Origin of the sequence: Acinetobacter pittii ATCC 19004 = CIP 70.29 (assembly GCF_000369045.1) — a bacterium.
In the GTDB taxonomy this organism is placed as follows: Bacteria; Pseudomonadota; Gammaproteobacteria; order Pseudomonadales; family Moraxellaceae; genus Acinetobacter; species Acinetobacter pittii.
The window spans coordinates 701,934-817,276 of record NZ_KB849786.1 but is presented as its reverse complement, the minus strand read 5'-3'; the positions used below and the strand labels follow the sequence as shown (position 1 = coordinate 817,276).

Genomic DNA, 115,343 nt, shown 5'->3' with positions numbered 1-115,343 from the left:
AAAGACAACATGGACCTTACTGGCGATCCATGGGATGCTCGTACGCTTGAATGGGCGACCTCTTCCCCTGCTCCATTCTACAACTTTGCACATGAACCAGATGCAAGCGGTATCGACCGTTTCTGGACTGACAAAGAAAATGGTGTAGCATACGCACGTAACACTAAATATGAAGACATCCACATGCCGACTGATCGTGCTGCTGGTTTTGTCATTGCAATGTTCATTACTCTTCTTGGCTTTGCACTCATCTGGCATATTTGGTGGCTCGTTGTTGTTTCATTCGTTGCAGCTGTTGTTAGCTTGATCGTAAGCTCATTCACTAAGAATGTTGACTACTACGTTCCTGCTGCTGAAGTTGAGCGTATTGAAAACGAACGCTATGCTTTACTTGAAAAACACTTGAAGAAGGACTAAGGAAATGGCTGAAGTACTTCATCACGACAACCACGGCCATGACGGTCATCATGAACATGATGATACCGACTTAACGGTTTTTGGTTTCTGGACATACTTGATGAGTGACTTGATTCTTTTCGGATCACTCTTCATTGCGTTCGCTGTATTAAGCAGTCATGTTCCAGCAGGCACTCCAAGCGCATATGACCTATTCCATGACTCATTAGGCTTCGTGTTAACTGAAACATTTGCCTTATTGATTTCATCGGTAACCTTTGGTTTTGCTGTACTTGCATCTTATAAAAAGAATGTAAATCAAGTTATCACTTGGTTATTTATTACATTCCTTTTTGGTGCATCGTTCATTGGAATGGAAGTCTATGAATTCCATCACCTTGTACATGAAGGCCATGGTCCAACTCACAGTGCATTCTTATCATCGTTCTTTACTTTGGTTGGTACACACGGTATCCACGTAACTTCTGGTTTAGTGTGGATGCTAGTATTAATGTATCAAATCAAAACTAAAGGTTTGACTTTACCGAATACACGTCGTCTTGCTTGCTTAAGCTTGTTCTGGCACTTCCTTGACATCGTTTGGATCTGTGTATTCAGCGTCGTTTACTTACTGGGAGTTCTCTAATGAGTAGTCATGAGCATAATGCTGCTGGTGCGTCACACGGTAACTTTAAGCAATACACTGTTGGATTTATCCTTTCTGTTATCCTCACCATCATCCCTTTCGGGATGGTGATGGCGGGTGGTTTCAGTCGTGGTCTTTTAGTTACAGTGATTGCAATCACTGCGGTTGCTCAGGTTCTTGTACAACTTGTGTACTTCCTACACATGAATACATCATCTGAACAACGTTGGAATATGATTGCATTCATCTACACAATCCTATGTATCGCCGTACTTTTAATCGGTTCTGTGTGGATTATGAATTACCTTCACTACAATATGATGATCTAAACTGATTGTCATGTTGAGAAAATATCTATTCCTGACTAAACCAGGAATTCTCTTCGGTAATTTCATTACCACCTTGGGCGGCTTTTTCTTAGCCGCCCAAGGCTCTATAGACATCTTATTATTACTTCTCACCCTACTTGGAACAACTTTAGTTGTGGCTTCTGGTTGTGTGGTTAATAATGTTATAGATCAAGATATTGATACAAAGATGCAGCGCACTCAAAACCGTGCACTTGTTAAAAAAACAATCTCTCCTACTGTTGCGCTGATATATGCATTAGTGCTTGGAGTAATTGGTTTTAGCATTTTGTGGTTCGGTGTAAATGGTTATGCATTTTTGTTTGCAATGATTGGTTTTATTGTCTATGTCGGTTTTTATAGCTTGTGGACCAAACGTACTTCAATCCATCAAACCGTCATTGGTAGTATCTCCGGAGCGAGCCCTCCTGTTATTGGTTATACAGCAGTAACTCATCAATTTGATGTGGCAGCCTTGCTTTTGTTTTTAGCATACGCTTTATGGCAAATGCCTCACTCTTGGGCAATTGCAATTTATCGTTTTGATGATTACAAAAATGCGGGAATTCCAATTTTGCCTGTAGCACGTTCTATTTATCGTACGAAAATTGAATGTGTAATCTATATCCTATTATTTGCAGCTGTTTTAAATGGGTTATATTGTTTTGGCTATACCAATGTATTCTTTTTAATTACCTTTAATGCTTTGACTGCATATTGGTTATATTTATCAGTTATTGGATTTAAAGCCGTAAATGATCAATTGTGGGCTAAACGTTTTTTCCTGTACTCGGTCATATTAATTACCCTGTTAAGTTTGAGCTTTAGCTTTACCTATCAATCCCCTGCTCCAAATCTTCCTCTCTTTTAAACAAGAGAGGATTTCCTCTTTATAGTAAAGAAGTTTTACTTTTCTGATCAAAAGATTTGTTTTTAGTCGAACTTTTACCTATAATTCAGCCTTCGCAATTTTTGCGACATAACTTATTAAGTTATGACTCCTTGCTTCTAATTTTTTTTATTAGGGGCTGTTTAAACCGTAAGGAGCTGACAATGCGTCATTACGAAATCGTACTTTTGGTACACCCAGACCAAAGCGATCAAGTTGTAGGTATGGTTGAACGCTATATCTCTCAGATCAAAGAAGCTGAAGGTCAAATTCACCGTTTAGAAGATTGGGGCCGTCGTCAATTGGCTTACCCAATTAACAAAATTCACAAAGCGCACTACATTCTTATGAATGTTGAATGTGGTCAAACTACGCTTGATGAGTTAGAAGAATTATTCCGTTATAACGACGCGATCATTCGTAACCTTATCATCCGTCGTGAACACGCAATCACTGAAGAGTCATTGCTTGCTAAGAGTGCTGAAGAAAAGCGTGCGCGTAAAGCTCAACGCGAAGAAGCACAGCAAGTTGCTCAAGAAGCTGAATAAGGAGAACATCAATGGCACGTTTTTACCGTCGTCGCAAGTTCTGCCGCTTTACAGCTGAGAATGTTGCGTACATCGACTACAAAGATATCGACACTTTAAAACAGTACATCACTGAAAACGGCAAGATTGTTCCTAGCCGTATCACTGGTACTAAAGCTCGTTATCAACGTCAATTAGCACTTGCTATCAAACAAGCTCGCTATTTGTCTTTGATTCCGTACACTGACAACCATAAGTGAGGTGATCTGTGGACGTTATCTTATTACAACGCATTAAGAACCTTGGTAAATTAGGCGATAAAGTATCAGTTAAAGCTGGTTACGGCCGTAACTTCCTTATCCCTCAAGGTAAAGCAGTTGCAGCTACTGAAGCTAACACTGCTGCTTTTGAAGCTCGTCGCGCTGAACTTGAGAAGCAAGAAGCTGAAGTTTTAGCTGCTGCTCAAGCACGTGCTGAACAATTGAACGAAGTTAACATCGTTATCACTGCTAAAGCTGGTGACGAAGGTAAACTCTTCGGTTCTATCGGTACTCGTGACATCGCTGACGCATTAACGAATGCTGGTCTTACAGTTGACCGTGCAGAAGTTCGTTTACCAAATGGCGCGCTTCGTCACACTGGTGAATTCAACATCGCAATCCAATTGCACCATGATGTTGTTGCAGAAGTTCTCGTTACTATCGTATCTGAGTAATTTCTCATCAAAAAAAAGAGCATGCTTTTGCATGCTCTTTTTTTATGTTTCAAATTTTAAAATAAGATATATTAATTCCTGATCAGTTCTTCAGTTTAATTGGTTTTTTAATTAGGTAGTTTATTTAATTTTGTTTTAAGATAGTTCTCGGCTTTACAGCCTCTTTGTGTACACATTTCTTTATCATCAGGTCTAATTATGTCTCAGGCGAATGCCACTTCTTTAGCGCTTTCATCTCCAACAGAAAATAAAACGAGTGAATCAGGCCAACTTAAAGAGTTTCGCACTCCCCCACACAATTTAGCTATTGAACAAGCTGTTCTAGCTGCCCTGATGACAGTTGCAGAATCTTTCGAACAAGTTAATGATGTACTCAAAGAAAATGATTTTTACGCGACTCGCCATAAATATATTTTTCGTGCAATCGAGAAATTAGCACAAGAAAACTCACCCTATGATGCTGTCTTAGTAAGTGACTGGCTCTTAAAACAAAATTTACTTGATGCTATCGGTGGCGAAGAATATTTAATGCAGCTCATGGCTGACTCACCTTCAAGTTTCTATAACTTAGAAACTTATGCCACTAAAATTAAAGAGTTTTCTACGCTTCGTAGCATGATTAAAGTTAGTACTGAAATTTTGCAAAATGCTTATGACACGAAAGGCCGCGGTGTAAGTGAAATTTTAGACTTAGCTGAAACAAGTATTTTCTCATTAGCAGAACAGCACAATAACAATAAAAAAGATGCTGGTCCTAAATCTATTAGTTCTGTTACCGCAGACGTAATTAGTAAGCTTGATGAGCTTTCAAAATTAGATGGCAATATTACAGGTTTAACGACTGGCTTCTTAGAACTTGATAATAAAACATCTGGTATGCAACCTGGTGACTTAATTATCGTTGCTGCACGCCCATCAATGGGTAAAACTACTTTTGCCATGAATTTGGTTGAGAGTGTTTTGCAATATAACAAGTTACCTGCTCTGGTCTTTTCAATGGAGATGCCAGCAGACTCTATTGCGATGCGTCTTATTTCCGCAATGGGTAAAGTCCATCAAGGACATTTACGCTCTGGTAACCTCGATGCAGATGAATGGACCAAGGTGACTGGCACAATTTTGCAGCTTCAACAAATGCATCTATATATTGATGACTCATCTGCCCTACCTCCAACTGAACTTCGTGCCCGTGCTCGTCGTGTTGCCAAAATGCATGATGGTAAAATCGGTTGTATCATGGTCGATTACTTGCAGCTCATGAAAGTCCCGGGCATGGGTGATAACCGTGTAGGCGAGATCTCAGAAATTTCTCGTAGCTTAAAAGCATTGGCGAAAGAGATGCAATGTCCTGTTATTGCACTTTCTCAGCTTAACCGAAGTCTGGAAAACCGTCCAAATAAACGCCCTGTAATGTCCGACTTACGTGAATCCGGTGCGATCGAGCAGGATGCCGACTTAATTATGTTTATTTACCGTGATGAGGTTTATAACAAAGAGTCAAAAGAGGCCGGCACTGCAGAAATTATTATTGGTAAGCAGCGTAACGGTCCAATTGGTTCAGTTCGTCTTGCTTTTGAAGGTCAATATACTCGATTTAGTAATCTCTCTCCTGAGTATTACAGCCAATATGATGATGAAGAATAAGCTCTATCTCTAGCCCAAAGGAGTAAATGAGGGTGCGCCAAGCAACAGTTTATATTGACCGCAATGCACTTCAATATAACTTAAACCGTGTCAAACAACTCGCAACAAATTCAAAAATTGTAAGTATGGTAAAAGCCAATGCTTATGGACATGGAATCAAAGACTGTTTAGCAGCCTTAAATGCATCAGATGCCTTTGGTGTCGCCTGCCTACAAGAAGGTTTGGAAATTCGTGAATTAGGATTTCAACAACCTGTCACTTTAATTGAAGGGGTATTTTCTGAAGATGAAATGCCAATTGCAATTAAACAAAAATTTGAATGTATCATTCACCATCAACAACAGTTTGAATGGTTGATTAAACACAAACAAGCGTACATCAATCAAGGTTTAAAAGTCTGGGTTAAACTTAATAGTGGGATGAACCGGTTAGGTTTTAAAAATCCAGAAATTATTGAAGTTATTAAGACTTTAAAATCTGAAGGATTTACTTGTGTACTTGCAATGCATTTCGCAAATGCAGATGTAGACCATCCACTTAACGAGCAACAAAAACAACAATTTCTACAAGTTAAACAAGCTTGTGATCCAGTGTTAGCTTCTTGCTGTAATTCTGCTGCTATTTATAAATGGCCAGAGTTACATTTTGATTATGTTCGTCCGGGTATCATGCTTTACGGCGCCTCACCTTTTGCAGATCAAACAGTCCATGATCTTGACTTAAAACCAGTGATGACTTTTTCAGCAGAAGTAATTGCACTCAACCATATTCAAACTAATGAACATGTCGGTTATGGATCAACTTTCTGTGCCACTCAAGCAATGGATATTGCAATTGTTTCTATAGGTTACGGTGATGGTTATCCACGAGCTTATATTAAACCGAACTATGTCGCTATTGATAAACAACCCTGTGCGGTTGTAGGGCGAGTGAGTATGGATATGATTGCAATCGACGTGACAGGCATGAAAGTAAAATTAGGCACTCCAGTTGAACTCTGGGGTCCACATCGCTTAGTTGATGATGTTGCGGATGCAAACGGAACGATAGGATATGAATTACTCTGTCGATTAAGCAATCGCCCCACTCGTAAAAGTACTTAAATAATAAAATATAAAAAAAATCCAAGCATGCTTGGATTTTTTTTATTTAAACATTCAAAATTTATCGCCAGTAATCATCTGTAGGCTTTGGCATTTCCTGTAAACCCCGACGAAGAGTATCTGACCATTGTTTACTAATCTGTGAGAAATAAGGATCATCTTCGGTTATTCGTTTTCCCATGGGGATAACAAAGCTATCTTTAATGTAGACCAATGCATCAAGTGGTAAGCCAACAGAAACATTTGAACGCAAAGTCGAATCAAAAGAAATCAGGCTACAACGTAATGCATCGTCTAGTGGCATTGCATAATATAAAGCTCGATCCAGAATAGGCTTTCCATACTTACTTTCACCTATTTGAAAATACGGTGTATCTGTAGTTGCGCAAATGAAATTGCCTTGTGGATAGACATTATAAAGTTGCATGTCACCACCCTTAATCTGCCCACCCACCAAAATACTACAGGCATAATTCATTTGTTCTTGAGTGTCCGAACTAATATCCTCTAAAACAGTTTTTAAGGTTTTGCCAATTAGTTCAGCCGCCTCAAACATCGTATTAACACTATATAGATTAGGCTCTTGCTGCAAAGTCAGGGCATTTTGTAAATGACCTATAACAGCTTGCGTTGTTGCTAAGTTACCTGCAGTTTGCAAGGCGATAAAACGTTCTCCGGTAACACCGAAAGTATGCAGTTTTCGGAACACAGAAATATGGTCAACTCCTGCATTGGTTCTTGTGTCACTAATAAACACTAAACCTTGTTCCAATCTTAGCGCACAACAATAGGTCATTTCATTCTCTTTACATTCAACATGCCAACACTTGAACCACAGACATCATGTTCTCAACTCCACCTTGCTCTCTTACGCCACGAATAGGTGCCACATCGAGATAGTCACGTCCTACTGCAAGGTAGATGTGATGTTTGGGTGTAAACAACTGATTGCTTACATCAAAACAATACCACTGATTTTCTAAAAATACCTCCGCCCAAGCGTGACTGGCAAGGTGCGGATAGTTTTGATCAAATAGATAACCAGAGACATAACGTGCAGGTAATTGTAGCGCACGACACATCGCAATTAAAATGTGAGCATGATCTTGGCATACACCTTGACCCGCATGAAATGCTTCAATCGCAGTTGTCTGAACCGAAGTACTTTCAGGCTGATAAAGTATTTTTTGCAAGATATATTCGCTTAATAACGCAATATGCTGTCGGTCCTTGACCACTACAATATTTTTGGCAAAGTCCAACATTTCCGAATCACATCGAGTTGCACCTGTCATCTGCAAAAACAAATTTGTAGGTGTAGAGAGATCTACACAACCTAGTTCTACATTTTGAAGCTCAACAATTCCTTGGGCCATAAATGTAAGATGTTGGTATGGATAACGCTGACTAGCCGTCATCCATACATTGTTAAATATATCTCTCTTTATTGTTTTCTCACCCGGCACGCTAATTGCCCAATTCATAACATGTTGATGAGGCGATGTTTGAGGCATCATTTTAATATACTGAATGCTGTTCCGAGCAGTTTCAGTATAGCTATAATGCGTTTGATGATTAACCATCAATTTCATAATCAGCCCTCAAACATATTTTCCAACTGCTGTGTAAAAGTATAGTAAGCGTCCCACGTAAGTTGCTGCTTTAGTGCTTGCCAATTTTCATCTATATTTTCCCAATTCAAATTAACGAGCTGTTGCACCACTATATCTAGCTCTGGTATGAGAACAGATAAATCTTCTCCAAAACGCAGTTCTATATCAAATTGCTCTATTTTTTGGCCTAAATGCAAAAATAAACGAACATCTTCATGTTCCGCTTCTAGTATTTGCGTGCATTGTTCGACCGCTTTACTCAATGCATCAGGTTGAGCTTGAAGCGTATTAATCACATTATTTAATTCTGCATAAGCATGTGATGACAAAATACCTCTTAGTTCCTGAATATTATCTTTAGCAATAATGAGCTGGTTCAGTAATGAAAATGTTTGCTTCTTGTCTAACATATAGTGATTTAGTAATTCAGCATTTTCTATGACCAAACCAAATGCTGCTGCAAATCTTGTTGCTTTCTCATCTTCTGTAAAGGGTAAATAAGAAGCTGCAAATTTAACTCGCATCAAATATCGGCCCAACCAATATATTTGATGCGCACTCGAATTGAGTAAAACCATAAAGTTCCTCTTTAACCCACAATCAGGAATGTAATGTTTCAACAACCCATGTATCTTTTATACCGCCACCTTGAGACGAATTTACAACTAAAGAACCCGCCTGCATGGCCACACGTGTTAAGCCACCAGGCACAATCTCTGTACGATAAGGTGAGCTCAATACAAATGGACGCAAATCAATATGACGCTCAGCCACCCCACCTGTCGTTAAAGTTGGAGCGACAGATAAAGCTAAGGTAGGCTGCGCAATATACATATGTGGCATCGCAATCAATTTTTTTCTAAAGTCATCAATTTCGCATGAGCTTGCTTTAGGTCCAATCAACATGCCGTATCCGCCCGAACCTTGTGCTTCCTTAACGACTAATTGATCAAGGTTAGAGAGTACGTAATCTAAGTCTTCTTCTTTACGACACTGATAAGTGGGTACATTTTTTAGAATTGGTGTTTCATCCAAATAGTATTGAATCATTTGATCTACATAAGGATAGATAGATTTATCATCAGCCACGCCTGTTCCAGGTGCATTTGCAATCACGACATTTTTTTGTAAATAAGCAGACATAAGACCTGCTACACCTAAAGCACTGTCTGGTCGAAATGCTAAAGGATCTAGAAAGTCATCATCTAAACGGCGGTAAATTACGTCTACTTTTTGACGCCCACGAATAGTTTTGACAAATACTTGATCATTTTCTACAAATAAATCCCGATTTGTGACCAATGGCACATCCATTTCACGCGCTAGAAAAGCATGTTCATAATAAGCACTGTTAAAACGCCCTGGTGTTAGCACCACAATAAAAGGTTGATCTGCAGAAGAATTTTCTTGCAATATTTCTTTTAAAAGTTTTGGATAATGCTCAATCCCTTGTAAATTATTGGCTGTACATAGTTCAGGCATTAATTTCTGGCTAATATTTCGGCTTTCAATCATATAAGATACGCCAGAAGGTGTTCTCAAATTATCTTCTAATACAAAAAACTCCCCTTCACCATCACGGATAATATCGATCCCACTAATTTGTGAATAAATTTTTCCTTTTAAAGAATGTTTAAGCATATGGGGCTGAAAAGCATCATTTCCCATAATTTGTTCTTCGGGAATGATTTGTTCTTTTAAAATATGTTGTCCATGATAAATATCATCTAGGAAATAATTTAATGCTTTAACACGCTGCGCACAGCCTGAGGCAATTTTTTCCCATTGCTTTTTCTCGATTACTCTTGGAATTAAATCAAAAGGAATAGTGCGCTCCGTTCCTTCTTTATCACCATAAACATTAAAAGTAATCCCATGATAAAGAAAATGCTGTTTTGCTTGAGTATTTAACTCCTTTAACTCATCTAAAGTACGGATGCTCAACCATTGTTCAATTTTTTTAGAAGCTGCACCATTTGACGTTACATCATCAAGCATCTCATTAAAGAACTGTGATTTGAGTTGCTCAAAGAGATTGGTTTGCACAGAAATATGTTCTAAAAAAGAGGTTGGGTTAATAAGTGCTGTTGTTGTCTGCTCTTGTATAAAAAAATCATTATCTAGATGTAATTCATGCTCTTGTTCTGACATAACCACCTCGTCTTATCATTTATCTATATTTCATTTTTAAATAAGCAATTTCAGTGCCACTTATATATCTGTAATACTTGTACGGCATCATTGTTATAACTTTCTTCTAAATCTTATCATCGTTTACCCAATGGGCTATAAACTGAATCTGACAAACTTGCTAAATCTGTAAAGATTTTTTATTGTGTTGACACCAAAGCAATTGGATATAGATGTATTACGCTTATGTCTGTAATAGAAAAAGAAACTTCGAATAGTTTATATCGCCAATGGCAAATCTTGTCTCGCCTCCCGACCGGCAAATGGATCGGGACCCGTGAATTGCAAGAAATGCTTGAGCGTGAAGGTATTGATATTAGTTTAAGGACTATTCAGCGTGATTTAAATCAAATTGCTCAACGTTTTCCGATAGAGAGCAATAAAGCCGTACCTCAAGGCTGGCGGTGGCAATCAGACGCTCCTATTCAAAGCTTACCTCACATGACAAGCTCTCAAGCGGTAACCTTTATGATGGTTGAGGAGCACCTTAAGCACCTCCTTCCTCCGAGCCTGCTTGATGAGATGGGACCATGGTTCGATTTGGCCAAACGTAGTCTCTCTACACAAAATAATGTGAGACAGTGGATTAACCGTGTACGTATTGTTCCGGCAAGCCAACCGTTAATTCCACCTGTAGTTGACCGAAATGCTCAACAAGCAATTTATGAAGGTTTGCTCCAAGACAAGCAAATAGAATGTGTTTATCGGGCACGGGTCAATCAGGGTGAAGACAGAACTTATGTTTTAAATCCTTTGGCTTTGGTACAAAAAGGTGCAGTCATTTATTTAATTTGCACACGACATGACAAAACTGAAGTTCAAACATTTGCTCTGCACCGTTTTAAATCAGCAAAAGTATTAGACAGTCGAGCACTGCATCCAGTTAATTTTGATATTGATCATTATATTGACTCAGGGGCTTTAGGCTTTAGAGTGGACTACAACCAACCAACCGAATCAATTCAGCTCACCTTAACCATGACAGAGCAAACTGCGAAAACCTTTTATGAAAGTCAGTTAAGTAAAGACCAAACAATTACTCCGCTTGAAGAAAATATTGTAGAAGTTTCAGCAACCGTACCTTTTACATCTCAACTAGTATGGTGGCTACGTAGTTTTGGTAAGAAATTACTGCATATTGAGCCAGTACAAGTACATAATGCTGTGCGAGAAATTGAAACTGATAATAAATAGATATAAAAAAGAGAACCATCAGGTTCTCTTTAGATTTTGAATTATAATTTTCTTAATTTTATATCGTTCTTATTTTTTACTTGTTTTCAGATCAAGATGTTCTCCCCCACCAAAACTGATCTGCTCTTTCTTTTGCGCTATTTTGAACATGAGCATTGGCATGCCATTTCATATCCATTGTAGCGAATTGATTTCATTGTCATGATTAAAGCCCTCTTGTTTGAACGTGAATTCAATATAACTGGCGACTTAAAATATGTGAAATAAGAAAAAAAGGAAGCGAAATCTCTTTTCTTCCTTAGGAAGTTTCCATATATTTTTTGAACAGAAAATAAAAAAGCCCAGTCTTAACTGGGCTTTTTGTACATTTAAATGATTAAGCTGTTTTCTTAATCATATTATTCTTACGAATTGTGATCATTACAAGCTGAACTGCTGCTGGTGTAACACCAGGAATACGACTTGCTTGAGCTAAAGTTTCTGGAAGAACTGTTTTTAACTTCTGCGTGATTTCGCGTGATAAGCCTGACACTACATCATAGTCAAAATCGGCAGGAATTTTGGTTTCTTCAAGACGCTTTAATTGAGCAACATCTTCATGCTGACGGTTAATATAACCTTCATATTTCACAGCAATTTCAATTTGCTCACCCACTTGTTCTGAAACATCAGAACCAGTAAGTTTAGCAATTTGACCGAAGGTGATATTAGGACGTTTAAGCAAATCAATCGCACTACATTCCTTACTCAAATCAGCACCCGTCATTTCAACGAATTTTTTACCCATCGGGTTATTTGGTGCTGCCCATAAATGTTGTAAACGAGAGGTTTCACGCTCAACCGCTTCCATTTTCTCGCAATAAGCAGCCCAACGTACATCATCAACCAAACCAAGTTCACGACCAATAGAAGTTAAGCGCTGATCCGCATTATCTTCACGCAACATCAAACGATATTCAGCACGTGAAGTAAACATACGGTACGGTTCTTTAGTACCTAACGTGATGAGGTCATCAACTAGCACACCCATATAAGCTTGGTCACGTTTAGGTGTCCACTCTTCTTGCTCCCACGCACGACGCGCAGCATTTAAACCTGCAAGTAAACCTTGGGCACCAGCTTCTTCATAACCTGTTGTACCATTAATTTGACCAGCAAAGTACAAGCCATTAATCGCTTTAGTTTCAAGTGTAAATTTCAAAGCTTGGGGATTGAAATAATCATATTCAATTGCATAGCCCGGACGTAAGATATGAGCGTTTTCCATACCACGAATTGAGCGTACAAGCTCGAACTGAACATCGAACGGTAAAGAGGTCGAAATACCATTTGGATAAAGCTCATGTGTATCTAGACCTTCTGGCTCCAAGAATACTTGATGTGAGTCTTTATCAGCGAAACGGTGAATTTTATCTTCGATTGATGGGCAGTAACGTGGACCTACCCCCTCAATAACACCCGTATACATTGGTGAACGATCTAAACCACCGCGAATAATGTCGTGGGTTTTTTCGTTTGTATGCGTGATATAACAGTTTACTTGTTCAGGATGCATAGAAGCATCACCCATGAATGACATGACTGGAGACGGGAAATCACCTGGCTGTGGAATCATCACAGAAAAGTCAACTGAACGTGCATCAATACGTGGTGGAGTACCGGTTTTTAAACGACCAACAGGTAGTTTTAATTCACGTAAACGCTGAGCAAGTGCAATAGAAGGAGGATCTCCCGCACGACCACCGCTTGATTTTTCTAAACCAACATGGATGACACCACCCAAGAATGTACCTGTAGTCAACACAACAGTTTTAGCATCAAAGCGAATACCCATTTGGGTAACAACACCTTTAACAGTATCGCCTTCAACAATCAGGTCATCAGCTGCTTGCTGGAAAATATCAAGATTTACTTGATTCTCCAAAGTATCACGAATGGCAGCTTTGTAACGAACACGGTCAGCTTGGGCACGTGTCGCACGCACAGCTGCACCTTTACGCGAATTTAAAATACGGAACTGAATACCACCTTTATCGGCAGCAAGAGCCATTGCACCGCCAAGTGCATCAATTTCACGGACTAGGTGAGACTTACCAATACCACCAATTGCTGGGTTACAACTCATTTGGCCCAAAGTCTCAATGTTATGGGTCAAAAGCAAAGTCTGTCGTCCCATACGCGCAGCAGCAAGGGCCGCTTCCGTACCTGCGTGACCGCCACCGATAACGATAACATCATAAACTTTAGGATAGTGCATGAGTACAAAAACACCAGAAAAAAAAAGACGGAACATTATAGCAAAATTATCTGCTTATTGATGTACATAATTACAAAATTGTCTTCACATAATTTACGCTATGCCACATGATTTGACATTTTGTTTCATGAATTCAATACAAAGTGAATGTTTTTAAAATTAATTCATCTTAGAATAAAAAATGTACAGCACTTCTATGACTTTAAAATTAACGCAACGAGAAGGAATACAAAATGAAAACGACCATGTTAAAAATCTTAACTGCATCTCTAATTTGTTTTTCAGGCGTAACTTTTACCCATGCTGCTGACACGAGCAAAGCTGAAATGCAAAAACAAATTCGAGTCTGTGCAAAAAAACAGCAAGGTGAATGGGTTTCATACAATCACAACGGTGTAACCTTTAACGGTACTTGCCAACCAAACGAAAATGGCAAGTTACAATTTAAGGCCCCTGCTCCTTAATCTGTTTTGACATAGGTATAGAAGAAGTCATTTATTTTCCGCTATATCTCATCAGTATTTTCAAAGACGGTCCATTAAAGATGGGCCGCTTTCTTTTTTAAAATGGTCTAGTCCGCTACAATACGCCTTTAAATAAAATTTTTAGGTCCTTTTCGTGAAGTGGTTACAAATACACATTACCGTTGATCAAGAACAAGTTGAGTTCACAGAAACACTTTTAATGTCTCTAGGTGCGGTAAGCGTAACGCTGGATGATGCTGAAGATCAGGCTTTACTTGAACCATTACCGGGTGAAACACCTTTATGGAACAAAGTTATTGTGACAGGCATCTATCAACAAGACGAACAAGACCCAATTGATGTCGACACTTTAGAAGCTTTCTTAAAAGCTCAACTTCCAGATGTTCCTATGCGTCATGAAGAACTTGAAGATCAAGTCTGGGAACGCGCGTGGATGGATTACTATGAGCCAATTCAGATTGGAGAAAAGTTTTGGATCGTGCCTGAATGGCTAGAGCCACCAGAAGCAGACGCAACTAACATTAAGTTAGATCCAGGTCTTGCATTTGGTACAGGTAATCACGCAAGTACCTTCCTATGCTTACAATGGCTTGGTAAAACTGACGTTAAAGATAAAATCGTGATTGATTATGGCTGTGGTTCAGGCATTTTAGGCGTAGCAGCTTTGTTACTAGGCGCAAAAAAAGTATATGCCACAGATATTGACCCGCAAGCTGTTTTAGCAACAAAACAAAATGCAGAGCTCAATGGTGTATTAGATCGACTATATGTAGGTCTTCCTGAAGAGTTTGATCAAGAATTCAAACCTAAACAAGCCGATGTTTTAGTTGCAAACATTTTAGCAGGACCTTTAATGATGCTTGCGCCTGAATTTGCAAATTTAATCAAATCTGAGGGCGAGTTCGCACTTGCTGGTGTGATTGAAGAGCAAGTTGCTGATGTTTCACGTGTTTATTCTGAATTTTTTGATATATTAGATGTCGAAAAGCGCGAAGAAAACTGGTGTCGCATTTCAGGAAAACGTAAAACAATAAATTGAGATTTTTAACTCATGAATGAAAAACAAACCCGCTGCCCTAAGTGCTTAACAGTTTATAAAGTATCTCTTACTCAATTGACTGTTGCTCAGGGTATGGTTTGTTGCCCTAAATGTAATTCAAGCTTTAATGCCTTAACCCATCTAATCAATATTGAACAGCCAGTTATGGTCAACTCAACGACTCTAGCCAATGGTTCAATGCAGACAAGATATATGACGCATTCTCACGTACTAGATATCTTTGACCAAAAAGTAGAAAACTCTAATATTGATCTTTTAACTTATCTCAACAACTTAAATTACTTTCACAACGAACCTATTAATGCTCTACCAAACCTTAATTTAGCTGAGCAGGCATCCCCACAAGAACAAGACAACAATAAAAAGCATAGTTGGTTGTACTATACGCTCTGGAGCTCTGCCAACCTAATTTTAATTTTAGTCTTTACTTTTCAAATCCTCTGGTTTAACCCTAAGCTCATGCATGCAAGCCCAACCGTTAGCCATGCATTTAATTACGTTTGCCAAATACTACACTGCAACAAATCAGCAGAACTTTATCAACTTATCTATATAGAAAAGTTAAAAGTCCGCAAGATTGATGCAAACCATACCCAGTTCTCAGGTATATTGCTCAACCAGAATGATAAAAGTATTGAGCTTCCTAATCTAAAGTTGATTTTTGCAACAGAGCCAGACAAAACAGAGGAAATCATATTAACTCCTCAACAATATCTAGTTGAAAACCTACGGGGTATTCAACGCATTCCATCAAATACCCCTTTCCGATTCCAATTTGAGCTAAACAAAAGCAAAAAAAGGCTAGTAAATTATCGATTAGAAATTGTCCACCCCTAAAATGTAAAAAAAGTGAAAAAAAAATAAAAAAAAATGCAGTTAATTTGCTCACTTTTTCCTAGACAATGGTATGATACGCGCCACGAAAGCTTTGACTCATATACTCCTCGCTCTCAATCCAAAAAAAATACTGTTAAGCATGTGTGCTTTTCTACTTTAAGCGCATAGCCTAACTTTTTTTGTTTTTGAGGGGGCTGTAACAAATATTTAATTATTGTTACGCTTATTTTTTATTCAATACGAAGAAATATGGCAAGCTAATTGTTCTTATGTTTTAGAGTCACTGTTTTAGGATCTAAAACAGGACTCCGTATTTTTAGACCACATTTATATACTACTTTACCCAAGCTAGTATTTGATTTTCGGATTAACTCGCATGAATAGCAAATCTCCTATTTTTACTGCACAATCTGATGTTGCTCTTCGCATCCACGTGGATCGCGCAGTTCGCCATTATTTTGCACAATTGCAAGGTGAGCAACCATCTCAGGTATATGACATGGTGCTAGCAGAAATGGAGAAACCTCTTTTATCTGTAGTTCTTGAATATACACGTGGTAATCAAACACGTGCTGCAGAAATTCTTGGACTCAACCGTGGCACTTTACGTAAAAAGTTAAAAGCTCACGGTTTAATGAGTGAATAAATGATAAAATGCTCACGACGTCGTGGGCATTTTTTTATGCTTATTGGTTTTAATCCGTAGACTTGAAATTGTTGAATTAAACATCATGACTATTAAACGTGCTTTGATTTCTGTATCTGATAAGACAGGAATTGTCGAATTTGCTCAAAACCTTGCAGCTCTAGGGGTAGAACTATTATCTACAGGCGGCACATATAAGTTGCTTAAAGATAATAATATCGCGGTTGTAGAAGTATCTGAACATACTGGCTTCCCTGAAATGATGGATGGTCGTGTTAAGACTTTACATCCAAAAATTCATGGCGGTATTCTTGCTCGTCGCGGTTTAGATGAAGCAGTTATGGAAGAACACAACATCGATCCGATTGATCTTGTTGTTGTAAACCTTTATCCATTTGCTGCAACCGTTGCAAAACCTGACTGTACTCTTCCTGATGCAATCGAAAATATTGACATCGGTGGTCCTACAATGGTTCGTGCAGCTGCTAAAAACCATGCTTCAGTAGGTATTGTAGTTAATGCTTCTGATTACGACACTGTAATTAATGAATTAAAAACTGCTGGTTCACTTTCTTATGAAACACGTTTTGATTTAGCAGTTAAAGCATTTGAACATACAGCTCAATACGACGGCATGATCGCTTCTTACTTAGGCGCTCGCGTTGGTAAGACCGAAGGTGAAGCTGACTTATTCCCTCGTACATTCAATACTCAATTGAACAAAGCACAAGATTTACGTTACGGTGAAAACCCACATCAATCGGCTGCTTTCTATGTCGAAGCTAATGCAAAAGAAGCATCAGTTTCTACTGCAAAACAGTTACAAGGCAAAGAATTGTCTTATAACAACATTGCAGATACAGATGCTGCACTTGAATGTGTTAAATCATTCGCAAAACCTGCTTGTGTCATCGTGAAACACGCTAACCCTTGTGGTGTTGCGGTTTCTTTAGACGGCATTAAAGCTGCTTATGATTTAGCTTATGCGACTGACCCAGAATCTGCTTTTGGCGGTATTATTGCATTCAACCGTGAATTAGATGTTGCAACTGCTCAAGCAATTGTAGAACGTCAATTCGTTGAAGTGATTATTGCTCCAAGTATTGCTGATGGCGTACTTGAAGTAACTGGTGCTAAGAAAAATGTACGTGTTTTAGTATGTGGTGAGTTACCTGCAATTGATGCACGTGCACCACAACTTGACTATAAACGCGTAAATGGTGGCTTACTTGTTCAAGATCAAGACTTGGGCATGATCACTAAAGATGATCTTAAAGTAGTTACTAAGCGTGCGCCAACTGAGCAAGAAATTGATGATCTTATCTTTGCTTGGAAAGTTGCAAAATATGTAAAATCAAACGCAATTGTTTATGCTAAAAACCGCCAAACTATTGGTGTAGGTGCAGGTCAAATGAGTCGCGTTAACTCAGCGCGTATTGCTGCCATTAAAGCTGAACATGCTGGTTTGGTTGTTGAAGGTGCTGTAATGGCTTCTGATGCATTCTTCCCGTTCCGTGACGGTATTGATAATGCTGCTAAAGCTGGCATTAAATGCATCATTCAACCAGGTGGTTCTATGCGTGATGAAGAAGTAATCGCTGCAGCAGACGAAGCTGGTATTGCAATGGTGTTCACTGGTATGCGCCATTTCCGCCACTAATTTAAATTTAGTCCTCCCTAACCCTCCTTTCATTCAGGAGGGTTTTCCACAATAATGGAGCTAAACTCCACCTTGAGGAATAGAGGGGGATGAAAAGGATTAAAGTTAAGGAACAAATTAAAAATGAATATTTTAGTTTTAGGTAGTGGTGGTCGTGAACATGCTTTGGCATGGAAAATCGCGCAAGATACCAAAGTTACTCAAGTTTTCGTTGCACCGGGAAATGCGGGAACTGCAACTGAAGACAAATGCGTTAATGTTCAGCTTGATATTTTAGACAACCCTGCAATTATCGCTTTTGCTAAAGAAAATAATGTTGAACTTATTATTGTTGGTCCAGAAGCACCTTTAGTGAATGGTGTGGTAGATGCTGCTCGCGAAGCAGGTCTAAAAATTTGGGGACCAACTCAATATGCTGCGCAGCTTGAAGGCTCAAAAGCATTTGCTAAACATTTTTTAAAGCGTCATAACATTCCAACTGCTTTTTATGAAGTATTTACGGAAGTTGATGCAGCTAAAGCATATGTTGAAAAAAATGGTGCACCAATTGTAATTAAGGCAGACGGTCTTGCTGCTGGTAAAGGTGTAATCGTTGCAATGACCAACGAAGAAGCTTTTGCAGCAATTGATGACATGCTTGCAGGCAACAAATTTGGTGATGCTGGTTCACGTGTTGTAATTGAACAGTTCCTTGCAGGTGAAGAAGCTTCTTTCATTTGTATGATTGATGGTAAAAACATTTTACCAATGGCAACTTCACAAGATCACAAGCGTATTTTTGAAGGCGATCAAGGTCCTAATACTGGCGGTATGGGTGCTTACTCTCCTGCTCCGGTGGTAACTTCTGAAATTTTCGAACGTGTTATGACTGAAATCATGCGTCCGACTGTTGAAGGTATGGCTGCTGACGGACATGTCTACACTGGTTTCTTATATGCTGGCTTAATGATTGATGAACAAGGTCAACCACGTGTGATCGAGTTCAACTGTCGTTTCGGTGATCCTGAAACTCAGCCAATCATGATGCGCTTAAAGTCATCTCTTGTTGAATTGGTAGAAGCTGGTATTGCTGGCAATTTACCAAAAGAAGCTGAATGGGATGAACGTAAGTCAATCGGTATCGTACTTGCAGCCGAAGGCTATCCTGATAGCGTACGCAAAGGCGATGTAATTTCAGGTATTGGACAATCACCTGAAGATACTAAAATTTTCCACGCAGGCACTGCAACTCGTGAAGATGGTCACATCGTGACTTCTGGTGGTCGAGTTCTTTGTGTAACTGCGCTAGGCGACAGCGTGCTTGAAGCACAAATTAATGCACTTGAAGTATGCGGACAAGTAACCTTTACAGGTATGCAATATCGTAGTGACATTGGCTATCGCGCAATTGCACGAGAAAAAGCTGAGTAAAAAACTCTCAACTGATAAAAAGCCCTCTATTAAAGAGGGCTTTTTATATTTCATTCTTATTTATCAGAAAATTTTATATAAATCCCAGTTTTTATTCACTTCCAATCAATAAGATCGAAACATGTCCACTATATTGAATATGTTTTTATTGATATGATTAGATAAAGCGTTGGAACTTTCCACAAAGTTATTGTGCCTCTAAATATTGAGGCTCATCATCTAATTCTGTTAGGGATAATCGTTATTTTTAACATTGAATACTTTTAGAAATCGCTTAAAGACTGTCAACTCATGATAGAACTGTTGTGAAAATAGTTTTATTTAGTACAGATCAAAAACGGTAAAACAAGTATCTGAGGAATTAGAAAAGAGCTAAAAGCTATAACTTTTAGCATTCAAAACTTTGTGACGTGACAACAAAACTCATTCTCTTTTCTAGAGAGCCAACTAAATAGTTGATATCTCTCTTAATCAGGACTTTTTTTACATGAAAAAGCTGATCAGTCTTTTTTTAAGCGTGTCTGTGCTATTACTTGCAGCTTGCGGTAAACAACAAAGTGAACCACAAGCTGGAAAGAGTGGTGATTCATCACAACTTCAAACTGTGGTTATTGCCTCAACTGGTTCTGACGCTGATATCTGGCGTTATATTTCGACTTTACCAGAAACTAAAGCTGCTGGTGTTAAGCTTGAGGTGAAAAATTTCACTGATTATGTTGCAATGAATACAGCTGTAGCAAATAAAGAAGTTGACTTAAATGCATTCCAATCTTATGCATATTTGGTGGCTTTCAATGCATCAAATAAAGATAAAATTGCTCCAGTTGCTACAACTTATCTTGAGCCAATGGGAATCTACTCAAGTAAACATAAAAAAGTAGAAGAATTCCAACAAGGTGCAAGCATTGCAATTCCTAATGATGCAGCGAATGAAGCTCGTGCATTATTGTTATTACAAAGTGCCGGCTTAATTAAACTTAAAGCTGACTTCGACCCTGCTAAAGGCACACCAAGCGATATTATCGATAACAGTAAAAAAATTGATATCAAACCAATCCAAATGGCGACAGCTGTACGCGTAAAAGATGAAGTTGATGCAATTGTTTTAGGTAATACATTAGCTTTAGAAGGTGGTTTAAACGTACTTAAAGATTCTATCTACTATGAACCTGTTGACCAAAGCACTAAACTGAATGTAAACATCCTTGCAACAGCTGAATCTCGCAAAGATGACCCAATTCTTCAGAAAGTTGGTCAGCTATACCACACTGAAGCTGTTAAAAAATACGTTGAACAACACTTTGGTGGTACAAAAGTTGACGTGAATCAGCCAATCAGCTACCTCACGGAAGCTAAATAGTAATATAATAGCTGCAACGCGAAACAGGCAAAGACTCTTTGCCTGTTTTTTCTTTTTAGCATAGTTTTTGACGACATGATTCAATTTAAAAACATTTCAAAGCACTATCAGCTTAAAGGCCAAACCATACGAGCTCTGGACCAAATTAATTTGGAAATTCCTGAAGGGAGTATTTTTGGCATTATTGGCTATAGTGGTGCAGGTAAAAGTACTTTAATCCGCCTGATTAACTTACTTGAACGACCAAATGAAGGTCAGGTTATCATTAATCAAAAGGACTTCACTGCTTTGGATGCGCGTTCATTACGTCAGGAACGTGCAAATATTGGTATGATTTTTCAGCACTTCAATTTGCTACAAACCAAAACGGTTGCTGAAAATATCGAAATGCCAATGCGTCTGCTGAATTACAATAAAGCAGAACGTGAAAAGCGCTTAAATGAGTTATTGGAGTTTATTGATCTTAAGCACAAAAAAGATGCTTATCCTGATGAACTTTCTGGCGGCCAAAAGCAACGTGTCGGTATTGCTCGTGCTTTGGCAAATCATCCAAAAATTCTTTTGTGTGATGAAGCAACCTCTGCTCTAGACCCACAAACAACCAAGTCTGTTTTAGAGTTACTCAAGAAAATCAATCAAGAGCAAAAAATCACAATCGTTATGGTGACCCATGAAATGGATGTCATTGAAACTGTTTGTGATCATGTAGCTGTGATGGAAGCTGGTAAAGTCATTGAACAAGGTTCAACGATTGATATCTTTAGTAATCCTCAACATCCGACGACTAAAAACTTTATTCAAACTGTGTTACATCAACAGTTGCCTGTGAATATTTTAAATCAACTCGAAAATCAGCATCACCATAGCATCTACTGTTTACAGTTTTTGGGCCGTTCTGCTCAAGAACCTGTAATTCAGTCACTGATTAAACAATTTGATATTAGTTTAAATATCTTATTCGCTAACATGACTGAAATTAACGGTACTGTCATTGGTCAAATGTTTGTACAGCTTCTAGGTGAGCCACAGTTGATTAAACAGGCTATCGAGTTTTTAGAGAAAAATGAAGTGAGTGTAGTTCAATCAGGAGATCAAGTATGAGAGATTTAATCGTACAGTGGTTAACTGAACTTACTCAACCTTTCTGGCACAGTTCTCTTTCAATTGACCAGTTTGTAACAGCTCTACAAGAAACATTTCACATGGTGTTTTTTGCGCTTTTATTTGGTGGTATTTGGGGTTTCATTCAAGGGGTTATCTTGCTTGTAACTCGACCAGAAGGTATTTTGCCAAATAGATTCGTCTATCATTTACTTAACCCAATTGTAAATGCGTTACGCTCTCTCCCATTCATTATTTTACTTATTGCAGTGATTCCTCTTACCAAGTTATTGGTAGGAACTTCAATTGGTACATGGGCTGCGATTGTCCCTTTAACAATTTACGTTGGTCCATATATGGGACGTTTGATTGAAACTTCCCTACTCGAAGTAAATGAAGGAATTATTGAATCTGCTCAGGCGATGGGTGCTACACCTTGGCAAATTATTTACCGCTTTATTTTGCCAGAAGCACGCAGTTCACTCATTTTAAACCTCACAACAGCGACAATCAGTTTGATTGGTGCAACAGCAATGGCTGGTGCAGTGGGCGCAGGTGGTATTGGTGACTTAGCAATCTCTTATGGTTACCAACGTTTTGATACAAGCGTTGTAATTTTAACAGTAATTGTTCTATTGCTCTTAGTACAGATTGTACAGACGCTAGGTAACTGGCTCTCTAAGATCCGTTAAATTACTCATATAAAAAGCTCCCTAAATGGGGGCTTTTTTGTTTTATATACATCATTTTCATAAAAGGTTGAGTGAGTGGCTTAATACCATTTTCTGTTATTATCAAAAACAGCGATTACTTACTCTTTGGATTTGGTTTTAGGATAAAACAATGCGTTATAGAATTCATTTTATTGATGTACAGAATGCCCTCCAAAACTATATCTGGATTTTAGAAGATACTGAAACCCAAGAGGCTGTTGCAGTTGATCCAACAGAAGCTGATCTTGTGACTCAATTTTGTCAAAATCATCAACTCACTTTAAAACAAATCTGGCTCACTCATTGGCATAAAGACCATATCGGTGGTGTAGCGGATTTAACGGCTGGCCAAAATATTACTGTCTATGGTCCACGTGATGAGCTCTCAAAAATTCCGGGAATTACTCACCCCTTACAACATGACGATCATTTAAAATTTAATGATTTAAAAGTAGAGATTATCGCGACCCCAGGTCACACCTTAGGACACATTGTGTATTTTATTGAAGAGTTAGAAGCTGTATTCTGCGGTGACACTTTGTTTGCAATGGGATGTGGACGATTATTTGAAGGTACGGCTGAACAAATGTATCACTCACTTAGTCGTTTAGCAGCGCTACCAACACAAACCAAAGTTTATTGTACGCATGAATACACTCTTTCAAATGCCGAATTTGCCTTAACAGTAGAGCCGCATAACCACGCCTTATCTGAACGAGCCGAAGAAGTCCGTGAGCTACGTAAGAAAGGATCAATCACCCTTCCGAGTACGATTGAACTCGAATTAGCAACCAATCCTTTTCTTCGTGCAGAAAGTGCTGAAGACTTTGCTCATTTGCGTGTACTTAAAGATAATTTTTAAAGTTAAAGTCTCTCCTTTTAAGAGATACAGTTTCATTTTAAAAACTGTATCTTTTTGCATAGCGCACGTTGATCGTAATTATTTTTTACATTTACTATCTTCATATTTATTCATCTTTTTAAAAATTGTCTCGAATTTATATTTTTTTAAAAACACATCAATAAACAACTAATTAAATAAAAAGTTTTTATTTTTTAGTTACATAACACCTCCATATTTTTATAAAAATGAAAACTGTTCTTTATCTATCTTACTTTTTTTACAAGTTGCAAAATAAAACAAAGTTTTCCCCCTTTAAAAAATCTAATTAAAACCCTATTAATAAATAAGATGTAATGCCACGGATAGAAGGAGTTCTCACGTGAAAAAGGTTGTTAAAGCTAAAAATTTGATTGCGTTTCGTATTTGGTTAGAAAAGTTAGGGTATTCAGTTAAAAATCTTGCTGATGGAAAAGGTTTTACTTTTAGTTTTAAAAAAGAATATGGTTTAGTGACCTGTGATTTAGCAGGTAATTCATTAGCGATGCAATTAGGTGAAGAGTTTGAGGATCACTTAAAAGCATAATTTTTTACGACTCGAATTACAGTATTGTCTTTTTGAAAGATAAGTAATATTGCAGAACTTTAGAATGGTTTAATTAAAATATATTGTTAGACATTAAACAAAAAATCTGTAGCGAGGCTAATCTCCCAAATTGCCCTCAGCTACAGATTTTTTATAAGATTATTCTGCTTTAGGATTCTTTAAAGCTTTATCTAAAAGATCTTTATCTAAAGCTTTATCCCATCGTGCTACAACAATTGTTGCGCAAGCATTACCAACTAAATTTGTTAATGCACGGCACTCCGACATAAAACGGTCAATACCAAGAATTAAAGCCATACCTGCTACAGGAACCGCTGGTACAACCGATAGAGTGGCAGCCAGAGTAATAAAGCCTGCACCAGTCACCCCTGCTGCACCTTTAGAACTTACCATTGCCACAAGAAGCAATGCAATTTGTTCACTAATTGATAAGTCAACATTACACGCTTGTGCGATGAATAGAGCCGCCATAGTCATGTAGATATTTGTACCATCGAGGTTAAATGAATAACCTGTCGGAATCACCAAACCTACCACCGATTTTTCACAACCTGCTTTTTGCATTTTATCCATTAAAGATGGTAAAGCTGCTTCAGAAGAACTTGTTCCTAAAACTAACCAAAGTTCATCTTTGATATAACGGATTAAATGAATAATTGAGAAGCCATTGTAACGGGCTACTGCTCCTAAAATTACGATGACAAACAACACTGCTGTAATATAGAACGTCATAATTAATAGTAATAAATTACCAATTGATTCGATTCCATACGCACCGATGGTAAAAGCCATTGCACCAAAAGCACCGATTGGAGCAAGCTTCATTAACATACCAACAAGGTAAAAAACTGGAGCTGTTAAGTTATTTAAGAAGTCGGTAATTGGACGTGCACGGTCACCCAATGCAGCCAAAGAAATACCAAATAATACCGCCACAAACAGAACCTGCAAAATCTCGCCACCTGCCAGAGGACTGACGAGTGTTTGCGGGATAATATTCATGAAGAAGTCAGTAATATTTGTTGCATGCGCCTTTTCAACGTAAGTATTTACTTTGTCGTTGACTAAGGTAGCGGGGTCAATATTAAGACCTTTACCTGGTTGGATAATATTTGCCACAATCATACCAACCACAAGCGCCAAGCTTGAGAAGGTAAGGAAATAAAGCATAGCTTTACCAGTTACACGGCCGACTCGGCTCATGTTTGTCATACTGGCAATGCCTGTAACAACGGTTAAAAAGATGACGGGAGCAATAATCATTTTAACAATCTTGATGAATGCATCACCAAGCGGTTTTAAACTTTCGCCAAGTTCTGGGTAAAAATGACCAATTAAAATGCCCAAAATAATTGCAAAGATGACCTGTACATACAAAATTTGGTGAAACTTCTGTTTTTTCTGTACCGTTTCTTGGTCAAGGGTATTGAAATCCATTATCTAAATACCTTTTCGATGGGGATAAAAAAATAAAATATAAAGCGTGCACCACAAGCTGCTTTATCAAGGAAAAGCCATTGTAAAGAATAAAAAACGGCCTGTGTTATAAATTTAAAAAATGTCAAATTCAATAATCATGCAATAAATTATATAAAATCATTTTAATTTTCTAGTTTTAAAAAATAAAAAAATAACCAAAATTCGTTATAAAGCATTATTTAATCTTAATATTTTAAGTAAAAACATGCACAAAAATGGCTGTAGAAGTTTAATTGTCTCATACCAGCACAACATTTATTAAATAAATGATTTTATAAAAAACATGTAAATTATAAATTATGAAAATTTAGTTTAAAAATAATAAGAAAAATTGATATATAATTTTTTAACAAGATAAAGTGTCTCTTTTTTGTTAAAAAAATCCTACTAATAGGCTTTGATAAATTAATTCAAATTAGGGAGCGTTAAATAACCGTTCCAATAAAATGTGGACGTAATCTAAGCTTAAGGTACGTTCAGTGAATAAGATGCGAAATAGCATAGGGGCAATAACAGCTTCGATAATTTCTTCATTATTTATAGTGGGTTCATTACGCGATCTAGCTCTGGCTTGAATAATATCAAGTTGTTGAATAATTAAGGTTTCACATTTTCTTGCATTTGAAGAGTCGGCTGTATATAGCACATCACGCAATAATGTTTGACCAACTTCAGAAGAATACTCCTCAAAATATTGTTCAATCCATGCAGTGATATCTAGCTGAAATGAACCTAAATCTTTTGGTTCCATATCAGGTTTAAGTTCATTTAGGGCTACATCTGAAAATAGCTGATTAATATCGCCCCAACGGCGGTAAATTGTCGAAGGTGTTACTCCTGCCTCATGAGCGATCATAGGTATGGTAATTTGGGTCTGCTCTAAGGTTTTTTGAAGCTCTTTTACCGCTTGGTGCACCGCAGTTTGAATTCTTTCACTACGACCGCCAGGACGTAAGCCAGTAACAACTTTTGCCATTTATAAACTCTGTAAAAGGAATCAAAAAATTTATAAATATTTATATCTATATACAAAATACACTAAAGCTAAAGATTTGCTTTAGTGTAAAAATAATGTATAAAAGCTAAATATTCGCTTTTATGTTATTCATCTTATATGAACAATTCAAGTTCAAAACGGTCTGGATCAGTTTTTCAGTTAGATAGTGCAAGTGCATTGACACTTAATACAATCACGCTCATGACTTTTATGGCGGCGTCTAGTGCACCGACTCCACTTTATCGTCTATACCAACAGCTTTGGCAATTTTCACCTGTCACTTTGACTTTAATTTTTGCAACTTATGCTTTTACTTTGCTGGGTTCATTACTGATTATTGGTTCTTTGTCTGACTATATTGGACGTCGTCCTGTCATTATTGCAGCCATTTTTCTGCAAATTATTTCGATGAGCTTTTTCTTATTTGCTTCAGATGTTTCGATGTTATTTATTGCACGGGGCTTACAAGGAATCGCAACAGGGCTTGCTGTCTCGGCTATAGGCGCAGCAATTTTAGATTTTAGTAAGCTTCAGGGTTCGCTTATTAATAGTATCGCACCAATGGTCGGCATGGCTGTTGGTATATTTCTAACTTGTTCTATTTTGCAATTCTCTGCCCAACCGTTACAGCTTGTTTTTGAATTTTTATGTCTTCTTCTTGTTTGTGAACTCATTTTAAGTTTTTTTACTCCTGAAACAGCCCAAAAGAGATCGGGTGCTCTTGCCTCTTTAAAGCCCAATATGGCTATTCCTCCACAAACAAAAAGTGCTTTATTGAGTATTAGCCCTATTAATATTGCTCTTTGGATGGTCAGTGGTTTCTTCCTATCACTTATGCCCTCTTTACTGGCAAAAATTTTCCATACTTCATCTGCATGGCTAAACGGTGTTATGTTTATAGCGCTAGCACTCTCAGGTGCGGCAGGTATATTAACGCTTAGAAAGTCGACAAATTATCGTATTTTATTAATAGGTACTCTTTCAATTGCTATTGGTTCAACTGTTTTATTTTTAGCAATTAATCTTACAAATGCAGTAGTTTTATTTCTTGGTTCTATTATTACGGGTGTGGGTTTTGGTACAGCTTTCATGGGAGCAATTCGCACAGTAATGCCTCTAGCTTTACCAGAGGAACGCGCAGGACTTATGGCTGCATTTTTTGTTGAAAGTTATTTGGCTTTTAGTGTTCCAGCAATTTTAGCTGGCTATTTTGTTGGGAAAATTGGGCTGATGAGTACAGCAAATAGTTATATTAGTTTTATTATTTTACTATCGTTTGTTGCCCTTCTTTTGATTTTTAAAAACTTTAAAAGTAAATAAGCCTATAAAAAAATAGCCTCTATAGAGGCTATTTTTTTTAGATGCTCTTTAAATTCTATTAAAAAGTATCTGCTACATACATACGTACCATCTCGCCTTCCTCATCCTTTACCAACATTAAAAACCGCCAACCACATTTTTCATAAAACTCGGTATGGTCTGTTATTAAATAAAGTGTTTGGATGCCCTGATTACTCAAGTCTTCACGTATAAAATCTAAAATGTGCTTTGCAATATTTTGGTTTCGATAGTTCTCTTCTACAAATAAAGCACATAAGTTTGGTGTTAAATCTTTACGCTCATGGAAGTCATTATCAATGACTCCTGCTCCAGCAATTAAATGCTTATCTTCATTTAAAACAATGTACCACTGTGGAATAGCATGTTTTTGATCAATGGAAATCTGAATGCTATCAAGATAGGCTTCCACAGGGATTTGCCATTTTTCAGAAAACCACTGTGCAGCCATTTCTTTGTATTGAGGGTAATCAGATAACCGTAATATTTGCATAAAATAAACCTATTTTGTCCAACCTTTTTAAGGTTGAGTCACTGAACTACTAATGGATTGCTGGGTTGGACTCTCATAAGTTGTCTCTGCAACTGGCGAAACGCGCCAAATCGTATTGCCCACATCATCTGCAACTAACACAGCACCTGAGAAATCAATTGCTACACCCACAGGGCGACCATACGCTTTGCCTTTATCGCTGAGGAATCCAGTCAAAATATCTTGCGGTGGACCAGAAGGCTGACCACTTCTAAATGGTACAAAAATGACTTTATAACCACTGTGAGGTTTACGGTTCCAAGAACCATGCTGACCGATCAATGCCCCACCTCTAAATTGTGGCATCAGTTCGGCTGCATAAAATGCAAGGCCTAAAGAAGCCGTATGGTTGCCTAGTGCATAGTCGGGTTTAATTGCACGAGCAACCATTTCAGGATTTTGCGGTTTTACTCGCACATCTACATGTTGACCATAGTAGCTATAAGGCCAACCATAAAAAGCACCGTCTTGAACCGAAGTCATATAATCGGGTACTAGGTCACTACCGATTTCATCGCGCTCATTAACCACTGTCCAAAGTTTACCGCTTTGAGGTTGCCAAGCCATACCATTAGGATTACGTAGTCCTGTTGCAAATGGGCGAGACTGACCACTTGCAATATCAAACTCTGTAATTTGTGCACGACCTTTTTCTTGATCTAAACCATTTTCAGCAACATTACTGTTAGAACCGACAGTAATGTAGAGCTTTGTACCTTCGCGATTAGCAATTACATTTTTGGTCCAGTGGTGGTTTAAAGCACCACCCGGTAAGTCCAATACTTTGGTTCCACTGGCTGTAATTTGAGTTTCCCCTTCTTGATAAGGAAAACGTACTAGTGCATCCGTATTGGCGATATATAAGTTATTACCTACCAATGCCATACCAAATGGAGAATTTAAGTTTTTAAGGAATACCGTTTTCTGGTCAGCGACTCCATCTCCATTGGTGTCACGAAGTAAACTAATACGGTTTGCGCTCGGATGAGATGAGCCTGCACGCCTCATCACAAAAGTCATGATTTTACCTTTAATACCTTTGCTGTCTTCCGGTTTAGGCGGAGCATCTGTTTCAGCAACCAATACATCGCCATTTGGTAATACATAAAGCCAGCGAGGGTGTTCAAGTCCTTTGGCAAATGCTTTGACCTTTAAACCTTCTGCTGGAGTTGGCATAGCGCCATTTGGCCAACCTTCTGCCGGGGCTATATTAACGGTCGGTAATAAGCTCGATTTAGGCTCAGGAAGTTTTGGTTCTGGGCCATAACTCTCGGCAATCGGATATTGAGATGATGATGCACATCCTGCAAGTACACATACAACCGTAATGCCTAAAGTTGGCTTCAAAAAATCGTTAAGCATCTTTTATCTCCATTTTATTTATTCGCAATAAATACAGGTTAATGCTTTAGAAGAGAGACTTATAGTTGATTTATTTAACTGTGCTGAGCATTACAGACCGTATTTTTCAAAAATCTAATACATAACTGAGTATTTATTAGGCACTTAATTTACTTTCTTCATTAACTATCAATTAGAACTTTGTCCCAGAACTATTGTTTAAAGTATTTAAAAAGCTCTCTTTATCTTTGGGCGAGATCATTACTGTAGCCATTCTTCCATCTTTCATATAATAAATTTTAAGTCGATCTAGCGATAATGCTGGAGAAGAAAGTGGATTATGGGTAGGTTCTATTTGAGTAATATCATTGATATTAATTTTCCATCGAAATACCAAGCTCTTAATGATTAATGTGTTGTTTTCTACTACGTAATACGTGTTAAAGATGGGAAGCCAAATAACCAAAATGACTAAACTATAAATGACGAGGTGTGGAAAATTTGAAGCTAAAGAATAATGATAATTTGCTTCATAAATTTTCATAACGATATTGGCAGTGATCACAACAAATATTAATAAAAGCCACCAATCAATTTTTGATCTAAATTTCAAAGTTATCCTCCATCTTTAAAATTAATTCCTAACAATTTATTGTTTCTAATTTATCTTCTTAAGTTAAAGCAAAACTCACCGCCTCTTTGGCGTGAATGGTCGTAGTATCAAATAAAGGAACCGAGAATTTATGCTCACCAATTAACATACAAATTTCAGTACAACCCAAGATAATGCCTTGTGCGCCTTCAGCTATAAGTCTTTCTACAATAGCGATATACTTTTGCTGTGAATCAGGGTTAATCACGCCTAAACAAAGTTCTTCATAAATAATGCGATGAACTGTCTTTCGGTCGGCTTCATTTGGAATAACAACATCAATTCCATAATCCCTCAATCGGGATTTATAGAAATCTTGCTCCATTGTAAAAGCTGTTCCTAACAGTGCAACTTTACCAATATTTTGACCCAAAATTTCTTTTGCGGTTGCATCAGCAATGTGTAAGAAAGGAATCGAAATTGAATCTTCAATCTGTGCAGCAATTTTATGCATGGTGTTAGTGCACACCAAAATACAATCTGCCCCTGCTTTTTCTAAATTTAGCGCTTGCTCAGCTAAATATGCGCCAGCTTCTTGCCATAAACCCTTCGCTTGCAAGGCTGCTATTTCTTCAAAATCAACACTATTAATAATGACCTTAGCAGAGTGCAATTTTTCTAATTTACGATGAACCATTTTATTGATTTGTTGATAATAAAGCGCTGTAGATTCCCAACTCATTCCGCCTAATAAGCCGATTGTTTTCATTATTGAACCTTTCTATTTATTCAAAACTTATCTATATCTCTTATGAGTAAAGCGCAGCTAGAATAAAATTGCTTTCTTAAATTTTTTCTTGCTTATCTTATTTATTAATCTTAAACGCTGTGAAGTCGATAGAAATTTTTAAGTTGATTAGACCTAGTTTATTAAATTTCCAAAACAGAAAACGCTCTCCATTAAACCCAAATCATAAAACATAAGAATTCACGCAAAATTCACGACCAGCTCTTTAATTTGATCTTATAAAGTTGGCTTGGATATCGACATGAAAATTATAACTACAGCCCTAGGGTTGATTACTTTGGTAGGTTTAACGGCGTGTAAAAGTGTGCCTAGTTACTCAGGTGACTATGGCAAAGCTGAACAAAAAATTACTGGTATAGAATTAGATGATCAACAGGCGCTAGATGTCGGCAATCGTTTTGTCGCTGCATTTAATACGCTCGGTACTCCTTCTTTTGTAAATAATGCTAGCAATCTTTACGCTGATCAGCTCTATATCAACGATACACTCTCGCAGTTCTCTCAAAAGAAAGATCTGATTAAGCATTTTGAAGGCATGAATGCCCGAGTGAGTAATGTCACGGTAAAACTCATTAGTGCAACTCATCACCAAGATACAGCCTACATTCATTGGTACATGACCTATGACTTTAAAATGCTAGGTCGCTCAAAAACCATGGCTTCTTATGGAATTAGTCAAATTAAGATTAATGAGCAACAAAAAATTATTTTCCAGCAAGATTATTGGGATCCGGCAAATGGCCTTTACCGTTCTTTACCAATATTTGGAGGAGTATATAAATGGGTATTACCGTTCAAAAAAGTCGAATCTTGATATTTCTGGGAATCTTAATCGTATCTCAAGCCAATGCGGCTGAACTAAAAAAATGCAGTTCAGCTCCTTTAATGGTGACGAGCAAGAAAGTGGGAAATGTCAGTTACTTTGCTGAAGATTGCCTAAAAAATTGGCAGAACCAAAGCATCAAAATGGACTTTAGCTATAACCGCGATATTCCCGAGTGGGCATTTAAACGCGCAGCAACCCACTTTTTGAAGAAAAATGTTAGCGGCTTTGATGCGAAATCCCCGCTTAATCATATTAATGAACTATATAGGCCAATTAAGAGTGGAGATCTTTATAGTCTCTACTATCAACATGAAAATCAAAAACTAGAATTAAAATTAAACCAGAAGCTACTCGGCTCTTTGAACAATCCAAATGCAAATCAATATTTTAAAATCTGGTTTGGTAGCGAACCGTTTAATGCTAAATTAAAACAACAATTATTAAATTAATGGCTTAATAAAATCTCATGGGTAATCACTTTATCCTCATGGTTGAGGACCATTTTGAACTCGCAGCAACGGTCTGCGAATTTCTTGAAGTGCATGATTATGTTGTCGATCATGCACGTAATTTAGATGCTGCACGGACTTTTCTCAAATCTCAGCATTATCATCTTTTGTTGCTCGATATAAATTTGCCCGATGGCTCGGGTTATGACCTATGTAACTGGCTACGTACCGAACAAGGCGTTGATATTCCCGTTCTTATGCTCACAGCAAGAGATACTTTAGATGACAAACTTAAAGGTTTTACTGCTGGCACAGATGATTATTTGGTAAAACCTTTTGATTTTAATGAATTAGTGATGCGGATTCGTGCATTAATAAAAAGAGCAGCTGGTGAAGTCACTCACCATAAAATTCAAATTCACGACTTAATTCTTGATAGCTCAACTCAAACTGTGGTTCGTGCTGGAAATAATATCGAGTTACCCCCTATTCAATTTAAACTATTAAAAATTTTGATGCGCCAGTCTCCAAAAGTAGTGACTAAGCAAGAACTGATGATGGAATTATGGGGAGACGAAGAACCTGAAAGCGATGCGTTACGCAGTCATATCTATAACCTAAGAAAAATGGTTGATAAACCTTTTGATCCTAAACTATTACATACAGTGGCAGGTGTCGGTTTAAAAATTGCTTTGGAAGATTCCGCGACTTAACTTAAATAGACCACAACAATTAAGCCTGTGGTTGGCTCCAAATCGAGTTCAGGATGAGTGGTTAAATAATATTGTCGATCAAACAGCTCCACTCTCCATCCTAGTTGTTTGCAAAGCTTTTGTACCAATTGCAAACCAATTCCATGGCCTTTAGCCTTTAAGGAAAGTTGTGTGTCGCTTAGCTCTTGCACCTTTACATCGTTAGGTAAAGAAATTCCAATTCCATTATCTGCAATAATCAGGCTGTTTTTTTGTTGAATAATGTCGATTTGTGAGCCTTGAGAATAGTTCAGGGCATTACGTAAAATATTACCTAAAACCATTTGAGTCATCGAAGGATATAACCAACGTGGCTGCTCAGAAACATCAGGTTGAATATTAATTTGTATCCCTTTACCTGCACTTACCGCTTCTAAACTTTCAACAAGATCCTTTACCGTTTTCGATAATAAATTTTTCTCAGATGGCAAGCTCTGTACCGTATTACGTGCAATCGCAAGTAAGGTATCAACGAGCAGCTGCATATCTTCAATTGTGTTATGAAGACGGACTAAGGATTTATCGTCTCCGTATTTCGCCTGACACAGTTGTACATTACCTTTCAAAATGGTGAGTGGAGTGCGTAACTCATGGCTCACATCTCCAGTAAATTCTCTTTCACGTCGAATAAAATCACTTAAAACTTGATGATATTTTTCTAAAGCTTGTTTGAGATATTCGGCTTCCATGTTGCCATTGGTATTAATATCTCTAAAAGGAGATGCCTGAGTATCTTGATGTGCCCAATCAATATTTTCTAAAGCGTTCGCTAAGCGCGTAATTGGAGAAAAATAGCGTCTTGCTCTTCGGTTTGACCACCACAAAAAGCTATATAGAACAGATAAGCTGAACATCAGTGGAGCAAGACCAAATAACCAGATCAGCTTATTAACATTGCTTTCGCCAAATACCAATAGAACATGCTGACCATTACGCTCACCATAGACCGTCATTCGTTCTTTACCATCAACGAATACTCGGTGCACGCCACTCTCTAAATGCATGCCCCGAAAAGGTTGAGGCGCGGCCTGTGTATTCCACCGATATCCATATAAATTTTTAGTATCTGGTAAATCAGCATTTGGATTACGTTCTATGCGTAACCAGTAATGCTCCATTTCCTGTTCTAAAGCGGTTTTAAGTAAAGAGCCCTTAATCACCCAAGCACTACAAGCCAACCCGACCACGATCGATAATGCAATCAGACCAATCTGCAACCAGTAATATCGATTGAACATTTGGGCTAATGGATGACTCGCTTTGCCATCATGTCGAGTTTTTATCATATCTTTATCGCCGGGATAGGCTATAGAAATTACTATGATCGCTTTTTAAATAAAAAGTGACCAATGACCCATTCTTGACCTTGCTCAAAACCAAATAACTCAGCACAAGCCATGAAGAAAATACGCCAGCGTTGCCACCAAATATTGGCATCTTTTCCATAGATTTTTTTAAACAGGGGCTTCAGTTCGACTTCTTGGTTATCCATGTTATCAAGCCAAGCATTTGCCGTTCTCATATAGTGCTCACCCGACCACTGCCACTGTTGAGCCAACTCTAAATGCTCTTGAAAATGCAAAAAAGTCGAAGTCGAAGGCATTAAACCGCCAGTAAAGAAATACTTGGACATCCAATCATAATCTGATTTTACTTCAAAAGGATAATGTAAAAAGCGATGGCAAAAAATATGACACCAAAGTAAGCCGTCTGCTTTTAACCAGCCCTGAATTTTTTCAAAAAGACGTTGGTAATTACGAACGTGTTCAAACATTTCGACCGATACAACACGATCAAACTTGTCTTGGTCTAAGTCAAGTACATTCACATCACAGGTAAGCACTTCAACATTGGTTAAACCTCTCAATTCTGCTTGCCGAAGAATATGCTTTTTCTGAGTTGCAGAATTTGAAACAGCCGTAATCTGTGAGCCTGGATAGTTTTCTGCCATCCACAAAGTTAAAGAGCCCCAACCACAGCCTAACTCTAAAATCTGTTGACCGTTTTTAAGTTGTGCTCTTTCACAATAAAGCTGAAGAGCCAACTCTTCTGCCTGATCTAAAGTTGTTGTTTTAGTCGGAAAATAACACGCACTATATTTGAGTCTTTTTCCAAGCACCGCCTGAAAAAACTCGGTCGGCAATTCATAGTGCTGCTCGTTTGCCTTATCCGTTTCAACCGCGATTTCGCTCTTCTTCAGCATATTAAGCACATCCATGTAGCGCTGCGCTCCTTGCTCAGGGTCATAACGGCCTTCTTGGATTAAGCGCTTTTTACTTAAAGCACGAATTGCAGCTCGAATTGCATGATCTGGAATCACACCACTTTCAACAATTTTCAAAGACTGATGAACAATAAAATCCATATGCGCACCTATTTTTTGGGTTTTCGCGGAATAAACATTGATGTTTTTTGTTGATAATCAAGATAATTTTGACCGCGACTTTTAATTGCTTGTTTTTCACTAAATGGAATACCCGTGACGTAATATAAAAATAGCCACATAAGTAACGGATAAATCCACAATACATATTGGCCTGCCGCTAAACCAATAATTGGATAGGCAAACCAATGCAACCATTCAAAAAAATAATTGGGGTGACGTGAATAACGCCATAAACCCTGATCCATGGTTTTGCCATGATGATCTGGATTTAATTTAAATCGGTATAACTGCTGATCAGCGAGCTGCTCTCCAATAAAAGCAATTGCCATGATGACAGCTGCAATTACTAAAGCGACTTTATATCCACTACTCCATTCAATTGCCTCTACATTGAGTAGCGTCCACATCGGCAAAAAGAACAAAAGCACTAAAAGTGTTTGAAAGATAAAAAAGAATAAAAAGCCAATATGCTGAAACTTACCCATCGCTTTACGCATGCTCGCGTAACGGCCATCTTCTTTTTGTTCAGATTGATAACGTCTTAACAGATGCCAAAACAATCTTAAAAACCATAAGCCGCTAAAAATACCGATAAAAAGACGCACTTCAACTGGAGCAACTGAAATGAGTAAAGAAGACACGATAATGTTTACTGCCAGACAGAAACTCCATGCAGCATCTACAATTCCAGCTCGGCCATTTAGAGTGGCAAGTAACCAGCTCAGCAACATGATCATTAAATCTAGAATCAGTAAATTCCAAAACATGAACAGTCTCCTTACTTGAGCGGTTTGAGTCAGTAACTGGTACTTTCAAACAACAAGTGAACATTGCTTATCACGCCTTCTTTAAAACCACCTTCGCAATAACATAAATAAAAATCCCACATGCGAATGAAGTTTTCATCGAACCCCAGAGCCAATACTTCTTCTCGTGCGGTTAAAAACCGTGCTCGCCAGTGATGAATTGTTTGCGCATAACTTAAACCAATATCATTTAAATGCTTCAACCTTAAACCACTCTCAGAGGCGGTTTGAGTCAATACACTTATGCTAGGGATAAAGCTACCAGGAAAAATATAGCGCTTAATATAATCAACTGTATTTAGTGCTTTTTTATATCGGAAATCTTCAATGGTAATGGCTTGAATAAATGCCAAACCTTTCGGTTTTAAGAGTGCTTTACATTGATCAAAGTATATCGATAAATATTGCGCACCAACTGCCTCAACCATTTCAATTGAAACCAGCTTATCGAACTTACCTTCGAGCAAACGGTAGTCTTTAAGTTGCACATCAATTCGATGTGCCAAGCCAGCTTCATTTACACGAGTAACGGCTTCATCATATTGAGCTTGTGAAATGGTAATGGTAGTTACTCTACAGCCATAATGTTGAGCTGCATAAATTGCAAAACCACCCCACCCACTTCCAATTTCAACCAAATGATCTAGTGGTTTTAAATCTAACTTTTTACAAATGATCTCTTTTTTTAAATCAGATGCTTGTTCGAGTGTCATGTTTTCATTTTCAAAAACGGCGCTCGAATACATTAAAGACGGATCTAAAAATAATTTAAAAAAGTCGTTGCTTAAGTCGTAGTGCTCAGCAATATTTTTACGGCTACCACTTATAGAATTCTTTCGATTTTGATACCAAGCTTTAAGAAAAAACTGGCTCGCTTGAGCAATAATATTCTGGTTGATTTGGTCTAATACAGCTCGGTTACGTGCCAAGATCTGAATCAACTCGACAAGGTGCTCGCTGCTCCAGTCACCACGAATGTAGCCTTCTGCTGCTCCCAAAACACCATTTTTTAAAATAAGATCCATCAATAAAGGATTGTGAACTTCAATCACAGCATGTAAGTCTGAAACTTCACCGACCGTCCCATTCCACGCGCCCTGAAAAGTGATCTGTCCATGACGTAGTTTGAGAAGACTCTTGAGCAGTAACGGTAGTGAGTCATCTTCACCATAAAGAAATGTTTTTATCATGTCTTATCTACCTTGATCTTTTTAGGATGACGATAAAATGGAACTTTTTTTCGCCACAAATTAAATGCCTCTAAATATATTGAAAACAACATTTTAAAAGGCGCTAGGCTGTTTATAAGAGCATATCGATATTGCTGTGAAGGAAATGTGATGGGCACAAGCTCAAAGCGCATAGTGGCATCAAAGACTTGTTTTTGCTCTTCAAAAAGCTGCATGTGAATGACATTCTGCTGATCTGAAAAACTAAATCGCCAACGGTAAGTCAACTGCATGGGCATGAACGGCGAAACATGAAATGATTTTTCAAAGTTAAAATCAAAACTCTGATAATCACCCACCTGACTTTGTTGTTTTATACAGTCATGTATATAGAGTTTTCGTTCATTCCATGGAGTGTTGGTAATTTCACTAAGAATAAAGAGCGGTTTTCCGGCTTTATTTAAAACAAAATAAAATACGACCGAATTAAACCGAAAACCTAAACAACGAGGCAAAGCCAAGACTCGAATTTGCCAGTCTGGCCGAAGATGTAAGTGATTATTTTGCAGTATCGCTTTCTCTACTCTATCCCTTATAGAACCGTGATACATGTTTAAAAAATCATTTTTAGATAGCTTTAATACATTCCAATGATCCGTCGACCAGAGTGAACAATCTTTTGTGATATCAACTAATTGATCTGGATCGAACCATAAATAATTTAAGGTCGATCTAAACTCATGTGGTTTAGGGCTATAACGCCGATGACGAATAAGCGCAGGAGCGATAGCAAGTTTATTTAATAACATTTGAAAGCTCCTTATTTATTCTTATAACACTAAGAGTTGCTCAACAACACGTGCTGCACTACGGGCACCATCTTCATGAAAGCCCCAGCCCCAATATGCTCCACAAAATGAAGTACGATTTTGCCCATTAATTTCGTGCCAACGAGATTGAGCTTGAATCGCTTTTGCATCAAATACGGGATGTCGGTATTGCCGCTCAACCAAAATGTCTTCGGCTTTGATTTTCATATTCGGATTTAAAGTGCAAAAAACCTGAGTAGCGCAAGGTAAATTCTGCAAATTGTTCATCCAGTAGGTAAAACCATAATGTATGTCGGACTCATCGTTTTGAACTTGAGATTTTGGTGTTACATGTACATGCCAGCTTGCCCACTGCAAACGGCTTTTAGGCATAATTGAAAGATCACGATGGACGACCATTCGATTATCTTGATAACCAAATTGGCTTAATATTTCTTGTTCAAGCTCCGACGCATCTTTAATTAAACTTAGGCTATCGTCAGCATGGCTCGCAAAAATCACCCAGTCATATTGCTCTTGCCCTTCAACGGTTTCGATCAAAACTGTTTCTAGTGAACGGCTCACAGCTTTTACTTCTGCAAATTTCCACTCAATGGATCGGCAATTCTTTTGAATAGCACGAATATAGCTTGCTGAACCGTGTTTAACCGTTTGCCATTGCGGCCGCTCTTTTAACTGCAACATGCGGTGATGCTGAAAAAAGCTCACGACAAATCGATATGGAATTTGGCCTACCTGCTCAACGGGTGCCGACCATAAGGCACCGCACATCGGATAAAGATGCTCATAACGGAACTCATGACTATATTTGTGAAGGTCCAAATACTCTTCAATCGATAAATTAGGATCGATATCCGCCACATCTATATCTTTATTGTCATCATAGAAACGCAGCAAATCTGAGAGCATTTGCAGAAATTTTCGGTTTAAAAAGTTCTGCGGACGGGCAAAGAGCGACCATTTTTTTGAAGGATTATATTGAAGTCCACTCACCAGATTATTCACCGAGAAACTCATATCACTGCTTTGAGTTTCTACACCTAATTTTTTAAGCATGTCGGTAAATAACGGATAGTTATAGTCGTTAAACACAATAAAACCACTATCTACCGCGACTTTAGTGCCTTCTATCTCTAGCTCGTGAGTGTCAGTATGACCGCCAAAATAGTTATTTTTTTCATACACAGTGACTTGATGTTGTTCTGACAATCTCCAAGCTGCGTAAAGTCCAGATATACCTGAACCAATAATGGCAATTTTCATAACACTTCACCGTTTTCAACTTTTTCTATCGATAGTTTTTTAATCTTTTTATATTGATAAACCTTGTCTGGTACTGGCTTTAGTCCCCACACCAAACCAAATAAAGACATCAGTTTAAGCACATAAAAGGTGATATCAATCTGCCACCAATAAAAGCCTTGTCGCACACTGCCTGCGTAAAAGTGATGGTTGTTGTGCCATCCTTCACCCAAGGTAATTAAAGAAAGTAGAAAATTATTACGGCTATCATCTGGGGTATTAAACTCACGTGAGCCATAACGATGAGCGAGTGAATTAATACACAAGGTTGCATGTGTTAATAGAACAGTGGAAATCACAAATCCCCACACTAAAAGTTGTAAGCCATTGGTGCCCAACTCAGGAAAATGTTGCGCAAGCCATGAACCTAATCCATAAATTGCTAAGGCCGTCAAAATCACAATAGGCAAACTAAATCGGTCTAGCCAAATCAGCTCTGGATATTTCAACCAGTCTTTAATGACTTTTTTTCGAGTGGCAAAATTCTGCTCATTTAAAAACCAGCCTACATGCGAATACCAGAAGCCTGCTTTCGCTGAATGCGGGTCCTGATCGGTGTCGGTAAAGTGATGGTGATAACGGTGATGTGCTGCCCACCATAACGGTCCGCGCTGTGCACTCATCGTTCCGATCAGTATAAAAATGAATTGGACAATACGTGATGTCTGAAAAGTCTTATGCGAAAGATAGCGGTGGAAAAAAGCAGTAATTGCAAACATGCGAAGAAAATAAAACCCCAGCATGAAGATCACAGCAAACCAAGATATGCCCACCCAAAACGCTGCTAAACAAGCGATATGTAATAAAATAAAAGGAATAATTCTTAACCATTGAATGTTCTTTTCAATGACATATTCGCTAGAAGCACCCACTTGCGCATTTTCTGAATCTGACCAGCTATCGATCCAGCGCAGAAAAAATTTAGACATTGATTCTTCCTGATCTAAAGCATTTCTTTTGGTTCTAATTTAGAAAATGCGCAATGAATTTTATGTGAAGTTCACTCAATTAGAGATAAATATAAGCATCTACGCAACCAGCATTTCACTATTTAGACTGTGTTGTTTTAACGAGTTTAGAAACGTCGTAGCCATAGCTTTTTGCGGTTTGCAGATAAGATTGATATGTCGCCTCATCAAGTTGAGGGCTACGAGAAAGAATCCATAAATATTTATGGCTTGGGCCACCCACTAAAGCGACCTGATAATTTGGGTCAACTCTTAAAACCCAGTAATCGCCTTTTGTAAAAGGAATCCATCTAAGACCAGAAGGTAAAAAGCTCACCTTCAATTTACTGTTGCCTTCATTTTGCGGATAAGCAACTCCTTCAGATGAGATCATTTCGCCTTTTTTTGTCGTACAGCTATTTAAAACACCAACGGTTTTGTCCGCGTTAATAGAATAGTTTGCAGTTGTATTAGCTACACAATTACGCTGAAAAAACATCGGTAAATGCGCAATTTCATACCACTTACCTGCGTATTTATTAATATCAATAGAATCAACAGCGACAGGTTTAGTATTGGTGTCTGCAAAGGTGCTCAAAGGAAGCATTAAACTGACCGCTGCAAGGCTACTGCTGATGACAAGTGATTTAAATAATAATTTCATGATTGCCCTCTTCTGTTTATTTCATACGTTTAAACATACTTCAGAGGGCTGTGAACAAAGTGTGAATTTTAAAAATTAAGCAACATTAATAAGGATTTAATTGTATTTCTTTAGAGCATCGGCAACTGGAAAATCAAGCTCAAAGCACACACCCTCAACCGTGTTATAAACTCGATAGCGGCCATGATGTAGATCCATAATTGAAGCAACAATCGATAGGCCTAATCCACCTGTTTGATTCTCATCACTTCGACTTGAGTGGCATTGGTAAAATCTTTCAAAAAGATGCTCAAGTTGATGTTCAGCAATTGAAATACCACCCGTTACCACAGTTAGGCTGACCCATTGCTTATGCTCAATCATCTTATGTTTTGTTGCGATATAAATAGTTCGCTTGTCACCACCGTGAACCAACGCATTTAAAATCAGGTTATAAACGGCTCTTTGAAATAACTCTGGGTCTGCAAATAACTTTTGAGTTTCTAAGTTAAAACTAAAATGACAGTCTTGTTCCTCGGTTTGATATTCAAAAATCTGGCATAGCCCATCTATAACATCTTGGACGTTTATTTCTTGTTTGTTTACAAGCACCATTTTCTGATCGGCTCTTGCCAAGAAAAGCATGCTATCAATCATGCGTTTTAATCTGTGGTAATCGTCTAAATGAGAAACCAGTAAATCTTCATATTGTTCAACCGAACGTTCGCCAGTTAAAGCAATCTCGGTTTGCCCAATCAGATTATTTAAAGGTGTGCGGAACTCATGTGCAATATCTTCAGAAAAACGGTTGAGCTGGGTATAACCCTTTTCAATACGCTCAAGCATATGGTTTATATCTTTTGAAAGTAGATCAACTTCTAAAGGTGAATTTGGGAGGTTTAACCGTTTCTGTAGCTGATTTACGTTAATAGAATGAGTTTGCTTGCGAAGCTGTTGCAGCGATCTTAAACCAAGATGACACGCTAAAATGCAAAGCACAAAGATTGCAAACACGCCCCCGACCACATACATCAAGAGACTTTCTTGAAAAGGTAAAAGAATATTAATGCGTTCCGACCACTGTTTACCTGCAATGAGCAGATAAGGTTCGTTATTAATTTTTATGGTTTTCCAAGCAATACGCGTTGGATATGAGTTATTGGCTAAATCTTGAAATTGAAGACTGTCGCGCTGTGCAAGCTCAGGCAGTTGAATATGGAGCGGATTGATATTAATTAAAGTTTTGTCTTTATGGATGAGCAGAAACAAGTTGTCTTGGTTGCCGAGCATGTTTTGATACAGCTTAGGACGCGCAATGATTTGCTCTACATTTTCGCTATCTTGTAGCAAAATTTCCAAACGATTAATTCTGTCTGCTAAAGCTTTATCTTGCTGCTTTAATAAAATCTGGTTAATACCTAAATAGGTCATAAAGCCGACTGAACATAAAATTAAGGCAGAACAGAGCGTGACCAGTAATGTAATACGTACTTCAAGAGAACGTAGAAATTTAAAGTTCATAAGCTAACCGAAATTTTATAGCCCAAGCCACGTATGGTATGAATGAGTTTTAACTCATATCCCTCATCAATTTTGCTTCGTAAACGGCGTACGGCAACGTCAATAAAGTTGGTATCAGTGTCAAAGTTAATATTCCAAACTTCGGAACCAATTTGTCTGCGTGTTACGATTTGTTCTTTGTTGAGCAAAAGGTAACGCAACAAATTAAATTCGGTTTTGCTCAGCTCAATTAAGTTGCCACTACGCCATACTTTATGAGCAACCAAATCCATTTTTAAATCGCTAATAGTCAACTCGTTTTCTTGCAGATATTGCTGTCTTCTTAACAGGCTTTTAATGCGTGCCAATAGTTCAATATAGGAAAAAGGCTTAGCCAAGTAATCATCTGCACCCAACTCTAACCCTTTAACTCTATCCATCACCTGATCTTTTGCCGTTAAGAAAATCACCGGAATTTTTGAAAACTGACGTAGGATCTGTAATACGCTCCAGCCGTCTATGTCCGGCAACATGACGTCAAGAATAAGCAAGTCATATTGATCTCTCTTTAGCATTTCCAAACCTTGCAGCCCTAAGTGAACACACTCCGCTTGATATCCAGACTCTTTTAATCCTTTGACCAAATAAGTGGCGATCTTGATCTCGTCTTCAATAATAAGGATACGCATTTTGTAGAGACTCATTTGAAAGATGACAACTTTGTAATGTGATTGTCATGCTTAAAATTAAGCAATTTGTTTAAGATTTTCAAAGCGACTTAGAGGCAATCATTATGAAAAAATTGAACTGGCTGATGTTAGCAGCCGTGCTATTTGGTAATAGTACTTTTGCACAGCCCCCTGCTTTGAATCAAGTTTATTCGTTAGATCTCAAAACTGCCCACCTGTTAGCCGACAGTGCGAAAGAGGCATGTAAAAAACTAAACCAAAATATTGCGGTTGTTGTTGTAGATCGCGGCGGTAATCCATTAACTGCCGAACGGCATGAGCTGGTGGGTCCGCATAATTTAATGGCTGCCGAGAAAAAAGCCTATACCGCTTTCTCTACCAAAACATCGACCTTGGTTTTAAGCCAAAACAGTAACCAAAACCCCGATGCAAAAAATTTAACCACCGTAGCAAATTTACTTTTGTTAGGGGGCGGCGTGCCTGTTCGTTTTGAGAACCAAGTGATCGGAGCGATTGGGGTTGCCGGTGCTGGCGGCGCACAAAATGACAATCAATGCGCAAACAAAGCCATTGAAACCGTTTTTCATTCATAAGGAGTTCAACATGCTTAAATCATTTATTGCTTTATCTTCGTTATTTATTGCTTCCGCTACATTTGCACAAACTAATCCGCTAAGTGTGCACGTGTTAAATCTAGAAACGGGTTTGCCCTCTTCTCAGGTTGAAGTGGTTTTAGAAAAAAACACCAATAACCAGTGGATTAAACTCAATGAGCAAGTGACCGATTCAAGTGGTCGTATTACTGCGCTCTATCCAGAAAATAAAAAACTAGAGCAAGGTATTTATAAAGTTACTTTTAAAACAGAAGACTGGTTTAAAAAGAACAAACAACAAACTTTTTTTGCCGAGGTTCCTGTAATTTTTAAAGTTGATGGAAGCGTAAACCACTACCATATTCCGTTACTACTTAGCCCTTACGGTTACTCAACCTATCGAGGCAATTAAAATAAAAGACCCCTTTATCTGTTGTACACAAATAAAGGGGTTGGTTAAAAGCGCTTGGTTTTATGAACAAACACCATTGCTAATAACCGACTTCTTGTTTAAATCTAATGCAACAATTGAAGAAGAAACCGTATTAATAATTTGAGTCATTGCTTCACTTGAAGCACTCACAATCGCATCCATCTTTTTAGTTTTTTGATCAATCGGCTGCTTGAAAGCAATTCGACAATTGAGCTGAGATCCTGCATTCGTGATGACTTTTGCATTATTTGACTCTAATTGAGTGGGCGGTATTTGACGCTTCACTACCCAAGACACCGCAATATTAATATAGCTTTTATCTACAATATCAAAATGAGAAAAGTCTGTAGAAACTCGATATAAAGGCTGATTGTTTCCAGCTAGCCCACTGCTATAACTGTCAATTGCCCCTAATTTTTGCTGTAAACCCGCCGACAAGGTATCGCGTAATTGCGTACCCATGGTTGATGTCCAGCGTTCATTATTTAACACCGTAGACTTACCACTACTATCTTGGAGCACCAAAGGCGCACGGTCCAATCGGTCTGGAATCCCGACAGGTAATACCTCAATCACCTGCACAGTTGATTTTGTAGCCGCAGTAATTTTAGGGGACATCGTATAATAGTTTGGCGTTGGCGAACTCGAACATGCCGTCATGGCAACAGCCGTTAAAAACAGGCCGCTCCCAAGCAGCCATTTGGCTGCTTTAGGATGTTGAAAAGATAGAATGTTTTTATTTTTCATCATCGGTCTCTGGTGTTTTACCACGAATAATTGATTCAGGATGTTGCTCAATATAGTCTGCCATTAACTGTAATGAAGCAGCCGCACGTGTCATTTGCTGCAATGCTTTACGTACGTCTTGCTGTAACGGCGCATCACTCGACAAAATAGACTCTGACGATCTTACAGTTTTACGAACATCGTCCAAGGTTGCTTGTAAGCCAGGTGCAACTTTTCCATCTAACTGTTTAACCAGTTTGTCGGTAGACTCAATGGCTGTGTTCATATTGTTGAGCGTTTTACGTACATCTTGCCCAATCTCAACTAACGGGAATTTGGTTAACTTGTCAGCAATCTGAGAAACTTGTGCTTGTAAGCCACTCAGTTCAGTTGGTGTAGTTGGAATCACCACACGGTCATCACTCAAAATTTGTAATGTGGCTGGTTTAGCTTTAGGGAACTTATCTAGGGCAATATAGTTTTGACCCGTGAGCAAGTTGCCTGTTCTCATTTGAGCACGCCATCCATGTTCAACAAAATCTTTGAAAATATTGCTGTTTGGATTGAGTGCCTGTCCATTCTCAACGCGTGACGGATAGATGACCGCCTCAACACGCATACGAATCTGCTTATAGTTGTTATAAAACTCTGCATTAATTGATTTAACATTACCAATTTCAATGCCCATGAAATCAATTGGCGCGCCAACAGACAGTCCACGTAATGAATGATCAAAGTACATAATCACACCGCGAGGTTGCCCGTCAGGGTCTTTTAATGCCTCAGATTTCGAGTCCCATAGATTAAAGCGACTATGATTTGCCGCTGTAGTAGCACGAGAGCTTTCAGGAATTCCAAAAGCAATACCGCCCGCGACAATACTTGCCAGCGATTGAGTATCTAAACTAAATCCTGAAGCATTCAGGCTCACATCAATACCACTCGCCTGCCAAAAACGTGCATCTGTGGTGACAAACTTGTCATATGGTGCACGGATAAAAGTTTGCAACTCTACAGTTTTACCATCATTTGACAATTTATAGGCTGTAATTTGGCCCACATTAATTCGACGATAATAAATTGGGGAACCGACATCTAAAGACCCCAAGTCATCTGCATTTAAGAAAAATTCTTTACCCGGCACATCGGAAGTAATCACTGGCGGTACTTCTAAGCCTGTAAATTCAAGCTTTTTCTCTTCCGACTTACCACCATCCACTTCAATATATGAACCTGACAATAATGTGTCTATTCCTGAAACCCCACTCGTCCCAATCCGTGGTCGCACAACCCAAAACCGTGAATCTTTCGCGGCAAAGTTACTCGCATCTTTACGCAAATCAATTCTGGCAATCACATGTGAACGGTCTTCTGAAAGATCAATCTGCCGTACTACGCCAATATCCACCTGTTTATAACGGACCGTTGTTTTACCCGCGACCAATCCCTCAGCCGTCCTAAAAGATACGTCAATGGTCGGGCCATGAGACAAGAGCGCTTTTATCGCTAATGAAAGCGCGATTAAAAGAGCAATCAATGGAATGAGCCAAATTAAAAGAGGCTTCCATCGACTTTTCTTTTCTTGGGGTTCTGGCAAATCATTCATGCTATCCAGTTCAACATCTGGATCACGACGATCTGAGTTACCAGGGGTTATTTCATTTTCAGACATACTCATTGTTCTTTTATTGACTGGGATTAATGGAATCATTATTCAACGGCGGATGTTCTGCCTGAATAATCTTGGTTTTGTTTGAGGCAAAGGAAGAAGGCTTATTTGTATTTTGAGATGCATAGAAGTTATCCCAAATAAGTCGTGGATCAAAACTTAAAGATGCAAACATGGTTAACACTACAACTGCACCAAAAGCAATCGAACCCGGCCCTGCTAAAATGGTAGCGAGCGACTGAATCTGAATGAGCGCTGTTAAAAGTGCCACCACAAATACGTCAATCATTGACCAACGGCCGATAAACTCGACAACTCGATATAATTTAACGCATTGCTCAGGTAAAAACTTCCATGCTGACGATTGTTGCAGATATACCGCCACCAATAAAAAATACAAAATCAGTAGCTTTAGCATGGGAATAAAAATACTGGCCATGAAAATGACCGCTGAAACCAGATAGTCTCCACTTTGCCAAAAGTAAATGACCCCACTCATGATGGTATCTTGCTGGCTACCCAACAGTGAGTCAGTCACCGTCATTGGAAGTACATTGGCGGGAATATAGAGAATGGTCGCAGCTACCACTAAGGCAAAAGTTCGATTTAAACTCGCTGGCTTACGTGAATGCAGTACGCTATTACAACGAATACAACGTGACACCTGATGGCTTTGGTTGAGTTGTCTCTTTTCATTTTGAGCAGAATTTACAACCCCACAGCAGTGACACACAATTAATGAGAGATCTTTGGCTCTTGGGTATTGCTTAAGCATTGACCCTTGCTGCGAGCTTTGTGTTTGGGTCACATTTTTTATCGTTTTCATGGCAGTGACCTATCAATTTCGTTCCATATATCACTCACCTTTATGGAAGTAATATAGACCAACAATACACTTAAAATCGCAAATGCCCATAACGCAATCTCGGGAATCACCAACACCATTCCCATTAACTTCACAAGCGTGACCAAGATTCCAATTAAGAAGACCTCAACCATTCCCCACACTCTCATAAAATAAAGTGTACGTAAGGCAAATACTAAAAATGTGGGTCTTTTCTTCAATACGCTTACTGTGCCCAACACATAGGAGAGTAATAAAAGATAGGAAAGTGGCACAATAAAAGTGGTGATTAAAATAAGAATGCCAACAAAAGCCCGATCATAATGGAACATCACCCAGACCGCACCCAGTAAGGTGGTTTCAGAGATGTTGCCCTGCAATTCAATTTTTACGATAGGAAAGCTATTGGCAATAATAAATACGATCAACGCCGTTAAGATTAATGCCAATAGTGTCGGAAAAGGTTTGGTGTGCCGATAGAGTTCAGCACCGCAGCATAAGCAATAAGCTCTTTTTCCATAAGCAAGCGGGGTTCTACGATAGACAGTATCGCACTCCTCACAACCTGCTAATTCTTTAAGCTTCATAGTTATACTCTGAGATTTATAGTTTTAACTGTGTCACACAAAACTCTTTTTATTACTAAGGTAAATTAAAATATAAATCAATCGAAAAACTATCCAAGTCATCATAAATTTTGAGATGAAAATTACCGTCTACTGTTCAATATATTATTGAAACTGCTGAATAATCTGTACAAATTCTGTGGCCAAATTAAAATAGAACCTAAAAGTCAAAGGCTTAAGCTGAGATAACACAGTTTTATGACCAAATTATCTGAGATCAGCATGTGACAGCACGAAACCATCAAAAATTTAGCATTTCTGAACAGTACGGCATGTGAGTGATTGGAAAAACAGTACAAAAGAATAGCGTGTTGGTTATAGAGGCGGGCAGGGATTTACTTAAAAATATGAGCACTCATAGAGTACTCTCAAGTTTCTAAATCTTTAACCCTCTCTTTTTAATATGATAATTTTAATTAGAATATAAAACCAAAACATTAATCACTTTTATATTCAAATATACATTCTATTCAAGAACGGCAATTTCAAATCTTATATTTTTCTTTAAAATAAATGTAATTATGAAGATTAATTTAAATATATTAAAAATTAATTTATGCGACACAATTATCAAAAAACTAATTTTAAGTAGATTATTTTTTAATTTATATAAAAATTAAGACCAGTCTAGCAATTAAAAATTAATTATTTAAATATCAATATATTAAAAATCTATTTTCAAGATTAGATATAAGCAAGACGCTTTAACCTCATAAAATATTCTTTATATTATTGTAAATAAATTTTACCTTTCATTAAAAAATTAATAGTTGATTTAAACACTCAGAATTACCACCAGACCTTAGTTCACACGTATTTTAAGCACATTATTTTTTATAATTAAACTTAAGAAAACCACTAAACCTGAAGGTTTGCTTAAGTAATTTTCATACTGTATTTTAAAAATGAAAAATAAATAAATTTATATATTAAAGATAGAGCTAATAATAAAAGTGAGATCAAAATGATTGAATGGTTACAAGGTGTTTTAAAGCACAGCCCCGAAATATTATTGTTCTTATCACTCGCAATAGGCTTCTGGATTGGACAATTCCAGTTTGGAAAATTTCAGTTTGGTGGAGTCGCAGGCTCCTTACTCGTCGCAGTTGTTTTAAGCCTTATTGGCGTACCTGTCGATAACGGTGTTAAAGCAATTTTATTTGCCCTCTTTATTTACGCAGTTGGCTTTGAAAGTGGTCCACAGTTTTTTAAATCGCTTGGGCCACAGTCTATAAAAGAAATTCTTTTAGCAGTATTCATGGCAGTGTGTGGTTTAGTCACTGTTTTAGTGATGGCTAAAATTTTTCATCTCGATAAAGGTTTGGCTGCGGGTCTCGCTGCGGGCGGCATGACTCAATCAGCCATTATTGGGACTGCGGGAGATGCAATTTCTAGACTCGATCTCCCCCTCGCAGAAATTCAAAGACTTCAAGCAAATGTCGCGATTGGCTATGCGGTCACTTACATTTTCGGTTCATTGGGAGCAATTATTGTCTGTGTGAATATCTTACCTAAATTTATGGGTAAAGAAATTCACGACGATGCTTTAAAAGCTCAAAGTGAACGGCTCAAAGGTGCTTTTGAATTAGCCCCAGGCCAAGAACTGGCAATGCCCGAAATTGTTGGCCGTATTTATAAAGTTAAACAAGCCAATGGGCAAACTATTGCGGAAATTGAAGCAAAAGAGCCGAGTATTACGATTGAACGGTTAAAACGTAAAGATCAGTTTATTGATGTCGCTCCCGAGCTAACTTTACAAACAGACGATGTCATTTTACTGGTTGGTCGCCGTGCCAATGTAGTTTCAGTTGCCGAGCAAATCGGTAGCGAATTACAGTCATCGCAAGGTATGGAAATGATTATGGATACCAGCGATGTCATCCTAAGAAATTCTAAATATCTCAACCGTACTTTAGGAGACATTAAGGCCAATACGCCTACGTATTTAAAGCACGGTATTTATGTACTTGCGATTAAACGTAAGGATGAGCCACAACCTTTAAGTGATGACACCGTTTTACGTCAAGGCGATGTGGTCACCGTATATGGTACAAAAAGCGACCTTGACCGCTTGGTGAAAGAAGCAGGTAAAGCCCTACCTGAAAGTTTAAAAACGGACTGGATTTTCCATGGTGCAGGCCTTGTGGTTGGCTTAGTGATTGGTCTTTTTGTGATTCGTTTAGGTGATGTGCCATTAACTCTTGGTGCCGGTGGCGGTGCTTTACTATCAGGTCTTCTGTTTGGTTGGATTCGAAGCAGAAATCAAGTGCATGGCAATATGCCTTTAGCAGCTTCACAGCTTCTTAAAGATTTGGGTCTTGCAGGCTTCGTTGCTGCCGTCGGCTTACAATCAGGTTTACAAGCTATTCAAACCATTAAAGAAAGTGGTCTTTCACTCTTTATGATTGGAGTTGTGGTAACACTGGTTCCTCTCCTACTTTCCATGCTCTTTGCTCGTTATGTTCTGCGTTATGACAACGTTGCAGTAATGGCAGGTGCACTATCTGGTTCACGCAGTGCAAACCCTGCATTTGGTGCAATTTTAGACAAAGCAGGAAACTCGATTCCGACCGTTCCATTTGCAATTACCTATGCCCTAGCAAATGTGTTCTTAACCTTGCTCGGACCACTGATTGTAGGCTTGGCCTGATTTTATACATTGAATTAGAAATTTTATTCATCTCACTATAATTAAGGAGACGTCCCATGGGGAAAGTCGATTATTCTAAATACGCAAAACTCAGCCCATTTGAACTTAAAGATAATTTAATAGAATTAGCTCAAAGCAGAACTGACCGAATGATGTTAAATGCTGGGCGTGGTAATCCGAACTTTCTTGCGACTATCCCACGTAGAGCATTCTTTCAACTGGGTTTGTTTTCTGCGACCGAATCGGAATTTTCATTTTCCTATATGCCGGAAGGTCTAGGCGGCTTCCCGCGCCCCGTTGGACTCCAGTCACGTTTTGATAACTTCATTTTGGAAAACCGTGACAAACCCGGTGTAGTCTTTTTAGGTAAAGCCGTGTCTTATGTGCGCGACCAGTTAGGCTTAGACCCAGATCTTTTTTTACTTGAAATGGTTGAAGGGATTTTAGGCTGTAACTATCCAGTACCAGACCGAATGCTTCGAGTGAGTGAAACAATTATTAAAGAGTACGTCTTAAGAGAAATGGGCGTACAAGGCATGCAAAAAAGAGACTTAGATTTGTTTGCGGTCGAAGGCGGAACAGCCGCAATGGCCTATATTTTTAACTCATTAAAAGAAAATAAAATTATCAAAAATGGCGACCGTATTGCCATTGGTAGCCCTATTTTCACGCCATATCTTGAGATTCCAAAACTCAATGATTATCAACTCGAAGAAGTATTAATTGCGGCAGACCCTAAACTCGATTGGCAATATCCAGAGTCGGAGCTTAGAAAGTTAGAAGATCCGTCTATTAAAGCTTTCTTTTTAGTCAACCCAAGTAACCCGCCATCAGTAAAAATGAGTGATGAAGGTCTTGCGATTTTGGCCGATATCGTCAAAAAACGCCCTGATCTGATCATTTTGACCGATGACGTTTACGGTACATTTGCCGATAATTTCAAATCACTATTTGCGATCTGTCCTGACAATACAATTTTAGTTTACTCGTTCTCTAAATACTTTGGTGCGACTGGTTGGCGACTTGGTGTCATTGCACTTTCAAATAACAATGTGCTTGATAAACAAATTGCGAACTTATCGAAAAAAGAGAAGAAAGAGCTTGAAGAACGCTATTCATCTTTAACTACTGACCCAGCAAGTATTAAGTTTATTGACCGCTTAGTTGCAGACAGCCGAAATGTTGCTTTGAACCATACCGCTGGTCTATCTACCCCACAGCAAGTTCAAATGGTTTTATTTGCCTTGTTTAATATGATGGACTCACGCCAGAGCTATAAAAAAGCGGTTAAATCTGTTGTTCGTGAACGCGATGCAGCACTTTATAGACAGCTTGGTGTCGAGGTTCCAACAGATCCAAATGCTGTTGATTATTACACGCTAGTCAACCTTGAAAACACATCAAGGACTCTCTATGGAGATGAGTTTGCTGATTGGGTCATGAAAAATAAAAATCCGACCGAGCTATTGTTTAGAGTTGCCGATGAAACAGGTGTAGTTTTATTACCGGGTTCTGGCTTCGGTGTGCAGCACCCTTCTGCCCGTGCATCTTTAGCTAACTTGAATGAATACCAATATGCTGCAATTGGTGACTCTTTAAGACGCTTTGCAGATGAAGCTTATGCAGAGTATTTAAAAACTAAAAAAGGCAAATAAACACCTATATAAAGTGAGGCTCTAGCAGCCTCACTTTTTCCTTTCTATGCTTTCATTTGCTATTTCAGTTTTTCAATTTAACAGGTTCAATTTAAGCATTTATCTGTAAAAAGTAAGTCAGCAACTGATCAGGCTCTTCATTTTGGCTTGAACCTAAAAGCCCAAAAATCGCACCATCAATCATAAATACAAAAATATCAGACTCTTCATATGTGGCTCTTTTTTTAGATTCTCGCAGAACCCAGAAAATTTCATTTTTAAGCCATCGCCTATAGCGAATTGCGGTTTGATATGCATTTGGATAAAGCTGTTTAATTTCAAAAATCGCTTTAAACAACAGGTAATACGCCCCTTTTAAGTCCGCATGTAAAAGGTAAATTTGTCTAAGCGTAAGAGACAAATCTGGATATTGACGAGATTCACTTATCGCTCTCACTTTTTCTTTTAAGTGTTCTTTTTGAACCAACAAACACATTTCAACCAGTCTTTCTTTGGAGTGAAAGTAGTTGTAAAAAGTGGCTTTAGAAATTTTAGTTTCACTAACAATGCGGTCCACCCCGACCTTGTTAAAGCCGTATTGTTTAAATAAGTCTGCTGCTGTGTTAAGCGCTCGCGTCGCTCTAAATGAAACTTCTAAATTTTTCATGCTTACTACTTAAAATAATTTTTTGTTGTAAATAGAAGAGATAGAAATGCCGTCACTCTTAAAATGAGTGCTAAATACAGGCATGCGAAAGCTGCACAATAATGGTGTGCTCACCTATCTCTGGTTTATTGTTGCTATGTTTTAGTCGTAAAGATTCTTAAGATGTAGAAACCTAAAGTCGATTACATCGTTTTAAAGACTTTTTAAGCGGTATGGGTAGAGAGAATTTGGCAAAAGCCAATAAAGAAAAAGAATTAGTACGCATGAGCGGACTCCTTTGTTAATAAAAGAAATCCTACCGATCACTGCTAAATGATGGTGGCAGGACGAAAGAGGGTTAGCAGACTGGCAACAAAGAAACCAGCACACCCGAAGGTGTCCCCCTTCCGCCCTACCATAGAGAAAAAGGGGGCGAACGAGTTCACGATACACAAAACTAGGTTTCGTATATCGTCTTTGTTAAATAGGGTCTGCTAAAACCCGCTGACAATGTAGGTCAGCAGGCAAAGGATAATCGGCAAGGTTTAGAGTGTCAATGTAAGGTTGAATAGAAAATAGTTAAATAATTATTGTTTTTCATTCAATTAGATATTGAATCTTAATAATAACCAAGTTCAACTTTAAAGAAGCTAAACATTACAACTAATACCATATTTGCAAACAAAAAATTGATCAAAACAAAAAAGCCAACTCTTTCGAATTAGCCCTAATTACCTCACGACCACGTCTGTGAAAATTGCTTTTGATTTTATTGTTCGCAACAATCTTCATCATTTTTGTTATGAGTTTAAATTAACCTTTCTTTATGACAATTGAATTAAAAAAACCGCCCGATGGCGGTTTTCTGAAATTTGTATTTACCCCATCATTTTCACTTTTTCAAAGTTTTTGTGAAAGCTTGAGAATTGAAGTACTCAGTAATTTCCTCACCCTGATTTTTAGGTTTGTCGTCGGGTAAAGCAACTGACTCAAACTCTAGTCTTAAGCTAATAAACTCAGGAATAAAATTCTTAATGGGAGGTGGGGTTTTAGGGCCGCCTTCAGTAATTTTTTCGACAAATCCTGCTAGCCATAAAATATATTCATCTTCATGACTGTAATGCGGAATTAAACTTACATCAATTTTCACCTTACATTCATGGAGAGGTTTACTAAAAGCTTCATTGAAATCAATGTAGTTGTACTTAAGTTTAAATACGGTTCCTGCTATTTCTTTACGAATAAAAGTCATCAGATTATTAAGGTTTTCAATGGTGTCATCTGAAAAGAGCTCATTTTCTTCAACTTTCCTATACACACTTTCTGCAATCAACAGATATTGAGGCATTTAAAGTATCCTTATTTATCAAGTGGTATTTGGAGGGCTCTCAAAGTAAGTATGCTTCAACTTATGTAATATCTTGTAAGTTTAAGAAACATCAGGTAACTATTGTACAGTTATTATTAATAGATATTTCTAATTAATTTTCTTTTTTTCTAAATAGTTATTATTCACTAATTATTTTTATAAAAAACAATAGCATAAGTATATAATTTATTATCCTTTCTTAAGCATCGTAATGAATATGGTTTAAAAGAAAATATATTTTTTTATAGTTTTTCAATATTAATCTAATTTAATTTATAAATGTTTTAGGGGTAAAAATAAGTCCATGTATAAAAAACGTAAAAAAACGAGAAATTCATCACATTTTCAGCAAATGAATATTTTAGATAATATTTCTTTAAAGGTTTAAGTCTATTATGCTTAAGTTATCAAATTGTTAAGTATGTATGATGGAACAGCAAACTTTATTACAAGAACTGAACTCACTCATTGAATACTACTCAAAAAGAACCGATTGCCCGCCTACTCGAATACGCATCGGCTATAGGGCTTATGCAAAATTGATGCAGTGTCCGCCTTTCGCGGATGAAGTGATGAACTCAGCCCTAGATCCAAATAAGCGAAAATATAAAAAGTTAAAAATTAAAATTACCAAAGATGATAATCAGTTGGAACTTGAGTAAATTTTTAAGAGTTCAAAATAAAAAGTTCTTCAACTCTCCTATTTGCGATTTTATTTATATAACTCCCCAGTTAAAGGCACAGCCTTAGAGCATTTATAGTCATTCCGTAAAAGCTCTGCTAAACAAAGCTTTTACAGATATTTTTATACTAATTGAGGCTTTCATTCTCTGAAGTATCTTCTTTATTTAAAATCCGCCCTTCTTGTTTTGGTCGAATCAATGGTGCAGTCGGTCTTGGATGATGAGTGTGTGTATATTGCATACCTACCCCTGCATTTACGTCATCTGCCGCGATTTCAGTTTCAAAACGCTCATTATCCAAATCACGAATTTCCTCGGTAATTCTTTCTACCTCATCTTCATCCACACCAAGTTCTTGCAAAATCACGCCGCCAAACTTAATTGCAGATTCAAACGTTTCACGAATCATAAAGTCCACTTTTTGTTTAACTAAATGCAGTGAATGCTCACGGTCATATGAACGGACTAATAATTTTGCCAAAGGAAATTCATGGGTCACGAGTTCTACAATTCTATTGGTCGTTTCCTTGCTATCTACACACACCACAATCGCTTGTGCTGTTGCGGCGCCAGACGCATGCAGAATATCTAGACGGCAACCATCGCCATAATAAATTTTAAAACCAAATTTTTCGGCGTTTCGAATCATGTCGGTATTATTATCAATAATGGTGACATCGACACCTCTTGCTAATAATAATTGACTGGTGACCTGTCCAAAGCGCCCAAAACCGATCATTAAAACGCTACCACTTAGCCCGTCGGCAATATTGATATTTTCTAATGAAACCTTCGTTTTTGCTTGAGTAAAACGTTTGAAAATAATACCGACTATTGGGGTCAACACCATTGAAAGCACAACAATGGCGGTTAAGTTAGATTTAACGATACTATCAATAACTTGTGCACTTAGCGCAGCCGAGAAAAGTACAAAGGCAAACTCTCCACCTTGAGCCATAAGTAAAGCGCGGTCTAACGCTTCAGTATGAGAGCTTTTCGTTACTCGGGCGACCATATAAATCATGAGCGCTTTGACAAGCATTAGGGCAATTACACCACACACAATAAGTTGCCAGTTTTGAGCAACTACCGATAAGTCCAATGACATACCGACCCCAAGGAAAAACAGGCCCAGTAATATTCCTCGGAATGGTTCAATATCCGCTTCAATTTGATGTCTAAAGGTCGATTCAGATAAAAGTACACCCGCCAAAAAAGCACCCATCGCCATAGTCAAACCGCTGACTTGCATCAGTAACGCTGCACCCAACACCACCAATAAAGCCGCCGCAGTCATGACTTCTCGGGCTTTAGCAGCGGCCAATAGTCTAAACAATGGGTTAAGTAACCAATACCCTGCCGCAATAAGCCCTGCAATTGCGAGTAAACCAATTCCTATATTTTCTAATCGTACCGATGTGCTTTCGACCACATGATTCGGTGCCATAAAAGCAACAATAGCCAGCAATGGCACAATGAGTAAATCTTCAAATAGTAAGATGGCTACAATCTTTTGTCCTCGGGGTTGAGTCAAATCCCCCCGATCACCCAATAACTGCATCACAATCGCAGTCGAAGTTAAGACGAACCCTGCCGCACCAATAAAAGCAACTTGCCATGTAAAGCCAAATAACAGCCCAACGCCAGTCAAAGCCAGCGCGCAAATAATAATCTGTAGCGTACCAAGGCCAAAAATTTCGCGCCTAAGACTCCACAAATGTGAGGGTTGCATTTCCAAACCAATCACAAAGAGGTACATCACAATTCCCAACTCGGCAATATGCAAAATTGCGGTGGAATCTTGAAAAAAAGCAAAACCGAATGGGCCAATAATTAGACCCGCAATTAAATAACCAAGTACTGAACCTAAACCAATACGTTTAAAAATAGGAACTGCAATGACAGCAGCTGCCAATAAAACCACAGGGGCAACCAAGCTAATTGAATGTGCTTCTGAGCTCATACATTTCTCATTTTATTTATCTGCAATTTATTCTATGTGAAACGAGGTTTAAGGGCGATTATTAGTTTTGAGAAAAAGCATCCTAAAAATTAAATGATTTAAGTCATCCGAAAATAAAAATTGAGCCTATAAATAGGAATCAAATACTCATGGACAAACACCCATAAAAAAAGCCCTAACGGGCTTTTTTTATATTAGGCAATAAATTTCAGCATGAGCTGAATGACTGTCGCATTAATTAAGTCGACAAAGAATGCGCCACAAAGCGGAACAATCAAGAAAGCCTTATGCGATGGACCATACATATTAGTAATGGCTTGCATATTTGCCACGGCTGTTGGTGTTGCACCCATACCGAAACCACAATGACCTGCTGCTAATACTGCTGCATCGTAGTTTTTGCCCATGACGCGGAACGTCACAAATGCCGCATATAAAGCCATCGTAATGGTTTGCGCACCTAAAATAACTACAAGCGGACCAGCTAAGTCGGCAAGTTGCCAAAGCTTTAATGAAAGCAATGCCATTGCTAAATAAAGCGACAAAGACGCGTTACCAAATACATCAATCGCGCGGTCGAAAATATCAATTTTCAACACGCTTTCTAAAATATTTCTTAAGATTACACCGCCACCGAGTGCCCAAACGAAAGTTGGTAACTCAAACCACGTTCCCTTACTAAAGCCAGTCATAAATTCAGCAAACGCTAAACATGCTGCAAACATACCCAGTGTAGTAATTGCATTATCGGCAGTAATTAAACGGACTTGATGCGGGTTTTCAAACGGAGCAAGGTCATCTGAATTTTGTTCAAGATGTGTGTCGCGATTTTGGATTTCAGCATTGGTTTTTGGTTGAGCAAGACTGTAACGATTAATGAGTAATTTCGCTAACGGCCCACCAATCACACCACCAATAATCAAGCCAAAGGTCGCACTCGCCATACCTAATGCTAAAGCACCCTGAATACCATGCTGGGTTTCTAAAATTTCACCCCATGCGCCAGCTGTACCATGACCACCTGTTAAGGTAATTGAACCTGCAATCAAACCAATAAGTGGGTCAAGACCCAATAATGTCGCAAGGCTCATACCAACAGCATTTTGCACAACAATGAATGATGCAACACAAATTAAGAAGATGACTAAAGCAGTACCACCTTCTTTAAGCTTCATAAAATTGGCACTTAAACCAATTGAAGCAAAGAACACGAGCATAAAGCTGGTTTGTAATTCGCTACTAAAAACAATGCTATACCCCCACAAAGTGTGGACAAGTAAAGAAACTACAGCAGCAACCAAACCACCAGCTACAGGTTCAGGGATATTATAACGTTTTAAAAAATCAATTCGATTAACAAGAAAGCGGCCCAACAATAAGACGATAACTGCCGAAATTAGTGTATAAAAACCATTAAAAACAAATTCCATATATGCTACTTTCTGATTACATTCCTAATGGATTGTAAAATAATTATATTTTATTTTTTATTATTTAAAAAAAACACAAACAAACTTTACAAAAACCATCTTTATTTAAAAATAACTATATAAATCAAAATATTGTTTTAAGTATTTAGCAAAAAATCATGATGTACCCTCTCCTAAATTTCTATCTTGCTTTGAGAATTAATTTTTTTAAAAGTTTTAATGCTCGAGTGATGAAATCAAGACATCTGGTTACCTCAATCTTATTACTCATTTTTTAAGCAACAGTATATTGCGCTAAGCTAAGCTCTAACTTGATACATTTAAAGAAAAATCCTGTCTTTTGGGTCACTGAACTTCTGCATCATTCACTTTAATATCCTTCAAAGACCAGCTCTTTACTGTTCTGGGCAACATCTTTATAGGTTTTATATTCAATGAGTTTATTGCTTAAAGTTCGTCAGAACGTTCCACAGCTACAATCTATTAAAAAATCTCTTCAGACACGTGCTGGTCAAAAAATACCTCACATGCTGATCAATGCATCAGATCTCTTTTTCCGAGGCCCTCAAATTGCCTTATCAGGAAAAACCCCATTTGATGTGATTCATAAGCATGAAATTATTACCTTACGCCATTATAAAAATGAGACTAGCTTATCTACACATAAACACCGCGTACCTTTAGTTATTGTTCCACCATTAGCAGTGAACATGCTCATTTACGATTTGTTCCCTACTCGTAGTTTTGTACGTTTCTTTTTAGCCCAAGGGTTTGATGTTTACTTAATTGACTGGGGCGTACCAACCCGACACCAAGCAAAATACAACTTCGGTACTTATATTAAAGTTTTCATGCCAGAGATGTTAAAGCAAGTTCGCCTACACAGCGGTCAGCAACAGCTTTCTTTACATGGTTGGAGTTTAGGCGGCGCGCTTTCGCTCTGCTATACCGCATTGTTTAAAGATAAAGATATTAAAAATCTAATTATTCTCGCTTCCCCTATCGACACACACAAAGCAGGTTATATGGGGAAACTATACAGTAGTCTTACCAAACCTGCCGAATGGGTTCGCAAACATACGCCATTTCGTATTCGCCATCATGTACCAAGTGAAGCATTTCATATTCATGGGTGGCAAAACACGCTTGGCTTTAAATTAACGGATCCGATTGGAAATTTGAAAACATATTGGGAACTTTTTAAAAATCTAGATAACCGAGAGTTTATTGTCGACCATGCAACCTCAAGCTCATTTATCGATAATATGTTGGCCTATCCGGGCGGTGTCATGCGCGATATTATTCTCCGTTTCTGGATTGATAATGAACTGTCTAAAGGTGTAGTTAAATTTGGTGAACTTACCGCCTATCTAAAAGACATTAAATGTTCAGTATTAGCTGTCGGTGGTAACACAGATATTATCGTGACGGCTGATGCTGTTAAACCACTCATGGATTTAATTAGTAGCCAAGACAAAACATTTAAGGTGGTACCAGGTGGTCATATGGGGGTAGTTTCTGGTAGTCAAGCACCCACTACGGTCTGGCCAGAAGTAAGTACTTGGTTAGCTACTCGTTCAGAATAATTAATTCAAAAGCAGTAAAGCCAGTGTAGTCAGTTCTATGCTGGCCATAATTCAAATTTTATAAATCTGATATTCTAGTTTCATTTATATTGCAGTAGTTTTTTCTCTTAATTCAAAAGCAGCTCATTACTAGATGACACAAAAATATAAATATAATTTCCTCATTATTAATCACATTAAAAACCCTTCAACACATAAATTTTATTTATTAGAAATACAATTTAATAAAACAATATTTTATCAAATGTTAAAATTTTTTAAATAGATTAATTTTCTCTTATTAATATTTATAAATTTTAAGAAAAGTACCTCTTAAAGTTGATGTTACTTTTTGTTATTTATGTAAAGCTCATCTAAACAATATATTTACTTAAGTTATTGTTAAACAATTTTTTTTATAAATTTAATTTTGTAAAATTTGATCATTATTTATACAAATGTAGGCAATCTCTCACAATTATGTAAGCCAAAGCTTACAACTCAAATGATTGTTTTTCTTATAATTAATTTCAGTACATATAAGCACTCTTTACTATTAAATAGAAAGCTGAATATTAATAAAGAGATCGGGAGAAAATGATAAAGTCATCTTTATTAATATAAAAACTCTTAATAATAGAAAAAGAATCTCAAAAATTAATATGTACTATCTTTCCTCTGGAAACAGAGGAAAGATACTTTTTTAATCGTCAGATAGGGTATAGAAAATGTTTATTGCAAAAAATATATTTGTATATTTACTATCAATGTTAGCTTTATGCTTACTGATTATTTTCTTTAATTACATAGGAATGAACGAGACGATTAATCTTCTTCTCTCTTCTGCACTGTTTGGAATATTTATTACTTGGTATTTTAAAGGTAGTGGACTCTGTCTCGCCCTATTTAGCTTTTTTTATTGGGCTATGTTTGTCATTAGTCAAAGCTTAGAAGTGATATGGATGCTCGCAAGTTCAGTTATTGTATATTTAGTCATGACTAAAATATTACCTAAACTCAAGACCATCCATATTGGCGTGATAGCCAAATAGCTAAAACGGTTTCACCCCACGATTCACCATACCCACTTTCTTAACTGTGTTAATTTTAGTTTGTTCGGCAATGACTAATTCATTGATGAAAGCTTTTAAGTTTTGCTCATCAAGACGAATAGGATTAAAAGTACTTTCTCCCATTTTTAGAAAGAAAGATTCGATATTTGTATTACGTTGTACATATTTCATTGACCATCGTTGAAACGAGTTTTGTTCAATGGAATATGTACACAACCATTTAACATTGTGGTGTCTTTCATCATTTGTAATTTTTTCAAATAATCGTTCAACCACCTCTCGCTCACCTTCCAAGCATTGAAAGAAAGCATTATCGGCATAATAGAGCACCCCACAGATCTGATTCAAATCATTGAAATCTCGTGCTTCTGTCAAAATATCACGTAAATCTTGCAACAAGTCTTCATTTTTTTCGTTCCGTTGACTGGCATAACACAGGCGAACGTTCATTAGCAATTCCGTGAAATATAAAATTTCTTTATTTAAAGATTTTTTAATCTACCATATCTCTATTACTAATAATTTATATTTCACACATATTCTAAAGTTTATATTAAAAATATGTTTGATTATTAACTATAAGAGCTTAATAACTAATGATTTATATTCACAAGAAAATAAAAAGCCCTTTTATTGAGGGCTTTTAATGCTCTAAAAGAACAATAAATTGCTTTAAAAGCTAAAATAAAAAAAAGCACTAAAAAGTGCTTTTTTTGTTTGCTGTATATTATTGTGGAATAATATTTACAGCATTTGGGCCTTTTTGCCCTTGAGTAACGGTAAATGTTACGCGTTGACCTTCATGCAAAGTTTTGAAACCAGAACCTGCGATTTCTTTGAAGTGAGCGAACACATCTGGACCGTTGTCTTGTTGAATGAAACCAAAACCTTTAGTTTCGTTAAACCACTTTACTGTACCACTTACTGTATTAGACATGATATATCCTACTGATTTCTAATATTTTAGAATCATTAAATAATGACCCTATCATAACTTTGAAAAAAGAATAACAAATTGAGCTTAATATCTTAAAAAACGAAGGATTATGACTAAAACTACGATACTTAAAAGAAGATTTACTAACAAGTCTTTTTTCTAGTTAACAGCATCATACATGAAATAAAATTGTATTCAAGGCTTTTATATAAATAATTTCCAAAACTTAAGTTAAATAAATATAAAACAATAGCTTAATAAAAAGATTAAGAAATTCAGTATATTGCTTAATTAAAAAATAATCTATGATGTGATAAAAGCATTGGAAAGCAACAGATATAAAAATGTCTATTTAGAAAATTGCTTGAGCACGAATGAAAAGTTATTTTTAAAAATATAGATAATAAAAAAACTCCCGAATAGGAGCCTTATTTTATTTGATGGCAGAGGATCAAGGACTCGAACCTTGACGAACGGTTTTGGAGACCGTCATGCTACCATTACACCAATCCTCTATATTCATGATTAAACACTCAAGATTTAATCATAAAAAAAGCAAGATCATCGTCTTGCTTTTTTCAATGGTGGGGGCGAAGAGACTCGAACTCTTACACCTTGCGGCGCTGGAACCTAAATCCAGTGCGTCTACCAATTTCGCCACGCCCCCATCTGGGACATTTATTTAAAATAAATGTGGCAGAGGATCAAGGACTCGAACCTTGACGAACGGTTTTGGAGACCGTCATGCTACCATTACACCAATCCTCTTCCAAGATCTAGATGACTTAACATCTACATCAAACTTTAAGTTATCAACTTAAAGTGGTGGGGGCGAAGAGACTCGAACTCTTACACCTTGCGGCGCTGGAACCTAAATCCAGTGCGTCTACCAATTTCGCCACGCCCCCGATGGCTGTGTATATTAGCGATAAGATCTGACAGTGACAAGTGTTTTTTTTCTAAAAAAAACTAACCGTGTAAATTGTATACAGATACTAGATCAATGATTTTTATCAATTTGAATCTGTTTTAAGCAATTTATTGCTTCATCAGCATTTGAAAATCGATTTTGCTGCCGTTTTTGTAATAAACCTGCAAGTAAGGAATAAAAAATCAAAAACTGCGCGGGTAATTGAATGGTTAAATTTTGACAGTGCAAGATTGCCCAATCACGATAACTACCTGCTTCTAAGCGAGTTTGTGTTAACCATTCATATAGAACAATGCCAAATGCATATAAATCGCTTTGTATTCCCTTACCCCCTCCTCTAAATAGCTCAGGAGCCATATAACGAGGTGTTGCATCCATGACTGTATCGCAACTTAAGATAGATCTCGCTTTTTCAAAATCAATTAAATAAGGCTTTTGCTGAAACCTTCTAAAATGCTCTGCCTTAACGTCTCCATGAATCCAGCCAAGTTCATGAAGTTCTGCAAGCTTATTTATTGCGAACCAAATCTTATGATATACATCAGTTAAATCACTTTCACGAGCCAATGAACCGAACCACACATCACTATCAGATAAAATTAAAACCTTACCTAAAGAATGGCCTAGCTGAGGGATTAAATTGACCTCAATTAATTTATGAGGTAAAAGCCATGCAGGTTTTTTAAAGTGAATTTCTTCGTAAAATAATTGCTCATGCATGAAATCTTGCTCACTTTGAGCATGGGTTTCAGGCAAATGATATTTTAACCAGTAATTTTCGGTATCTATGGTACATGTCCATAAACACCGCCCTAACGCTGCACTTGTTGGCTTTGTTACACATGTTAAGTTTTCTATATGCGAAGCAAAATCATGCCTCAGCATAGTAAGACTCAGGCTGTTGTTTCTTTTCTTCAAAGCGCAAAACTTCTAAACAATGCTGAATTGTCTTACCAATACGAGCATGGGTTTCAATTGAAGAAATTTTTGGCCAAGTTGCACGTTCCCCTTCTCTTTGCAAACGCTTAAACAGATGCGGACGCGGGTTTTGCAAAGTGTAGGTATAGTGACTTAGACTATATTTAGCAATGATATTTACATCACCATAATAACGCTGTCCCATTACGCCATATCCATGATCTAACAATCTTCTAACTGGAGATATAGAACCAAGTCGTTGACGCGTAAAATCCATGATACCCATTGATAGCACTTTACCTTGGCGTCTTAGAATTCTTTCAGGCCAGCTTAAAACGTCTTTACGGAAGCGATCCGCATCATTTTGCATAAATGGAACAATATGTGGGTTAACTTGACTCGCAATGGTGTAGTTTAAATTATAAAGCCGTGCCATTCTTTCTTGTGGGAAATCGCTTCTTACACTTCCATCTACCCACTTTGTATTTGCCATATAAGGTGTATGTTCACCGTCATAACGTTTACTGGTTAAGCGTACTGGTGGGAATAAAATTGGCACAGCACATGAAGCCAATACAGCACTCCACACCAAAACATTCGGTGTCATAATGGCATTCATAATTCTTGGGTTTTCTGTTGCATCATATGGCGCCACTGCCACATTAATGTTTAAACCAGATTTTTTGAAAGCCTCTTCAAACGTAAGATCACCTAAATTCTCAATGAGGAATTTTTTCAAATATTGAACATCGGCAATTCCACCATTGCCTTTAATAAGTTCACGGAATTTCCTAAAATGAAAAGCATCACTAAAAAATTGCTCACCATTTAATAAGTTTTGGATATCTTCACTAGCAGAGGTTCCAAGCATACCTGTCATAATTGCCCCTGCACTTGAGCCAGAGAGCACTTTAGGCATTAAGTCTTGTTCAATTAAAGCCTTACATACTCCCGTATGAAAAAGTCCTAAAGTCGCCCCGCCCGAAAACATAAGTGCAGGTTGTCCATACGCCTTTTCACAGTTTTCAAAAAACTCTATTTTTTCTTTTCTTTGAAATGTGATGCATTCACTTGAAGCGATGTAAGCTAAGCTTTGGCTAACCTCTTCAATATAGTCTTCAATTAACTTTTTCGTACCGACATGTGTTGCTGCAAAAAGCATTGGATGACCAATATTTGCAATATCGTAGGTTAGCCCCTCTTTAAGTAAATAGATGAGGTCTAATGTGCGATGTTGCTGACGATATCTTTTGAGCAAAGTGTATCGATAAGAAATGAGTTCGGCATCGAAGTAAGGTGAACTATTATCAAACTTCCACTCTTGCACACCTGTTTCTTCATCTAGTTTTAATGCAAAAGACTTCCATTCCTCATAAGATTCAGCCATGTCTAATTGACGTTGTAATTTTTTGATACGGTAAGCCTGATGTGGATTCATATCACTTCGTATTTTTTCAAACATATTTCGTCCTCATCTTCACAGATGATTTTACTGAATAGACATCACAACACTATGCTCGGTCTGAACATTTCAATCAATTGCAAAACCGATAAAGTGTATAGGCAATAAGTTTTTTGTCAGCCTGTTAATTTCGGTGTTAGTATCCTATCAAACACTGTTTAACATGATTGACTTACCATGGCTACCATTGATTTACCGGACAATTTAGTTCAAACATTATCACTTGTATTAAATCAGTTACAGCAAGTCTTGCCTGAGCCTCGACAAGAAACAGATTTTACTGCACCTGCTTTTAGATGGGAAAATCAGCAACTTAATGCCATCTATAAGCCAAAAAATATTTATCTTGATGACTTAAAAGGCATTGAGCGTCAAAAAGAAAAAATTATTCAAAATACTTTGCAATTTTTAAATGGCCTACCAGCAAATGATGTACTGTTAACCGGCTCACGTGGTACAGGAAAATCATCTATTGTTCGTGCTTTACTCACTGAATATGCCCCTCAGGGATTACGTTTAATTGAAATTGAACGTGATGATTTATCAGACTTACCTAAAATTCAAAAACTCATTCAAAATCGTCCTGAAAAATATATCGTCTATTGTGATGACTTGGCTTTTAATGCCGAAGATGAAAATTACCGTAGTCTAAAAAGTGTATTAGATGGTTCATTACAGTCAGGTTCAAGTAATTTTATTATTTATGCAACCAGTAACCGTCGCCACCTGTTACCAGAATTCATGCATGAAAATACACCTGTAACTAAGGTGGACGTCCCCCAATATACTGAATTACACCCACAAGAAGCGATTGAAGAAAAGATTTCTTTGTCGGATCGGTTTGGTCTATGGCTATCTTTTTATCCAATGGATCAAAACCTATATTTAGAAATCGTTGAGCATTATCTTGATAAAGCAAACATGCCTTTCAATGATGAAGTTCGTGCAGAAAGTCTACGTTGGTGTCAGATGCGGGGTCAGCGCTCTGGTCGAGCGGCTTATCAGTTTTCTAAGCATTGGATTGGTTTAAACGCATTAAAAGATTTGTCTAACAATTAAATAAAATGTCCCGCAAAGCCTTAGCTTTGGCCTATAAACCGCTTAGCTTTGGCAGTTGTTTTTCATAACCTAAAACAAAGATAGCCCTTCTTTAGGTTTATATATGAAAAAACAATTGCCAAAAATTTCTACAACAAGTAAAGCGCTTGGTAAAAGTTTATTACTTGCACAAGGCGTTTTAGACCAAGCAAAAAAATATTCAACTCTTCCTTTTACTCAAGCCCATATCATCCGTCCACGAGTTGACGAAAAATATTATAGCTGGACACATTACGGTATCTTTTTCCCACTTTTACCAGAGCCGCATCGTTACTTAAATATTATGATTTTAATCGGTACACCTGGTGCACTTGCTTTTGACCATAATGATATCATCACTGAAAATCCTAGAAAAACAGCTACTTTCTTTTCAAGTACAGCTTCTCTGGAAAAAGCTTTACTGAAGGCCTATATCATTCCCGAAGATACAAAAATTAATAAAGATGGGACCTTAATAGAACTAGGTCAGGAAATTTCAATTCAAGGGAAATTCCCTCAAGTTCACATTAATGGACATTATGATGGATTTGATTTCGACTTTGATATCGATATCACTTCACATGTTTCATGGTTTATAAAAACACCAATCTATGATCACTTTAGTTTATTGGCAAAGTTTAAAGGTTTTTTAAACTATCAAGCGGAACGCATTGAAACCCAAGGACTTTGTACTTACGAATATGCTCGAGCAGTTGGTCCTCACTCCATCACAAATAAACTTATTCCTGATGCATATAAACTGCCACTTGATTTTTTCACTTATCAAATCATCAATTTAAATGAAACCACTCAACTTCTTCTTACCAAAGCCGATATTGCAGGACAAACAGCTGCATATACCCTGCATATTCGACATCTGGACCAGCCAGCTGAAATTTATACAGATGTAAGCTTTGATATTATTTCGCATCAAGTTGATGACTTTGTTTCACCTACTGGGCAAAAAATGCGCCTTCCAAAATATTTTTCTTGGATCGCTAGAAATGATGCAAAGCAAATCATCTTAAACATTCAGGCAGAAATTGACTGCCCATTCCGCTATGGTCATGGGCGAGGTTATGCGAGTAGCTATATATTTACAGGTCATTATTTTGGTAATGAAGTTCAAGGCCGTGGTTACATCGAATATATTGATATCGAAAACCAACAGGCTTTTGAAGATGAATAATTTTACTCAGGAATAGTGAGTTCAGTCATCGGCCATCTTGGTGTGGTCGTTACCGCCAACCCATCATGCTGACCTGCTTTTAAACGTTGATAACCAGCAAAAGCAATCATTGCCCCATTATCAGTACATAAAGCAGGCTCGGCATAATAAACTTGCGCTTTAATTTTCGCCAAAGAGGTTTCTAATTGCTCGCGTAGTCTTAAATTTGCGCTAACTCCACCTGCAATCACCAAACGTTTAAGTCCAGTTTGCTTTAAAGCTTTTACTGATTTTTTTACCAAGGTATCTACAATTGCTTCTTGGAATGAAGCAGCAATATCAGCGTCACGATTTTCGCCATTCAATTTTTTCAATTGAACAGAAACAGCTGTTTTTAAACCACTAAAAGAAAAATCTAGGCCTTGATGAAGCATAGGTCTTGGAAACTCAAATGCTAATGGATCACCAGATAATGCAAGTTTTGCGATATTTGGCCCACCTGGATATGGCAAGCTCATCATTTTTGCAACTTTATCAAAAGCTTCGCCCGCAGCATCATCAATAGACTCACCCAATAGTTCATATTGACCAATAGCGTGGGCTGCCATCAATTGTGTATGTCCACCTGAAACTAACAATGCTACAAACGGAAATTCAGGTGGTTGACTTGAAAGTAATGGGGCCAACATATGACCTTCCATATGGTGAACACCAATTGCAGGCTTATTTAAAGAAAAAGCTAAAGTTCTGCCAAACAGTGCACCTGTCATTAATGCTCCCATTAAGCCGGGACCACGCGTGTAAGCAACCGCATCAATCTCTTGTTTTGTTACACCACTTTGTTCAAGCAGTTGATTCATTAAAGGAATTAATTTACGAACATGGTCACGAGAAGCAAGTTCAGGTACTACGCCACCATATTCAGCATGAAGTTTAATCTGGCTATAAAGAACCTGTCCCCGTAAGCCGAGTTCGCTATCATAAAGTGCCAACCCTGTTTCATCACAAGAAGTTTCCAAGCCTAAAACAATCATCAAAACTGCCTTTTATATGAGTCAAAATATTGCAATCGCTATTATAGACTTGTGATATGAGTTGTAAATGAGTAAAATACTGACCTTCACTTGTGATCCGGCGCAATGGTGTGCCTGATCTTATCCATAATCTAGAGGATTTTACATGCCACAAGTTAAGTTGAAAGAAGGCGAACCAGTTGACGTAGCTATCCGTCGTTTCAAACGTTCATGCGAAAAAGCTGGTGTTTTAGCTGACGTTCGTAAACGCGAATTCTACGAAAAACCAACTCAAGAACGTAAGCGCAAAAAAGCTGCAGCAGTTAAACGCTACCAAAAGAAATTGGCTCGCGAATCTGTACGTACTACTCGCCTTTACTAATTAATTTGTGATTGACTGCTGAATTATGACTACTTTAAAAAACCAAATTACTGATGCATTAAAAACTTCTATGCGTGCCAAAGATATGGCAACAGTGACGGTTTTGCGTAGTCTACAAGCGGCAATTAAGCAAATCGAAGTCGATGAGCGCAAAGAGCTTGACGACGCTCAGGTTCTTGCGGTCATTGAAAAGCAAATTAAACAACGTAAAGAATCGATCAAAGCCTTTGAAGGTGCTGGTCGTAATGATTTAGCTAGTAAAGAACAAGCCGAAGCTGAGATTATCTCTCAGTTTCTACCAGAAGCTATGACTGAGGAAGAGCTTGATTCTATCATTGAGCAAACGATTGCTGCTCAAGAAGCAACTAGCATGAAAGATATGGGTAAGGTGATGAATTCTCTACGTCCGATCATAGCCGGGCGTGCCGATCCTGCTCAAGTTTCAGCAAAAATTAAAGCTAAGTTAGCTTAATTCCCCTTTTAAAATTTTATATTTCTTCCAATCAAGCTTCTTTAGTTTGTATATATTTGCACATCTGCAAATTAAGTAAGATATAACTCTTAAATCTTCATTCTTCGCTCATCTTGCATTTGTTTCAAACGACTGTCTATTCTTGCCGACATTGCTTGATTGTCTTTTGCTAATCGCTGAGCATGCAACATTGATTTAATTGCATTTTCTTCACTACCTGACCAATATTCTGCTTCAGCCCGATAGCGTAGAACATTAACCGCTCTTAAAGGTCCATTCTTATCCAAATTCGCAGCTTGCTGTAAAAATTGCCAACCTTGTATATCTCTTGGATTCTTATTAATAAATCTTTGAACCAAAGTTTGAACTTGCGCAAACTTACCTTGGCGTAGCAGCACCTCAGCCAACTTATAACTAAAAGCTTTATTTTCAGGCATCGTCATTTGTGTAGAAGCAATTGTTGTATAAGCTTGATCTAGCTTGTTTTGGCCAAGATAAATATCTGTCTGCAATAATGTGACAAGAGGCTTCCCACTAGATTTCGCTTGATCTAAAGTAGACTGCGCTTGCACATAATCACCTTGTCTTGTGTAAAATGCTGCTAAAGCAATCAGACCAGCAATATTTTTTTGGGACGCCAAACTTTGTAGTTGGTTTTCAGTTGCCTGATTGGCAATCACCATGGTGTACCATTTTAAAATCTCAAAATCTGCATCATATATACGGTTTTTAACTCGAGGCATCTGGTTTGCACGCAGCCGCGCTTCACTCATACGCTCAGTCGTCAATGGATGAGTCAACCAGAAATCCGGTAAAAAACTTACTCGACTTGTAGCTCTATGCATTGTTTCAAAGTAATCAGCCATACTTTGAGGGTTATAACCCGCCGCATACATATATTGCATACCAATACGGTCTGCTTCACGCTCTTGATTTCGACTATATGTTAATTGCTTATCCATGAGTGCAGCTTGGGTTCCAAGCATCACTGCTGCACCCGCATCGCCACCACCCTGCGCAGCTATAGCCACCCCCGCTAAAAGTCCTGCTAGACTTAGCAATGTTTGACCTTTAAAAGCTTCTTCAGAGCGACTAAAATGTCTTTGCGATACATGCGCAATTTCGTGAGCCATAACCCCAGCAATTTCATCAATATTTCGTGCTGAGGCAATAAGCCCTGTATTGAGCGCAAATAAGCCACCTGGAACAGCAAAAGCATTAATTTGTGGATCTTTAATCACGACTAGACCAATCGGCTGCCCAAGCTGAGTTTCACTTAAAATACTCGAAAATACCTGAAAAAATTGATCTTCTAGCCAGACGTCTTGAATAACGGGCATTTGTTTGTGAACTTCACGAAAAACTTTTTCGCCAATAAATTTTTCTTTTTGTTGATCAAGCAAACCAATCCCACTTCCAATATTTGGAATTTCTACTTGATTTGCAGAAGGCTGAGGGTCGAAAGGCTGCGCGTACGAAGCATTTGTTATAAAAGCCGTACTTAAAATAATTGGCAAAAATCTCAAATGTTTTTCTCTAGTAAAATTAAACCATCAAAAAAAGTCTACTAATATAAAACATAAAAAATTATGTTCAATCAATAGACTTTTAATATATCACTCGAGATCGCTTAGTTTTGCAATGAAGTGTTATTAATCATTTATGCAAAGTTTGGGTTTACCAAATATCTAGGAGTTTTATCCTCTAAAGCTTCAACTAGATTTTTATAAGCAAGATTTGCCATTTTTTTACGGGTCTCTGCAGTCGCAGATCCTACATGAGGCAAAGTAACTACATTTGGCAGTTTAAAAAGCTCTGAATCTTGTAAAGGTTCTTTTTCGTATACATCTAAACCGGCTCCAAAGATTTCTCCGCTTTGTAAGGCCTCAATCAATGCTTGCTCATCAACTACTGAACCACGCGCAATATTTATAAAAATAGCGTGCTTTTTCATAAGCTCAAATTGAGCTTTCCCCATTAAAGCTTTCGATTCATTATTTAAATCAACTGCGGTTACTACAAAATCAGACTGTTCCAATAACTCATCTAAACCAAGATATTGTGCTTTTAAAGGTTCTGCCAATTCAGGCTTTTCACGGCGGTTATGGTAAACAATATTCATGTTAAATCCATAAAAACCACGGCGTGCAATTGCAGCACCAATATTACCAAGCCCAATAATTCCTAGCGTCTTTCCAAAAACATCTAAACCAAACTGCTGAGGCCCAACAGTTCTTTTCCATTCACCTTGTTTAGTCCAATGATCAAGAAAAGGAACTTTTCTAGCAGCGCTGAGTAATAATGTAAAAGCAAGATCAGCCGTTGTTTCAGTTAAAACATGAGGGGTATTTGATAACCAGATTTTTCTTTGGTTTAGATAAGCCACATCATAATTGTCATAGCCAACTGTTACAGATGAAATAATTTTGAGTTTTTGAGCAGGTGCAAGATTACTTTCATTAAGAAGTCGACCAGCACCAATCATCCCATCAGCATCTACAACTTGTTGGCGAATTTGCTCATTAATATCACCCAGTTTTGGATTAAGAACCACAACATGATAATCCTGTTGTAATCGAGACAAAATTTCTTCATCAATTTGGCTAAAAACTACAACTTTTTTCATGTAAATCCCTACTACTCGTTGTTATCTTGCATTAATTGCCATAACCTTTTTTTAAGGAGTGGTTTCTCCAACATCTCTTTTAAACTCGCCAAATGAATAATATTGGCATGCTGAATATAAGAACATTCACCAAGGCACAAGATTTTCTTGTCTGCTGCGACAGCATCTAAAAATCCTTGAATATATGAACCTGCACCACGTTGGTCTTGATAGTTAGCTAAAGGGAACGGCCATTTTAATTCAGCATATTGCCCTATTTTTGCTTTTTGGATGTTATTCCAAAGCTGCTTTTCTTCATCACTTAAATTAGTAACATCTAAAAAAATAACGCATTTTTCAAGCGCAAAAGCCTGCAACTCAAATGACGCAATCGTAACTACTGGAGCTTGTACTTCAGTACGAGGCGACACAACAGATGGAACTTCTACTGGAAGTGGTACCGCAATTTCAGGTTCAACTTTTGGAACTTCGTTGACTTGTGGTTTTGTCGGTTGCTCTACAACTGGATTGTTCTTAGAAGGCAATATAATTGGTTCACCTTCTGGTACAGCTTGATCTCGCCAGAGACTTTGAGCATTATTTTTTTGGCACAGCTGTGTCTTAGGAATCCATACATCAATCCCCAAAGTTGCCAATATATTTCTTTGCTGCCCAATCATCTGTAAATCAATACCTCTACTCTATCTACATTCTAACGGGCTTGAGTTTTTTTTTCAGTGTTTTATTTCATTCAGATGTTTTTATAATCGTAGATGTCTTTTAAATAATCATCACACTATTTCTCTTTTGCATTTGATCCACAATTTCTTCTGTCTCAAAGCCAAAACGCCAATAAAGCAATTCAAGCACATCCAGTTCATCTTGCGTGATAATACGGTCGCTCCACAAAGACATTTCTGCAATAGCTAGAATACTTAGACGGTCACGTAATAATAAACCAGCAATATCATTTAAAATTTCAGCCAGATCTAATGGCTCATCTGAAATTTCATCATAGATATACATTTCATCAGGATTGAGCAGCGAACGTAAAATGCGCTCACGTACTTCTAATTGATTTGGGCTATTAATTTGCTGAACATGAAGCAAAGCATCAATCAGACGAACAATTTGAGGTTTCACTTCTTCAAATGCAGTTGGCAAATGTAATGGCATCAAGTTCAACTCATGTTTAACCCGCTCCAATAAAAGTGCGTCTAACAACCCAATCTCACCATCTTCTTGGATAATAAGCGCTAGCTTAGTAAGAAATTGCCGCGCAATACTTGCGGGTATATGTCCAATATTTTTACAAGCATCATGAAATATTTGAATATGAATACGTCCATCCAAATTCAATAATGCATCGATAATGGCATGACTCACAGGTGCATCTTTTGGAATGAATTCCCGATATTGGCGAATCATCAAAATAGCGACCATCACTTCACGTGAACCAGTCGCAGTTTGTAGTGCTCGCTGAATTAATTCAGGACGCTTTTTATTCCTGCGTACATCACTACTCAGGGGCTTAATGGCATCATTTAATGCAAAACTAATTGGTGACAACCTTAACAAAGGTAGAGGCTGTGGAGATGACCACGGAATATAAATTTCTTTCTCAGATTCTTCCAAGAAATGAAATAAGCTAAACAACGGACGGTTGCGAAGTTTCTTTAAATTTTCTAATTGTAAATCTTGTAGCAAAGTAGGATTTAACTCATAAATACGTTCACGAATACTCGGGTGAATATTCATCCAGCTTTGTGGACTCAGTGAGTTAGCAAAACACATATGTGCGATTGATTCGGAATAAGCACTATGAATTTGTGAACCAGAGTGGTGAACATAAATACGCAACAAGGTTTGGGTATTCGCATTATTTTTTAATAATCGTACTGTTTTTTGGTCATTACGAAATGTGCGCCCACTCAAAGTCAAATACTTAATAAAACGAGTAATCAACACACCTAGGCTTCCAGCCAACCAAATGACTCCACCCACCGCAACAAAAACTGTTTCAAATTTATGTTTATAGCCCGGGCTATAGCGCTTAAAACCTTGCTTGGCTAATTTACTCCCCCACTGACTAAAAGTTGTTAAGCCACTATATAAAATCTTTAATTTAGTATTCTCAACAGCCTCACCCGATAAAATCTGATTAAACTCATGGCCCAATAAACCGTATAACTCAAGCTTATCCAGATTCTGTAAAGCGCCCCATGTCAGAATAATTACAATATCTTTGGGATGGAAACCTGCCGTAAGTGCATTTACACCAACTTCATCAGGTAATACATATACGGTTGGAACTTTAAGTGAAAAATTTTGGGCTAAGTGTTCTGTAATTTTTAATGCTGCGAGTTCTTCGGGAGTACTCTCCTCTTTCACCAAACGACGTGCTTTAAGTTGTTTTGCTAAAGAGTGCCCACCTTTACGCAGGATATAAAGTTCAGTAACTACCGACCAAACCATAATAAAAAGTAATAGTGCAACGAAGTAAGGACTTAAGGTATGCCACCAAATTGGCTGGCTATAATCAAAAAAATGAACGAGTAAACCTAAAATTAAATTTAAGATAAAAATAGTAAGCAGCACAGCAACCAAACACATAGTGATGGACCATGCCATATTTTTATTTTCGATGAGATAGTGGCTTACTTCTTTCAATGTAAATATTCCCAATTACATTGTTAGGTTTCATCATAAAAGAAAAAAGCGGGAAATACCCGCTTTTTTCGGCTATTTCTATTCTTCTTTGATGCCTGTTAAATCTACAGAAGCAGCATCGACATTAACGTCAATATAACCATCTTTTTTCTTCTTAGCAGAGTCATTACGCTTCTGCTCCAAATTATTTAGATAGTTACCATCAATATCACCTGTTACGTAGATCCCATCAAATACCGAGCAATCGAACTCAGTTAAGTCAGGCACTTTGCTGGTACGTACAGCATTTTTCAAGTCTTCCAATTCTTGGAAAATCAAACGATCAGCACCAATAATTTCTTGGATCTCTTCCACGCTGCGTTCTGAAGCAATAAGCTCAGCTTTAGCAGGCATATCAATACCGTAAACGTTTGGATACATTACTTTCGGTGCTGCTGACGCAAAGTATACTTTTTTTGCACCAGAATCACGTGCCATCTGAATAATCTCATTACACGTTGTACCACGTACAATAGAGTCATCCACCAACAGAACGTTCTTACCTTTGAATTCTAACTCAACAGGGTTTAATTTCTGACGTACAGATTTTTTACGTTGCTGTTGACCCGGCATAATAAAGGTACGGCCGATATAACGGTTTTTCATAAAACCTTCACGGAACTTCACACCTAGAATATTTGCAAGTTCTAAAGCTGAAGTACGGCTCGTATCTGGAATTGGAATCACCACATCAATATCGTGGTCCTCGCCCCAGTCACGTAAAATTTTATGAGCAAGCTTTTCACCCATTTTTAAACGCGCTTTATAAACCGAAATTCCGTCAATAATCGCATCAGGACGAGCAAAATAAACGTATTCAAAAATACATGGACGGTATTTCGGATTAGCAGCACATTGTTTAGAGAACAACTCGCCATTTGCATTGATGAAAATTGCTTCACCTGGTTCAATATCACGCTCAATTTTGAAACCAAGAGCAGTAATAGCAACCGATTCAGAAGCAATTATGTATTCCATCTCACCTTGTTCAGTCACACGTGAACCGTAAATAAGTGGGCGAATACCATTTGGATCACGGAAACCAACCAAACCATGACCAGTGATCATCGCTACTACACCATACGCACCTTGGCAACGCTCATGCACACGAGAAACTGTGTGAAAAATATCGTCAGCTGTAGGATTTAAAGTGCCTTTTTTCTGTAATTCATGCGCGAATACGTTTAAAAGAACTTCTGAGTCAGAATCTGTATTCATATGACGTAAATCTGTTTTAAACAGATCATCATGAATTTCTTCTGCATTGGTCAAGTTACCATTATGTGCAAGCGTAATACCGTAAGGTGAGTTTACATAAAATGGTTGTGCTTCAGCACTGCTCGCAGAACCAGCAGTTGGGTAACGTACATGGCCAATACCATAATTACCAAGTAATGCTCTCATATGACGAGTATGAAAGACATCACGCACCATACCGTTATCCTTACGAAGGAAAAGACGGCCTTCATGGCAGGTTACTATTCCAGCTGCATCTTGCCCACGATGTTGCAACATCGTTAAAGCATCAAACAACATTTGGTTCACTGGCGATTTACCGGCTATACCAACAACTCCACACATAGCAACCTCGCAGACAAGCTAGGAATTAATAAAAAGGATTCTTTGTCGAATGGTCGGATCGGTTTTCTAAATCTTCCGATTCGTCCATTGGTTTTGAAGGAGTGCCTGATGCACTACCTCCAGATGTTATTTGATGAAATGCCTCACTTGCAGCATCTTTAGACAACTCGGTAGCTAAAGGCGCATAAGGCAATAAAAACTGTATAAATTTGGACTGTTTCCAGTGCGGTGAACTTTCAACCCAAGGTCCTACACCCTGCATTGTAATTAGTACAACCAACAAGCCCTTTAAAGAACCAAAAGCACCACCTGCTAAACGATTTAATGGCCCCAGTTTCAGACTTTTCAAGAGGCCATTTAAAAATGCAGAGACGATCCATGTTAAAACAATGATCAAAAGTGCTATAAATGCAAAAGCTGCAATTTTCTGAACAACTGGATCATGACTTAAACCCGACATAGATGGAGCAAGAAGGACAGCATATTTTGCACCCATAATTAATGCAATGACCCATCCTACCAAGTTCGCAAAGGCTTTAATAAATCCTTGTCGCAAACCGTTTAGCCCCCCAATGAGCAAAAGTATCAGAATAATGATATCAATTGTGTTCATATTCACTTAAGACATAGCTGCAACACATTGTTTCACTAAAATAGGACCTGTATAAATTAGCCCACTATAGATCTGTACTAATGTTGCTCCAGCTTGCTGTTTGACTGCTGCTTGTTCACCCGACAAAATTCCACCCACGCCAATTAACGGGATTTGTCCTTTTAATGTTTGGGCAAACAAACGTAAGCATTCTGTACTTTTTTCAAAAACAGGTGCGCCTGATAAACCGCCCGACTCATTACCATAAGGAAGATTTTCTACACCTTCTCTTGATAAGGTCGTATTAGTAACGATCAAGCCATCAATTTTAAACTGCACTAACTGCGCTGCAATAAATTCAACATCTTCCGCTGTTAAATCAGGTGCAACTTTCAGAACCAAAGGAACATAGTGATTATTTTGTTCAGCTAGCTCAAGTTGTCTTTCTTTTAAGGTTTGCAATAGTTCAGTTAATGCATCGCCACTTTGTAAACTTCTTAAGTTCTTAGTATTTGGAGATGAAATATTAACGGTAATATAAGAAGCGTAGTTATACACTTTCTCAAGGCAAATCAGGTAGTCATCAACAGCTTTTTCTACAGGAGTATCAGCATTCTTACCAATATTAATGCCTAAAATTCCTTTAAACTTTGAAGCTTTGACATTTTCAATCAGCTTATCAACACCATCATTATTAAACCCCATACGGTTAATAATGGCTTGAGCTTCAGGAATACGGAATAAGCGCGGCTGCGGATTACCCAATTGAGGACGAGGTGTAATGGTTCCAATTTCAATAAAACCAAACCCTAACCCAGCTAAAGCATCAATGTGTGCACCATTTTTATCAAGACCGGCTGCCAAACCTACTGGATTTGGAAATTCAATTCCCATACAAGTCGTCGGTTTCGCTTCTACGCTCTGACGGAGTAAGCCGAACTTATGTGCTTTATCAAGCATAGATAATGTTAATTCATGGGCACGCTCTGGTGCTAAACTAAACAACATCGGGCGAGCAAGTGAATATAACATACCAATCACAATCTACTGATTTTAGGTAGGCATATTATAGGCACAGGGAGCACAAAACACCATGCTTAAGACCAGCATATTTTAATATGTTATTGAACCGTCGCTGTTAATTTAATCTGACCTTCACTTGAAACCATTTCCATTTTTTCAATACTTAAGCCCATTTGTGCCAGTTGGGTTAAAAAGTTAGCTAAAATTGCGTAATTCTGATGAGTAACAATAATTTGTAACTGCTCGCCATTTTGCTGAGAAGTAACCGTTAAACCTTGCTGTTGAGCTACACGTTGTATTTTTTCTGCCTGCCCCAGCTCAAGCTCACTCGCAGGTTTCATAGTGACTGCATTACTTTGCATCCACACCATCAAATCTTTTAAATCATTTAAGCGCTGTTGTTGCTGTTCTGCTAAGGAATGCATTTTCCAAAGTGAAGCCCCAATAATAGCCACTACAACAAAAATTGTAGTAAAGACCACCATAATACGTTCACGGACAGTCAAACGGTCTAAATATTGATTAACTTGTTCGATCCACTGATCAAAGCGGTTTTGCAATTGAGCTAACATTTTCATTATTGTATTTTCACCACCCCAATTGCCCCACCACCATCGGCTTGAACATTACCTAACTCCGCCTTAAATCCTTGCTGATTAAGCTGCTGTGTTAAAGCTTGCAAATCATCTGCCGATTTTGCTTTCAAGGCCATAGTTAGTGTAGAAGCATCATAATTTAACTGCTGAGCTAAAATTTGTCTTTGCATTAAAATAGGTCCAACACGGCTCAACAGAGAGAGTGCTTGTGTGTCACCCTGTTTACTCATTCTTAAATGACTTTCAAATTGGCTTTTTATATTTTGTTCATTTACACGACTAGAAGGACCAAACCAATATTTGTACTGTTCAATTGTCTGCTCAGCTGTTTGATTGGCTACATTTCTTAATTTCACCCAACGCAACAAATCATAGCTAAACTGAACCACAATTATTGCTAAAACAATAACCGCACATGTTTTCCAGTACCCAGAAACCGTCTGCTCTTGCCCTTTGGCTTTTGGTAAAACATTAAAAGGATGCTGTTTAGGTTTATCTAAGCCTTGAAACTGATAAAAAAATTCTGAACGTTGCTCAACACTAGAAGCTGCTTCTAGGCTTTCTAATTGTTCTACCGTTAACCCACTATATTGATAGTTTGTTTCAACTGGCTGGAATTCCAAAAACAATCCCAAATCATCTAGTGAATTACCCACCCATTTACTTTCGCGCACCAGTAATTTTTGGTCAATATTACACAGGATAACTTGGTGCTCTTGCGGTTCCGGCAAAATCAAAAAGTCTGGCAACAAAGCAACCAGCTTGATTGGTAACAAATTCATCGCATGTTGCCATGTTTCCACAGTAGTTTTTGCAACACCCAATATTGTTAATTGATCAGCATGAAAATGATGAACTACTTTCATGTGATCAATAGGCAAAGTTACAAACTCTTCAAGCAAATATTTAACACCATCTGCCCCAAGTTGCTTGTAATGAGACTTTGCTATGTGTTGCTGGAATACCTGAGCATGACGACTAGGAAAAAAGACGACTGCCTCTTTTCCTTGGTGCAATTGTAGGTCTTGTATTAATTGATCAAGGCTTTCAGCCTGCAACCAGTTTTCTCCGTTAGACCAATGCCATATTCCATTGGTTTCAGGCATCCATAAATACAGCATAATGGGCTAAATAACCTTTTTAATTATATTGTGGGTATAAAACTATTTTTTTGTGTTGATAAACCAGTTGCAATCACAGCCTGATCATAAATTCGAGCTTCAGCCAATGCAAATGGATTAAAGTTTTCATGGGTCAGCAGTTCAGCAATATGCCCTACTACATTCATATGACACACGACCACAATTGACTCATAAGGAATCTGAGACAACCACTCGACTGCCTCTTTGGCGTTATCATCTGGTTTAATTTTATCGCATAACAACACAGGCACATCTTTAAAATACGCTTGAATATGTGCCAATGTCTCTTGAGCACGTAACAAAGGACTAACTACAAAAATATCAGGCTTAACAATATCTTTTAAAAATGTTGCTGTCTGTTCTGCTTGAGCATGTCCACGAGCAGTAAGAGGACGTTTAGTGTCGTTACCATTTATAGGTGGAGCGGCTTCCCCATGGCGAACCAATGTTAGTTGCATAAATTTTCCTTGTTAATAATTCTTGCATTATAACCACAATTTATGACATTTCTTCTTCAGACTTCGTGATGAGGTAAAACAAATTCAACATCACTACGGTGTCCGTTTTTCATAAGAGATAATGCAATATTTAAAGGAGGCGCCCCTTCGAAAATAACTTCATACAAAGCGTTAGTAATAGGCATATAAACATCTAATTCTTCTGCTTTACCACGCACCTGAACAATTGTATTGATGCCTTCTGCTGTCTGCCCCAACTCTTTACTCGCCTGATCCAGCGTTTTACCCGAACCTAAAGCATAACCAATCTGATAATTACGGCTTAAAGGGCTATTACAAGTCGCGAATAAATCACCAACACCTGACAATCCCAAGAATGTAAGCGGATTTGCACCTTGTTTTACTGCAAAACGGCTCATCTCAGCCAAAGCACGCGTTAAAATCATACTCTTGGTGTTTTCACCAATTTTGTAAGCGGCACCAATTCCCATTGCAACCGCATAAATATTTTTAAGCGCTCCACCTAATTCCACACCGTGTACATCATCACTACCAAAAACACGGAATAAAGCACTATGTAAGGCATGTTGCACAGCATAACGAACTAATTCGGAGTCACTGGCAATCACGGTGCCAGACGGCATACCCGCCATAATTTCTTTTGCAAGGTTTGGACCTGATAGCACACCATAAGGAACTTCAGGTAATTCTTCACGAATAATATCGCTCATGAAGCTGAAAGTTTTAGCTTCAACACCTTTGGTTAAAGACACAACCGCTTGTGCAGTAATATAAGGAGCGATTTGTTTTAAGACATCGCGGAATGAGTGACTTGGAATTGCGACTAAAATAATATCTCGGTCACATACAGCTTGTTCAAGATCAGACACAGCGCGTAATGATGACTCTAAAATAAAATCTGGCAAATAACGTTTATTAATGTGGGTTTTATTAATTTCCTCAGCTGTTTCGGCGTCACGAATCCAGATCATGGTATCGCAACCATTACGTGCAGCTAAATTTGCCATAGCCGTTCCAAAGCTTCCTCCCCCTAGAACGGTAATACGTAAAGCGGTTTTTTTATCAACCGCAACAGGTTCCACCAAATCTGTAAACTTAAATTCAGCCATCTTTTATTATCCTATTTCTTACTTCTACAGACGTTTAAGCCTGCCAAACTTTTACGAATTCTTTACTTTCAATATCTGCACGCGGTGCAATTACTTTAGCTGCTGTGCCGACGTAAATAATACCTGAAATTAAATCACGAGGTTGCAGACCTAAATGCTGCTTTAACCAATTTGATTCGACAACTGCACCACTACGCCACATGGTCGAAAAACCTTGAGCTTGTAGAGATAATAAAAGATTTTGTACCGCAGCACCCGTACTTAAGATTTGTTCGAAATGGGGTACTTTCGGATGATCTTGTAGTTGTGTAAGCGCTAAAATGAGTAATGGTGCGCGAAAAGGATGTTGTTTAACACGTTCGAGTTGAGCGGGATCAGTTTCACCTAAATCTGCTAGAGCTTTTGCTAAAACTTCACCAAAAGCACCACGTTGTTCGCCTGAAACAACCACAAAACGCGTTGGCTTAAGTCTATGGTGATCTGGAGCAGTCAAAGCTGCTTGGAAAGCTAACTCTAATTGCTCTGTACTTGGAGCTGGCTCAACTAATTGGCCAATAGACTGACGCTGATGAATATTTTGGTGAATTATTTGTATTGCTGATTCCGTCATTAATATTGATCTAACTCAAAAATTCAAAATAGATTAGCATAATCTACCGTTAATCCACCATTGAATCTAGCTTATAAAATTAGCGAACTCTCACTTTGACATTTTTTAATACAAAACATCAAAACTCATACAACGTCTTCAAAATCAACTAGAAAACTTATGTTCAAATAGCTATGTCTTTTAGCGATTAACTTTAGGTGCATTATGAAAAAAATAATTTTAGCGAGCGCAATGAGCGGTGTTGTTTTATTACTTGGTGCTTGTGCAACTACTCCTAAAAATACTTTAGCAGTTCAAAAAGAAAATAATCAGTTTGAAGTTACAGGTATTGGCAAAACCAATTTAATTGCGAAAAATAATGCGATTACTGCAGCTCAAAAAACTTGCTCAAAAAACACTACACCAGTCGTTGTAGATGAAAAAACAACATATAACGGTGTATTAAAAGATGTTGTAAGTGAAAAAACCGGTCAAATGGTTGAAGCAGCAGCAGGTGTTATTGGTACATTAACTGGTAAAAATGCATCTTTAGCAAAAGATGATGACTACCAAACAACGCTTACTTTCTATTGTAAAATTAATTAATAAAAAAAATCCCAATCATTTGATTGGGATTTTTTTATTAGCAATAACCATCTAATCTGGTCAGTGGTAATTTTTTACCAATTGCTTTTTCAATTTCGGGCAAATAAAAGGCATCATCTTCAGATAAGAAACTAATACTTACCCCTTGTGAGCCAGCACGACCTGTTCGACCAATACGGTGTACATAATCATCAGACTGCTCAGGTAACGTAAAGTTGATGACATGCGACACGCCATCCACATGAATACCACGACCAGCAACATCCGTCGCAATCATAATATTATGTTTACCTTGCTTAAATTGCTCTAACATTTTTAAACGTTTATCTTGAGCAATCTCACCTGAAAGCATACCGACTCTATATCCATCTTTCTTTAAATGATCATAAAGACGGCGGACTTGGTCACGTCGATTAGCAAAAATCATGACCTTATCGATTGGCTCTTCACGCAAGATATCTTGTAGTAAACGATATTTGTCTTGTTTAGCTACAACATAAACACGTTGTTCTACATCGTTATTGGTCTTTTGTTCAGGCTCAATTTCAACAGTTACAGGTTCAAATAACCATTGTCTTGCCAAATTCAAGACGTCATAACTAAACGTCGCTGAGAACATGAGTGTTTGACGTTGTTCCTTGCGTGGTGAATAACGAACAATACGTTTTACGGAAGGAATAAAGCCCATGTCTAATAAACGGTCAGCTTCATCAATAACTAAAAATTCAATTTGATCGAGCCAGACTTCTTTTTGTTCTACAAAATCGATTAAACGCCCAGGTGTGGCTACCATGATATCGACAAAATTAGCATCAAGTTGCTTCTTCTGCTTATCGAAATCAACACCACCCAATAGGGTCACTAAATGTAAATTAGAGAATTTTGTGAGAAATTTCGCATCACTTTCAATTTGCAATGCCAACTCACGAGTAGGCGCCAAGATTAAAGCACGAGGCTCGCCACGGAAGCGTTGCTCTTGAATCGGATTATTGAGTAAATCATTAATTACACTAATCAGAAAGGCAGCTGTCTTACCTGTTCCTGTTTGTGCTCGCCCAATTGCATCATGCCCGGCTAATGTATATTTTAAAACCTTTTGCTGAATTGGGGTCATTTGAGTAAACCCTAAAGCATCAATCGCCTTTTTAAGTTGCGGATGTAAATTCAAGGTTTCAAAACCAGATGTCATAAATACGCGCTCTAACAAACAATCTCTCGAATGAGAAGATCATTATAAACAAAAACGCCCCAATTCAAAAATTGGAGCGTCCATCATTCATCAAAAAGATGAATTAGTCTTAGTCTAAAGGCTGAACGTTTTCAGCTTGAAAACCTTTTTGACCTTGTACAACGCTAAACTCCACGCGTTGACCATCACGTAGAGAACGGTGACCGTCACCTACGATTGCACGGAAGTGAACGAATACATCGTCGCCGCCGTTACGTTGAATAAAACCAAAGCCTTTAGTGTCATTAAACCACTTTACTACGCCTTGTTCACGAGCTGTCATAAGTCAATCCTCAGATGTTGAAAAAAGGACCTTCCGGTGTTGCAAACAGCAGAGCAAACAAGGTTTTAAAATATTTATAATCTTAAAGCTTGTAATCATTCTGTAAAACTATCAACAATTTCCGGTTACATCCATTTGTTATAGGGTTATTAAATCAATTTGATTGTGTGGTAAATCCTAAAACGGTTCGAGCTTAACACGGGTTTATGACAATTAATAGAATTTTTTTCAAATATTTCCCCTATTTTTAGTTCTTTTTTTAAACAGCTTATTACAATATTTTTTATAGAAATTCCTGCATCTTCTTTCATAAAATATGCTGTATTTATTAAAAATTTGTTAGAATATTTTTTTTAGTTGTTTTGATGATGAATGAGCAATACTTCTTCTAATACAGCACCCATTGAAATTAATGCCCTTGGGCAACCCTGCCCAATGCCATTGTTAATGCTAAAACGTGAACTTAAAAAAGCGTCAGGCAAACAACAATTTTTATTAAAATCTTCAGATCCTCATAGTGAAATTGATGTAACTCGTTACTGTGGTTTACATCATTTTACGTGTCAAACTACACACATATCAGAAAGAGAATTTCACTATTTAATTGAAACTCAATAATTCTTTGCTAAACTAAAAGATTAGAAATTGCATAAAATTTTACATTTCTCTACCCAATTTTCCTTAATTATGAAGCTGATTCAAATTAAGATGAATTTATTGGTTATTCCATTCGATCCTATAAGGAGAACTCATGAGTGACAGCAGCAATCAATTGATGCCCCTGTCATTGTCTGCGCCCGGTGTAAACCTTGGTGCATATATCAGTACTGTCAATCAGATTCCTATTTTAACGGCCGAGCAAGAAAAAGAACTTGCTGAACGTTATTATTATGACCAAGATCTTGATGCCGCAAAAATGCTGGTAATGTCGCATTTACGTTTTGTCGTTCATATTGCGCGCAGCTATGCAGGTTATGGCCTACCACAAGGCGACCTTATTCAAGAAGGTAATTTAGGCTTAATGAAAGCCGTGAAACGTTTCGACCCAAATATGGGCGTGCGTCTAGTATCTTTTGCCGTCCACTGGATTAAGGCAGAAATTCATGAATACGTTATTCGCAACTGGCGTATCGTCAAAATTGCAACGACAAAAGCTCAGCGTAAATTATTTTTCAATTTACGTAGTTTAAAAAAATCGAGTAAAAAATTAACGCTCGAAGAAGCTCAATCGATTGCTAATGACTTAAATGTAACTCCAGAACAAGTTCTGGAAATGGAAGGTCGTTTAACTGCTTATGATGCTGCTTTTGAAGCACAAGGCGATGATGACGACGATACCCCACATACTGCCCCTGCGTTGTATCTTGAAGATAACCGCTACGACCCTGCCCGTTTAGTCGAGAACGAAGACTGGGAAGAGCAAAGTACTTCAGCCTTGCATGATGCGATGGACCAGTTAGATGACCGTTCGCGTAATATTTTACAACGCCGCTGGTTAGATGATGACAAATCTACTCTTCACGAGTTAGCAGCTGAATATAATGTTTCAGCAGAACGTATTCGTCAGCTTGAAAAAAATGCGATGGAAAAGATTAAAACTGCCATGTCAGCAAGTTAAAATAAATGAAAAAAATAAAAGGGCGAATCGCCCTTTTGTTTTATCTGGCTATGTTTAGCCAACCTAATCTATGTTAACGTTGCCTTTCATTATTCATTTGCGTTTTTTGTTATGTGGATCGCCATTTCAGCCCTTAATCTTGCTTTTGCAGTCATGTTGGGTGCTTTTGGAGCACATGGTCTTAAAGCTCACGCGGGTCCTGAGCAACTTGCTTGGTGGCAGACTGCAACCGACTACTTTTTTTATCACGCGCTTGGCCTATTAGCTCTTGGTATTTTAAGTAAGGTTCTTCCTCATTTCCCAATCAAGTTATCTTTCTTGCTTATCCAGATTGGTATTCTATTTTTTTGTGGTTCGCTTTATATCATGGCGTTAGGTTTACCACGAATATTAGGCGCAATTACGCCAATTGGTGGAGCCTTAATGATTGCGGGGTGGCTAGTCTTGGCTTGGAATGCTTTCAAATACGCAAAATAATCGGAATGTGATCATGCAAATTTATTTAAATGGCGAATTAACGGACACGCCTAGCCAAAACCTGTTGCAACTCATTCAGGAGTTGGCACTTGAAGGAAAACGTTTTGCTGTTGAGCACAATCAGCAAATCGTTTCTAAAAGCAAATTAGAGCAAATTTCTATTGCTCAACATGACCGTATCGAAATTATTCACGCTGTTGGCGGCGGCTAAGTCGGAGTTATCCATGCAAGACACCCCTCTCATTATTGGTTCACGTTCTTTTCAATCTCGTTTATTGGTCGGAACTGGCAAATATAAAGACTTAAATGAAACGGATTTAGCTATTCAAGCCAGTGGTGCAGAAATCGTAACTGTCGCAATCCGCCGTGTGAATATTGGACAAAATCCAGATCAACCGAATTTACTTTCGGTCATCCCACCAGAGAAATATACAATTTTACCAAATACCGCAGGTTGTTTTGATGCTGATAGCGCAGTACGTACCTGCATGTTAGCGCGTGAGTTACTCGATGGTCATAACCTAGTAAAACTTGAAGTTTTGGGCGATGAAAAAACCTTATATCCAAATGTAACCGAGACCTTAAAAGCCGCTCGTACTTTGATTGATGATGGTTTTGAAATTATGGTCTATACCTCTGATGATCCAATTATTGCTCAAGAACTTGAAAGTATGGGCTGTGTTGCGATTATGCCTTTAGGCAGTCTAATTGGTTCAGGTTTAGGTATTTTAAATCCACATACCATTTCAATTATTAAAGAAAATGCGAAAGTACCAGTTTTAGTCGATGCAGGCGTTGGTACAGCAAGTGATGCTGCTATTGCAATGGAACTCGGTTGTGATGGTGTATTGATGAATACTGCTATTGCAGCTGCGCAAAACCCTATTTTGATGGCTTCAGCGATGAAAAAAGCTGTTGAAGCTGGACGTGAAGCATTTTTAGCTGGTCGTATGCCACGTAAACGTATGGCAAATGCAAGCTCACCTGAAACAGGTTATTTCTTTAAATAATTTATTTCTAAGGAATCACTGCTTTTTCAGTGGTTCCTCTCTCCTACCATATAACCATTTTACCTTTTAAAAATATATCGCTTTATTCTAATGGTAGATCTAAATTCTTATACCTAACTTAGGCTATTCCAATATTTGTCTTAAATTATCCTTGGCGTTTAACTCAAAATTCTTTTGGAAATATACAGTTTGATAAAGTGGCTCAGACTGATAAAAATGCATTAAAACTTCTTTTCGCTTAATCGCATATACTTCAGGATCAACCCAAGAATACTCCTGCTGAATTTGCTGTTCATACTGGATAAAACGTTCAGGTGTTGCTGCCAAAATAGCTAAATCAATATCCAACAAAAATTGCAAATCTATTTCATCGGTTAATGCATGCTTTTGAGTCGCAAGAATCCAACGCTTTATTTTCTTTAGGGTATCAAACGATAAATCTTGCGCCATCAATTGTTCAAATAACTCAGCACTTTTAAGCTCATTATCTGGTGCTTGAGGATCATAGATAACATCATGAAACCAGAGAGCCAATGCAACAGCATACGGATCATTTAATTCGTATTGGACCGCCTCCATTAAACTCAAACATTCATATAAATGTTGGACGGTATGGTAGGCTCGCTGTTTTTCACTATAAGCCGCAATAAGTTCATCATAGATTTTCTGCGGTTCAGAAAAATTATAATACTGATGCAGCTCAAACCAAACATGCTTTAGTTTTGATAAATAAAGCTGCATCGTCATCTATTAACCACGCTTAAGATTATTGCTCATCACGTTTAAATACTAACTCTTTTGCCGATGAGTTATCAGCATCAAAGTAATAACCCTCGGTATTAAACGCTTTGATGTCTTCAGCTTTATTTAATTGGTTTTCAACAATAAAACGAGCCATTAAACCACGTGCTTTTTTCGCATAGAAACTAATGACTTTATATTTGCCATTTTTCTGGTCAAGAAAAACAGGCTTCACAATTTCAGCCTTAATTTTCTTTTCATTGACAGACTTGTAATATTCATCTGAAGCTAGATTTACCAGCAATTCAGATTTAATTGCGGCCAAGTCTTCATTAATTTGGTTAGTGATGATATCACCCCAGAATTCATACAAATTATGACCTCTAGTATTTTTTAATTTAGTACCCATCTCTAAACGATAAGGCATCATTAAATCTAAAGGACGCAATAAACCATATAGACCAGAGAGCATACGCAAGTGCTGCTGTGCAAAGTCAATATCTTTATCTTTTAAAAGGTACGCATCTAAACCGGTATACACATCCCCTTTAAATGCATAAATTGCTTGGCGAGCATTTGAGAAATTAAATTCGGGATTCCAGTCTCTAAATCGATCTGCATTTAGTGTGGCAATTTTTTCACTTACACTCATTAAACTCGCAATTTCCGAAGCAGAAAGTTTGCGGCAAACATCAATTAATTGTGCTGAGTTTTCTAACAAGCGAGGCTGAGTAAACTCATCTGTAGGTAACGCTGTTTCATAATCTAAAGTTTTTGCAGGAGAAATTAAAGCAAGCATAGACAACCTGAAAAAATTATTCTTAATACCAACTATAACAGTAGATATTTTTTAATGCTAACTCGTGTTTTCAATGACGACTATCGGTAAAATAGCACTACGTATTGTTATTTAGCGGTTCTTATATGTCTGAGCAAACTTTCATCCAGGGTCCAGTAGGTAAAATTGAACTTTTCGTTGACCGCCCTGAAGGTGAAATCAAAGGCTTTGCGGTTGTTTGCCATCCGCACCCATTGCAAGGTGGAACCCCTCAGCATAAAGTCCCTGCCCTTTTAACCCAAATTTTTAATGAATATGGTTGTATTGTTTACCGTCCTAGTTTCCGTGGTTTAGGCGGCAGTGAAGGCATTCATGATGAAGGCCATGGTGAAACTGAAGATATCTTAGCTGTAATTGAGCACGTTCGTAAGCTTCATGAAGGCCTACCCTTTTATGCAGGCGGTTTTAGCTTTGGCTCATATGTTTTAGCAAAATGCTTTGCACAGCTTGAACCTGAATTACGACCTGTACAGTTAATTTTATGTGGTTTACCAACAGCTACTGTAGTAGGTTTACGCCACTATAAAACTCCTGAAATTCAAGGTGATATTCTACTCATTCATGGTGAGCAAGATGATATTACTTTACTTTCAGATGCAATTGAGTGGGCAAAACCACAAAAACATCCAATCACAATTTTACCGGGTGCTAACCACTTCTTTACAGGCTATTTAAAGCAGCTTCGCCAAATCATTACACGTTTTATTATCATGAAATAAACGGTAACTTGATGGGCATAACTTGAGAGTATGCCCATCATTTTATAAGCCGTGTCATTATTGAAAATTATTCCAACTTAACCCAAAACGGGCTAAATATTTTTTCACTCGGTCACTATCATTTGTTGTATTACGTTGTTGTCGAGATACTGAAAAGAGTTGTCTTCCCGCCTCTGCCATGGATTTTGAATTTTCGCAGATTTTGAGCACACCTCGTAATTGAATCTGATCAAATTCATCTATTTGTTCTAGCTGCTCAGGACTTAAATAGTTCAACAAAATATCTGTATTTTTATCATTGTAAGATTCATCCTGAATAAGCCAAAGCTGCTTTAGACGTTGAATTTCTTTTTCTACAGCTTCACGGCGAATTAACTCACCTTGCGATAAAGTTGCCAAACGAGTTACGCTCGCTGCTAAATCTCTAAAATTTCCTTGCCATGATGCATCTACTGATTTAGCAAACTTTAAATATGTTTCTAAAGCATCACGTTGAAAACGTAATTGTCTTTGATGAATTGCAGCAAAACGCTGTAGCTCAAAATCAATATTGGGTGCAATATCTTCTACACGGTCTTTTAAATTTGGTAAGAAGAACGTCCACGTATTCAAACGAGCCCATAAATCTTCACGAAAACGACCAGCTTGAACCTCATTGCGTAAATCACGGTTAGTACCTGCGATTAGCTGAAAATCGGCCTGAATTTCCTTATCACTTCCAACAGGAAAAAAACTTTTGTCTTCTAGCGCTTTTAGCAGCATAGCTTGTTCATCAAGTCCTAATTCACCAATTTCATCTAAAAATAAAATGCCTTGGTCAGCACTTTTTAATAAACCAGCACGAGAAGCTGCTGCTCCTGTAAATGCACCTTTTATATGACCAAATAAAGTTGACATGGCACTATCACCACGCAAGGTTGCACAGTTAACATCAATAAAACGACCGCTTAATTGAAATTTATCTTTCTTTAACTGAAAAATTTGTTTTGCTAAATGAGACTTACCAACCCCTGTTGCCCCCATAATCAAAATAGGTGCACTAGAGCGGGTTGCAACTAATTCAACTTCCTCAATAAGCTGATTAAACGCTTTATTATGAGTAGAAATATTTGCTTTAAGTTGTTGCCAATTTTGTTTTTGTTCATCATCGAAGCGCTGTTTTAAAACATCGTATCGAGACAGGTCCAGATCAATAATTCTATATTCACCTTTTGGGGTCTTTGGTTGATTAGGTGAGCTTTGGATAAGCTGAGCAGGTAAATAATGTGCATCTACCAATAAATACCAACAAATTTGGGCAACATGTGTTCCCGTTGTGATATGCAATAAATAGTTATTTTTTTCGACATCAAACGGATAGGTTTTTACAAAATCATAAAGTGCCCCATAAACTTCAGCAAAATCCCAAGGATCTTTTATACTGACCTTATGTCCAGAAACCTGTGTTTGTGGAGAAATCTCTTTAGCATCTGCTGCTATAGATTTAACTAAATTATGATGTTGTCGATCATGTAAAAGTACCAATTCATCTACAAGCAAATCTTCATGCATTAACAGGCTAATCGTAGGACGCCAACGTTGCCATCGATCCGGCCTTCTCCCCTGATCAAGCGTAGAACCGACAAAGCCAATAACGACTGTTTTCTTTGCATCCGCCATAATTTCTATAAAATTTTATAAGTGTCTATAATATACAATACGCATTTGACCAAAAAATTCCAAGAATATGCTTCATTTTACTTTTTTAGGCACATCTTCAGGTGTACCAACCCTAACACGTAATGTTTCAGGATTAGCAGTTCGCAACAGCAAAAATAAGGACTGGATTTTAATTGATGCTGGCGAAGGTACACAGCACCGCATTCAACAAGCTAAACTTTCACTACAAAATCTAGTTGCCATTTGTATTACACATGTTCACGGCGATCATTGTTATGGTCTAGTTGGTTTATTGGCAAGTGCAGGCATGAATGCCCGTAGCAAGCCCTTAATCGTGATTGCACCGAAAGAAATTCAGCAATGGTTTGAAATCACTGCCCAGCTTACAGACTTACATTTGCCCTATTCCCTTCAATTTATTGATGTAAATGAAGCAACACAGCCACAACAGATCACTGACGAATTCATTGTTCAAGCACACCCTCTAAGCCATCGTGTTCCAAGTTTTGCTTTTAGCATTTATATCAAATCTATTCAGAAGAAGTTAGATACCCAAGCTCTAACTCAGCTTGGCGTACCTCAAGGCGATATGTGGGGCCATTTAAAACGAGGCTACAATGTTGAATTTGAGGGGCAAACTTTAAAAGCTCAAGACTTTATCAAAGTTCAAAATCAACAAGTTCATGCAATTATAGGTGGTGATAATGACCAACCTGAACTATTAGCTGACGCTTGCAAAGATGCTCAACTCCTTATTCACGAATCGACTTACTTGCAAACGGTTTTAGATAAAGTCGGCAAAGGTCCAATGCATAGCTCAGCAAAAATGGTGGCTGAATTTGCAGAACAGCAATCTTTAAGTAATTTAATTCTGACGCATTTTAGCCCTAGACATCAGGATAAAGCTGGGCAGCAAGCTATTACTGAAGAAGTTCGCCAGTTTTATAAAGGTCATTTTTATTTAGCAAATGATTTTGATGAATTTACTTTAAATGAAGCTGGACAGCTTCTAAAAGTCGATAAAAACGGGAAGCCCAATTAAACACATATATCCAAAAAGATATTTAAATATATTTTTAGATATATTTTTAATATTAAAAACCGCCAATAAAATTTATCCGACAGAAGATAAAATTATTTTTATTTATTATTTTCAATAATTTATACTTAAATTAAATGCTTTTTTAAAAAGTTGGCACACTCAGTGCAATAGTACAAAGCACACAACATCATTGGGATCTTGTGAATAACACCTGCCTGCAAACGCTTGGCAGGCAGGCTTTGAAAGGAAAAGAAAATGTCTGTCATTGAAGAAATTAACCAACAAGCTCAGTTTGAACAAAAGCAGCAACAACGTTCTTATGAAGTTCTGCAAAATGAAAAAAGTATGCCAGTCAAAATGTGGACTAAAGGCGTGCTTGTTGATGACAACTCAAAACAACAATTATTACAAACAGCTCAAATGCCTTTTATTTATAAGTGGATGGCTGTCATGCCAGATGTACACTTCGGTTTAGGAGCAACTATTGGTAGCGTAATTCCAACTAAAGGGGCAATTATTCCTGCAGCTGTGGGTGTAGATATTGGTTGTGGAATGATGGCAACCCGTACAAGCTTAACTGCTTCAGATTTACCAGATAACTTATATGCTCTACGTACTGAACTAGAACGATTAATTCCACATGGAATGACTAAGCGCGGACGTGATCGTGGTTCATGGGAAACTCCACCAGAAATGGTAGATCAAGCTTGGGCTGATCTAGTTGCAGATTTTGAATACATTTGTGCAAAACATCCACGTTTAAAAAACACCAACAACCGCAAACATTTGGGAACTTTAGGTACGGGAAACCACTTTGTCGAAATCTGTTTAGATGAGCATGATCATGTTTGGATTATGTTGCACTCAGGTTCTCGTGGTGTAGGAAATGCTATCGGTAATCATTTTATCGAACTTGCCCGTAAAGACATGGAGAAGCATTTCATTAATTTGCCAAATAAAGATTTAGCATACCTAGTAGAAGGAACTGAACACTTTGATGATTACTGGTTTGCTGTAGGTTGGGCTCAACGCTTTGCAATGAAGAACCGAGAAATCATGATGCAATCTGCGATTAAAGCCTTGGCGACTATTGTACCAAAGCCTTTTCAGGCACGTTTGGAAGCAGTGAACTGTCACCATAACTATGTGGAAAAGGAAGAACACTACGGTGAAGAAGTGATGGTCACTCGTAAAGGTGCAGTTCGTGCGCGTTTAGGTGAATATGGAATTATTCCAGGCTCAATGGGAGCGAAGTCGTTTATTGTCCGTGGGCTTGGAAATCAGGAATCTTTCTGTTCATGTTCGCATGGTGCAGGCCGTGTTATGAGCCGTACTGAAGCAAAACGACGTTTTACTGTTGAAGATCAGATTGCACAAACTGAAGGTGTGGAATGCCGTAAAGATGCTGCTGTTATTGATGAAATTCCATCGGCATATAAACCAATTGAAGATGTAATGAAAGCACAAAGCGATTTGGTTGAAGTAGTGTATACCTTACGACAAGTGGTGTGTGTTAAAGGGTGATCTAATGAACCAAATTGAAACTGGAATTGTGCAATTTGAATGGGCAATAAAACTCTATTTATATGAAAATGCATTTGTACCAGCTATTACTTTAGCTGGTGCTGCGGAAGGTATTTTTGGTGAAATTAAAAGTGGCTATATATTTCATCAAGTCAGTGAAAATATTGAGATAAACAACAACTTACAAGTAAAACTAGTTTCTAAAGAAATTAATAAAGTCAGAAATTGGTTAAAGCATGGGAGTTGTCATCAATCATTTACCGAGCTAAGTGAGCAAGAGTTTACAGAGGCTGCAATCAGTCGAATCATTATTGCTGCAACAGCCTTAATTCATTTAAAACCTGATTACATGAGTAATTTGTTTATTAAATTTATGCAGCATACTCAAACCCATTATTCAGATTTCCTACCCGATGATAATTTTGACTGGAATAAAATAGAGATAGAAGAATGAAACTCGCAGAAGCACTTTTACTTCGAAGCGATCAACAAAAAAAGCTTGCTTCGTTAAAACAACGAATTAATGCCAATGTATTGGTACAAGAAGGTGATGAACCTAGTGAAGATCCAAATGAGCTCATCAAACAAGTATTCGCTTTAACTCAGGAAAGCAATCAATTGATTTGTCGTATTCACTTGACCAATGCACAAGCAAAACTGGAAGATGGCAAAGTATTGTTGTCCCTATTAAGCTTGCGTGATAGTTATGCTGAACAGCATAAGATTTTAATAGATGCGATTGCCAATACACATCGAGAACCTGATCGTTATAGCTCACGTGAAATTAAGTGGAAGAAAGTCATTCCTGTTTCTAGCTTACAAAAGCAGGCGGATGATATCAGTGCAAAACTCCGTGACTTAAACGTTAAAATTCAGGCCGCTAATTGGCAAATTGATCTAATCGATTAAACAATAGATTTTGTGAAATCATTTTCACAATCAAAGTTTGGACATACTGGGCGAGTACAAGATCCTGCATTACTCCGATCTGAGGGATTGAAAATAATTCAGGCGGCTATGGCAGCATGTGAGTCGTGCATCGATATTCACTTATCAGACTCAGCACTATGCACCTAGTAAACCTTTGTCAAAAGCAAAGCCACACGTTACTTCGCATTACCATGTACTGACAGTATGTTCATTAAATTAGAAAATAAGGAAAACAGAAGTGAATAAAGCTTTGGCAAATATGCCCAAAACCATCCAAATTGATGGTTCACAAGGTGAAGGTGGTGGACAGATTTTAAGAACCGCCCTTGCCCTCTCAATGATTACAGGTCAGCCCTTTGAATTAATTAATATACGTGCAGGACGTAAAAAACCAGGTTTAATGCGCCAGCATTTGGTCTGTGTACAGGCATCTCAACAAATTAGCCAAGCTTATGTGGAAGGTGCTGAATTACATAGCCAACGTTTATATTTCGCACCTCAGCATGTTCAAAGTGGTAAATATCAATTTCAAATCGGTTCTGCGGGTAGTACAACCCTAGTTTTACAAACGCTTCTACCTGTTTTGTTATTACAAAATGAAGCTAGCGAACTCACCATTTCAGGCGGTACACATAACCCACTTGCACCAACAGCAGATTTTATTGAACACTGCTTTTTACCTGCTCTAGCTCAAATTGGAATTAACGTAGATTTTAAATTAAGTAAAGCCGGCTTCTTTCCAATTGGTGCAGGTGAAATTCAGGTTACCGTTCAACCATGGCAACATCGAAACAAGCTAAATTTATTAGATCGCGGTGCTTTACAAAGTAATGAGGCCTTTGCAGCTGTATTAAATCTTTCAGAAGAAGCACAGATAGCACAACGTGAATTAACCACATTAAGTAAAAAACTAAACTTAAGCTCTCAGCAGCAATTTCATTTAAATGGAATTAGCCAAGGCAATACAGTCTATGTGAAAGTTGCTCATCAATATCACACTCAACTGTTTACAGCTTTAGGTGAGATGCGCAAAAGTGCAGAGCAAATAGCTGAACATTTAGCAAAAGATGTAAATCTATATTTATCTTCGCAGGCTGTTGTAGATGAGTATTTGGCAGATCAATTGCTTCTGCCTTTAGCTTTAGGTCAAGGTGGTGAATTCACCGCACAATGTATTAGCGAACATACTCGTACTCAAGCAGCCATGATTGAAAAATTTATTGATTGTGAAATCGAATTTGTCGAGTTAAATCCACATCATTTTCATGTAAAAGTTAAAGTTTAAGAAGCTCACAATTGAGCTTCTTATTTGTAAAAACTACTCTACAGATGCTAAAGCTGTTACCAACAGCTTCCAGCATTTCTCTACAGTATCAACTTTGACTCGTTCACCCGGTGCATGCGCACCTTGAATATCCGGTCCAAAAGAAACCATTTGTAAATGTGGATAATGCTCGGCAATAATCCCACACTCTAAGCCTGCATGAATTACTTTTAGATTTGGCTCAATATTAAATGCATTTTGATAGGCCTGCTGTAAGCACTTTAGAGCAGCCGAATCTGGATTTGGTGTCCAACCCGACACTAACGGCGTAAGTGTAGAGCCGATATTAAATTGACTGAAATGTTTTTGAATTTTTTCTGCAAAATCTTGAGCCTCTTGATTCACCATTGAGCGAACCATTAAAACAGCTTTTCCACCTTCTCTATTTAGTCTCACCACTCCAATATTATTTGAAGTCTCAACTACATCTGATAGAACCTGACTCATACTTGCAACGCCATAAGGACTTGTTGCTAAAGCTTGCAACCATTCATTTTGCTGTTGTTGAGCAATCACTTCGGTCACTTCAGCACTATTAGGCTGAATAGTTAATTGCAGATTGTCATCAATACCTTGTAGCTGTTCTTTCGATATCGTTTGATATTCAGCGAGTAATTTTTCTAATTCAGGCAATTGGTTAGATGAAATGGCAATGGTTGCTACAGCTTCGCGAGGTAAAGCATTACGAGCTGTACCACCTATAAACTCAACAAGTCGTCCACCAAGCTTCGCTAAATGCTGATTTAAAAAACGGGCCAGAATAACGTTGGCATTACCACGTCCTAAATGGATATCTACGCCAGAGTGGCCACCTTTAAGACCAGCCACCTGAATATTAACAATATTCAAATTTTCAGGAATTGGTTCATAATTAAGCGGTTGCTCAACTTCAACATCAATACTACCAGCACATCCGAGATACAACTCACCCCACTCTTCTGTATCAATATTAAATAACCACTTCCCTTTTAGTACACCTGCCTGTAAAAGTCGCGCACCACTCATCCCTGCTTCTTCATCAACTGTTAAAAGAACTTCAATTGGCCCATGAGCAATATCATTTGAGTCTAAAACTGCCAAAGCTAATGCTACCCCAATGCCATTATCAGCACCTAAAGTAGTATCTTTAGCAATTAACCAGCCATCTTCGAGGACTGGCTGGATCGGGTCTTTAAAGAAGTCGTGTACTGTGCCAGTATTGGCTTGAGTAACCATATCTAAATGGCCTTGCAGAATAACACCAGACACATGTTCTTTACCCAGAGTCGCATTCTTACGAATAATCAAATTCCCCACTTCATCTACGTAAGTTTCTAAATTTCGACTTTCGGCCCAGTTTCTTAAAAACTCACGAAGTTGCTGTTCATGCTTCGATGGGCGAGGAATAGTGCAAAGTGTTTGAAAATGCTGCCAAACCACTTGAGGAGATAAGTTCGAAAAATCAAATGGCACCATATATTTATACTCTCACAAATATTCTTAATAAACGTAGGTTTATTGAAAGATAAGAATTTATCAGCGCAGTTTTAGCTTTTTATTAAAATCGACGCTGATAAATTAAAAAATGACTTTAAATGTAGAATATATTAGGTATAAAAATCAAAGCTAAATTTCGCGAACCAAACGGAATCCCCACATAATTGAACGAGCTTGTGAAGTTACATACGCATTACGATAAGCAGTTCGCACGTTATAAGTGTTATATATCCATGCCCCTCCACGTAAAACTGGGAAATTACACTGTCCATTATTTTCTTCACCCCAGCGACGATTCACACTAGGAGCATTTTCATAATTTGAATGCCAGCAGTCATCCACCCATTCTCGTGCGTTGGCACTCATATCATATAAACCAAAATTGTTTGGTAAAAACTTCCCGACTGGTGATGTAAATGCATAACCATCCGTGCATTTAAATAGACTCCAACCACTGGTTTGGGGTAATGCTGCCGCTGTAGATGGATCTAATACATTTGCGTATTTACAAGCTTGGTCAAGATTAAGGTCATCTCCCCAATAATACGCTGTTGTCGTTCCGGCACGCGCCGCATATTCCCACTCAACTTCTGTTGGTAAACGGTAGGTCTGACCTGTTTTTTTAGATAACCATTTCGCAAATTCTCTTCCATCTTCACGACGTACACATACAACAGGATCCTGAGGTGTTTGATTCATACCAGAATTATTCGGATTTAAATCATCTCGATACCACATATTGAAGACACCATTGCGTGTTTCCCAATTACGACACCCCTCGACTTCCCATCCAGTTTCCTTTTGGAAAGCCTGGAACTCAGCAATTGTTGTTTCATAAGTTGACATTGCAAATGGTTTTTCGACTTGTACTAAGTGCTGAGGTAATTCGTATGGTCGAGATTGAGCTGGTACATTTTGTTGTTCTTGCTCATTTATATTTCCGCCCATTAAAAAGCTGCCAGCTGGAATAACCGTCATTTCTGGACAAAAACTATCTGAACAATCTTTGAATTTAGACTTTGCTAGTGTTGATTGATTAATATTGGTGTTGGTTAATGAGGCTAATTTAATTTCAGGATTCATATTTGGCGGGTTATTGATTTGATGAATTAATAAATTAATTGTTCCTTGCCATTCACTTAACATTTCTCTTAGCATGGCAGGTCGTTCAATACTTACGCCTGTTCCATCATAGTCTGGAGCATTACACCTCGCTCTTAATACAGTTGACTCATCGGTAAGCTGAGCTAGTTTCGGGATAATTTGATTATCAAGAAAAACTCCCAAATTATTTGAACTAGCGATATTAGCTCTTAGTTCTGCCGCTGATTTTTGAGCAATTGCTGCCTCACTGATAACTTTAGAATAGACACTATCACACTGATTTTCTTGCCATACTAGATTTTGCTTAAGACTCTCTAAGGAAGTAATTGTTCCTTCTAACAACTTCTGGTTCGTTGAATTTATGGTTGTATCTTTATCATCACTATTACACGCTGATAATAAGGAGATAATCAATATACCAAAGCCTTTTAAATAATTACTGGAAATTATGTTCATGTTAATTCTCTGTAAAATAATATAAATAAGAAGAGGAAATTGAGTTGTTCTTTGTTAAAAAGTATTTTTAAATTAATAGAAAATTAGTTCAAAATTCAAACAATATTATTTTTTCGTTTGTTAATTTTTATTAAATAATGTCGCTACAAAAATAAATAACTCTTATCAATATTAATAAATCAAAAGAGTGAACAAATATGTTCACTCTTACTTAATAAAATATAATTAATTGATTAAGACTTCCAAACAAATTGAGAAAAGCTATGATCAGCTTTCAAACTATTTTCAACGGCCTGCGCAAGCTGACGAATAATGCTTTGTGTTTCGATTTTCTCAAACCAATCTTGTTCTTCATCAGGATTGGCAGAGATTTCACACATCAAATGCCCTTCATGGTCTGTTTTCTGGCAAGTAATAGACAAAGGTAAAAGATGATTATCAATACTCACTTCTACCTTTTCATGCTCATGCACAATATGCTGTGCATCAAAGCCATAATGCCCCAATTGTTTAAACAGTAAAGCCGCTACATATTCTTGAGTGATATGGCATTCATTTGGCGGATGATCAAGCACCCCATGCTGTGGGCAACTGGCAATAAATTGTAATTTTTTCATCCTTTGTCCTAACACTTTTATCATTATCTGCGCTTAGCATAAGCAATAAACAAACAGCAGCCAAGCCTTTAGCCCGCTGCTGCCGTTGCTATTGTGTTAGCAATTATAAAATGTGTCAGGTCAAAAGTTATTGGCTAACTTCGATTGTTAAGCCTGCACGATTCGCCAACTCAGTGAAAGTCGGGAAGCTTGTCGCCACAGTTTCAGTACCATGAATTGTAATCGGACCAGAATTACGAAGACCTGCCATACTAAAACTCATAGCAATACGGTGGTCATGATGTGACTCGATTTCACCGCCAGCAAAGATTGGTGACCAATCGCCAGATTTGCCTTTACCTTCGATAATGATGCCATCATCAGTTGGCGTACAGTCAATACCCATGATTTTTAAGCCATCGGCCATAACCTGAATACGGTCAGACTCTTTCACACGAAGTTCTGCCGCACCAGTTAATACTGTTTGGCCTTCGGCACAAGCTGCTGCAATAAATAAAGCTGGGAATTCATCAATTGCTAAAGGAACTTGGTCTTCCGGCATATGAATGCCTTTAAGTGTGCGTGAACCTTTAATATGAATATCAGCAATAGGCTCGCCACCGGCAATACGTTCATTTTCAACAGTCAGGTCAGCACCCATCTGTTTTAAAATTTCAATTACGCCAGTACGTGTTGGATTAATACCTACAGCTTCCAGAACAACATCGGAACCTTCAGTAATTGCAGCACCCACCATAAAGAAAGCAGCAGATGAAATATCAGATGGAACCTGAATATCAGTACCTACTAATTTTCCGCCACCAACAAGAGAGATCTTATTGCCTTCAGTTTTAACATCATAACCAAATGCACGAAGCATGCGCTCTGTGTGGTCACGAGTTGGTTCTGGCTCAGTTACCGAAGTTTCACCTTCAGCCCATAGACCCGCAAGTAAAATACCCGACTTCACCTGAGCAGATGCCATTGGCAAGTCGTATTGAATGCCTTTTAATTGCTGGCTACCCGTAATGCTGACAGGTGGTGTACCTTTCTCACCTGTAGTCTGAATTTGTGCACCCATTAAACGTAATGGCTTAGCAATACGCTCCATTGGACGTTTAGAAAGTGAAGCATCACCAGTCATCACTGAATCAAACTTTTGTGCAGATAACATGCCTGAAAGCAAACGCATGCTTGTACCAGAATTACCCATATACAATGCACTTGCTGGCGCTTTTAAGCCATGCATGCCCACGCCATGAATGGTCACTTCACCATTTTTAGGGCCTTCAATGCTTACACCCATATCACGGAAAGCTTGTAAAGTTGCTAAAGCATCTTCACCTTCGAGGAAGCCTGTTACATGCGTAGTGCCTTCGGCAATAGCACCAAACATAATGGAGCGATGTGACACAGATTTGTCACCCGGTACGGTAAATTTACCTTTAAATGCCTTATTTCCCGGTAAGATACTGAATTGCTGTGTCACCTTATTTTTCTCCATTAAAGGTTTTTTGGCTAACATATGATTGAAATGCTGACGTGCTGCCTGAGCATGGCCGAGTAAACCCATTAATGCATGAGAGTCTTCGTTTTCAATCAATTTTCTAAGTACGGTAAGTTGCTTTTCGAAGCCATCTACAGCATTTAATATGGCTGTTTTATTGGCAAAGAAAATGTCATGCCACATTTGTGGATCACTAGCTGCAATCCTTGAAAAGTCACGAAAGCCACCTGCTGCATAGCGGAAAATATCAAGATTATCTTCACGATTCGCAAGTTGCTCAACCAAATTAAATGCCATCAAGTGCGGTAAATGACTTGTATGTGCTAAAACTTCATCATGCTTGGCAACGTCCATACAAATGACTTCAGCTTTAGCAGCAGACCAAAGTTGAATTAGTTTATCAACAGCCCATTCTGCACTTGTTGGTAACGGCGTTAAAATAACTTTGTGATTTGCAAATAAATCGACTTTACCTGCATGAACGCCCGTATGCTCACTACCAGCAATAGGATGACCCGGTACAAAGCCTGCTGGTAAATCTTCACCAAATACAGCTTTTGCTGCATCGACGACATTACCTTTTGTGCTTCCTACATCAGTTACAATCGTAGTTTCTGTCAAATAAGGTTTAATTAGTTCAAGCACTTTTTGTGTCGCACGTACTGGCAAGGCTAAAACAACTAAATCTGCCCCTTTCACAGCCTCTACAGGATCAGAAAATCCTTCTTGTATTAAGCCAAGTGATTTTGCATCTTCTAAAGTTTTTTGTGAGCGTGTAGAAGCCACTATAGTTGTCGCCAACTTTTCGGCAACAATAACCCGTGCCAAACTCGACCCGATGAGTCCTAAACCAATAAATGCAACTTTTTTAAATAGGGGTTGTGACATAACTTCAACTTTGCTTTTGCTCAAAGTGATTTAAACCTTTGAGCAATTTGTTTTTAAGCATAATGACATGACCATCTTGATGCATGTCATTATTCCAACATGAGTAATTAGAGAACGGCAGCAGGATAAGAACCTAAAATACGAAGCTCTTTTACCATTGGGCGAATATCATTGATTGCAGCAGCAACGTTCTCTTGATCGATATGACCTTCCAAATCGATAAAGAATACATATGCCCATTTTTCAGGTAATGCTGGACGAGTCTCAATACTCGTTAAGCTAATATTATGTTTTGCAAACGGCGCTAAAATTTCTAATAAAGCACCTGCACGGTCATGTGCCGAAATTAATAACGATGTTTTGTCATTGCCACTTTGTGGAATTTTTTCACGGCCAATGACTAAGAAACGAGTGGTATTTTCCGGATTATCTTCAATATTGCTATGCAAGATTTCAAGGTTATACATACCGGCTGCAATATCAGATGCAATTGCTGCTGAATGCCATTCGTTGCGAATACGGCGTGCAGCTTCCGCATTTGAGTTTAAAGCAACACGCTCAACACCCGGATAATGCGCATCTAACCACTGACGACATTGAGCCAAAGTTTGCTGGTGGGCATAAATCTGTTTAATACTGTCTTTACGTGTATTTTCAGAGACTAGAAATTGATGATGAATACGCAATTCAACTTCACCAATCACATTTAAATTCGATGTTTTAAAGCAATCTAAAGTATGGTTCACAATACCTTCAGATGAGTTTTCAACTGGGACTACACCATAATGTGCGCTACCCGCTTCCACTTCACGGAACACTTCATCAATTGTTGGTAGTGGACGAACAACTGCATCTTTACCAAAATGCTTAAGCACAGCAGATTGAGTAAAAGTACCTTCTGGTCCTAAAAATGCAATACTTTGCGGAGCTTCTAAAGCAAGGCAAGCAGACATAATTTCACGGAACAAACGCGCCATGGTGACATCAGACAAAGGACCTTGGTTGCGCTCCATGACTTTGCGTAAAACTTGTGCTTCACGTTCAGGACGATAAAACAAAGGATTCTCTTCAGAAGCAAATTTAGCTTTAGCAACAGCTTCAGCAAGGCTTGCGCGGCGATTTAATAATTCTTGAATCTGTTGATCTACACTATCAATATCTTCACGAATTTGTTCTAAACTAAGAGAAGTCGTTTTGTTTTGATCATCGTTGATCATTAGAATGCAGCCTCAGTAAAATCATCTTTTAAACGAGAGTATAACAATAGTCTGCTTTGATTTGTTAGGCAATATAGCTGTAAGAGCTTTTTTCATTAACCTTTTTGCTTCCATTTCTTGATTACTTTATTTGATAATGATTTTCATTTATCATTTGTATAATAAATTTTATTATCGCCCATTATGCAAAGATCATTTTTCCTTTTATCTACTAGTTTTTTATTTAGTACTTTAATAAGCTGTTCTACCTTCGCCCAAACGCCTATACAAAATCAACCAAAAATCGTTTTTCAAAATAATCAGGCACAATTTCAAATTAAATCTAAAAATACAGGCCATGATTATCTTATTCAAATTTATAAACCACCTGTCGCCCCGCCCCAACATGGGTATCCAGTACTTTATATATTAGATGGAAATGCTATATTTCCAAGTGCTGCCAATATTGCTCAGTCGATTGGCGCTGGTTCTACCAAATTAGGACTAAATCCACTCATGATAATAGCGGTTGGTTACCCTCAGCAAAAAACCTTTGATGTGCAAAAGCGTGCTTATGATTACACTCCAAAACCTTCTGCCCAATTTCAAGCACAAGGTAAATATAAATATGGGGGTGCTGATCAGTTTATTGCTTTTTTAAATCGCGAACTCAAGCCTACAATTGCAAAACAATTTCCGATTAATAGCCAACAGCAAAGTCTTTATGGACATTCTTTTGGAGGTTTATTTGTGCTTTATCATTTTTTTCAAAAGCCAGATGCATTTCAGCGTTACTTTGCTGCAAGCCCTTCCCTCTGGTTTGACCAAGGCATGTTATTTCAGCAGTTAAATCATTGGCAAAGTCAGAAACCAAATCATTACCCTTTACTCATGACCACAGTCGGGACACATGAGCAAGGTGGCCCTCGTACTCAACTTAACAATAAATTTAATGAAGCAGATTTCTTTAAAGCTTTAGAGAATAAACGTTCAAACCTGTTTAGTTATTGGCATTTTTATAACCCTGCTGAACAACACATTACAAATTTGTATGCGAGCTTGCCTAAAGCACTTATGTTTGCTTCATGTCAAAATTTAGAAAGCTGTAAATCTTTATTTGATGGGCCATTGCAGCAGCCAGCCAAGTAAAAACATAATTACATTTAAAGATGATTATTTCGTTGTTCTTAAAGATAGTCCTCTTAATGTATAGATTGGTTATACTGACCCAATATGTCATAACAACAGTAAAATAGAATGAATAAAATTATTGTTTTAGGCTTACTGGGTATTACAAGTTTTAGTTTAACGGCTTGTGGCGGTTGCCCCCTAATCGCAGGATGCAATGGTAGGGATAATTCTCCGTACTATATGACGACTGTCAGTAATCAAGTTCGTGGCATTCCAATTCCACCTCAAACCAAGCTGACATATCAGTCACAACATTTCAGACAGAAATTTGAGCAAACACATGCTTTAAAAGAGAAAAATTTATCAGGCATCTATTTACCACCAGATATAGCAATCATTTGGGGCGGTATGCCAGTAGATATGTTTATACAGTTTTCTAATCCCGAAATGAAAGGCTTCTCGGCCTATCCAGCACGAGGATTTAAAGCAGAATTATCAAATGAATTTTTACGTTTATGGAAAAGCTGTGAAAGTGATTTAAACATTAAATTAAAGAATCCAAATGATTGGTCATTTAATCCTGAAAATATGAAAATAACGGGTTGTGGTGTCGTCTTTCAAGAACGTAGTAAATACACCGAAGATTCATTCCATCAATATGAAGCAGATGAGTTTTTAAGAAAGATGAATCATGCATTACAGCAATTACCGAAACAACAAGACTATCCTGTCATTCAACAGAAGACCAAATAGTTAAAAACAAAACAGCCCATTCTAGGACAGGCTGTTTTTCTCTGCTTAATTAAGCTTTGCCAATTAATCCACGCGCTACGATTTCTTTCATAATTTCATTTGTACCACCGTAAATACGTTGAATACGTGCATCTACAAAGAAACGTGAAATTGGATATTCAGTCATATAACCATAGCCACCAAAAAGTTGCAGCAAGTTGTCTGCCACTTTCATTTGCATGTCAGTGCTGAAACTTTTAAGCGCTGCTGCTGTTTCAACATCAAGTTTACCTTCTTGATATAGAGCAACGTTTCTCTCGTAAAAAGCAGCTGTAGCAAGCTCATCAATTTTTGCTTGTGCTAAAACAAAACGTGTATTTTGGAACTGTGAAATAGGTTGACCAAATGCATGACGCTCTTTTACATAAGCAGTTGCCAAATCAATTGCACCACGAATAGCGCCAATTGCGGTAGATGCAATAGCTGTACGTTCACGTGGTAACTCTTGCATTAAATAAGCAAAGCCTTGTCCAGCTTGACCGAGTAACTGGTTTTTAGGAACCTTAACATTGTCAAAAAATAGCTCAGATGTGTCTTGAGAATGCAGACCGATTTTGTCGAGGTTGGTACCTTTTTTAAAACCTTCTAGATGAGTATCTGCCAATAATAACGACACCCCTTTCGCACGCGCTTGAGGATCAGTTTTTACTGCAAGCACCACAAGGTCAGCATGTTGCCCATTTGAAATAAATGTTTTAGAACCATTTAGCAAATAATGGTCATCTTGCAAAATAGCGCTAGTACGCATTGATTGTAAATCCGAGCCTGCTCCAGGTTCAGTCATACCAATTGCACCAACCACTTCACCTGTCACCATTTTCGGCAACCAGTATTGTTTTTGCTCTTCTGTCCCAATATGTAAAATATATGGTGCAGCAATTTCAGAGTGGCAAGAAATAGCCGTTGATAATGCACAAAAACCAGCACGTGCCGATTCTTCAACCAACATTAATGAATAATAGGTTGGTACGCCGTAACCACCGTATTCTTCTGGAACATCCACACACAAAAAGCCATTTTCGCCCAGTTGATTCCAGACAGCACGTGGCATAATTCCTTCGCGTTCCCATTGATCGTATTGCGGTGCAATATGCTCATTCATAAAACGTTTAAAATTATCACGGAATAATTCTAAATCTGCATCGTATGCCAACATAATATTTTCCTTCGGCTTTATTGTTTTATCTAATCTGATTGTTGTGCATGCTAATCATTTTTTAAGCTACTGTCATGACATAGCTGCTCATTAAAACTGTACTTTTCAGTCAGCTAATAAAAAAGGAAGCCAAAGCTTCCTCTTTTATATAGATTTATTTGAATTAATCTAAACCTTCAGCGACTTGAGGAGTTTTTTGCTCCATCATTTTTCTGTCGACTTCATCTGGATTGTTTAAAGCATCATTTAGCTTATCTTTATCTAAAGCACCGACCCATTTTGCAACAACAATCGTTGCTAATGAGTTACCAACAAGGTTAGTTAATGCACGGGCTTCTGACATGAAACGGTCAATACCTAAAATCAATGCCAGACCTGCCACTGGAATATGTCCTACAGCAGATAAAGTTGCAGCCATAACAATAAAGCCAGAGCCTGTTACACCCGCAGCACCCTTAGATGAAATTAAGAGTACCAACAACAAAGTAATCTGATGTTGAATATCAAGCTGTGTATTTGTTGCCTGAGCAATAAAGATTGCGGCCATAGTCAAATAAATTGACGTACCATCAAGGTTAAATGAATAACCTGTTGGAATAACCAAACCAACTACAGATTTTTCACAACCTGCAATTTCAAGTTTACGTAACATGCGAGGCAAAACAGATTCAGAAGAAGATGTACCAAGTACAATTAATAACTCTTCACGAATCAGGCGAATCATCTTAAGAATACTGAATCCGCTAATACGGCTGATTGTACCCAAAATTAAGAAGATAAAGAGTAAGCACGTAATATAGAAGCAGATAATGAGCTGCCCTAATTGTACGAGTGAACCAACACCATATTTACCGATAGTAAATGCCATTGCACCGAATGCACCAATCGGAGCTAATTTCATGACCATATTCACAATGTTAAAGAACACGTGTGCAACTTGATCAATAAATTTTAAAACTGGACGTCCTGCATCACCTAACTTATGTAAAGCAAAACCAAAGAGAATTGCAAAAAGAAGGACTTGTAAGATTTCACCATTTGCAAATGCGCCAACTACCGTATCTGGGATGATGTGCATTAAGAAATCAATGGTAGATTGTGACTCACCAGAACTGACGTATTTTTGAATGCCCGAAGTATCGAGAGTGGTAGGGTCAACATTCATCCCTACACCCGGTTTAGCAATGTTAATTACAACAAGGCCAATTAGAAGTGCAATTGTTGAAACGATTTCAAAGTATAACAACGCAACGCCGCCAGTTTTTCCGACTGACTTCATGCTTTCCATGCCAGCAATACCGCTTACCACGGTACAGAAAATAACTGGAGCAATGATCATCTTGATCAAACGAATAAAGGCATCACCTAATGGCTTGAGTTTTTCACCTAACCCCGGAATATGCTGTTCGACACCATTGACAATTTGCGTTGAGCTTGGGGAAAAATGTCCTACCAAGATACCCGCAATAATCGCAATAATCACCTGAAAATAAAGTGATTTATAAATCGGTTTTTTAGCCATAACTTTACTTCAATCTATATTTCCAAGTCCGTTGGAAATACCAAAATGAAACGTCTATTCTTTACGAATACACAGCCCTAACCTTTCACATTAACACCGCAAAAGGGAAATGGTTTTTTGTGAACAAAAAACCTTCCTACTACCTCAATGAAAACAAAATCAATGTTTTCTAAAACAGGAGAATACCTGAAGTTTCTAACCACTTTGAGTAGCTAGAAATAACCTCTTACTTTTTCAATAAAAAGCTGAAGATATAGGAGAATCACATAAAATTATGATATGAGTGCTCAAAAAAGCACGGGAAAGTGTACTCGAATTAAATAACGATTCGATTAATTTTTTAGCTAATACGCATAAAAAACACTCAGGTAGCCTTAAGACTTTAGTATAAGAAACACTTTTGATATTTTTTCAGCAGCTTTTTATGTCATATTGATTAAATACTTGTGGACATTTCATTTTGAGCTGCCTACATCCCATCATTTTTATTGTTTTGAACTACGATGAATACTAAACGTAATATCTATAAAGATGCTGAACATCCCTTTGCTCAATATGTCCGTATTTTAGGTAAGGGGAAAACCGGATCTCGCTCTTTAAGCTATGAAGAAGCTTATCAAGCATTTACCATGATTTTAAAAGGCGAAGTGTTAGATGTGCAGCTAGGTGCATTTTTAATGCTGCTTCGGGTTAAAGAAGAATCTATTGAAGAACTCGCGGGTTTCGTTCAAGCAACCAAAGACCAGCTTCATTTTGAGCCTTTAGATGTTGATTTAGATTGGTCATCTTATGCAGGTAAGCGAAAACACTATCCATGGTTTTTATTAGCCGCTCTTACGCTTGCCCAGCATGGCCATAAAATTGTTATGCATGGTGCGTCAGGTCACACGCTTAACCGTGTTTATACAGAGCAAGTCTTAGAATATCTTGGTTATCAAATTTGTCATTCTGAACAAGAAGTTCGTACACAATTAGCAGAGCAAAATTTTGCTTACTTACCACTAGACGTGATTTCACCAGTTTTAAGCGAATTGATATCTTTAAGAAATGTCATGGGATTGCGTTCGCCTATTCATACTTTGGCCCGTTTAATTAATCCTTTTAACGCTAAGGCTACCTTACAAGCAATATTCCACCCTGCTTACAGAACTTCCCACCAACATAGCGCATTACGCTTAGGCTATCAAAATAGTGCCGTTATTAAAGGCGAAGGTGGTGAATTTGAAAGAAACCCAGATGCCAAAACACTCATTTGTGGTATTAAAAATGGTGAGCTCTATGAACATGAGTTGCCAAAGCTCACACCTGAACGAAGCCCAATTGAAGAAGAATTAGATTTAGCAACGTTTAAAGCAGTATGGCTTGGTCAACAGCACCATGAATACGGAGAAATAGCAGTAACAGAAACCATCGGAATCGCGCTATATACGATGGGCGTTGTTGCTAGTTTTGAAGAAGCGATGCAAAAAGCAAAAGTGTTATGGGATACACGAAATTTAAGCAATCTTAATTCGTAGTTAACAAATGCTATCGTGAAGGTCGACATGGATGTCGACCGTATCACTGCGATACAGGAAGTATCGTCAGTGATACAAAGGATTTTTGGTTACTTTTGATCCTTCAAAAGTAATAAAAGCCTATATGCTATAACTTATGAAAAACATGCTATATAAGGCTGTATGGAATAACCAAAAATAATTTTCTGTCTTATTAAGTTTTAAACAAAACGAATAGGTTTAAACTCTGGCTCATGCTTGTGATGATCATCATCACACTCTTCGCCTTCTTCTTTGGTACCACGGTCAATATAACCGCTACGCTGATCTTCTGGTAAGTTCTTTAACTCCCAAGCGATTACAGCTTGCATACAAGTTTCACGCTGCTCTTTAGTTAAAACAACGCCGTTTGGCCATTTACCAATTTCTACTGCTGTTTTTAAACGCTCTACAATTTCAGGGTTTAAAACAGATAGCATTTGTTCAATATTCATGATTCATCTCTTTGAAAAGATTCAAAATCTTGGTTCCAACCAAGTTTGGTACGGCAGGCCATATAGAAATCATAACCTGGTGGATGCAATAAACTTAGTTTAAATGGGTGTTTACGGATGTGTAAACTGTCTCCAACATTGAGCGAGACACTATGTTGTCCATCTGCACTCACCATTGGTAACACACGATTTTCGCGAATAACGATTTTAATTTCGCTTTGACCACCGACTACGATGGGACGTGATGACAATGTATGGGGATGCATTGGAACTAATGCAATAGCATCCATACTTGGATGTAAAATTGGGCCGCCACCTGACAATGCATAAGCCGTTGATCCGGTTGGCGTCGAAACAATTAAACCATCACTATGTTGGCGGTAAACATATTGACCATCAATATTAAGTTCGAAGTCAATCATGTGTACCGATTTACCCGAGTGCAAAACCACATCATTTAAAGCAATGGCGTCATAAATGACTTCACCATTTGTTCGTACTTCCATTTCAAGCAAGAAACGACGGTCAAGCTGGAAATGCCCTTGAAGTACTTGGTCAAGTTTGAAAATGGCTTCTGAAGGTTTGATATCAGTTAAAAAACCTAACCGCCCGCGGTTGATACCAATAACAGGGGTATTGTAGCGAACTAAAGCTCTAGCAGCGTGGAGTAAAGAACCGTCGCCTCCAACAACTATGACTAAATCAGCAACTTCACCCAATAAATGACGACTTACAATTTGTGCATGATCATAAGGCACTAATTCAGCAGTTTCCTGATCAAAAATGGGGTTTAAGCCTAGGTTCAACAAATGATCATGAATTAAACATAGTGTTTCTACTACTGATGATTTATCTGGTCGACCGATTAACCCGACGTTTCTGAAGGACTTATGTGAAATTTGCACGAATGAGTAAGCTCCGCTGCGATACTTGGCTATAATAACATTAACCTGATTAATTTAAAAAAACATAACAACAAGATGCTGTAAAATTCAATCTAAGTTTTCCAATTATTCACAGTTTTATCATTGCAAATTGATGACAAGCTATCGCATCATTACAGGCATTGTTAGGGTTTTATCTCATTTTTATGAAGTTTGAACGTGGTATCGGTTTCTTTGCACTAATCTTTTCCATTTTGGTCATTGGTGCTTTTATTGCTCTTAGTATCTATCTGATTCGTTTAGATAATATTATCCGTGAAAAATTTGAAGGACAACGGTGGGATATTCCCGCCAAAGTGTTTGCACGTCCTTTGGAAATTTATAATAACGCCCCTATTACCCAAGCAAATTTCACTCAAGAATTAAAACTCTTGGGTTACAAAACTTCAAGTAATTATGACAAGTCTGGAACCTATGTTGCTCAGGGTAGCAATATGTATATCCACACGCGTGGTTTTGATTACGGCGACAGTGTTGAACCCGAACAAGTCCTAGAGTTAAGTTTTGCAAATGACCAAGTTGCTGAAGTTAGAAGTACAAAACCTTCTTCAACGGGTGTTGCGCGACTAGAGCCACTTCTGATTGGAGGGATCTACCCTCAACATAATGAAGACCGTGTTCTCATTAAACTGAATAATGTCCCTAAACCACTTATTGAAGCTTTAATTTCAACAGAAGACCGTAATTTCTATCATCATCACGGTATTTCAATTCGTGGCACTGCCCGTGCATTAGTGAGTAATATCACAGGTGGTAAACGTCAAGGTGGTTCAACCCTGACTCAGCAATTAGTTAAAAACTTCTATCTCACACCTGAACGCACATTAAAACGTAAAGTTAATGAAGCATTAATGGCTTTACTCATTGAGCTGCATTACAGCAAAGATGAAATTTTAGAAGCCTACTTAAATGAAGTAAATCTAGGCCAAAATGGTAGCTACTCAATTAATGGCTATGGTTTGGCTTCTCAATTTTATTTTGGTTTACCTTTACGTGAGCTTAGCGTTGCACAGCAAGCTTATTTAGTTGGTTTAGTGCAAGGCCCTTCTTTATATAATCCTTGGAAAAATCCTGAAGGTGCAAAAAAACGCCGCGATACCGTGTTAAATAACATGCGTGTAATGGGTTATTTAACTCAAGCAGAATATGAAGATGAAATTGCACGTCCTTTAAATGTGTTAAATAAGCCAAGTTTAGGCCCTGCAAAATTCCCTGACTTTTTAGATATCGTGCGTCGTCAATTACGCACAGAATATCAAGAAAGTGATTTAACTAATCAGGGCTTACGTATTTTTACGACTTTAGACCCAATTACTCAAACTCAAGTTCAAAATGCTTTTAAAGCTTCAGTAGACCGCTTGGCAAACAGCAACCCAGCACGTTTGAAAAACTTACAGGGTGCTGTACTGATTGCACATCCAGAAAACGGCGAGCTTGTTGCCGCTGTTGGTTCTACACAAGACTTTACTGGTTTTAACCGCGCTGTAGATGCGAAACGCCAAGTCGGTTCTTTATTAAAACCTGTAATTTATTTAAGTGCTATTGAATCTGGCCGTTACAACTGGGCAACCCAAATTGAAGATGCACCGATTAGTGTCCCTGTAGATGGTGGCAAAAGTTGGACACCTAAAAACTACAGTGGTGGCGGACATGGTGTAGTCAGCTTGAGCGAAGCTTTAGCAAATTCATATAACCTTTCTGCTGTGCGCTTGGGTCAAGAGTTTGGTTTATCAACATTTACCAACAACTTAAGAAAGTTTGGTGTTGAATCGACCATTCCTGCCTACCCTTCTATTTTCCTTGGGGCAGTTAATATGTCACCAATGGAGGTTCTTGGAATTTATGAGAACTTTGCTACAGGTGGCTTTAAATATCCGACTCGTGCAATTCGATCTGTCGTAGATGCCAATGGCCGCCTGCTTGACCGTTATGGCCTGAATGTTCAACAAACCATTGATCCATCTGTTGGTTATATCATGAATTATGGTCTACAACAGGTCATGTCTTCGGGTACTGGTCGCGCAGCTTATAATAGCTTGTCTCCTGCTTTAAAATTGGCAGGTAAATCAGGTACGACTAACGATACACGTGACTCATGGTTTGCGGGCTACTCAGGTAACCACGTTGCTGTAGTGTGGTTAGGTTTAGATGATAACAAAGTGACTGGATTAACAGGTTCATCGGGTGCATTGCCAGTATGGATTAATGTGATGAAACAATTACGTCAAACGCCTGTAAATCTACGTCAACCAGACACAGTACAGTGGCAGTGGATTGACCGTGCAACGGGTGATTTATCTGCTCAAGCTTGTGATGGTGCTATGTATATTCCGATGCTAACGCATACGGTTCCGCACCGTGCTACGCCATGTGGAGCACCTTATTATCAAGTTGATCCAACATATACGCCACAAAGTGATAACACAATTCCTGACTCTCAGGATGATAATACCGACAGTTATATTCGTGAAAGTGAAAACCAGATGGAACAAGATCTGTCAAACAACTCACGAGTAATTTCAAGTGGTAGTTATAACAACTAAGCGTTAACAGGAAATTAGGATATGTTGAAGAAAGGTGTTTTTTATATTGGTGCTGTTCTTATGGTCGGCTGTACAACTCTGCCTGATCATTCTGACTCCAAAGAGAAAACACCTACTCCTCCAGTCAAAAAGACGGAAACTCCATCAGGTGTAAAAATTACGCCTTATGATCACCCAGAAATTCAACGTAAAAATTTACAGGTGATTGTTCCTCAACAGAAAAATCCACAACATTTTAGTGATGATGGCAGCCAGCTACCGGCATTTAAAGTTTTAATGCAAAAAACACAGCAGGCTTATAAAAATCAACAGTGGTCAGAGGCTGAGCGCTATGCACTTCAAGCACAGCGTTTAGCACCACAAGCAGCTGAGACTTATTTATTTCTTGCGCTTACGGCAAATCATAAACAGCAATATTCTAATGCTGAGTCTTTAGCAAGACGTGGTTTGAGTTTTGCCCAAAGTCAGCCAATGAAAAAGCAGCTATGGTTAGTCATCTTAAAAGCTGGGCAACAACGCAACAATCAAAAAACTGTTCAAGAAGCACAGCAAGCATTAAAAGCCCTTTAGCTTTTAATGCTTTTTTATTTTCTCATTAGAAATTACGAATACCTGCTAAGCCATATGCACCATGCTGCTGTGCAGTGGCTAAATCATCCGGATGCACTCCTCCTAATGCAAAAACTGGAATCTGGCTATTTTGAGCGAGATCACTAAAACGTTCCCAACCTAATGCCACAGCTTCTGGATGAGTCGTTGTTGATTTTACAGGACTAATAAAAACAGCATCACAACCAATCTGCTGAGCTTGCTTTAAAGAAACAGCATCATGACAAGCAGCAATATATCGTACGCCCACTGTTAAATCGCCTTTATGCAAATTCATGAGCTGAGATTGTTTTAAATGAACGGTCTTTATTTGTTTTTGTAATTCAGGGCTTAATTGCCGCCAAATATCTACATTTATAATTAAACTTGATCGTTGCCCTTCATCTAAAGCAGTTAATTGCTCTATATACTGCGGCTCAAATTCTTCGATACGCCAGTACAATAAAGCATCACTACTTTCTACCGTTGAAAGCGTATTGCTAATTTTGATGAGATGAGGCCAATAGAGTCGTTTTATGATGTTTTTATTGGCTTTTGGAAAGTTTAAATGAAGTAGCTGATCACGTGTGTACCATGCCCATGGTTGATGAATAAGATTTAATAACTCGTCAGGTACATAACTATGGAATAAATGTAAATTGACAATAATGTCATCATATTCATGGTGAATATAATCAAACTGGTGCCAATCTTTTAAACCAATACCCACTTCTTCATAGATTTCACGGCGGCAGGCTTCTTCTGGTGTTTCACCCTGCTCAACCTTTCCACCAGGGAACTCATGCTTTCCACCTTGATGTTGCTGCTCATCGCGCCATCCAACTAATATTTTTCCACGATGGATCAAGATTGCTATAGCGACATCGACTATTGGTTTGGCCATCTTTTTACTCTCTAAAACTTTTCTCAAGTGTAAGCAAATTTTATCATTTTATAAAATCTTAAAAATCTCATTGACAGATCTATTCGATAATGATTATCATTTAAATCGTTCAAGAACATACCACGGAGCACAACAAATGAACGCACCTTTTAGCTTATTTACCCGTAACAATGACACAGCTCACGCCTTACCAATGTTACATTCTAATAACCTCTTTGCATTAGGCCGTGAAATT

General features: G+C 37.9%; 115 protein-coding genes and 4 tRNA genes (2 of these 119 cut by a window edge). 54 read left to right on the top strand and 65 right to left on the bottom strand.

What is annotated here, in order from left to right; translation table 11 throughout:
* The 9 genes from cyoB to alr form a co-directional block, all read left to right on the top strand.
* A protein-coding gene (gene cyoB / locus F928_RS08025) for a cytochrome o ubiquinol oxidase subunit I (protein WP_005068497.1) crosses the window boundary here: on the top strand, positions 1-417 show its end. 1,575 nt of this gene lie to the left of the window's left edge; only the last 417 of its 1,992 coding nucleotides appear in the window; its start codon lies beyond the left edge, outside the window; the stop codon is at positions 415-417.
* A gap of 4 nt (positions 418-421) precedes the next feature.
* Positions 422-1,042, top strand: a complete 621-nt coding sequence (gene cyoC, locus F928_RS08020; protein WP_002119759.1) for a cytochrome o ubiquinol oxidase subunit III — start codon at positions 422-424, stop codon at positions 1,040-1,042.
* Positions 1,042-1,371, top strand: a complete 330-nt coding sequence (gene cyoD, locus F928_RS08015) for a cytochrome o ubiquinol oxidase subunit IV (protein ID WP_000094534.1) — start codon at positions 1,042-1,044, stop codon at positions 1,369-1,371. Before cyoC ends, cyoD begins: the two co-directional genes overlap by 1 nt.
* Positions 1,372-1,381: 10 nt before the next feature.
* A complete protein-coding gene (gene cyoE, locus F928_RS08010; RefSeq protein WP_005073589.1) occupies positions 1,382-2,260 on the top strand; it encodes a heme o synthase in 879 nt (292 codons plus the stop codon).
* Positions 2,261-2,442: 182 nt separating this feature from the next.
* Positions 2,443-2,826 carry a 30S ribosomal protein S6 gene (gene rpsF, locus F928_RS08005; protein WP_002119610.1) on the top strand — a complete coding sequence of 128 codons (384 nt, stop codon included), beginning with the start codon at positions 2,443-2,445 and terminating at the stop codon, positions 2,824-2,826.
* 11 nt (positions 2,827-2,837) lie between these two features.
* Positions 2,838-3,065: a 30S ribosomal protein S18 gene (gene rpsR / locus F928_RS08000; protein WP_000090661.1), complete on the top strand. Its 228-nt coding sequence runs from the start codon at positions 2,838-2,840 to the stop codon at positions 3,063-3,065.
* A gap of 8 nt (positions 3,066-3,073) precedes the next feature.
* Positions 3,074-3,520 (top strand): 50S ribosomal protein L9, encoded by a 447-nt coding sequence (rplI, locus tag F928_RS07995; protein ID WP_000382591.1) that lies wholly within the window; start codon positions 3,074-3,076, stop codon positions 3,518-3,520.
* A 198-nt stretch (positions 3,521-3,718) separates the two neighbouring features.
* Positions 3,719-5,164, top strand: coding sequence for a replicative DNA helicase (gene dnaB, locus F928_RS07990; RefSeq protein ID WP_002119718.1), 1,446 nt, complete (start codon positions 3,719-3,721; stop codon positions 5,162-5,164).
* Positions 5,165-5,196: 32 nt separating this feature from the next.
* Positions 5,197-6,267, top strand: coding sequence for an alanine racemase (gene alr, locus F928_RS07985; RefSeq protein ID WP_002119694.1), 1,071 nt, complete (start codon positions 5,197-5,199; stop codon positions 6,265-6,267).
* Between the two features lie 61 nt (positions 6,268-6,328).
* Here alr and F928_RS07980 read toward each other — a convergent pair whose 3' ends face one another.
* Genes F928_RS07980 through F928_RS07965 form a run of 4 tightly spaced genes read right to left on the bottom strand, consistent with a single transcriptional unit; the run spans position 6,329 to position 10,031 of the window.
* Positions 6,329-7,063 carry a proteasome-type protease gene (locus tag F928_RS07980; RefSeq protein ID WP_002119721.1) on the bottom strand — a complete coding sequence of 245 codons (735 nt, stop codon included), beginning with the start codon at positions 7,061-7,063 and terminating at the stop codon, positions 6,329-6,331.
* Positions 7,064-7,079: 16 nt separating this feature from the next.
* Positions 7,080-7,859 (bottom strand): transglutaminase family protein, encoded by a 780-nt coding sequence (locus tag F928_RS07975; protein ID WP_005073586.1) that lies wholly within the window; start codon positions 7,857-7,859, stop codon positions 7,080-7,082.
* Positions 7,860-7,861: 2 nt separating this feature from the next.
* Positions 7,862-8,458 (bottom strand): alpha-E domain-containing protein, encoded by a 597-nt coding sequence (locus F928_RS07970; protein WP_005073585.1) that lies wholly within the window; start codon positions 8,456-8,458, stop codon positions 7,862-7,864.
* Between the two features lie 22 nt (positions 8,459-8,480).
* Entirely contained in the window at positions 8,481-10,031 is a 1,551-nt protein-coding gene (locus F928_RS07965; protein ID WP_005073582.1) for a circularly permuted type 2 ATP-grasp protein, read from the bottom strand.
* Positions 10,032-10,256: 225 nt separating this feature from the next.
* On the opposite strand from F928_RS07965, the gene F928_RS22505 reads away from it, so the two are divergent.
* Positions 10,257-11,264, top strand: coding sequence for a helix-turn-helix transcriptional regulator (locus F928_RS22505; protein WP_005073580.1), 1,008 nt, complete (start codon positions 10,257-10,259; stop codon positions 11,262-11,264).
* A 376-nt stretch (positions 11,265-11,640) separates the two neighbouring features.
* On the opposite strand, the gene mnmG is transcribed toward F928_RS22505, so the two are convergent.
* Positions 11,641-13,521 (bottom strand): tRNA uridine-5-carboxymethylaminomethyl(34) synthesis enzyme MnmG, encoded by a 1,881-nt coding sequence (gene mnmG, locus F928_RS07955; protein WP_025469662.1) that lies wholly within the window; start codon positions 13,519-13,521, stop codon positions 11,641-11,643.
* 233 nt (positions 13,522-13,754) lie between these two features.
* Here mnmG and F928_RS07950 point away from each other — a divergent pair, with 233 nt between their 5' ends.
* From F928_RS07950 to F928_RS07900, 11 genes are all read left to right on the top strand, one after another.
* Positions 13,755-13,985: a hypothetical protein gene (locus F928_RS07950; RefSeq protein ID WP_002119672.1), complete on the top strand. Its 231-nt coding sequence runs from the start codon at positions 13,755-13,757 to the stop codon at positions 13,983-13,985.
* Between the two features lie 154 nt (positions 13,986-14,139).
* A complete protein-coding gene (gene prmA, locus F928_RS07945; RefSeq protein WP_002119634.1) occupies positions 14,140-15,045 on the top strand; it encodes a 50S ribosomal protein L11 methyltransferase in 906 nt (301 codons plus the stop codon).
* A gap of 12 nt (positions 15,046-15,057) precedes the next feature.
* The gene (locus F928_RS07940; RefSeq protein ID WP_005073576.1) at positions 15,058-15,903 is read left to right on the top strand and encodes a zinc-ribbon and DUF3426 domain-containing protein; all 846 of its coding nucleotides are present in this window, start codon (positions 15,058-15,060) and stop codon (positions 15,901-15,903) included.
* 376 nt (positions 15,904-16,279) lie between these two features.
* On the top strand, positions 16,280-16,549 hold the full coding sequence (gene fis, locus F928_RS07935) for a DNA-binding transcriptional regulator Fis (protein ID WP_001086304.1): 270 nt from the start codon (positions 16,280-16,282) through the stop codon (positions 16,547-16,549).
* 85 nt (positions 16,550-16,634) lie between these two features.
* A complete protein-coding gene (purH, locus tag F928_RS07930) occupies positions 16,635-18,209 on the top strand; it encodes a bifunctional phosphoribosylaminoimidazolecarboxamide formyltransferase/IMP cyclohydrolase (protein ID WP_025465553.1) in 1,575 nt (524 codons plus the stop codon).
* A gap of 123 nt (positions 18,210-18,332) precedes the next feature.
* Positions 18,333-19,619, top strand: a complete 1,287-nt coding sequence (gene purD / locus F928_RS07925) for a phosphoribosylamine--glycine ligase (RefSeq protein ID WP_005073571.1) — start codon at positions 18,333-18,335, stop codon at positions 19,617-19,619.
* A gap of 487 nt (positions 19,620-20,106) precedes the next feature.
* Positions 20,107-20,979 carry a MetQ/NlpA family ABC transporter substrate-binding protein gene (gene yhcJ, locus F928_RS07920; RefSeq protein WP_002119639.1) on the top strand — a complete coding sequence of 291 codons (873 nt, stop codon included), beginning with the start codon at positions 20,107-20,109 and terminating at the stop codon, positions 20,977-20,979.
* Between the two features lie 75 nt (positions 20,980-21,054).
* Positions 21,055-22,080 (top strand): methionine ABC transporter ATP-binding protein, encoded by a 1,026-nt coding sequence (locus F928_RS07915; RefSeq protein WP_002119636.1) that lies wholly within the window; start codon positions 21,055-21,057, stop codon positions 22,078-22,080.
* Positions 22,077-22,772, top strand: a complete 696-nt coding sequence (metN, locus tag F928_RS07910) for a methionine ABC transporter permease (RefSeq protein WP_002119707.1) — start codon at positions 22,077-22,079, stop codon at positions 22,770-22,772. The genes F928_RS07915 and metN overlap by 4 nt, the downstream gene beginning before the upstream one ends.
* Before the next feature lie 151 nt (positions 22,773-22,923).
* Complete coding sequence (gene gloB / locus F928_RS07905; protein WP_005073568.1) at positions 22,924-23,655, top strand: hydroxyacylglutathione hydrolase; 732 nt, start codon at positions 22,924-22,926, stop codon at positions 23,653-23,655.
* 361 nt (positions 23,656-24,016) lie between these two features.
* Complete coding sequence (locus tag F928_RS07900; protein ID WP_002119766.1) at positions 24,017-24,220, top strand: hypothetical protein; 204 nt, start codon at positions 24,017-24,019, stop codon at positions 24,218-24,220.
* Between the two features lie 159 nt (positions 24,221-24,379).
* On the opposite strand, the gene F928_RS07895 is transcribed toward F928_RS07900, so the two are convergent.
* Together F928_RS07895 and F928_RS07890 are read right to left on the bottom strand one after the other, a co-directional pair.
* Positions 24,380-25,678, bottom strand: a complete 1,299-nt coding sequence (locus F928_RS07895) for a dicarboxylate/amino acid:cation symporter (RefSeq protein ID WP_002119617.1) — start codon at positions 25,676-25,678, stop codon at positions 24,380-24,382.
* A 457-nt stretch (positions 25,679-26,135) separates the two neighbouring features.
* A complete protein-coding gene (locus tag F928_RS07890; RefSeq protein WP_002119582.1) occupies positions 26,136-26,696 on the bottom strand; it encodes a TetR/AcrR family transcriptional regulator in 561 nt (186 codons plus the stop codon).
* A gap of 138 nt (positions 26,697-26,834) precedes the next feature.
* On the opposite strand from F928_RS07890, the gene F928_RS07885 reads away from it, so the two are divergent.
* Positions 26,835-28,037, top strand: a complete 1,203-nt coding sequence (locus F928_RS07885; RefSeq protein WP_005073565.1) for an MFS transporter — start codon at positions 26,835-26,837, stop codon at positions 28,035-28,037.
* A 58-nt stretch (positions 28,038-28,095) separates the two neighbouring features.
* Here F928_RS07885 and F928_RS07880 read toward each other — a convergent pair whose 3' ends face one another.
* The 4 genes from F928_RS07880 to racD form a co-directional block, all read right to left on the bottom strand.
* Positions 28,096-28,548, bottom strand: a complete 453-nt coding sequence (locus F928_RS07880; protein WP_005073564.1) for a GNAT family N-acetyltransferase — start codon at positions 28,546-28,548, stop codon at positions 28,096-28,098.
* A gap of 27 nt (positions 28,549-28,575) precedes the next feature.
* Positions 28,576-29,949 (bottom strand): PQQ-dependent sugar dehydrogenase, encoded by a 1,374-nt coding sequence (locus F928_RS07875; RefSeq protein WP_005073562.1) that lies wholly within the window; start codon positions 29,947-29,949, stop codon positions 28,576-28,578.
* A 172-nt stretch (positions 29,950-30,121) separates the two neighbouring features.
* Positions 30,122-30,541 carry a PH domain-containing protein gene (locus F928_RS07870; protein ID WP_005073561.1) on the bottom strand — a complete coding sequence of 140 codons (420 nt, stop codon included), beginning with the start codon at positions 30,539-30,541 and terminating at the stop codon, positions 30,122-30,124.
* A 58-nt stretch (positions 30,542-30,599) separates the two neighbouring features.
* Positions 30,600-31,289, bottom strand: coding sequence for an aspartate/glutamate racemase family protein (racD, locus tag F928_RS07865; protein WP_005073559.1), 690 nt, complete (start codon positions 31,287-31,289; stop codon positions 30,600-30,602).
* A gap of 280 nt (positions 31,290-31,569) precedes the next feature.
* Here racD and F928_RS07860 point away from each other — a divergent pair, with 280 nt between their 5' ends.
* Genes F928_RS07860 through cusR form a run of 3 tightly spaced genes read left to right on the top strand, consistent with a single transcriptional unit; the run spans position 31,570 to position 33,316 of the window.
* On the top strand, positions 31,570-32,142 hold the full coding sequence (locus F928_RS07860) for a nuclear transport factor 2 family protein (RefSeq protein WP_005073557.1): 573 nt from the start codon (positions 31,570-31,572) through the stop codon (positions 32,140-32,142).
* Positions 32,109-32,603 (top strand): chalcone isomerase family protein, encoded by a 495-nt coding sequence (locus F928_RS07855; protein ID WP_005073555.1) that lies wholly within the window; start codon positions 32,109-32,111, stop codon positions 32,601-32,603. Before F928_RS07860 ends, F928_RS07855 begins: the two co-directional genes overlap by 34 nt.
* A 17-nt stretch (positions 32,604-32,620) precedes the next feature.
* Entirely contained in the window at positions 32,621-33,316 is a 696-nt protein-coding gene (gene cusR, locus F928_RS07850; protein ID WP_002119620.1) for a response regulator transcription factor, read from the top strand.
* Here cusR and colS read toward each other — a convergent pair.
* The 10 genes from colS to irlR all read right to left on the bottom strand — a co-directional run bounded on the left by colS (position 33,313) and on the right by irlR (position 43,627).
* Positions 33,313-34,641, bottom strand: coding sequence for a sensor histidine kinase (gene colS / locus F928_RS07845; protein ID WP_005073552.1), 1,329 nt, complete (start codon positions 34,639-34,641; stop codon positions 33,313-33,315). The two genes, cusR and colS, sit on opposite strands and share 4 nt — an antisense overlap.
* Before the next feature lie 32 nt (positions 34,642-34,673).
* On the bottom strand, positions 34,674-35,720 hold the full coding sequence (locus tag F928_RS07840; RefSeq protein ID WP_005073549.1) for an SAM-dependent methyltransferase: 1,047 nt from the start codon (positions 35,718-35,720) through the stop codon (positions 34,674-34,676).
* A gap of 8 nt (positions 35,721-35,728) precedes the next feature.
* On the bottom strand, positions 35,729-36,508 hold the full coding sequence (locus tag F928_RS07835) for a DUF1295 domain-containing protein (protein WP_005073547.1): 780 nt from the start codon (positions 36,506-36,508) through the stop codon (positions 35,729-35,731).
* Positions 36,509-36,537: 29 nt separating this feature from the next.
* The gene (locus tag F928_RS07830) at positions 36,538-37,737 is read right to left on the bottom strand and encodes an SAM-dependent methyltransferase (RefSeq protein ID WP_005073545.1); all 1,200 of its coding nucleotides are present in this window, start codon (positions 37,735-37,737) and stop codon (positions 36,538-36,540) included.
* Positions 37,734-38,525: a DUF1365 domain-containing protein gene (locus F928_RS07825; RefSeq protein ID WP_005073543.1), complete on the bottom strand. Its 792-nt coding sequence runs from the start codon at positions 38,523-38,525 to the stop codon at positions 37,734-37,736. Before F928_RS07825 ends, F928_RS07830 begins: the two co-directional genes overlap by 4 nt.
* A gap of 21 nt (positions 38,526-38,546) precedes the next feature.
* A complete protein-coding gene (locus F928_RS22340; protein ID WP_005073541.1) occupies positions 38,547-39,809 on the bottom strand; it encodes an NAD(P)/FAD-dependent oxidoreductase in 1,263 nt (420 codons plus the stop codon).
* Positions 39,806-40,777: an acyl-CoA desaturase gene (desC, locus tag F928_RS07815; RefSeq protein WP_005073539.1), complete on the bottom strand. Its 972-nt coding sequence runs from the start codon at positions 40,775-40,777 to the stop codon at positions 39,806-39,808. The genes F928_RS22340 and desC overlap by 4 nt, the downstream gene beginning before the upstream one ends.
* A gap of 118 nt (positions 40,778-40,895) precedes the next feature.
* Complete coding sequence (locus tag F928_RS07810) at positions 40,896-41,459, bottom strand: lipocalin family protein (protein WP_000770558.1); 564 nt, start codon at positions 41,457-41,459, stop codon at positions 40,896-40,898.
* Positions 41,460-41,555: 96 nt separating this feature from the next.
* Positions 41,556-42,959 carry a heavy metal sensor histidine kinase gene (gene czcS, locus F928_RS07805; RefSeq protein ID WP_005073537.1) on the bottom strand — a complete coding sequence of 468 codons (1,404 nt, stop codon included), beginning with the start codon at positions 42,957-42,959 and terminating at the stop codon, positions 41,556-41,558.
* Positions 42,956-43,627: a heavy metal response regulator transcription factor gene (gene irlR / locus F928_RS07800; RefSeq protein WP_005073535.1), complete on the bottom strand. Its 672-nt coding sequence runs from the start codon at positions 43,625-43,627 to the stop codon at positions 42,956-42,958. Before irlR ends, czcS begins: the two co-directional genes overlap by 4 nt.
* A 125-nt stretch (positions 43,628-43,752) precedes the next feature.
* On the opposite strand from irlR, the gene F928_RS07795 reads away from it, so the two are divergent.
* Positions 43,753-44,220 carry a GlcG/HbpS family heme-binding protein gene (locus F928_RS07795; protein WP_080632668.1) on the top strand — a complete coding sequence of 156 codons (468 nt, stop codon included), beginning with the start codon at positions 43,753-43,755 and terminating at the stop codon, positions 44,218-44,220.
* A 10-nt stretch (positions 44,221-44,230) separates the two neighbouring features.
* Entirely contained in the window at positions 44,231-44,632 is a 402-nt protein-coding gene (gene uraH, locus F928_RS07790; RefSeq protein ID WP_005073532.1) for a hydroxyisourate hydrolase, read from the top strand.
* 60 nt (positions 44,633-44,692) lie between these two features.
* Here uraH and F928_RS07785 read toward each other — a convergent pair whose 3' ends face one another.
* Genes F928_RS07785 through pqiA form a run of 4 tightly spaced genes read right to left on the bottom strand, consistent with a single transcriptional unit; the run spans position 44,693 to position 48,479 of the window.
* Positions 44,693-45,400: a PqiC family protein gene (locus F928_RS07785; RefSeq protein ID WP_005073530.1), complete on the bottom strand. Its 708-nt coding sequence runs from the start codon at positions 45,398-45,400 to the stop codon at positions 44,693-44,695.
* On the bottom strand, positions 45,390-47,057 hold the full coding sequence (gene pqiB, locus F928_RS07780; RefSeq protein ID WP_031945749.1) for a PqiB family protein: 1,668 nt from the start codon (positions 47,055-47,057) through the stop codon (positions 45,390-45,392). The genes F928_RS07785 and pqiB overlap by 11 nt, the downstream gene beginning before the upstream one ends.
* A gap of 7 nt (positions 47,058-47,064) precedes the next feature.
* Entirely contained in the window at positions 47,065-47,874 is an 810-nt protein-coding gene (locus F928_RS07775) for a paraquat-inducible protein A (RefSeq protein WP_005073526.1), read from the bottom strand.
* The gene (pqiA, locus tag F928_RS07770) at positions 47,871-48,479 is read right to left on the bottom strand and encodes a paraquat-inducible protein A (protein WP_005073524.1); all 609 of its coding nucleotides are present in this window, start codon (positions 48,477-48,479) and stop codon (positions 47,871-47,873) included. The genes F928_RS07775 and pqiA overlap by 4 nt, the downstream gene beginning before the upstream one ends.
* Positions 48,480-49,482: 1,003 nt before the next feature.
* Here pqiA and aspT point away from each other — a divergent pair.
* Together aspT and asdA are read left to right on the top strand one after the other, a co-directional pair.
* Positions 49,483-51,168: an aspartate-alanine antiporter gene (gene aspT, locus F928_RS07765; protein ID WP_005073523.1), complete on the top strand. Its 1,686-nt coding sequence runs from the start codon at positions 49,483-49,485 to the stop codon at positions 51,166-51,168.
* 56 nt (positions 51,169-51,224) lie between these two features.
* On the top strand, positions 51,225-52,823 hold the full coding sequence (asdA, locus tag F928_RS07760; RefSeq protein WP_005073522.1) for a bifunctional aspartate transaminase/aspartate 4-decarboxylase: 1,599 nt from the start codon (positions 51,225-51,227) through the stop codon (positions 52,821-52,823).
* Positions 52,824-52,914: 91 nt separating this feature from the next.
* Here the strand turns inward: asdA and F928_RS07755 are convergent, their stop codons facing one another.
* Both F928_RS07755 and F928_RS07750 read right to left on the bottom strand, forming a co-directional pair.
* A complete protein-coding gene (locus F928_RS07755; protein WP_005073521.1) occupies positions 52,915-53,469 on the bottom strand; it encodes a TetR/AcrR family transcriptional regulator in 555 nt (184 codons plus the stop codon).
* Between the two features lie 871 nt (positions 53,470-54,340).
* Positions 54,341-54,796 carry a hypothetical protein gene (locus F928_RS07750; protein ID WP_005073520.1) on the bottom strand — a complete coding sequence of 152 codons (456 nt, stop codon included), beginning with the start codon at positions 54,794-54,796 and terminating at the stop codon, positions 54,341-54,343.
* Positions 54,797-55,245: 449 nt separating this feature from the next.
* On the opposite strand from F928_RS07750, the gene F928_RS22500 reads away from it, so the two are divergent.
* Positions 55,246-55,479 (top strand): hypothetical protein, encoded by a 234-nt coding sequence (locus F928_RS22500; RefSeq protein ID WP_016806139.1) that lies wholly within the window; start codon positions 55,246-55,248, stop codon positions 55,477-55,479.
* Between the two features lie 148 nt (positions 55,480-55,627).
* Here F928_RS22500 and kefBC read toward each other — a convergent pair whose 3' ends face one another.
* Positions 55,628-57,463: a monovalent cation:proton antiporter-2 (CPA2) family protein gene (gene kefBC / locus F928_RS07740; RefSeq protein WP_005073519.1), complete on the bottom strand. Its 1,836-nt coding sequence runs from the start codon at positions 57,461-57,463 to the stop codon at positions 55,628-55,630.
* Between the two features lie 194 nt (positions 57,464-57,657).
* Positions 57,658-58,893, bottom strand: coding sequence for a sodium/glutamate symporter (gltS, locus tag F928_RS07735; protein ID WP_002115276.1), 1,236 nt, complete (start codon positions 58,891-58,893; stop codon positions 57,658-57,660).
* 434 nt (positions 58,894-59,327) lie between these two features.
* Between gltS and F928_RS07730 the strand changes: the two genes are divergently transcribed.
* Positions 59,328-60,479, top strand: coding sequence for an alpha/beta fold hydrolase (locus F928_RS07730; protein ID WP_002115264.1), 1,152 nt, complete (start codon positions 59,328-59,330; stop codon positions 60,477-60,479).
* 707 nt (positions 60,480-61,186) lie between these two features.
* On the top strand, positions 61,187-61,510 hold the full coding sequence (locus F928_RS22335) for a hypothetical protein (protein WP_005073518.1): 324 nt from the start codon (positions 61,187-61,189) through the stop codon (positions 61,508-61,510).
* On the opposite strand, the gene F928_RS07720 is transcribed toward F928_RS22335, so the two are convergent.
* The 8 genes from F928_RS07720 to F928_RS07685 all read right to left on the bottom strand — a co-directional run bounded on the left by F928_RS07720 (position 61,511) and on the right by F928_RS07685 (position 65,779).
* Entirely contained in the window at positions 61,511-61,981 is a 471-nt protein-coding gene (locus F928_RS07720) for an AnBLUF65 family BLUF photoreceptors (RefSeq protein ID WP_005073517.1), read from the bottom strand. It lies immediately after the preceding gene.
* A gap of 277 nt (positions 61,982-62,258) precedes the next feature.
* Positions 62,259-62,468 (bottom strand): cold-shock protein, encoded by a 210-nt coding sequence (gene cspA / locus F928_RS07715; protein ID WP_002115279.1) that lies wholly within the window; start codon positions 62,466-62,468, stop codon positions 62,259-62,261.
* Between the two features lie 441 nt (positions 62,469-62,909).
* Positions 62,910-62,983 (bottom strand) — tRNA-Trp (locus F928_RS07710).
* 67 nt (positions 62,984-63,050) lie between these two features.
* Positions 63,051-63,135 (bottom strand) — tRNA-Leu (locus tag F928_RS07705).
* Between the two features lie 27 nt (positions 63,136-63,162).
* Positions 63,163-63,236: transfer RNA gene (locus tag F928_RS07700), tRNA-Trp, on the bottom strand.
* Positions 63,237-63,291: 55 nt separating this feature from the next.
* Positions 63,292-63,376 (bottom strand) — tRNA-Leu (locus tag F928_RS07695).
* A 92-nt stretch (positions 63,377-63,468) separates the two neighbouring features.
* Positions 63,469-64,284 (bottom strand): protein kinase domain-containing protein, encoded by an 816-nt coding sequence (locus F928_RS07690; protein ID WP_005073516.1) that lies wholly within the window; start codon positions 64,282-64,284, stop codon positions 63,469-63,471.
* Positions 64,271-65,779 carry a DUF3336 domain-containing protein gene (locus F928_RS07685; RefSeq protein WP_005073515.1) on the bottom strand — a complete coding sequence of 503 codons (1,509 nt, stop codon included), beginning with the start codon at positions 65,777-65,779 and terminating at the stop codon, positions 64,271-64,273. The genes F928_RS07690 and F928_RS07685 overlap by 14 nt, the downstream gene beginning before the upstream one ends.
* Before the next feature lie 177 nt (positions 65,780-65,956).
* Between F928_RS07685 and F928_RS07680 the strand changes: the two genes are divergently transcribed.
* Together F928_RS07680 and F928_RS07675 are read left to right on the top strand one after the other, a co-directional pair.
* Positions 65,957-66,838 (top strand): ATP-binding protein, encoded by an 882-nt coding sequence (locus tag F928_RS07680; RefSeq protein ID WP_002115248.1) that lies wholly within the window; start codon positions 65,957-65,959, stop codon positions 66,836-66,838.
* A 103-nt stretch (positions 66,839-66,941) separates the two neighbouring features.
* Positions 66,942-68,045: a DUF6670 family protein gene (locus tag F928_RS07675; protein WP_005073514.1), complete on the top strand. Its 1,104-nt coding sequence runs from the start codon at positions 66,942-66,944 to the stop codon at positions 68,043-68,045.
* 2 nt (positions 68,046-68,047) lie between these two features.
* Here F928_RS07675 and tsaD read toward each other — a convergent pair whose 3' ends face one another.
* Positions 68,048-69,058 carry a tRNA (adenosine(37)-N6)-threonylcarbamoyltransferase complex transferase subunit TsaD gene (gene tsaD / locus F928_RS07670; RefSeq protein WP_005068344.1) on the bottom strand — a complete coding sequence of 337 codons (1,011 nt, stop codon included), beginning with the start codon at positions 69,056-69,058 and terminating at the stop codon, positions 68,048-68,050.
* A gap of 145 nt (positions 69,059-69,203) precedes the next feature.
* Between tsaD and rpsU the strand changes: the two genes are divergently transcribed.
* Complete coding sequence (gene rpsU, locus F928_RS07665) at positions 69,204-69,419, top strand: 30S ribosomal protein S21 (RefSeq protein ID WP_001136722.1); 216 nt, start codon at positions 69,204-69,206, stop codon at positions 69,417-69,419.
* Between the two features lie 25 nt (positions 69,420-69,444).
* Complete coding sequence (locus F928_RS07660) at positions 69,445-69,891, top strand: GatB/YqeY domain-containing protein (protein ID WP_002115302.1); 447 nt, start codon at positions 69,445-69,447, stop codon at positions 69,889-69,891.
* Between the two features lie 89 nt (positions 69,892-69,980).
* On the opposite strand, the gene F928_RS07655 is transcribed toward F928_RS07660, so the two are convergent.
* The 12 genes from F928_RS07655 to F928_RS07600 all read right to left on the bottom strand — a co-directional run bounded on the left by F928_RS07655 (position 69,981) and on the right by F928_RS07600 (position 82,337).
* Positions 69,981-71,408, bottom strand: a complete 1,428-nt coding sequence (locus F928_RS07655) for a M48 family metalloprotease (RefSeq protein ID WP_080632642.1) — start codon at positions 71,406-71,408, stop codon at positions 69,981-69,983.
* Between the two features lie 143 nt (positions 71,409-71,551).
* On the bottom strand, positions 71,552-72,517 hold the full coding sequence (gene tkrA / locus F928_RS07650) for a 2-hydroxyacid dehydrogenase (protein ID WP_005073512.1): 966 nt from the start codon (positions 72,515-72,517) through the stop codon (positions 71,552-71,554).
* Positions 72,518-72,528: 11 nt separating this feature from the next.
* Positions 72,529-73,176, bottom strand: a complete 648-nt coding sequence (locus F928_RS07645; RefSeq protein WP_005073511.1) for a hypothetical protein — start codon at positions 73,174-73,176, stop codon at positions 72,529-72,531.
* A gap of 100 nt (positions 73,177-73,276) precedes the next feature.
* The gene (locus F928_RS07640; protein WP_005073510.1) at positions 73,277-75,166 is read right to left on the bottom strand and encodes a M48 family metalloprotease; all 1,890 of its coding nucleotides are present in this window, start codon (positions 75,164-75,166) and stop codon (positions 73,277-73,279) included.
* 78 nt (positions 75,167-75,244) lie between these two features.
* Complete coding sequence (gene purF, locus F928_RS07635; protein WP_005073509.1) at positions 75,245-76,786, bottom strand: amidophosphoribosyltransferase; 1,542 nt, start codon at positions 76,784-76,786, stop codon at positions 75,245-75,247.
* A gap of 25 nt (positions 76,787-76,811) precedes the next feature.
* Complete coding sequence (locus F928_RS07630) at positions 76,812-77,399, bottom strand: CvpA family protein (RefSeq protein ID WP_002115251.1); 588 nt, start codon at positions 77,397-77,399, stop codon at positions 76,812-76,814.
* Positions 77,400-77,405: 6 nt separating this feature from the next.
* Positions 77,406-78,410, bottom strand: a complete 1,005-nt coding sequence (gene pyrD / locus F928_RS07625; protein WP_005073508.1) for a quinone-dependent dihydroorotate dehydrogenase — start codon at positions 78,408-78,410, stop codon at positions 77,406-77,408.
* Between the two features lie 89 nt (positions 78,411-78,499).
* On the bottom strand, positions 78,500-78,979 hold the full coding sequence (gene gspM, locus F928_RS07620; RefSeq protein WP_005073507.1) for a type II secretion system protein GspM: 480 nt from the start codon (positions 78,977-78,979) through the stop codon (positions 78,500-78,502).
* Positions 78,979-80,118 (bottom strand): type II secretion system protein GspL, encoded by a 1,140-nt coding sequence (gspL, locus tag F928_RS07615; RefSeq protein ID WP_005073506.1) that lies wholly within the window; start codon positions 80,116-80,118, stop codon positions 78,979-78,981. The genes gspM and gspL overlap by 1 nt, the downstream gene beginning before the upstream one ends.
* Positions 80,119-80,141: 23 nt before the next feature.
* Positions 80,142-80,597 carry a SixA phosphatase family protein gene (locus F928_RS07610; RefSeq protein WP_005073505.1) on the bottom strand — a complete coding sequence of 152 codons (456 nt, stop codon included), beginning with the start codon at positions 80,595-80,597 and terminating at the stop codon, positions 80,142-80,144.
* A gap of 56 nt (positions 80,598-80,653) precedes the next feature.
* On the bottom strand, positions 80,654-81,727 hold the full coding sequence (gpsA, locus tag F928_RS07605) for an NAD(P)H-dependent glycerol-3-phosphate dehydrogenase (RefSeq protein WP_002115297.1): 1,074 nt from the start codon (positions 81,725-81,727) through the stop codon (positions 80,654-80,656).
* A gap of 34 nt (positions 81,728-81,761) precedes the next feature.
* The gene (locus tag F928_RS07600; RefSeq protein WP_005073504.1) at positions 81,762-82,337 is read right to left on the bottom strand and encodes a nitroreductase family protein; all 576 of its coding nucleotides are present in this window, start codon (positions 82,335-82,337) and stop codon (positions 81,762-81,764) included.
* Between the two features lie 204 nt (positions 82,338-82,541).
* Between F928_RS07600 and F928_RS07595 the strand changes: the two genes are divergently transcribed.
* Entirely contained in the window at positions 82,542-82,922 is a 381-nt protein-coding gene (locus F928_RS07595; protein ID WP_005073503.1) for a putative periplasmic lipoprotein, read from the top strand.
* A 37-nt stretch (positions 82,923-82,959) separates the two neighbouring features.
* On the opposite strand, the gene rhlB is transcribed toward F928_RS07595, so the two are convergent.
* Entirely contained in the window at positions 82,960-84,111 is a 1,152-nt protein-coding gene (gene rhlB / locus F928_RS07590; protein WP_002115257.1) for an ATP-dependent RNA helicase RhlB, read from the bottom strand.
* A gap of 109 nt (positions 84,112-84,220) precedes the next feature.
* Entirely contained in the window at positions 84,221-84,433 is a 213-nt protein-coding gene (cspG, locus tag F928_RS07585) for a cold-shock protein (protein WP_000126912.1), read from the bottom strand.
* A gap of 372 nt (positions 84,434-84,805) precedes the next feature.
* On the opposite strand from cspG, the gene F928_RS07580 reads away from it, so the two are divergent.
* From F928_RS07580 to thiG, 5 genes are all read left to right on the top strand, one after another.
* Positions 84,806-85,051, top strand: coding sequence for a sulfurtransferase TusA family protein (locus F928_RS07580; protein WP_005068314.1), 246 nt, complete (start codon positions 84,806-84,808; stop codon positions 85,049-85,051).
* Between the two features lie 133 nt (positions 85,052-85,184).
* Positions 85,185-86,051, top strand: a complete 867-nt coding sequence (gene rpoH / locus F928_RS07575; protein WP_002115267.1) for an RNA polymerase sigma factor RpoH — start codon at positions 85,185-85,187, stop codon at positions 86,049-86,051.
* Positions 86,052-86,162: 111 nt separating this feature from the next.
* Positions 86,163-86,528: a DUF423 domain-containing protein gene (locus F928_RS07570; RefSeq protein ID WP_002115263.1), complete on the top strand. Its 366-nt coding sequence runs from the start codon at positions 86,163-86,165 to the stop codon at positions 86,526-86,528.
* A 13-nt stretch (positions 86,529-86,541) separates the two neighbouring features.
* Positions 86,542-86,739 carry a sulfur carrier protein ThiS gene (thiS, locus tag F928_RS07565; protein ID WP_002115323.1) on the top strand — a complete coding sequence of 66 codons (198 nt, stop codon included), beginning with the start codon at positions 86,542-86,544 and terminating at the stop codon, positions 86,737-86,739.
* 13 nt (positions 86,740-86,752) lie between these two features.
* Complete coding sequence (gene thiG, locus F928_RS07560) at positions 86,753-87,538, top strand: thiazole synthase (RefSeq protein ID WP_001154366.1); 786 nt, start codon at positions 86,753-86,755, stop codon at positions 87,536-87,538.
* A gap of 123 nt (positions 87,539-87,661) precedes the next feature.
* Here the strand turns inward: thiG and F928_RS07555 are convergent, their stop codons facing one another.
* Positions 87,662-88,285 carry an HD domain-containing protein gene (locus F928_RS07555; RefSeq protein WP_005073502.1) on the bottom strand — a complete coding sequence of 208 codons (624 nt, stop codon included), beginning with the start codon at positions 88,283-88,285 and terminating at the stop codon, positions 87,662-87,664.
* 19 nt (positions 88,286-88,304) lie between these two features.
* Entirely contained in the window at positions 88,305-89,078 is a 774-nt protein-coding gene (gene yaaA, locus F928_RS07550) for a peroxide stress protein YaaA (protein WP_005073501.1), read from the bottom strand.
* Positions 89,079-89,203: 125 nt separating this feature from the next.
* Between yaaA and F928_RS07545 the strand changes: the two genes are divergently transcribed.
* Positions 89,204-89,836: an alpha/beta hydrolase gene (locus tag F928_RS07545; protein ID WP_005073500.1), complete on the top strand. Its 633-nt coding sequence runs from the start codon at positions 89,204-89,206 to the stop codon at positions 89,834-89,836.
* A 57-nt stretch (positions 89,837-89,893) separates the two neighbouring features.
* Here F928_RS07545 and rtcR read toward each other — a convergent pair whose 3' ends face one another.
* Entirely contained in the window at positions 89,894-91,495 is a 1,602-nt protein-coding gene (rtcR, locus tag F928_RS07540) for an RNA repair transcriptional activator RtcR (RefSeq protein WP_005073499.1), read from the bottom strand.
* A 67-nt stretch (positions 91,496-91,562) separates the two neighbouring features.
* Here rtcR and rnz point away from each other — a divergent pair, with 67 nt between their 5' ends.
* The 5 genes from rnz to rtcA all read left to right on the top strand — a co-directional run bounded on the left by rnz (position 91,563) and on the right by rtcA (position 96,276).
* Entirely contained in the window at positions 91,563-92,537 is a 975-nt protein-coding gene (gene rnz / locus F928_RS07535) for a ribonuclease Z (RefSeq protein ID WP_005073498.1), read from the top strand.
* 255 nt (positions 92,538-92,792) lie between these two features.
* Entirely contained in the window at positions 92,793-94,061 is a 1,269-nt protein-coding gene (locus F928_RS07530) for an RtcB family protein (protein WP_005073497.1), read from the top strand.
* A 4-nt stretch (positions 94,062-94,065) separates the two neighbouring features.
* The gene (locus F928_RS07525; protein WP_005073496.1) at positions 94,066-94,515 is read left to right on the top strand and encodes a hypothetical protein; all 450 of its coding nucleotides are present in this window, start codon (positions 94,066-94,068) and stop codon (positions 94,513-94,515) included.
* Positions 94,512-94,970 (top strand): DIP1984 family protein, encoded by a 459-nt coding sequence (locus tag F928_RS07520; RefSeq protein ID WP_005073494.1) that lies wholly within the window; start codon positions 94,512-94,514, stop codon positions 94,968-94,970. The genes F928_RS07525 and F928_RS07520 overlap by 4 nt, the downstream gene beginning before the upstream one ends.
* 259 nt (positions 94,971-95,229) lie before the next feature.
* Entirely contained in the window at positions 95,230-96,276 is a 1,047-nt protein-coding gene (gene rtcA / locus F928_RS07515) for an RNA 3'-terminal phosphate cyclase (RefSeq protein ID WP_005073491.1), read from the top strand.
* Positions 96,277-96,309: 33 nt separating this feature from the next.
* Here the strand turns inward: rtcA and pepD are convergent, their stop codons facing one another.
* The 5 genes from pepD to pheA all read right to left on the bottom strand — a co-directional run bounded on the left by pepD (position 96,310) and on the right by pheA (position 103,559).
* A complete protein-coding gene (gene pepD / locus F928_RS07510) occupies positions 96,310-97,770 on the bottom strand; it encodes an aminoacyl-histidine dipeptidase (protein WP_002115300.1) in 1,461 nt (486 codons plus the stop codon).
* Between the two features lie 150 nt (positions 97,771-97,920).
* The gene (locus tag F928_RS07505) at positions 97,921-99,351 is read right to left on the bottom strand and encodes a formylglycine-generating enzyme family protein (protein ID WP_005073488.1); all 1,431 of its coding nucleotides are present in this window, start codon (positions 99,349-99,351) and stop codon (positions 97,921-97,923) included.
* Positions 99,352-99,584: 233 nt separating this feature from the next.
* Positions 99,585-99,968 (bottom strand): hypothetical protein, encoded by a 384-nt coding sequence (locus F928_RS07500; protein ID WP_002118252.1) that lies wholly within the window; start codon positions 99,966-99,968, stop codon positions 99,585-99,587.
* A 127-nt stretch (positions 99,969-100,095) separates the two neighbouring features.
* Positions 100,096-102,342: a bifunctional prephenate dehydrogenase/3-phosphoshikimate 1-carboxyvinyltransferase gene (gene aroA, locus F928_RS07495; RefSeq protein WP_016806004.1), complete on the bottom strand. Its 2,247-nt coding sequence runs from the start codon at positions 102,340-102,342 to the stop codon at positions 100,096-100,098.
* A gap of 107 nt (positions 102,343-102,449) precedes the next feature.
* Positions 102,450-103,559 carry a prephenate dehydratase gene (gene pheA, locus F928_RS07490; protein ID WP_002049199.1) on the bottom strand — a complete coding sequence of 370 codons (1,110 nt, stop codon included), beginning with the start codon at positions 103,557-103,559 and terminating at the stop codon, positions 102,450-102,452.
* Positions 103,560-103,742: 183 nt separating this feature from the next.
* Here pheA and F928_RS07485 point away from each other — a divergent pair, with 183 nt between their 5' ends.
* Together F928_RS07485 and F928_RS07480 are read left to right on the top strand one after the other, a co-directional pair.
* Entirely contained in the window at positions 103,743-104,687 is a 945-nt protein-coding gene (locus tag F928_RS07485; protein WP_005073484.1) for an alpha/beta hydrolase, read from the top strand.
* A gap of 108 nt (positions 104,688-104,795) precedes the next feature.
* Entirely contained in the window at positions 104,796-105,422 is a 627-nt protein-coding gene (locus F928_RS07480) for a hypothetical protein (protein ID WP_005073482.1), read from the top strand.
* 49 nt (positions 105,423-105,471) lie between these two features.
* Here F928_RS07480 and acadL read toward each other — a convergent pair whose 3' ends face one another.
* On the bottom strand, positions 105,472-106,617 hold the full coding sequence (gene acadL / locus F928_RS07475) for an acyl-CoA dehydrogenase family protein (RefSeq protein ID WP_005073480.1): 1,146 nt from the start codon (positions 106,615-106,617) through the stop codon (positions 105,472-105,474).
* Positions 106,618-106,780: 163 nt separating this feature from the next.
* Positions 106,781-108,139, bottom strand: coding sequence for a dicarboxylate/amino acid:cation symporter (locus F928_RS07470; RefSeq protein ID WP_002118145.1), 1,359 nt, complete (start codon positions 108,137-108,139; stop codon positions 106,781-106,783).
* A gap of 503 nt (positions 108,140-108,642) precedes the next feature.
* Here F928_RS07470 and F928_RS07465 point away from each other — a divergent pair.
* Positions 108,643-109,656: a glycosyl transferase family protein gene (locus F928_RS07465; protein WP_005073478.1), complete on the top strand. Its 1,014-nt coding sequence runs from the start codon at positions 108,643-108,645 to the stop codon at positions 109,654-109,656.
* A 200-nt stretch (positions 109,657-109,856) separates the two neighbouring features.
* Here F928_RS07465 and F928_RS07460 read toward each other — a convergent pair whose 3' ends face one another.
* Both F928_RS07460 and F928_RS07455 read right to left on the bottom strand, forming a co-directional pair.
* A complete protein-coding gene (locus F928_RS07460; RefSeq protein ID WP_002118245.1) occupies positions 109,857-110,129 on the bottom strand; it encodes a YeaC family protein in 273 nt (90 codons plus the stop codon).
* The gene (locus F928_RS07455; protein ID WP_005073476.1) at positions 110,126-111,034 is read right to left on the bottom strand and encodes an NAD(+) kinase; all 909 of its coding nucleotides are present in this window, start codon (positions 111,032-111,034) and stop codon (positions 110,126-110,128) included. The genes F928_RS07460 and F928_RS07455 overlap by 4 nt, the downstream gene beginning before the upstream one ends.
* 185 nt (positions 111,035-111,219) lie before the next feature.
* Here F928_RS07455 and mrcB point away from each other — a divergent pair, with 185 nt between their 5' ends.
* Both mrcB and F928_RS07445 read left to right on the top strand, forming a co-directional pair.
* Positions 111,220-113,616: a penicillin-binding protein 1B gene (gene mrcB / locus F928_RS07450; protein WP_005073474.1), complete on the top strand. Its 2,397-nt coding sequence runs from the start codon at positions 111,220-111,222 to the stop codon at positions 113,614-113,616.
* A gap of 21 nt (positions 113,617-113,637) precedes the next feature.
* Entirely contained in the window at positions 113,638-114,186 is a 549-nt protein-coding gene (locus tag F928_RS07445) for a tetratricopeptide repeat protein (protein ID WP_005073473.1), read from the top strand.
* 25 nt (positions 114,187-114,211) lie between these two features.
* Here F928_RS07445 and F928_RS07440 read toward each other — a convergent pair whose 3' ends face one another.
* Positions 114,212-115,108 carry an NUDIX domain-containing protein gene (locus F928_RS07440; protein ID WP_005073471.1) on the bottom strand — a complete coding sequence of 299 codons (897 nt, stop codon included), beginning with the start codon at positions 115,106-115,108 and terminating at the stop codon, positions 114,212-114,214.
* A 136-nt stretch (positions 115,109-115,244) separates the two neighbouring features.
* On the opposite strand from F928_RS07440, the gene hemP reads away from it, so the two are divergent.
* Positions 115,245-115,343, top strand: the 5' portion of a protein-coding gene (gene hemP, locus F928_RS07435; protein WP_002118129.1) for a hemin uptake protein HemP. 72 nt of this gene lie beyond the right edge of the window; the window shows 99 of its 171 coding nt (coding positions 1-99); the start codon lies at positions 115,245-115,247; its stop codon lies beyond the right edge, outside the window.

What these genes read in the sequence shown, in the direction of transcription:
- dnaB (WP_002119718.1), top strand. Translation starts at nt 3,719, where the DNA reads ATGTCTCAGGCGAATGCCACTTCTTTAGCGCTTTCATCTCCAACAGAA.
- F928_RS07545 (WP_005073500.1), top strand. Translation starts at nt 89,204, where the DNA reads ATGTCTGAGCAAACTTTCATCCAGGGTCCAGTAGGTAAAATTGAACTT.
- F928_RS07885 (WP_005073565.1), top strand. Translation starts at nt 26,835, where the DNA reads ATGAACAATTCAAGTTCAAAACGGTCTGGATCAGTTTTTCAGTTAGAT.
- F928_RS07785 (WP_005073530.1), bottom strand. Translation starts at nt 45,400, where the DNA reads ATGAAAAATAAAAACATTCTATCTTTTCAACATCCTAAAGCAGCCAAA.
- irlR (WP_005073535.1), bottom strand. Translation starts at nt 43,627, where the DNA reads ATGCGTATCCTTATTATTGAAGACGAGATCAAGATCGCCACTTATTTG.
- cspA (WP_002115279.1), bottom strand. Translation starts at nt 62,468, where the DNA reads ATGTCTAATACAGTAAGTGGTACAGTAAAGTGGTTTAACGAAACTAAA.
- aspT (WP_005073523.1), top strand. Translation starts at nt 49,483, where the DNA reads ATGATTGAATGGTTACAAGGTGTTTTAAAGCACAGCCCCGAAATATTA.
- gspM (WP_005073507.1), bottom strand. Translation starts at nt 78,979, where the DNA reads ATGAAAATGTTAGCTCAATTGCAAAACCGCTTTGATCAGTGGATCGAA.
- colS (WP_005073552.1), bottom strand. Translation starts at nt 34,641, where the DNA reads ATGATAAAAACTCGACATGATGGCAAAGCGAGTCATCCATTAGCCCAA.
- F928_RS07610 (WP_005073505.1), bottom strand. Translation starts at nt 80,597, where the DNA reads ATGCAACTAACATTGGTTCGCCATGGGGAAGCCGCTCCACCTATAAAT.
- F928_RS07755 (WP_005073521.1), bottom strand. Translation starts at nt 53,469, where the DNA reads ATGAAAAATTTAGAAGTTTCATTTAGAGCGACGCGAGCGCTTAACACA.
- F928_RS07570 (WP_002115263.1), top strand. Translation starts at nt 86,163, where the DNA reads ATGTGGATCGCCATTTCAGCCCTTAATCTTGCTTTTGCAGTCATGTTG.
- fis (WP_001086304.1), top strand. Translation starts at nt 16,280, where the DNA reads ATGAATAGCAAATCTCCTATTTTTACTGCACAATCTGATGTTGCTCTT.
- purD (WP_005073571.1), top strand. Translation starts at nt 18,333, where the DNA reads ATGAATATTTTAGTTTTAGGTAGTGGTGGTCGTGAACATGCTTTGGCA.
- F928_RS07835 (WP_005073547.1), bottom strand. Translation starts at nt 36,508, where the DNA reads ATGTTTTGGAATTTACTGATTCTAGATTTAATGATCATGTTGCTGAGC.
- F928_RS07525 (WP_005073496.1), top strand. Translation starts at nt 94,066, where the DNA reads ATGAACCAAATTGAAACTGGAATTGTGCAATTTGAATGGGCAATAAAA.
- F928_RS07500 (WP_002118252.1), bottom strand. Translation starts at nt 99,968, where the DNA reads ATGAAAAAATTACAATTTATTGCCAGTTGCCCACAGCATGGGGTGCTT.
- F928_RS07825 (WP_005073543.1), bottom strand. Translation starts at nt 38,525, where the DNA reads ATGTTATTAAATAAACTTGCTATCGCTCCTGCGCTTATTCGTCATCGG.
- czcS (WP_005073537.1), bottom strand. Translation starts at nt 42,959, where the DNA reads ATGAACTTTAAATTTCTACGTTCTCTTGAAGTACGTATTACATTACTG.
- F928_RS07895 (WP_002119617.1), bottom strand. Translation starts at nt 25,678, where the DNA reads ATGGATTTCAATACCCTTGACCAAGAAACGGTACAGAAAAAACAGAAG.
- F928_RS07645 (WP_005073511.1), bottom strand. Translation starts at nt 73,176, where the DNA reads ATGATTGGGCAGCAAAGAAATATATTGGCAACTTTGGGGATTGATGTA.
- rpsF (WP_002119610.1), top strand. Translation starts at nt 2,443, where the DNA reads ATGCGTCATTACGAAATCGTACTTTTGGTACACCCAGACCAAAGCGAT.
- pheA (WP_002049199.1), bottom strand. Translation starts at nt 103,559, where the DNA reads ATGATCAACGATGATCAAAACAAAACGACTTCTCTTAGTTTAGAACAA.
- rpoH (WP_002115267.1), top strand. Translation starts at nt 85,185, where the DNA reads ATGAGTGACAGCAGCAATCAATTGATGCCCCTGTCATTGTCTGCGCCC.
- F928_RS07940 (WP_005073576.1), top strand. Translation starts at nt 15,058, where the DNA reads ATGAATGAAAAACAAACCCGCTGCCCTAAGTGCTTAACAGTTTATAAA.
- thiG (WP_001154366.1), top strand. Translation starts at nt 86,753, where the DNA reads ATGCAAGACACCCCTCTCATTATTGGTTCACGTTCTTTTCAATCTCGT.
- F928_RS07950 (WP_002119672.1), top strand. Translation starts at nt 13,755, where the DNA reads ATGAAAACGACCATGTTAAAAATCTTAACTGCATCTCTAATTTGTTTT.
- rhlB (WP_002115257.1), bottom strand. Translation starts at nt 84,111, where the DNA reads ATGACATCTGGTTTTGAAACCTTGAATTTACATCCGCAACTTAAAAAG.
- F928_RS07580 (WP_005068314.1), top strand. Translation starts at nt 84,806, where the DNA reads ATGAGCAATACTTCTTCTAATACAGCACCCATTGAAATTAATGCCCTT.
- tkrA (WP_005073512.1), bottom strand. Translation starts at nt 72,517, where the DNA reads ATGAAAAAAGTTGTAGTTTTTAGCCAAATTGATGAAGAAATTTTGTCT.
- F928_RS07530 (WP_005073497.1), top strand. Translation starts at nt 92,793, where the DNA reads ATGTCTGTCATTGAAGAAATTAACCAACAAGCTCAGTTTGAACAAAAG.
- rtcR (WP_005073499.1), bottom strand. Translation starts at nt 91,495, where the DNA reads ATGGCGGATGCAAAGAAAACAGTCGTTATTGGCTTTGTCGGTTCTACG.
- F928_RS22335 (WP_005073518.1), top strand. Translation starts at nt 61,187, where the DNA reads ATGTTTATTGCAAAAAATATATTTGTATATTTACTATCAATGTTAGCT.
- cspG (WP_000126912.1), bottom strand. Translation starts at nt 84,433, where the DNA reads ATGACAGCTCGTGAACAAGGCGTAGTAAAGTGGTTTAATGACACTAAA.
- F928_RS07795 (WP_080632668.1), top strand. Translation starts at nt 43,753, where the DNA reads ATGTTAGCAGCCGTGCTATTTGGTAATAGTACTTTTGCACAGCCCCCT.
- F928_RS07965 (WP_005073582.1), bottom strand. Translation starts at nt 10,031, where the DNA reads ATGTCAGAACAAGAGCATGAATTACATCTAGATAATGATTTTTTTATA.
- gpsA (WP_002115297.1), bottom strand. Translation starts at nt 81,727, where the DNA reads ATGGCTGAATTTAAGTTTACAGATTTGGTGGAACCTGTTGCGGTTGAT.
- F928_RS07840 (WP_005073549.1), bottom strand. Translation starts at nt 35,720, where the DNA reads ATGGATTTTATTGTTCATCAGTCTTTGAAAATTGTTGAAAGTGGTGTG.
- F928_RS07880 (WP_005073564.1), bottom strand. Translation starts at nt 28,548, where the DNA reads ATGCAAATATTACGGTTATCTGATTACCCTCAATACAAAGAAATGGCT.
- F928_RS07980 (WP_002119721.1), bottom strand. Translation starts at nt 7,063, where the DNA reads ATGACCTATTGTTGTGCGCTAAGATTGGAACAAGGTTTAGTGTTTATT.
- F928_RS07460 (WP_002118245.1), bottom strand. Translation starts at nt 110,129, where the DNA reads ATGAATATTGAACAAATGCTATCTGTTTTAAACCCTGAAATTGTAGAG.
- F928_RS07675 (WP_005073514.1), top strand. Translation starts at nt 66,942, where the DNA reads ATGAAAAAACAATTGCCAAAAATTTCTACAACAAGTAAAGCGCTTGGT.
- yhcJ (WP_002119639.1), top strand. Translation starts at nt 20,107, where the DNA reads ATGAAAAAGCTGATCAGTCTTTTTTTAAGCGTGTCTGTGCTATTACTT.
- asdA (WP_005073522.1), top strand. Translation starts at nt 51,225, where the DNA reads ATGGGGAAAGTCGATTATTCTAAATACGCAAAACTCAGCCCATTTGAA.
- F928_RS07915 (WP_002119636.1), top strand. Translation starts at nt 21,055, where the DNA reads ATGATTCAATTTAAAAACATTTCAAAGCACTATCAGCTTAAAGGCCAA.
- F928_RS07485 (WP_005073484.1), top strand. Translation starts at nt 103,743, where the DNA reads ATGCAAAGATCATTTTTCCTTTTATCTACTAGTTTTTTATTTAGTACT.
- pqiA (WP_005073524.1), bottom strand. Translation starts at nt 48,479, where the DNA reads ATGAAGCTTAAAGAATTAGCAGGTTGTGAGGAGTGCGATACTGTCTAT.
- F928_RS07685 (WP_005073515.1), bottom strand. Translation starts at nt 65,779, where the DNA reads ATGTTTGAAAAAATACGAAGTGATATGAATCCACATCAGGCTTACCGT.
- F928_RS07690 (WP_005073516.1), bottom strand. Translation starts at nt 64,284, where the DNA reads ATGCTGAGGCATGATTTTGCTTCGCATATAGAAAACTTAACATGTGTA.
- F928_RS07630 (WP_002115251.1), bottom strand. Translation starts at nt 77,399, where the DNA reads ATGAACACAATTGATATCATTATTCTGATACTTTTGCTCATTGGGGGG.
- pqiB (WP_031945749.1), bottom strand. Translation starts at nt 47,057, where the DNA reads ATGAGTATGTCTGAAAATGAAATAACCCCTGGTAACTCAGATCGTCGT.
- F928_RS07595 (WP_005073503.1), top strand. Translation starts at nt 82,542, where the DNA reads ATGAAAAAAATAATTTTAGCGAGCGCAATGAGCGGTGTTGTTTTATTA.
- racD (WP_005073559.1), bottom strand. Translation starts at nt 31,289, where the DNA reads ATGAAAACAATCGGCTTATTAGGCGGAATGAGTTGGGAATCTACAGCG.
- rnz (WP_005073498.1), top strand. Translation starts at nt 91,563, where the DNA reads ATGCTTCATTTTACTTTTTTAGGCACATCTTCAGGTGTACCAACCCTA.
- F928_RS07465 (WP_005073478.1), top strand. Translation starts at nt 108,643, where the DNA reads ATGAATACTAAACGTAATATCTATAAAGATGCTGAACATCCCTTTGCT.
- yaaA (WP_005073501.1), bottom strand. Translation starts at nt 89,078, where the DNA reads ATGCTTGCTTTAATTTCTCCTGCAAAAACTTTAGATTATGAAACAGCG.
- F928_RS07440 (WP_005073471.1), bottom strand. Translation starts at nt 115,108, where the DNA reads ATGGCCAAACCAATAGTCGATGTCGCTATAGCAATCTTGATCCATCGT.
- purH (WP_025465553.1), top strand. Translation starts at nt 16,635, where the DNA reads ATGACTATTAAACGTGCTTTGATTTCTGTATCTGATAAGACAGGAATT.
- acadL (WP_005073480.1), bottom strand. Translation starts at nt 106,617, where the DNA reads ATGTTGGCATACGATGCAGATTTAGAATTATTCCGTGATAATTTTAAA.
- gltS (WP_002115276.1), bottom strand. Translation starts at nt 58,893, where the DNA reads ATGGAATTTGTTTTTAATGGTTTTTATACACTAATTTCGGCAGTTATC.
- F928_RS07680 (WP_002115248.1), top strand. Translation starts at nt 65,957, where the DNA reads ATGGCTACCATTGATTTACCGGACAATTTAGTTCAAACATTATCACTT.
- cusR (WP_002119620.1), top strand. Translation starts at nt 32,621, where the DNA reads ATGGGTAATCACTTTATCCTCATGGTTGAGGACCATTTTGAACTCGCA.
- F928_RS07750 (WP_005073520.1), bottom strand. Translation starts at nt 54,796, where the DNA reads ATGCCTCAATATCTGTTGATTGCAGAAAGTGTGTATAGGAAAGTTGAA.
- purF (WP_005073509.1), bottom strand. Translation starts at nt 76,786, where the DNA reads ATGTGTGGAGTTGTTGGTATAGCCGGTAAATCGCCAGTGAACCAAATG.
- tsaD (WP_005068344.1), bottom strand. Translation starts at nt 69,058, where the DNA reads ATGATTGTTTTAGGCTTGGAAACTTCTTGTGATGAAACAGGGTTGGCA.
- F928_RS07860 (WP_005073557.1), top strand. Translation starts at nt 31,570, where the DNA reads ATGAAAATTATAACTACAGCCCTAGGGTTGATTACTTTGGTAGGTTTA.
- F928_RS07970 (WP_005073585.1), bottom strand. Translation starts at nt 8,458, where the DNA reads ATGGTTTTACTCAATTCGAGTGCGCATCAAATATATTGGTTGGGCCGA.
- F928_RS07480 (WP_005073482.1), top strand. Translation starts at nt 104,796, where the DNA reads ATGAATAAAATTATTGTTTTAGGCTTACTGGGTATTACAAGTTTTAGT.
- F928_RS22505 (WP_005073580.1), top strand. Translation starts at nt 10,257, where the DNA reads ATGTCTGTAATAGAAAAAGAAACTTCGAATAGTTTATATCGCCAATGG.
- metN (WP_002119707.1), top strand. Translation starts at nt 22,077, where the DNA reads ATGAGAGATTTAATCGTACAGTGGTTAACTGAACTTACTCAACCTTTC.
- F928_RS07875 (WP_005073562.1), bottom strand. Translation starts at nt 29,949, where the DNA reads ATGCTTAACGATTTTTTGAAGCCAACTTTAGGCATTACGGTTGTATGT.
- mrcB (WP_005073474.1), top strand. Translation starts at nt 111,220, where the DNA reads ATGAAGTTTGAACGTGGTATCGGTTTCTTTGCACTAATCTTTTCCATT.
- desC (WP_005073539.1), bottom strand. Translation starts at nt 40,777, where the DNA reads ATGTCTAAATTTTTTCTGCGCTGGATCGATAGCTGGTCAGATTCAGAA.
- kefBC (WP_005073519.1), bottom strand. Translation starts at nt 57,463, where the DNA reads ATGAGCTCAGAAGCACATTCAATTAGCTTGGTTGCCCCTGTGGTTTTA.
- F928_RS07855 (WP_005073555.1), top strand. Translation starts at nt 32,109, where the DNA reads ATGGGTATTACCGTTCAAAAAAGTCGAATCTTGATATTTCTGGGAATC.
- F928_RS22500 (WP_016806139.1), top strand. Translation starts at nt 55,246, where the DNA reads ATGGAACAGCAAACTTTATTACAAGAACTGAACTCACTCATTGAATAC.
- cyoE (WP_005073589.1), top strand. Translation starts at nt 1,382, where the DNA reads ATGTTGAGAAAATATCTATTCCTGACTAAACCAGGAATTCTCTTCGGT.
- aroA (WP_016806004.1), bottom strand. Translation starts at nt 102,342, where the DNA reads ATGTCACAACCCCTATTTAAAAAAGTTGCATTTATTGGTTTAGGACTC.
- F928_RS07810 (WP_000770558.1), bottom strand. Translation starts at nt 41,459, where the DNA reads ATGAAATTATTATTTAAATCACTTGTCATCAGCAGTAGCCTTGCAGCG.
- F928_RS07520 (WP_005073494.1), top strand. Translation starts at nt 94,512, where the DNA reads ATGAAACTCGCAGAAGCACTTTTACTTCGAAGCGATCAACAAAAAAAG.
- F928_RS07470 (WP_002118145.1), bottom strand. Translation starts at nt 108,139, where the DNA reads ATGGCTAAAAAACCGATTTATAAATCACTTTATTTTCAGGTGATTATT.
- F928_RS07555 (WP_005073502.1), bottom strand. Translation starts at nt 88,285, where the DNA reads ATGACGATGCAGCTTTATTTATCAAAACTAAAGCATGTTTGGTTTGAG.
- thiS (WP_002115323.1), top strand. Translation starts at nt 86,542, where the DNA reads ATGCAAATTTATTTAAATGGCGAATTAACGGACACGCCTAGCCAAAAC.
- gspL (WP_005073506.1), bottom strand. Translation starts at nt 80,118, where the DNA reads ATGCTGTATTTATGGATGCCTGAAACCAATGGAATATGGCATTGGTCT.
- uraH (WP_005073532.1), top strand. Translation starts at nt 44,231, where the DNA reads ATGCTTAAATCATTTATTGCTTTATCTTCGTTATTTATTGCTTCCGCT.
- rpsR (WP_000090661.1), top strand. Translation starts at nt 2,838, where the DNA reads ATGGCACGTTTTTACCGTCGTCGCAAGTTCTGCCGCTTTACAGCTGAG.
- F928_RS07505 (WP_005073488.1), bottom strand. Translation starts at nt 99,351, where the DNA reads ATGAACATAATTTCCAGTAATTATTTAAAAGGCTTTGGTATATTGATT.
- cyoC (WP_002119759.1), top strand. Translation starts at nt 422, where the DNA reads ATGGCTGAAGTACTTCATCACGACAACCACGGCCATGACGGTCATCAT.
- cyoD (WP_000094534.1), top strand. Translation starts at nt 1,042, where the DNA reads ATGAGTAGTCATGAGCATAATGCTGCTGGTGCGTCACACGGTAACTTT.
- F928_RS22340 (WP_005073541.1), bottom strand. Translation starts at nt 39,809, where the DNA reads ATGAAAATTGCCATTATTGGTTCAGGTATATCTGGACTTTACGCAGCT.
- mnmG (WP_025469662.1), bottom strand. Translation starts at nt 13,521, where the DNA reads ATGCACTATCCTAAAGTTTATGATGTTATCGTTATCGGTGGCGGTCAC.
- F928_RS07890 (WP_002119582.1), bottom strand. Translation starts at nt 26,696, where the DNA reads ATGGCAAAAGTTGTTACTGGCTTACGTCCTGGCGGTCGTAGTGAAAGA.
- F928_RS07720 (WP_005073517.1), bottom strand. Translation starts at nt 61,981, where the DNA reads ATGAACGTTCGCCTGTGTTATGCCAGTCAACGGAACGAAAAAAATGAA.
- F928_RS07445 (WP_005073473.1), top strand. Translation starts at nt 113,638, where the DNA reads ATGTTGAAGAAAGGTGTTTTTTATATTGGTGCTGTTCTTATGGTCGGC.
- F928_RS07600 (WP_005073504.1), bottom strand. Translation starts at nt 82,337, where the DNA reads ATGACGGAATCAGCAATACAAATAATTCACCAAAATATTCATCAGCGT.
- F928_RS07975 (WP_005073586.1), bottom strand. Translation starts at nt 7,859, where the DNA reads ATGAAATTGATGGTTAATCATCAAACGCATTATAGCTATACTGAAACT.
- F928_RS07730 (WP_002115264.1), top strand. Translation starts at nt 59,328, where the DNA reads ATGAGTTTATTGCTTAAAGTTCGTCAGAACGTTCCACAGCTACAATCT.
- gloB (WP_005073568.1), top strand. Translation starts at nt 22,924, where the DNA reads ATGCGTTATAGAATTCATTTTATTGATGTACAGAATGCCCTCCAAAAC.
- rpsU (WP_001136722.1), top strand. Translation starts at nt 69,204, where the DNA reads ATGCCACAAGTTAAGTTGAAAGAAGGCGAACCAGTTGACGTAGCTATC.
- pepD (WP_002115300.1), bottom strand. Translation starts at nt 97,770, where the DNA reads ATGGTGCCATTTGATTTTTCGAACTTATCTCCTCAAGTGGTTTGGCAG.
- pyrD (WP_005073508.1), bottom strand. Translation starts at nt 78,410, where the DNA reads ATGTTATATTCACTTGCTCGCCCGATGTTGTTTAGTTTAGCACCAGAG.
- F928_RS07660 (WP_002115302.1), top strand. Translation starts at nt 69,445, where the DNA reads ATGACTACTTTAAAAAACCAAATTACTGATGCATTAAAAACTTCTATG.
- F928_RS07830 (WP_005073545.1), bottom strand. Translation starts at nt 37,737, where the DNA reads ATGATAAAAACATTTCTTTATGGTGAAGATGACTCACTACCGTTACTG.
- F928_RS07775 (WP_005073526.1), bottom strand. Translation starts at nt 47,874, where the DNA reads ATGAAAACGATAAAAAATGTGACCCAAACACAAAGCTCGCAGCAAGGG.